The organism is Pseudomonas sp. GW821-FHT02A08, assembly GCF_059422045.1.
In genome coordinates, this window is sequence record NZ_JBWKWD010000027.1 from 1 (window position 1) to 85,982 (window position 85,982).

At 61.2% G+C, this 85,982-nt stretch carries 84 protein-coding genes and 3 pseudogenes; 56 read left to right on the forward strand and 31 right to left on the reverse strand.

The window, feature by feature from the left end; genetic code table 11:
- The 3 genes from AC07W4_RS18695 to AC07W4_RS18705 form a co-directional block, all read left to right on the forward strand.
- A partial coding sequence (locus AC07W4_RS18695) for a hypothetical protein (RefSeq protein ID WP_495033485.1) occupies positions 1–197 on the forward strand: 197 nt, incomplete at its 5' end.
- 47 nt (positions 198–244) lie between these two features.
- A complete protein-coding gene (locus AC07W4_RS18700) occupies positions 245–820 on the forward strand; it encodes a flavodoxin family protein (RefSeq protein WP_495033486.1) in 576 nt (191 codons plus the stop codon).
- Between the two features lie 34 nt (positions 821–854).
- The gene (locus tag AC07W4_RS18705; protein ID WP_495033487.1) at positions 855–1,679 is read left to right on the forward strand and encodes an alpha/beta fold hydrolase; all 825 of its coding nucleotides are present in this window, start codon (positions 855–857) and stop codon (positions 1,677–1,679) included.
- A gap of 36 nt (positions 1,680–1,715) precedes the next feature.
- Here AC07W4_RS18705 and AC07W4_RS18710 read toward each other — a convergent pair whose 3' ends face one another.
- Positions 1,716–2,168 (reverse strand): helix-turn-helix domain-containing protein, encoded by a 453-nt coding sequence (locus tag AC07W4_RS18710; RefSeq protein ID WP_495033488.1) that lies wholly within the window; start codon positions 2,166–2,168, stop codon positions 1,716–1,718.
- A 262-nt stretch (positions 2,169–2,430) separates the two neighbouring features.
- On the opposite strand from AC07W4_RS18710, the gene AC07W4_RS18715 reads away from it, so the two are divergent.
- The 6 genes from AC07W4_RS18715 to ycaC all read left to right on the forward strand — a co-directional run bounded on the left by AC07W4_RS18715 (position 2,431) and on the right by ycaC (position 9,171).
- On the forward strand, positions 2,431–3,420 hold the full coding sequence (locus AC07W4_RS18715) for an MBL fold metallo-hydrolase (RefSeq protein ID WP_495033489.1): 990 nt from the start codon (positions 2,431–2,433) through the stop codon (positions 3,418–3,420).
- 47 nt (positions 3,421–3,467) lie between these two features.
- Complete coding sequence (locus tag AC07W4_RS18720) at positions 3,468–4,388, forward strand: LysR family transcriptional regulator (protein WP_495033490.1); 921 nt, start codon at positions 3,468–3,470, stop codon at positions 4,386–4,388.
- Between the two features lie 1,231 nt (positions 4,389–5,619).
- Positions 5,620–6,036: a DoxX family protein gene (locus tag AC07W4_RS18725; RefSeq protein WP_495033491.1), complete on the forward strand. Its 417-nt coding sequence runs from the start codon at positions 5,620–5,622 to the stop codon at positions 6,034–6,036.
- Positions 6,029–6,637 carry an antibiotic biosynthesis monooxygenase gene (locus AC07W4_RS18730; protein ID WP_495033492.1) on the forward strand — a complete coding sequence of 203 codons (609 nt, stop codon included), beginning with the start codon at positions 6,029–6,031 and terminating at the stop codon, positions 6,635–6,637. Before AC07W4_RS18725 ends, AC07W4_RS18730 begins: the two co-directional genes overlap by 8 nt.
- The gene (locus tag AC07W4_RS18735) at positions 6,637–8,475 is read left to right on the forward strand and encodes an amidohydrolase (RefSeq protein ID WP_495033493.1); all 1,839 of its coding nucleotides are present in this window, start codon (positions 6,637–6,639) and stop codon (positions 8,473–8,475) included. Before AC07W4_RS18730 ends, AC07W4_RS18735 begins: the two co-directional genes overlap by 1 nt.
- A 69-nt stretch (positions 8,476–8,544) precedes the next feature.
- On the forward strand, positions 8,545–9,171 hold the full coding sequence (gene ycaC / locus AC07W4_RS18740; protein ID WP_007991021.1) for an isochorismate family cysteine hydrolase YcaC: 627 nt from the start codon (positions 8,545–8,547) through the stop codon (positions 9,169–9,171).
- Positions 9,172–9,195: 24 nt separating this feature from the next.
- Here the strand turns inward: ycaC and AC07W4_RS18745 are convergent, their stop codons facing one another.
- Positions 9,196–10,623, reverse strand: a complete 1,428-nt coding sequence (locus AC07W4_RS18745; RefSeq protein WP_495033494.1) for a mechanosensitive ion channel domain-containing protein — start codon at positions 10,621–10,623, stop codon at positions 9,196–9,198.
- A gap of 192 nt (positions 10,624–10,815) precedes the next feature.
- Positions 10,816–11,835 (reverse strand): alpha/beta hydrolase, encoded by a 1,020-nt coding sequence (locus AC07W4_RS18750; RefSeq protein WP_495033495.1) that lies wholly within the window; start codon positions 11,833–11,835, stop codon positions 10,816–10,818.
- Between the two features lie 159 nt (positions 11,836–11,994).
- Here AC07W4_RS18750 and AC07W4_RS18755 point away from each other — a divergent pair, with 159 nt between their 5' ends.
- Positions 11,995–12,891, forward strand: coding sequence for a LysR family transcriptional regulator (locus AC07W4_RS18755; protein WP_495033496.1), 897 nt, complete (start codon positions 11,995–11,997; stop codon positions 12,889–12,891).
- Between the two features lie 82 nt (positions 12,892–12,973).
- On the opposite strand, the gene AC07W4_RS18760 is transcribed toward AC07W4_RS18755, so the two are convergent.
- The 3 genes from AC07W4_RS18760 to gspG all read right to left on the reverse strand — a co-directional run bounded on the left by AC07W4_RS18760 (position 12,974) and on the right by gspG (position 15,369).
- Positions 12,974–13,576, reverse strand: a complete 603-nt coding sequence (locus tag AC07W4_RS18760; RefSeq protein ID WP_495033497.1) for a hypothetical protein — start codon at positions 13,574–13,576, stop codon at positions 12,974–12,976.
- A 156-nt stretch (positions 13,577–13,732) separates the two neighbouring features.
- Positions 13,733–14,920, reverse strand: a complete 1,188-nt coding sequence (locus AC07W4_RS18765; RefSeq protein WP_495033498.1) for a type II secretion system F family protein — start codon at positions 14,918–14,920, stop codon at positions 13,733–13,735.
- 14 nt (positions 14,921–14,934) lie between these two features.
- The gene (gene gspG / locus AC07W4_RS18770; protein ID WP_495033499.1) at positions 14,935–15,369 is read right to left on the reverse strand and encodes a type II secretion system major pseudopilin GspG; all 435 of its coding nucleotides are present in this window, start codon (positions 15,367–15,369) and stop codon (positions 14,935–14,937) included.
- 207 nt (positions 15,370–15,576) lie between these two features.
- Between gspG and AC07W4_RS18775 the strand changes: the two genes are divergently transcribed.
- The 15 genes and pseudogenes from AC07W4_RS18775 to AC07W4_RS18845 all read left to right on the forward strand — a co-directional run.
- Complete coding sequence (locus tag AC07W4_RS18775) at positions 15,577–16,185, forward strand: lytic transglycosylase domain-containing protein (protein ID WP_495033500.1); 609 nt, start codon at positions 15,577–15,579, stop codon at positions 16,183–16,185.
- Positions 16,186–16,385: 200 nt separating this feature from the next.
- On the forward strand, positions 16,386–17,042 hold the full coding sequence (locus AC07W4_RS18780; RefSeq protein WP_495033501.1) for an SCO family protein: 657 nt from the start codon (positions 16,386–16,388) through the stop codon (positions 17,040–17,042).
- A 59-nt stretch (positions 17,043–17,101) separates the two neighbouring features.
- A pseudogene (locus AC07W4_RS18785) lies at positions 17,102–17,398 on the forward strand (hypothetical protein); the annotation flags it as partial.
- Positions 17,399–17,407: 9 nt separating this feature from the next.
- Positions 17,408–18,958 carry a cytochrome c/ABC transporter substrate-binding protein gene (locus AC07W4_RS18790; RefSeq protein ID WP_495033502.1) on the forward strand — a complete coding sequence of 517 codons (1,551 nt, stop codon included), beginning with the start codon at positions 17,408–17,410 and terminating at the stop codon, positions 18,956–18,958.
- Positions 18,959–19,348: 390 nt separating this feature from the next.
- Positions 19,349–19,882: a response regulator gene (locus AC07W4_RS18795; protein WP_495033503.1), complete on the forward strand. Its 534-nt coding sequence runs from the start codon at positions 19,349–19,351 to the stop codon at positions 19,880–19,882.
- A gap of 84 nt (positions 19,883–19,966) precedes the next feature.
- Positions 19,967–21,673 (forward strand): GspE/PulE family protein, encoded by a 1,707-nt coding sequence (locus AC07W4_RS18800; RefSeq protein WP_495033504.1) that lies wholly within the window; start codon positions 19,967–19,969, stop codon positions 21,671–21,673.
- Entirely contained in the window at positions 21,654–22,457 is an 804-nt protein-coding gene (locus tag AC07W4_RS18805) for a hypothetical protein (protein WP_495033505.1), read from the forward strand. The genes AC07W4_RS18800 and AC07W4_RS18805 overlap by 20 nt, the downstream gene beginning before the upstream one ends.
- 1 nt (position 22,458) lies before the next feature.
- Positions 22,459–23,004, forward strand: a complete 546-nt coding sequence (locus AC07W4_RS18810) for a PilN domain-containing protein (RefSeq protein WP_495033506.1) — start codon at positions 22,459–22,461, stop codon at positions 23,002–23,004.
- Positions 22,991–23,539, forward strand: coding sequence for a GspMb/PilO family protein (locus tag AC07W4_RS18815; protein ID WP_495033507.1), 549 nt, complete (start codon positions 22,991–22,993; stop codon positions 23,537–23,539). Before AC07W4_RS18810 ends, AC07W4_RS18815 begins: the two co-directional genes overlap by 14 nt.
- Positions 23,539–24,057, forward strand: coding sequence for a hypothetical protein (locus AC07W4_RS18820; protein ID WP_495033508.1), 519 nt, complete (start codon positions 23,539–23,541; stop codon positions 24,055–24,057). The genes AC07W4_RS18815 and AC07W4_RS18820 overlap by 1 nt, the downstream gene beginning before the upstream one ends.
- Positions 24,054–25,880, forward strand: a complete 1,827-nt coding sequence (locus tag AC07W4_RS18825) for a secretin GspD/PilQ domain-containing protein (protein WP_495033509.1) — start codon at positions 24,054–24,056, stop codon at positions 25,878–25,880. Before AC07W4_RS18820 ends, AC07W4_RS18825 begins: the two co-directional genes overlap by 4 nt.
- A gap of 2 nt (positions 25,881–25,882) precedes the next feature.
- Positions 25,883–26,356: a type II secretion system protein gene (locus AC07W4_RS18830; RefSeq protein WP_495033510.1), complete on the forward strand. Its 474-nt coding sequence runs from the start codon at positions 25,883–25,885 to the stop codon at positions 26,354–26,356.
- A gap of 4 nt (positions 26,357–26,360) precedes the next feature.
- The gene (locus AC07W4_RS18835) at positions 26,361–26,735 is read left to right on the forward strand and encodes a type II secretion system protein (protein ID WP_495033511.1); all 375 of its coding nucleotides are present in this window, start codon (positions 26,361–26,363) and stop codon (positions 26,733–26,735) included.
- Entirely contained in the window at positions 26,710–27,249 is a 540-nt protein-coding gene (locus tag AC07W4_RS18840) for a type II secretion system protein (RefSeq protein ID WP_495033512.1), read from the forward strand. The genes AC07W4_RS18835 and AC07W4_RS18840 overlap by 26 nt, the downstream gene beginning before the upstream one ends.
- Positions 27,250–27,487: 238 nt before the next feature.
- Positions 27,488–27,556 (forward strand): annotated as a pseudogene (locus tag AC07W4_RS18845) (helix-turn-helix domain-containing protein); the annotation flags it as partial.
- 949 nt (positions 27,557–28,505) lie between these two features.
- Here AC07W4_RS18845 and ppnN read toward each other — a convergent pair.
- On the reverse strand, positions 28,506–29,879 hold the full coding sequence (gene ppnN, locus AC07W4_RS18850; RefSeq protein ID WP_495033513.1) for a nucleotide 5'-monophosphate nucleosidase PpnN: 1,374 nt from the start codon (positions 29,877–29,879) through the stop codon (positions 28,506–28,508).
- A gap of 234 nt (positions 29,880–30,113) precedes the next feature.
- On the opposite strand from ppnN, the gene AC07W4_RS18855 reads away from it, so the two are divergent.
- Complete coding sequence (locus tag AC07W4_RS18855; protein ID WP_495033514.1) at positions 30,114–30,641, forward strand: DUF3087 domain-containing protein; 528 nt, start codon at positions 30,114–30,116, stop codon at positions 30,639–30,641.
- 83 nt (positions 30,642–30,724) lie between these two features.
- Positions 30,725–32,269, forward strand: coding sequence for a sensor domain-containing diguanylate cyclase (locus AC07W4_RS18860; RefSeq protein WP_495033515.1), 1,545 nt, complete (start codon positions 30,725–30,727; stop codon positions 32,267–32,269).
- A 10-nt stretch (positions 32,270–32,279) separates the two neighbouring features.
- Here the strand turns inward: AC07W4_RS18860 and AC07W4_RS18865 are convergent, their stop codons facing one another.
- From AC07W4_RS18865 to AC07W4_RS18880, 4 genes are all read right to left on the reverse strand, one after another.
- The gene (locus AC07W4_RS18865; RefSeq protein ID WP_495033516.1) at positions 32,280–33,197 is read right to left on the reverse strand and encodes a LysR family transcriptional regulator; all 918 of its coding nucleotides are present in this window, start codon (positions 33,195–33,197) and stop codon (positions 32,280–32,282) included.
- A 30-nt stretch (positions 33,198–33,227) separates the two neighbouring features.
- Positions 33,228–33,590 carry a DUF2784 domain-containing protein gene (locus AC07W4_RS18870; protein WP_495033517.1) on the reverse strand — a complete coding sequence of 121 codons (363 nt, stop codon included), beginning with the start codon at positions 33,588–33,590 and terminating at the stop codon, positions 33,228–33,230.
- Positions 33,591–33,650: 60 nt separating this feature from the next.
- The gene (gene dapA / locus AC07W4_RS18875; protein WP_495033518.1) at positions 33,651–34,526 is read right to left on the reverse strand and encodes a 4-hydroxy-tetrahydrodipicolinate synthase; all 876 of its coding nucleotides are present in this window, start codon (positions 34,524–34,526) and stop codon (positions 33,651–33,653) included.
- A 285-nt stretch (positions 34,527–34,811) separates the two neighbouring features.
- Positions 34,812–35,747: a diguanylate cyclase gene (locus AC07W4_RS18880; protein WP_495033519.1), complete on the reverse strand. Its 936-nt coding sequence runs from the start codon at positions 35,745–35,747 to the stop codon at positions 34,812–34,814.
- 167 nt (positions 35,748–35,914) lie between these two features.
- On the opposite strand from AC07W4_RS18880, the gene AC07W4_RS18885 reads away from it, so the two are divergent.
- The 3 genes from AC07W4_RS18885 to AC07W4_RS18895 all read left to right on the forward strand — a co-directional run bounded on the left by AC07W4_RS18885 (position 35,915) and on the right by AC07W4_RS18895 (position 37,136).
- A complete protein-coding gene (locus tag AC07W4_RS18885; RefSeq protein ID WP_495033520.1) occupies positions 35,915–36,613 on the forward strand; it encodes an AzlC family ABC transporter permease in 699 nt (232 codons plus the stop codon).
- Positions 36,613–36,924, forward strand: a complete 312-nt coding sequence (locus AC07W4_RS18890) for an AzlD domain-containing protein (protein ID WP_495033558.1) — start codon at positions 36,613–36,615, stop codon at positions 36,922–36,924. Before AC07W4_RS18885 ends, AC07W4_RS18890 begins: the two co-directional genes overlap by 1 nt.
- A 65-nt stretch (positions 36,925–36,989) precedes the next feature.
- Positions 36,990–37,136: a hypothetical protein gene (locus AC07W4_RS18895; protein ID WP_495033521.1), complete on the forward strand. Its 147-nt coding sequence runs from the start codon at positions 36,990–36,992 to the stop codon at positions 37,134–37,136.
- Positions 37,137–37,400: 264 nt separating this feature from the next.
- Here the strand turns inward: AC07W4_RS18895 and AC07W4_RS18900 are convergent, their stop codons facing one another.
- Positions 37,401–37,859, reverse strand: a complete 459-nt coding sequence (locus AC07W4_RS18900; protein WP_081498100.1) for an REP-associated tyrosine transposase — start codon at positions 37,857–37,859, stop codon at positions 37,401–37,403.
- A 754-nt stretch (positions 37,860–38,613) separates the two neighbouring features.
- Here AC07W4_RS18900 and AC07W4_RS18905 point away from each other — a divergent pair.
- From AC07W4_RS18905 to AC07W4_RS18930, 6 genes are all read left to right on the forward strand, one after another.
- A complete protein-coding gene (locus tag AC07W4_RS18905) occupies positions 38,614–40,071 on the forward strand; it encodes a serralysin family metalloprotease (RefSeq protein WP_495033522.1) in 1,458 nt (485 codons plus the stop codon).
- A 74-nt stretch (positions 40,072–40,145) separates the two neighbouring features.
- Entirely contained in the window at positions 40,146–40,529 is a 384-nt protein-coding gene (locus AC07W4_RS18910; protein ID WP_495033523.1) for an AprI/Inh family metalloprotease inhibitor, read from the forward strand.
- A gap of 92 nt (positions 40,530–40,621) precedes the next feature.
- A complete protein-coding gene (locus AC07W4_RS18915) occupies positions 40,622–42,388 on the forward strand; it encodes a type I secretion system permease/ATPase (protein WP_495033524.1) in 1,767 nt (588 codons plus the stop codon).
- Positions 42,385–43,719, forward strand: a complete 1,335-nt coding sequence (locus AC07W4_RS18920; RefSeq protein ID WP_495033525.1) for an HlyD family type I secretion periplasmic adaptor subunit — start codon at positions 42,385–42,387, stop codon at positions 43,717–43,719. The genes AC07W4_RS18915 and AC07W4_RS18920 overlap by 4 nt, the downstream gene beginning before the upstream one ends.
- Before the next feature lie 2 nt (positions 43,720–43,721).
- Positions 43,722–45,089, forward strand: coding sequence for a TolC family outer membrane protein (locus tag AC07W4_RS18925; protein WP_008053765.1), 1,368 nt, complete (start codon positions 43,722–43,724; stop codon positions 45,087–45,089).
- A gap of 214 nt (positions 45,090–45,303) precedes the next feature.
- Positions 45,304–47,157, forward strand: coding sequence for a polyurethane esterase (locus tag AC07W4_RS18930; protein ID WP_495033526.1), 1,854 nt, complete (start codon positions 45,304–45,306; stop codon positions 47,155–47,157).
- Between the two features lie 122 nt (positions 47,158–47,279).
- Here the strand turns inward: AC07W4_RS18930 and AC07W4_RS18935 are convergent, their stop codons facing one another.
- A complete protein-coding gene (locus AC07W4_RS18935) occupies positions 47,280–47,960 on the reverse strand; it encodes an SOS response-associated peptidase family protein (protein ID WP_495033527.1) in 681 nt (226 codons plus the stop codon).
- A gap of 197 nt (positions 47,961–48,157) precedes the next feature.
- Here AC07W4_RS18935 and AC07W4_RS18940 point away from each other — a divergent pair, with 197 nt between their 5' ends.
- Positions 48,158–49,057, forward strand: coding sequence for a polysaccharide deacetylase family protein (locus AC07W4_RS18940; protein ID WP_495033528.1), 900 nt, complete (start codon positions 48,158–48,160; stop codon positions 49,055–49,057).
- Positions 49,058–49,124: 67 nt separating this feature from the next.
- Here AC07W4_RS18940 and AC07W4_RS18945 read toward each other — a convergent pair whose 3' ends face one another.
- Positions 49,125–50,012 carry a LysR family transcriptional regulator gene (locus tag AC07W4_RS18945; RefSeq protein ID WP_495033529.1) on the reverse strand — a complete coding sequence of 296 codons (888 nt, stop codon included), beginning with the start codon at positions 50,010–50,012 and terminating at the stop codon, positions 49,125–49,127.
- A gap of 124 nt (positions 50,013–50,136) precedes the next feature.
- Here AC07W4_RS18945 and AC07W4_RS18950 point away from each other — a divergent pair, with 124 nt between their 5' ends.
- From AC07W4_RS18950 to AC07W4_RS18995, 10 genes are all read left to right on the forward strand, one after another.
- Entirely contained in the window at positions 50,137–51,285 is a 1,149-nt protein-coding gene (locus tag AC07W4_RS18950) for a muconate cycloisomerase family protein (RefSeq protein ID WP_008053770.1), read from the forward strand.
- A gap of 10 nt (positions 51,286–51,295) precedes the next feature.
- Positions 51,296–51,586: a muconolactone Delta-isomerase gene (catC, locus tag AC07W4_RS18955; protein ID WP_495033530.1), complete on the forward strand. Its 291-nt coding sequence runs from the start codon at positions 51,296–51,298 to the stop codon at positions 51,584–51,586.
- Positions 51,587–51,638: 52 nt separating this feature from the next.
- Positions 51,639–52,568: a catechol 1,2-dioxygenase gene (gene catA, locus AC07W4_RS18960; RefSeq protein WP_495033531.1), complete on the forward strand. Its 930-nt coding sequence runs from the start codon at positions 51,639–51,641 to the stop codon at positions 52,566–52,568.
- Between the two features lie 196 nt (positions 52,569–52,764).
- Entirely contained in the window at positions 52,765–53,724 is a 960-nt protein-coding gene (locus tag AC07W4_RS18965; RefSeq protein WP_495033532.1) for an AraC family transcriptional regulator, read from the forward strand.
- Between the two features lie 259 nt (positions 53,725–53,983).
- A complete protein-coding gene (gene benA, locus AC07W4_RS18970) occupies positions 53,984–55,348 on the forward strand; it encodes a benzoate 1,2-dioxygenase large subunit (RefSeq protein WP_008053774.1) in 1,365 nt (454 codons plus the stop codon).
- On the forward strand, positions 55,345–55,833 hold the full coding sequence (benB, locus tag AC07W4_RS18975) for a benzoate 1,2-dioxygenase small subunit (protein ID WP_495033533.1): 489 nt from the start codon (positions 55,345–55,347) through the stop codon (positions 55,831–55,833). The genes benA and benB overlap by 4 nt, the downstream gene beginning before the upstream one ends.
- A 10-nt stretch (positions 55,834–55,843) precedes the next feature.
- A complete protein-coding gene (gene benC / locus AC07W4_RS18980; protein ID WP_495033534.1) occupies positions 55,844–56,857 on the forward strand; it encodes a benzoate 1,2-dioxygenase electron transfer component BenC in 1,014 nt (337 codons plus the stop codon).
- A 307-nt stretch (positions 56,858–57,164) separates the two neighbouring features.
- On the forward strand, positions 57,165–57,938 hold the full coding sequence (locus AC07W4_RS18985; protein WP_495033535.1) for a 1,6-dihydroxycyclohexa-2,4-diene-1-carboxylate dehydrogenase: 774 nt from the start codon (positions 57,165–57,167) through the stop codon (positions 57,936–57,938).
- 42 nt (positions 57,939–57,980) lie between these two features.
- Complete coding sequence (locus tag AC07W4_RS18990) at positions 57,981–58,679, forward strand: alpha/beta hydrolase (protein ID WP_495033536.1); 699 nt, start codon at positions 57,981–57,983, stop codon at positions 58,677–58,679.
- A 117-nt stretch (positions 58,680–58,796) separates the two neighbouring features.
- A complete protein-coding gene (locus AC07W4_RS18995) occupies positions 58,797–58,997 on the forward strand; it encodes an SPOR domain-containing protein (RefSeq protein ID WP_495033537.1) in 201 nt (66 codons plus the stop codon).
- A 114-nt stretch (positions 58,998–59,111) separates the two neighbouring features.
- On the opposite strand, the gene osmE is transcribed toward AC07W4_RS18995, so the two are convergent.
- Positions 59,112–59,462, reverse strand: coding sequence for an osmotically-inducible lipoprotein OsmE (gene osmE / locus AC07W4_RS19000; RefSeq protein WP_495033538.1), 351 nt, complete (start codon positions 59,460–59,462; stop codon positions 59,112–59,114).
- A gap of 13 nt (positions 59,463–59,475) precedes the next feature.
- Positions 59,476–59,715, reverse strand: coding sequence for a hypothetical protein (locus tag AC07W4_RS19005; RefSeq protein WP_008053783.1), 240 nt, complete (start codon positions 59,713–59,715; stop codon positions 59,476–59,478).
- A 305-nt stretch (positions 59,716–60,020) separates the two neighbouring features.
- Between AC07W4_RS19005 and AC07W4_RS19010 the strand changes: the two genes are divergently transcribed.
- The gene (locus tag AC07W4_RS19010) at positions 60,021–60,356 is read left to right on the forward strand and encodes a hypothetical protein (RefSeq protein ID WP_008053784.1); all 336 of its coding nucleotides are present in this window, start codon (positions 60,021–60,023) and stop codon (positions 60,354–60,356) included.
- A 108-nt stretch (positions 60,357–60,464) separates the two neighbouring features.
- Here the strand turns inward: AC07W4_RS19010 and AC07W4_RS19015 are convergent.
- A pseudogene (locus tag AC07W4_RS19015) lies at positions 60,465–60,611 on the reverse strand (RrF2 family transcriptional regulator); the annotation flags it as partial.
- A gap of 210 nt (positions 60,612–60,821) precedes the next feature.
- Here AC07W4_RS19015 and AC07W4_RS19020 point away from each other — a divergent pair.
- The 3 genes from AC07W4_RS19020 to AC07W4_RS19030 are packed head-to-tail and all read left to right on the forward strand — an operon-like array spanning position 60,822 to position 64,058.
- The gene (locus AC07W4_RS19020; RefSeq protein WP_495033539.1) at positions 60,822–62,111 is read left to right on the forward strand and encodes an NAD(P)/FAD-dependent oxidoreductase; all 1,290 of its coding nucleotides are present in this window, start codon (positions 60,822–60,824) and stop codon (positions 62,109–62,111) included.
- A gap of 25 nt (positions 62,112–62,136) precedes the next feature.
- Positions 62,137–62,691, forward strand: coding sequence for a helix-turn-helix domain-containing protein (locus tag AC07W4_RS19025; protein WP_495033540.1), 555 nt, complete (start codon positions 62,137–62,139; stop codon positions 62,689–62,691).
- A gap of 20 nt (positions 62,692–62,711) precedes the next feature.
- On the forward strand, positions 62,712–64,058 hold the full coding sequence (locus AC07W4_RS19030) for a glutamine synthetase family protein (protein WP_495033541.1): 1,347 nt from the start codon (positions 62,712–62,714) through the stop codon (positions 64,056–64,058).
- Between the two features lie 183 nt (positions 64,059–64,241).
- Here AC07W4_RS19030 and AC07W4_RS19035 read toward each other — a convergent pair whose 3' ends face one another.
- The 5 genes from AC07W4_RS19035 to AC07W4_RS19055 form a co-directional block, all read right to left on the reverse strand.
- On the reverse strand, positions 64,242–65,606 hold the full coding sequence (locus AC07W4_RS19035; protein WP_495033542.1) for a purine-cytosine permease family protein: 1,365 nt from the start codon (positions 65,604–65,606) through the stop codon (positions 64,242–64,244).
- Between the two features lie 5 nt (positions 65,607–65,611).
- Entirely contained in the window at positions 65,612–66,289 is a 678-nt protein-coding gene (locus AC07W4_RS19040; RefSeq protein ID WP_495033543.1) for a cysteine hydrolase family protein, read from the reverse strand.
- A 91-nt stretch (positions 66,290–66,380) separates the two neighbouring features.
- Positions 66,381–66,533, reverse strand: coding sequence for a hypothetical protein (locus tag AC07W4_RS19045; protein ID WP_495033544.1), 153 nt, complete (start codon positions 66,531–66,533; stop codon positions 66,381–66,383).
- 227 nt (positions 66,534–66,760) lie between these two features.
- Positions 66,761–67,804, reverse strand: coding sequence for an LLM class flavin-dependent oxidoreductase (locus tag AC07W4_RS19050; protein ID WP_495033545.1), 1,044 nt, complete (start codon positions 67,802–67,804; stop codon positions 66,761–66,763).
- Positions 67,805–68,033: 229 nt separating this feature from the next.
- Entirely contained in the window at positions 68,034–68,519 is a 486-nt protein-coding gene (locus AC07W4_RS19055; RefSeq protein ID WP_008000480.1) for a flavin reductase family protein, read from the reverse strand.
- A 322-nt stretch (positions 68,520–68,841) separates the two neighbouring features.
- Here AC07W4_RS19055 and AC07W4_RS19060 point away from each other — a divergent pair, with 322 nt between their 5' ends.
- Positions 68,842–70,248, forward strand: coding sequence for a purine-cytosine permease family protein (locus AC07W4_RS19060; RefSeq protein ID WP_495033546.1), 1,407 nt, complete (start codon positions 68,842–68,844; stop codon positions 70,246–70,248).
- A gap of 70 nt (positions 70,249–70,318) precedes the next feature.
- On the opposite strand, the gene AC07W4_RS19065 is transcribed toward AC07W4_RS19060, so the two are convergent.
- Positions 70,319–70,939, reverse strand: a complete 621-nt coding sequence (locus tag AC07W4_RS19065) for a glutathione S-transferase family protein (RefSeq protein WP_495033547.1) — start codon at positions 70,937–70,939, stop codon at positions 70,319–70,321.
- Positions 70,940–71,294: 355 nt separating this feature from the next.
- Between AC07W4_RS19065 and AC07W4_RS19070 the strand changes: the two genes are divergently transcribed.
- Positions 71,295–72,620, forward strand: a complete 1,326-nt coding sequence (locus AC07W4_RS19070) for an OprD family porin (protein ID WP_495033548.1) — start codon at positions 71,295–71,297, stop codon at positions 72,618–72,620.
- Between the two features lie 128 nt (positions 72,621–72,748).
- Here the strand turns inward: AC07W4_RS19070 and AC07W4_RS19075 are convergent, their stop codons facing one another.
- The gene (locus AC07W4_RS19075; RefSeq protein WP_495033549.1) at positions 72,749–74,314 is read right to left on the reverse strand and encodes a PQQ-binding-like beta-propeller repeat protein; all 1,566 of its coding nucleotides are present in this window, start codon (positions 74,312–74,314) and stop codon (positions 72,749–72,751) included.
- Between the two features lie 334 nt (positions 74,315–74,648).
- Between AC07W4_RS19075 and AC07W4_RS19080 the strand changes: the two genes are divergently transcribed.
- Entirely contained in the window at positions 74,649–75,749 is a 1,101-nt protein-coding gene (locus tag AC07W4_RS19080; protein WP_495033550.1) for a polyamine ABC transporter substrate-binding protein, read from the forward strand.
- A gap of 256 nt (positions 75,750–76,005) precedes the next feature.
- Here AC07W4_RS19080 and AC07W4_RS19085 read toward each other — a convergent pair whose 3' ends face one another.
- On the reverse strand, positions 76,006–76,794 hold the full coding sequence (locus AC07W4_RS19085) for an AraC family transcriptional regulator (protein ID WP_495033551.1): 789 nt from the start codon (positions 76,792–76,794) through the stop codon (positions 76,006–76,008).
- Between the two features lie 85 nt (positions 76,795–76,879).
- Between AC07W4_RS19085 and AC07W4_RS19090 the strand changes: the two genes are divergently transcribed.
- A complete protein-coding gene (locus AC07W4_RS19090) occupies positions 76,880–77,878 on the forward strand; it encodes a bile acid:sodium symporter family protein (RefSeq protein WP_495033552.1) in 999 nt (332 codons plus the stop codon).
- Between the two features lie 240 nt (positions 77,879–78,118).
- Here the strand turns inward: AC07W4_RS19090 and AC07W4_RS19095 are convergent, their stop codons facing one another.
- The 6 genes from AC07W4_RS19095 to ribBA form a co-directional block, all read right to left on the reverse strand.
- Positions 78,119–79,831, reverse strand: a complete 1,713-nt coding sequence (locus AC07W4_RS19095) for an amidase (RefSeq protein ID WP_495033553.1) — start codon at positions 79,829–79,831, stop codon at positions 78,119–78,121.
- 264 nt (positions 79,832–80,095) lie between these two features.
- Positions 80,096–81,250, reverse strand: coding sequence for an ABC transporter ATP-binding protein (locus tag AC07W4_RS19100; protein ID WP_495033554.1), 1,155 nt, complete (start codon positions 81,248–81,250; stop codon positions 80,096–80,098).
- A 16-nt stretch (positions 81,251–81,266) separates the two neighbouring features.
- Complete coding sequence (locus tag AC07W4_RS19105; RefSeq protein WP_007976227.1) at positions 81,267–82,076, reverse strand: ABC transporter permease; 810 nt, start codon at positions 82,074–82,076, stop codon at positions 81,267–81,269.
- Positions 82,077–82,082: 6 nt separating this feature from the next.
- The gene (locus tag AC07W4_RS19110) at positions 82,083–83,015 is read right to left on the reverse strand and encodes an ABC transporter permease (protein WP_495033555.1); all 933 of its coding nucleotides are present in this window, start codon (positions 83,013–83,015) and stop codon (positions 82,083–82,085) included.
- Positions 83,012–84,037 carry an ABC transporter substrate-binding protein gene (locus AC07W4_RS19115; protein ID WP_008053816.1) on the reverse strand — a complete coding sequence of 342 codons (1,026 nt, stop codon included), beginning with the start codon at positions 84,035–84,037 and terminating at the stop codon, positions 83,012–83,014. Before AC07W4_RS19115 ends, AC07W4_RS19110 begins: the two co-directional genes overlap by 4 nt.
- A 333-nt stretch (positions 84,038–84,370) precedes the next feature.
- Positions 84,371–85,480 carry a bifunctional 3,4-dihydroxy-2-butanone-4-phosphate synthase/GTP cyclohydrolase II gene (ribBA, locus tag AC07W4_RS19120; protein ID WP_495033556.1) on the reverse strand — a complete coding sequence of 370 codons (1,110 nt, stop codon included), beginning with the start codon at positions 85,478–85,480 and terminating at the stop codon, positions 84,371–84,373.
- Between the two features lie 70 nt (positions 85,481–85,550).
- Between ribBA and AC07W4_RS19125 the strand changes: the two genes are divergently transcribed.
- Positions 85,551–85,847 (forward strand): DUF1330 domain-containing protein, encoded by a 297-nt coding sequence (locus AC07W4_RS19125; RefSeq protein ID WP_495033557.1) that lies wholly within the window; start codon positions 85,551–85,553, stop codon positions 85,845–85,847.
- Positions 85,848–85,982 lie beyond the last annotated feature (135 nt).

The following is an 85,982-nucleotide window of genomic DNA, read 5'->3' on the forward strand; positions in this document are numbered from 1 at the left end:
CAGTCGTAAAATCAGTCATTGCGGTACGTCAGGCAAGCCGCGTCAGCTGGACTCACGACTGCTTCGCAGCCGAACGCCGCCTCGCGGGCTCGGCAGCTGCTACAAAGGGTGTCGCGGCTGAAATTGCTCACCATGGAAAATTAACAACGTTTAACTCGTCCTGCATCCGGTCTGCGCTCAAAACTCTCTTCCTGTAGGAGCGAGCTCCTACAAAGGGAGTTCAACCCATCGCAAGGACAGAGCAATGAGCAACGTGGTGGTGGTCTATCACAGTGGCTACGGGCACACCCGGGTCATGGCCGAAGCCGTGGCTGCGGGCGTGGAACGGCACCTGGGCAGCACCTGCCAGTTGATCCCGGTCGAGGAGGTGGAAGCGCAATGGGAGCGGCTGCACAACGCCGACGCCATCATCTTTGGCGCGCCGACCTACATGGGCAGCGCCTCGGCGGCCTTCAAGGCGTTCATGGAGGCCACGGCGGCGTTCTACCTGGCCCAGCCCTGGCGCGACAAGCTCGCGGCCGGCTTCACCAATTCCGGCTGCCTGTGCGGCGACAAACTCAACACCTTGCTGCAGATGGCGGTGTTCGCCGCCCAGCATTCGATGATCTGGGTCGGCCTTGACCTGCTGCCGGCGCGTTCCAGCACCGGCGCTTTCAACGGACAACTGAACCGATTGGGCAGCTCTCTCGGCGCCATGGCCCAGTCGAATGTCGAGCAATCCCCCGACGATGCCCCACCGCCCGAGGATCGCTGCACCGCCGCGCACCTGGGCGAGCGGGTGGCGCGCCTGGCAGATCGCATGAACCAACTTCCGGTTTGATTCACCCCTCACACTCGTTAAGGAGACATTACCCATGAGTACCTTTACTACCCGCGACGGCGTCGAGATTTACTACAAGGACTGGGGCACCGGCCAGCCGATTGTCTTCAGCCATGGCTGGCCGCTGAACGCCGACAGCTGGGAATCGCAGATGATTTTTCTGGCCTCCAAGGGCTACCGGGTCATCGCCCACGACCGTCGTGGTCATGGGCGCTCCAGCCAGCCGTGGTCGGGCAATGACATGGACCATTACGCCGACGACCTGGCGCAGTTGATCGAGCTGCTCGATCTGCAAGACGCCGTGCTGTTCGGCTTCTCCACCGGCGGTGGCGAGGTGGCGCGTTACATCGGTCGCCATGGCACCGGTCGCGTGGCCAAGGCCGGGCTGATTTCCGCGGTGCCACCACAGATGCTCAAGACCGAAGCCAACCCCGGCGGCCTGCCGCTGGAAGTGTTCGACGGCATCCGCCAGGCCTCGCTGGCCGATCGTTCGCAGCTGTACATCGACCTCGCCAGCGGTCCGTTCTTCGGCTTCAACAAACCGGAGGCGAAACCGTCCCAGGGCATGATCGACTGGTTCTGGATGCAAGGCATGATGGCCGGTCACAAGAACGCCTATGACTGCATCAAGGCGTTCTCGGAAACCGACTTCACCGAAGACTTGAAAAAGTTCGACGTGCCGACCCTGGTCGTGCATGGCGACGCGGATCAGGTCGTGCCGTACGAAGCGGCGGGCGTCTCCTCGGCCAGACTGGTGAAGGGCTCGACGCTGAAGATTTACCCGGGCGCCCCTCACGGTTTGACGGACACCCACAAGGATCAGCTCAATGCGGATCTGTTGGCGTTCTTGAAAGGTTAAAAAGCCAGTTCAAAAGATCGCTGCCTGCGCCAGTTCCTACACGCTAGCGTGGATGCCCGCAGGAACTGGCGAAGGCTGCGATCTTTTGCCGTTGCGGCGGACAAACTGACAGCGCCAGGCAAACGGATTGATGCCTTCGCTGCGGGTGAAGATGTGGCAGAAGTGCGCCTGATCGCAGAAGCCGCATTCGAGGCTGATCTGCGTAAGGCTCATATCGGTGTACTGGATCAATTGCTTGGCCAGGGCAATGCGCTGCTGGCGGATCCATTCTTGCGGCGAGAGGCCGGTGCTGCACTTGAACGCGCGGGAAAAATGACTGCGCGACAGGGCGCAGGCCTGTGCCAGTTCGGTGACTTCCAGGCTGTCGCCGAGGCGTTCGAGGATCAGTTGTTTAATCCGTTTTTCGCGTTGCGGGCTGAGGCCGCCGGTGTTGGTCTTGCGGGGTTCGCTGGCAGGTGCGTGGGCGGTGGTGTGCTGTGGGTAAGCCATGGCCATTGTCCGGTCGGGGGAGGAAAAGCGCTGGCGCCCGGTTCGAGCGATCAGCACCGTTACTCTGGAAAAAACAGTTCTGCGCTGAGGGCTTCATTGTTGGAGGCGGCCCGAGTGGCTGACGAGTTAAACGTTGTTAATTCCATGCCCGAAGGTGTGAACAGAGCACATCGCTGCAAGTGCAAGTAACGGCGATTGGCACAAGATGCGCAACGTGGAGCGGGCCATAACGGACCGCCGGTTGGCTTGAAAAGGTGAGCAGATGAAACGGACATGGCAGGGAACGCTGGGCGCCATCGGCCTGGTTCTGATATCCGCCAGCGCACTGGCCCAGGCGCCCGCGCAGGTGGGCACGCAAGTACCCGGTTACTTCCGGCTGGCGCTGGGGGATTACGAAGTGACGGCGCTGTTCGACGGCTACAACGACCTGTCGCCGAAGCTGTTGCAAGGCATGAGCCAGAGCCAGATCCGCGCACTGCTGGCCCGTCGTTCGATTGAAACCCAGGGTGTACAGACCGCCTTCAACGCCTTTGTGGTCAACACCGGTCAACAGCTTGTTCTGATTGATACCGGGGCAGGGCAGTGCATCGGTCCTACCGCCGGCCAGTTACCGGCCAACCTGCAAGCGGCCGGCTACAAACCGGAGCAGGTGGACGCCATCCTGATCACTCACCTGCACCTGGATCACGTCTGCGGTCTGGTGGACGGCCAGCAGCAACCGGTGTTCGCCAACGCCACGGTGTACGCGGCGAAGGCCGAAGCCGACTACTGGCTCGACCCGCAGGCATTGGCCAAGGCACCGGAAGCGGCCAAGGGCTTCTTCAAGGTGGCCCAGGACTCCACCGCGCCTTACGTTGCCGCTGGCCGTTTCAAGACCTTCATCCCCGGCCAGTCACCGCTGCCGGGTGTGGTCGAGGCGCAGCTGGAAGCCGGGCACACGCCGGGCAGCACCACGTACCGTTTCACGTCTCAAGGGCAAAGCATCCTGTTCATGGGCGACCTGGTGCACAACCTCGCCGTGCAGTTCCTGCACCCTGAGGTATCGATCGGTTTCGACGTCGACAGCCGGCAAGCGATCAACAGTCGCAACCAGGTGTTCGGTGCCGCGGCCGCCAGCAAGACCTGGGTGACGGCTGCGCACCTGCCATTCCCCGGCATCGGTCATATCACCGCCCAAGGCAAGCATTTCGAGTGGGTGCCGGTGGAGTACGGGCCGTACAAACGAGCGGCAAACGTGCCGTTGATCGAGTAAAGTCCAGAGCACTCGCGCCTGGCCGAACATACAAGGAACCCGTGCCTATGAACCGTAACGATCTGCGTCGCGTCGACATGAACCTGCTGGTGATTTTCGAAGCCCTGATGTTCGAAAAGAACCTGACCCGTGTCGCGGAAAAACTGTTCATGGGCCAGCCGGCGGTGAGTGCCGCGCTGGGTCGTTTGCGCGATCTGTTCGACGATCCGTTGCTGTTACGCAACGGTCGCGGCATGGAGCCGACGGCGCGGGCGCTGGCGATTCTCAAGGAATTGCAGCCGGCGATGGACACCATTTCCGGTGCGGTCAGCCGGGCCAAGGAATTCGATCCGGCAACCAGTTGCGATGTGTTCCGCATCGGGCTGTCGGACGATGCCGAGTTCGGTTTGTTTCCGCCGTTGTTGCGTCAGTTGCAAGAGGAAGCACCGGGCATTGTCGTGGTCGTGCGGCGGGCCAATTACCTGTTGATGCCGGCGCTGCTGGCGTCGGGGGAGATCTCGGTAGGCGTGAGTTACACCACGGATTTGCCGGCCAATGCCAAGCGCAAGAAGCTGCGCGATATTCCCTGCAAAGTGCTGCGCGGCGATACCCGGCCGGGAACGTTGACCCTGGATGAGTACTGCGAGCGGCCCCATGCGATGGTGTCGTTTTCGGGGGACTTGAGTGGCAATATCGATCTGGATCTGGCGAAGGTCGGGCGTAGTCGTCGTGTCGTGCTGGGGGTGCCGCAGTTCAGTGGGTTGCGGGCGTTGCTCGCCGGTACCGAGATGATTGCCACTGTGCCCGATTATGCGGCGTGTGCGTTGGTGGAGGGGTGTGGGTTGCGGGCCGAGGATCCGCCGTTCGAGATTGAGGCGGCGCAGTTGTCGATGGCCTGGAGCGGGGTGCATGACAATGATCCGGCGGAGCGTTGGTTGCGGTCGCGGATCGGTCAGTTTATGTCGGTGGCATTGGATATTACCTCCTGATTGGGGGCATATCCGTTGCTGCGGTAACGGCGGCCTATGGTTTCGCCCTTACGTACGGCCCCTCGCTGAGGCTCGGGGTTCCTTCGCTCCGGCATTCATCCGGGGGCATTGCCCTCCGGTCGGCTTCGCTTCGACCTACATGCAATGAGTTCGACTGCGTCGAACGGCGCTGCGCGCCCATCCCCGGATGAACACCTGCGCTCAGCCTCCCGAGGGGGCGGGTGGATCAAGATCAAAAGCTGCAGGCGAGCTAACGCTCGGCCTGATGAGTGGTGAGGAGCGTGGGGGTACGCGGATCTGCTTCTGCTCTGCTCTTCTGTGGGCGCGACGGTGCGGCGATCCGACTTGCTCGCGAAGGCGGCCTGCCAGCCGACCAATTTCTTTCGAATGTACCCAGCCCAACTGTGGGAGCGGGCTTGCCCGCGAAGGCGGCCTGACAGCCGACCAATTTCTTTCGAATGTACCCAGCCCAACTGTGGGAGCGGGCTTGCCCGCGAAGGCGGCCTGCCAGCCGATCTGAATCTGGCGGATGTACCTCGATCCTGTGGGAGCGGGCCTGCCCGCGATGGCGGCCTGCCAGCCGACCTGAATCTGGCGGATGTACCTCGATCCTGTGGGAGCGGGCTTGCCCGCGAAGGCGGCCTGTCAGCCGACCAGAGTTTTGCGGATGTCCCCGATTCCTGTGTGCGAGCTTGCTCGCGATGACGGCCTGTCAGTCAACTCAATTCTCACAGGCGAACGAACCCCGCGATCAGGCCGGTCGGCCGCCTTGCTTTTGCTTTGGCTTTTGATCTTCTTGCCCCCTCGTGAGGCCGAGCGCAGGTTCTGCGCAGTGGGCAACCCGGCATGGATGGCCGATGGCGGCGGGCCCACGGAGCAGGACCGGAGCGAGGGCATGCCGAGCCTGGGCGAGGCACCGAATGTCAGGGGCAAGAGCCCTTGGTTACTTGGGGCCGGGCGGCGTTCCGCTTTTCCAAGTGACCCGCTGTAAGAGCGCAACCGCCAGAGGCCGTGACCGCAGCAACGGATATGTACACCCACAAAATAATCATCGCCTGACACACAGCCTTCGCGAGCAAGCCCGCTCCCACAGGATTTTGTGTGATTTGCAGAGCGCGGCGTGCTCGCAAACAGAGCACGCACATTCAATTTTTCCTTCCCCCGTCCCATCATTATCGAATCCAGTCCCGGCGCATGGGCGTCGGTGGTTTTTCATTTGTGCGGGTGGGCCATGGACGCTTCGCGACGCGATGATCGGGCGCAAGACTGGGGGTTGCTGTTCCTGCGGGTCAGCGGCGGGTTGTTTTTGTTGTGGGTGCACGGTTTGCCCAAGCTGCTTCACTACAGTGCCGAGTTGCAAAACATCGAAGACCCTTTCCACCTGGGGGCGAACCTGACGCTGGTGCTGGCGATTTTCGCCGAGGTGGTGTGCCCGCTGCTGATTGTCGCCGGGTTGCTGGTGCGTCTGGCAAGTTTGCCTATTCTGTTTTTGCTGTGGGTGTCGATGTTGATCGTGCATCCGCAGTGGACCCTCTTCGAAGGCCAGTTCGGCTGGCTGTTGCTGATTGTGTTCACCAGTATTCTCATCGCCGGGCCGGGACGGCTCGCGCTCAATGTTCGTTTTGCCGGAGCCTTGCGTTATGTCTGATCTCAATCGCCGTGAACCGACAAGTCCCGGGCCTGATGAGGTGGTGACCTTGATCGTCAAGCACCGGGTCAAGGCCGGTTTTGAAGTGCCTTATGAAGCCTGGCTGCGCAACATCGTCAAGGTGGCCGCGCAGAGTGTCGGGCATTTGGGCGTGGACGTGGTGCGCGGCAAGAACGCCGGCCTCGACACCTACACCTGCGTGCTGCGCTTTTGCTCGACTGAGGCGATGCAGCGCTGGCTCGATTCGCCGCAGCGCCAGGAGCTGGTCGACGAAGCCGCGCCGATGCTGGCCGATGGCGACCAGACCGAAGTCAATCCGGTCAACGAGTTCTGGTTCTCGCCCCAGGCCGAAGCCGGTACGCCACCGCCGCGCTGGAAGCAGGCCGTGGTGACGTTGCTGGTGATCCTGCCGCACACCTTGCTGGTGCCGCTGCTCTGGGGGCCGCTGCTACGGCTCAACGCCTTGCTCTCCAACTACGTGGTGGCCACGTTCCTGATCACCCTGACCATCGTGCTGTCGGTGGTTTACATCTTCATGCCCATGGCGACGCGCTTGTTCGCGCCCTGGCTGTCTCCCGCCACTTTGCACGAGGAACCGTGATGAACGCCGATCTGATTTTGTTCAATGGTCAATTTCATACCGTCGACCGCGAAAAACCGCTCGCCAGCGCCGTGGCGATCAGCGACGGTCGCTTTGTTGTGGTGGGCAGCGATGCCGAGGCCATGGCCCTGCGTGGCTCGAACACCCAAGTGATCGACCTCAAGGGCCGCTGCGTGATTCCCGGGCTCAACGACTCGCACTTGCACCTGATCCGCGGCGGCTTGAACTACAACCTGGAACTGCGCTGGGAAGGCGTGCCGTCCCTGGCCGATGCCCTGCGCATGCTCAAGGACCAGGCTGACCGCACGCCGACGCCGCAGTGGGTGCGGGTGGTCGGTGGCTGGAACGAATTCCAGTTCGCCGAGAAGCGCATGCCGACCCTGGCCGAGCTCAACCAGGCGGCGCCAGACACGCCGGTGTTCGTGCTGCACCTGTACGACCGTGCCTTGCTCAACCGTGCCGCGTTGCGCGTAGCCGGTTACACCCGCGACACGCCGAACCCACCGGGTGGCGAGATCGTGCGTGACGCCAATGGCGAGCCGACCGGCATGCTGGTGGCGCGGCCCAACGCGATGATTCTGTACTCGACCCTGGCCAAGGGGCCGAAGCTGCCGCTGGAGTATCAGGTCAACTCGACCCGCCAGTTCATGCGCGAACTCAATCGCCTGGGCCTGACCAGCGCCATCGATGCCGGCGGCGGTTTCCAGAACTATCCGGATGATTACCAGGTGATCGAGCAGTTGGCGAAGGACGAGCAACTGACCGTGCGCATCGCCTACAACCTGTTCACCCAGAAGCCCAAGGAAGAGTTGACTGACTTCAAGAACTGGACCGGCAGCGTGAAGCTGCACCAGGGCGACGATTTCCTGCGGCACAACGGCGCCGGGGAAATGCTGGTGTTCTCGGCGGCGGACTTCGAAGACTTCCTCGAACCGCGCCCGGACCTGCCGCAAACCATGGAAGCCGAGCTGGAGCCGGTGGTGCGCCATCTGGTCGAGCATCGCTGGCCGTTCCGTTTGCACGCTACCTACAACGAATCCATCAGCCGCATGCTCGACGTGTTCGAGAAGGTCAACCGCGACATTCCGTTCAACGGCCTGCCATGGTTTTTCGACCACGCCGAAACCATTACCCCGCAGAACATCGAGCGGGTGAGGGCGCTGGGTGGCGGCATTGCGATCCAGGATCGCATGGCATTCCAGGGTGAATATTTCGTCGAGCGTTATGGCGCAAAAGCGGCCGAAGCCACGCCACCGATCAAACGCATGCTGGCCGAAGGTGTGCCGGTGGGCGCCGGTACCGATGCGACGCGGGTGTCGAGCTACAACCCGTGGACCTCGTTGTACTGGATGGTCAGCGGCCGCACCGTTGGCGGCATGGAGTTGCACGCCGAAGGCCTTCCACGCCTGACTGCGTTGGAGTTGTTTACCCACGGCAGCGCCTGGTTCTCGTCCGAGCAGGGCAAGAAAGGCCAGATCAAGGTCGGGCAACTGGCCGACGTCGCGGCCCTCAGCGCGGATTTCTTCAACGTCGATGAAGAGGCGATCAAGTGGATCGAATCGGTGTTGACCGTGGTCGGCGGCAAAGTGGTGTACGGCGCCGGTGACTTCGAGAAGCTCGGGCCGGCCAGCGTGCCGGTGCTGCCGGACTGGTCGCCGGTGGTGAAGGTGCCGGGTCACTGGCGCCCGACGTCGCCGATGCAGGCCCAGGTTCACCATTGCAGCGGCCCGTGCGCGGTGCATTCCCACAGCCATGAACGGGCGCGACTGTCGAACGCGCCGGTCAGTGATTTCGCCGGTTTCTGGGGCGCCTTTGGCTGTTCGTGTTTTGCCTTCTGACGAATTCAAAAAAGCGCCGCCCCAACAGGGCGGCGCGGTATGCAATAACCATCCCTCAAGGAGCTTCCAATGAGCAACGTTCCGTACAAACGCCTGAACAAAGACGATGCCGTGGTCTTGCTGGTCGACCACCAGACCGGTCTGATCTCGCTGGTGCAGGATTTCTCGCCCAACGAGTTCAAGAACAACGTGCTGGCACTGGGCGACATCGCCAAGTTCTTCAAACTGCCGACCATCCTCACCACCAGTTTCGACAGCGGTCCGAACGGTCCGATCGTGCCGGAGCTCAAGGCGCAGTTCCCGGACGCGCCGTTCATTGCCCGCCCGGGCCAGATCAACGCCTGGGACAACGAAGACTTCGTCAAGGCGATCAAGGCCACCGGTCGCAAGCAACTGATCATCGCCGGTGTGGTAACCGACGTGTGCGTGGCGTTCCCGACCCTGTCGGCCATTGCCGAAGGCTTTGAAGTGTTTGTGGTGACTGACGCTTCCGGCACTTTCAACACCACCGTGCAACAAGCGGCCTGGGCGCGCATGTCGGCCGCCGGTGCACATTTGCTGAACTGGTTCGCCGTGGCCTGCGAGCTGCAAGGTGACTGGCGCAACGACATGGAAGGCCTGGCCAACCTGCTGTCGGAACGCCTGCCGAACTATCGCAACCTGATCAACAGCTACATGAAGTTCACTGCGAAGTAAGATCTGACCTGTGGGAGCCGTGGATCAGCGACTCTGCAACCAACTCAAAAACCCTCCTCTCTTGACCACCACCGGTTTGGCCATCAACGCCATCCGGCTGTTCTGCTGGCGCACCGCTTGCAGCTTGTTCAACGCCCGGTCGACTTCCCGTCGTTGCGCCATGCAACTGCGGGTCAGGGATTTGTCGAGGCGGTAAATGATGCTTGAGGTCATGGCGGTGAACCGTGCCTGGGACGGCGTGTCGGCGAGGATGCTTTGTTCGCCCATGACTTCGCTCGGCCCCATGCGCCCGGCTTCGATCTGCGTGCCGCCGTCGGGGACGGTGGCGCTGACCACGCCGGTGGCGATGACGAACAGGCTGTCCGGCACTTCCTCCAGATCCAGCACCACATCACCGGCCGCGTATTGCTGCGCCACCATGTTCTGGGCCAGACGATCCCGTTCCTCGGTGCTCAGGGAACGGAAAATTTTCACTTCGTCGAGCAAGGCCCGTGCGCGGGTCGATGGCTCGATCACGCCATCGGGTTGCCGGGAAATGCCTGCCGCTTCGAGGTGCCGATGGGCCAGGTCGAACAGTTGATTGCGCACTTCACCCTTTTTGCCCAATTCGGCGATGAAGCCGCTGGCCACGTATTCGGACATGGTTTCGCCGGCCTCCTTGAGCACGGCTCTCGGCGGCGGATCGAGCAGCAGGCTGCTGCTGCCCTGAAGGGTGCGGTCCAGCGCATCGAGTACCCGGCGCGGGCGGATATGGTTGGGCACCAGAATACTGATCGACACGCCGTGCACATTGAACGGGCGGCTGAGGTTGACGATCTTTGCCTTGGCCGCCACGGAGTTCGGCACCACCGCAGTGCTGCCGGCGCTGGTCAGCAGGTGGGTGGCACGCCAGTTGATGTCCAGCACCTTGCCTTCAATGCCGTCGATGGAAACCCGGTCATCGACCTGGTACGGCTTGGTGGTGTTGAGCACGATGCCGGAGAACACGTCGCTCAAGGTACTCTGCAATGCCAGGCCCACCACGATGGCGACGACGCCGGAGGTCGCCAGCAAACCTTTCACCGGCAGCTCCAGTACGTAGCCGGCGGCGGCCACCACGGCAATCAGGAACACCAGAGCTCCGATGACATCCTGCAGCAGCCGGCCGCTGTGGCCGATGCGCCGCATCAGGGCCAGGCCGATCACTTCGGTGAGCACCCGCGCGGCGTACAGCCACCAGAGAATCCCCAGGGCGGTGGCCCCCAGCTGCGCCACCTGATCATCGGCAAACAAGGGCGCCTGCAACGGGCTGACGCCGGCGTTGATGAGCACCGCGCTGAACAGCACAAACAGCGCCAGGCGCACGCCGACCCGGCTGACGCGATGCTTGAATGGCGCGAGGTGCCAGAGCAGGGCATCGATGGCCAGCAGCAGGGTACTCAGGGAGAGCAGGTGACCGAGGAGAAAGGACATGGGAATGCTCCGGTAGAAATGAGGTCGCGCAGGTGGAGAGCGTTTTTGTAGTGAGGGAACCTATTGTGGGAGCGAGCTTGCTCGCGATGGCGGAGGATCAGTCAACTTCAATGCTGAATGTGATGCCGTCATCGCGAGCAAGCTCGCTCCCACAGAAAAGCCCTTCACCAGTGTGCGGTGAAGGGTAGGGGCTTACTTCAAGTGAGTCTTGAGCTCCAGCGCAGCCTGGCGCACCGCCGCCTTCACTTGCGGAATCTGGCTCAGCGGGTTGAGCAGACCGAAGTCGTGGATCATGCCGTTGTAGCGTACCGAAGTCACCGGCACTCCCGCTGCGTCGAGGTGGCGGGCGTAGGCTTCACCTTCGTCGCGCAGCACGTCGAATTCGGCGGTCTGCACCAGGGCGGCCGGCAGGCCTTTGAGCTGTTCGGTGCTGGCGTTGAGCGGCGAGGCATGAATCTGCGCACGTTCACCGGCGTCGGTGGTGTAGTTGTCCCAGAACCACTTCATCATGTTTTGCGTCAGGAAGTGGCCTTCGGCAAATTGCTGGTACGACGCGCTATCGAACTGTGCGTTGGTCACCGGCCACATCAGCAGTTGAAAACGCAGGACCGGGGCTTTCTGTTCCTTGGCCATCAAGGCCACGACTGCCGCCATGTTGCCGCCGACGCTGTTGCCGGCCACCGCCAGGCGTTTGCCGTCGACGCCGATTTCCTGGCCGTGTTCGGCCACCCAGCGGGTCGCGGCATAGGCCTGGTTGATCGCGGTCGGGTAATGCGTTTCCGGCGACGGCGTGTAGTCGACGTACACCGCGACCGCGCCGGAACCCACCACCAGGTCACGAATCAGGCGTTGGTGAGTAGGGAAATCCCCCAGCACCCAACCGCCACCGTGGAAGAACATGAACACCGGCAGTTCACCTTTGACCTTGGCTGGGCGCACCACTTTGAGGTTGATCGTCTGACCGTCAACCTTGATTGCCTTGTCGCTGACTTCCACGCCGGTCAGATCAACCTTCACGGATGCCTGGGCACCGGTCAGTACCCCACGGGCGTCTTTCGGGCTCAGTTGTTCAAGTGGTTTGCCACCGCCGGCGGCGAGGGCTTCGAGGAAGGCCTGGGTGTTGTGTTCGACACCCGGGCTGCCTGCGGCAAAAGCGTTGCCTACGGCGAGGGCGAGGAGGGAGGCGGTCAGGGTTTTCTGGATGAGGTTCATGGGTAAATCCTTTTTAACCGATGGCGTTGAGAGTCTTGGGATGAGGTCGCTGCCAGCTCTGTGATTCAGGCTTGAGCAACACCGTGAACACAGATTAATAGGATGCCTGGAAGGGAAAAAGCAGCTATAAAGTGTTTGACTGTCAACCGGGAAGTGACAATGAACCCCTTCGAAGATATGCGTATTTTTTGCCAGGTCATGGACTCCGGCAGCTTCACGGCGGCCGCCGATCAACTGGGGCTGTCCAAGCAGTTTGTCAGCCGCCGCTTGATGCAACTCGAAGAGCGTCTGGGCGTGCGCTTGCTCAATCGCTCGACCCGGCGACTGGACGTCACGCCGCTGGGGCAGAGCTATTACGAATCAGCCTTGCGCCTGCTCAGCGAAGTCGAGCAAGTGGAGCAGGGCATCGCCGGCCAGACCACCGAGCCACGGGGGACCATTCGGGTGAGTGCGCCACTGTCGTTCGCACTGGCGCATCTGGGGTGCCTGTTGCCGGTGTTTTTGCAGCGCTATCGCGACGTGACGGTGGAGATGGATTTGAGCGATCGTCCCGTGGATTTGCTCGGTGAGGGCTACGACCTGGCGCTACGCATCGGCACACTGGAAGACTCGACACTGATCGCCCGACGCATTGCCTCCATTGAACGGGTGTACTGCGCAAGCCCGGCGTACCTGAGCGAACGCGGCACACCGCTCAAGCCTGAAGACTTGCACGGTCACGACTGCTTGCCGTACGGCCACGGTCGACAGGTGCAATGGCGGTTTGCGGGGCAGGGCAAGCCGCTGACTGTCAACGTCACCGGGCGGATGCGGGTCAACAACGGCGAGGTGCTCAAGGACGCGGCGATCGCCGGGCTGGGAATTACGTATTTGCCGACGTTCATTGTCGGTTCGGCATTGAAGGATGGAAGGCTGGTGGAGGTACTGGAGGATTTTTGCCCCGGACCGCTGACGCTGTCGGCGGTGTATCCGCAGCATCGTCAGAGTTCGCGGCCGGTACAGGCGCTGGTCGGGTTCTTGCGCGAGGCGCTGGATCAGTCTGAGGGTGGATTGTAAGGATAGGGTTCACACAATCTACTGTGGGAGCGAGCAAGCCCGCTCCCACAGGGGGGTTGTGTTGTATGTGAATCAGTAGGAATCAGCTCCTTTTGTCATCCCCGGGTTCGGCATGAACGCCACGGTCATCGCCTGGCTCGCCATTGGCATGAACGCCACGGTCATCGCCTGGCTCACCATTGGCATGTACGCCACGGTCGTCGCCTGGCTCGCCATTGGCATGAACGCCACGGTCGTCGCCTGGCTCGCCATTGGCATGAACGCCACGGTCATCCCCGGGTTCATCATGGGTGCCGCTGCGTCCTGAGGACGAGGTGGATCCGGAGTGGCTCGAACCGCTGTTGGCACTGCCATGGCCACTGTTGCTGCCATGGTCGCCGCTGTGGCCGCTGCCGCTGTTGCCGCCACTGCCGCTTCCACCGTGACTACCGCCACCGCCACCGCCACCGCCACCGCTGCCGCCTCCACTGCCGCCGCCACCGCCTCCACTGCCTCCACCGCTGCCACCACCACCGTGACTGCCTCCGCCGCCACCACCACCACTACCGCCACCACCGCCACCACCACTACCCCCATCCTTGGCCTGAGCACTGGAAACTCCGGACAGGCTGTCCGGAATCAACACGGTAGACGCCGACAGAACCGCGCCAATAGCTACTGCCAGTAAAAGCTTATTGATGAGCATGTCGTTCTCCGTCTTTTGATTCAGATTGGAACGTTGATGAGTATTGCAATGTGCTGCTTTTTTTCCCCGTGGGAACTTGATGAACAGTTCAGCGAACCGATTTATTCGGCTGGAACGTTGAAAAAGCGACGTACAACCGGGCCCTGTTGCAGAGGGTCAGTGAATGCTCGAGGCCAACTCGAAAATCGGGATGTACATCAGGATCACGATCACCCCGATCAACAGGCCGATGAAGGTCATGAGCAAGGGTTCGAACAGCCGCACGAACCATTCGATCCAGCGGCTGATTTCCTCGTCGTAGAAGTCGGCGCTGCGCTCCATCATCTGCCCGAGGTTGCCGGACTGTTCGCCGGCGCGCAGCAGGCGCAGGGAAACGGGGGTCACCAGGTGATTGAGTTCCAGCGCGGCAGAGAGTGATTGCCCCTCGCGCACCCGGTCGCAGGCCTGGTCCAGGCGCGTGCGGGAGGCGACGCTGAGCAGGCCGCGGACCATGCCCATGGCGGTGACCAGGGGGATGCCGCCTTGCAGCAGAATCCCCAGCGAGCGGTAGAAGCGTGCCAACTCATACATGAAAATGCGCTGGTGCACCGCGGGGAGCTTTTCGATCAGGCGGTCCAGCCCCCGACGAAAGGCCGGCTGGCGCTGGAGCAGGGTGAGGGCGACGATGATGGCCAGCAAGCCACCGAAGAACTCACCCTGGTGGGCGTGCAGGAACATGCCGCTGCTCATCAGGATCTGCGACATCCATGGCAGGTTCGACCCCAGCCCTTCAAATACCAGGCTGAAGCGCGGTACGACATACCCCATCAAAAACAAAACCACGCCACCGCCCACCACCAGCAGCAGCAAGGGGTAGATCGACGCGCTGATGATCTTCTGGCGAACCTCGTCCATGCGCTGGCGATAGCTGACATAGCGGCCCAGGGCATCGCCCACGGCGCCGGTCTTCTCGCTGGACTGCACCAGCGCTACGTACAGCGGCGGGAACACCGCCGCCAGCTGCCCCAAGGCCTTGGAAAACGATTTGCCCTCGTACAGCAGGCGGACCAGTTCGTTCAAGGTTTTGCGGGCCTGTGGCGCGTTTTCCTTTTCCGCCAGGCTTTCCAGCGCATCGATCAACGGCAGGCCGGCGTTGAGCAAGGTGGTCAGCTCCTGGCTGAACAACACCAGGTTGAACGTCTCGCGCTTGTGCAGGCGCAACGCGCGCCAATGACGCTCGGCGTGCAGGCTGACCACCCGCAGGCCCTGGTCTTCGGCGATGCGCCTGGCTTCGCTGTGCCCCGGTGCCTCGACGGTCATCGAGACCACACCGGCCTTGCCAACGGCCTTGAGATGAAAGCGCATGGTCGCCATTCCCGTCAGTTCCAGTTGGTGACTTCGGCGTTCTCGCCTTCGCCACCGGGCTGCCCGTCCTTGCCCAAGGACAACAGGTCGTACTCGCTGTTTTCACCGGGATAGCGATAGCTGTAGTTGCGGCCCCAGGGGTCTTGCGGGAGTTTTTTCTGCAGGTACGGGCCGGTCCAGCGCGGTTCGTCGGCGGGGGCGGTGACCAGTGCCTGCAAACCCTGTTCGGTCGATGGGTAATGGCCGACCTCCAGGCGGTAAAGGTCCAGGGCCTTGCTCAAACCTTCTATTTGCGCCTTGGCCACTTTCACTTCGGAACGACCGAGTTGGGCGAAATACTTCGGCGCCACGATGCCGGCCAACAACCCCAGTACCACCAGCACCACCAACAGTTCGAGCAAGGTGAACCCGCTTTGGATTCGCCGGGCAAAACACAGTCGCTGATTCATGATGACCTCATAACAGTCGGCAGCAGAGTTGCCATGTAGTTGCTATGCAAGAGCATGCAATTGCCATGCTCACGATTGCCGACCTTTGTGCACCCCCCGTTCTACGGGCTTTCTCGCTTGCGGCACAGTGCTTGCGTATGGCTGGTGCACGACTGGCCATTGGGGCAATACCCCCAATTTTCGGGGCCGGGAAGGGGAGGTATAACAATGAAAACACTCACCACCGGATTGTTGGGTCTTCTTGTGTTGGCCGGTGCCGCACAGGCCGATGTGTTTGTTTCCGTGGACGCCAATGGCAGCTACGTCCTGTCCAATGTCCACCGCCCCGGACGCCACTATGAACGGGTGATTCGTGAGCCCGATGCGGCGGTGGTCAGCCTCGATCAGCAACCGCAGATGATCGCCGCGCAACCCTATGCCGAGCTGGTGGCGGCGGCGGCCACGGCCAACGAACTGCCGGCGGCGCTGATTCACGCAGTGATCAAGACCGAATCGCGCTACAACGCCCGCGCCACCTCACCCAAGGGCGCTCGCGGACTGATGCAACTGATGCCCGCCACCGCCCGCGAAATGGGTGTGACCAATGCCTACGACCCCAAGGCCAACATCCAGGGCGGCGCCCGCTATCTCAAGCGCCTGATGACGATGTTCGACAACGATATCCGCCTCGCCGTGGCGGCCTATAACGCCGGCCCGCAAGCGGTGCTCAGCCGGGGCAACGAGGTCCCGCCGTTCGCCGAAACCCAGCGTTATGTGCCCAGCGTGCTGAACCAGTATCGGCGTTTGCAGGGGCTGCCCGCGGATTCGCCGCTGTGATCGAAAGCCCGGGGAATTTTCCCCAATAGTGGGGAATGGTAGCCCCGGAGAAAAAGTGGGGGGACTGGGTGGGGAATATCCCCCCGTTCTATCCAGTCGTGACTATAACAAGATGATTAATAACGTATTTTTTTGTGGCATGCGGATTGCTCCGGTCGATTTGTCGAGAAGTGGCGATACACCACCAAGAGGAAACAGACATGGACCGATTCGCGTATCGCGGCCTGCTGACGTTCTGCCTGTTGGCCTTCGGTATCGACCAGGCGCTGGCTCACTCGATGGACGAGCACACCGGGCACGACATGACGGCCAGCACCGCCAGCCCGGAGACCGCCCGGATCAGGTTTGCCGACGTGGCCCTGCTGGACCAGAACGGCAAGGTCGTCAGCCTGGAAAAAGACCTGGTGGGCAACAAGATCGTGGTCATGGGTTTCATCTACACCAACTGCACCACGGTCTGTCCGGTGGTGTCCTCGATCATGGGCCGGGTGCAAAAACAGTTGGGCGCGCGGGTCGGCACCGAGGTGCAACTGGTGTCGATCAGCATCGACCCGCAGCGTGATGATCCCCAACGCCTGAACGACTACGCCCGCACCTTCCAGAAGGGGCCGGGCTGGAGCTGGCTGACCGGTTCGCAGCAGTCGGTCGATGCCACCCTCAAGGGCCTGGGCGCCTACAGCGGTGGCTTCGAGAACCACTCGCCGCTGATTCTGGTGGGGGACGGCAACAACCGTATCTGGACCCGCTACTACGGTCTCACCGATCCGACGGAGCTGGCCCGGGCCGTCGAGAGGCTCAGGGGTGAACGCAACGCCCACGCCAAGCACACCGCCATCGCCATGGAGCATCAGCCATGAGCGCCTTCGACAGGAAAACCTGCTTCCCCGACACACCCTTGCACGACCAGAACCGCAGCACCTTTATCTCCCTTACCAGTGATCCGCTGCGCAACACTGCGGCGGTACTCAAGGCTTGCACCTTGAAACAGGGCATCGATGGGCCCCACTGGTTTTTTCTTACCGACGACAAGGTGCAAAAGGGCCTTGTATGGGGTCACATCGACCAGATCGTGCCGACCCCCGCGCAACACTCCACCCGGTTGATCGTCAGTGACGTGGCGAACAAGTGCAGGAGCAAAATCCGTCCCGCCGCCCCGGCCGCCGCCATTGCCCAGCGCTTGCAGTTGCTGACAATGCCCGTGGCCGGCCGCTGAGCCACGGCCATGAATACTGCCCTCGTCCTTGGCCTGCTGCTTTTCGGCGGTATCGCGCTCACGGCCCAGGCACTGCCGCTGAGCCTCAGTGAAAGTGCCGGTAAACGGCTGTACCACGAAGGTGTGTCGGCCAGCGGCGATCCGGTCATGGTCCGGGTCGGCGCAGCGGGCATGCTGCTGCCGGCCACCCGCCTGCCGTGCGCCAGTTGTCATGGCGAAGATGGCCTCGGACGCCCGGAAGGCGAAGTGCGACCGCCGGACCTGCGCTGGTCGCGACTGGCCAGCAGCCAGGGCCAGCAGCACATCAATGGCCGCAGTTATCCGGCCTACAGCGAAAGCACTTTGGCGCGGGCGGTGCAGGAAGGGCGCGACCCGGGCAACAATCGGCTCGATCCGACGATGCCACGGTTCGTGTTGTCGATGACCGATCAGCGCAACCTCATGGCGTACCTCAAGCACCTGGCCGAAGACCGCGTTCCGGGCCTGGCCCCCGACAGTCTGCACCTGGGCACGTTGTTGCCGGGTTCCGGGCCCTTGGGCGAGGAGGGCATCACGGTGGCGGCGGTGCTCAACGGCTGCGTGGCGCGCATCAACGAGGCCGGCGGAATTCATGGCCGGCAGTTGCGCCTGACCATCCTTGACCCCGGCGTCGACCGCGTCAGTGCCGAAAAGGCGCTGGACCGCTTGATCGATGAAGAGCAGGTGTTTGCCCTGATCGCACCGCTGGCACCGGCATTGGACGTGAGCTTCGCCGTGCGTCTGGAACGGGCCGGCATTCCCCTGATCGGGCCGCTGTCCTTGCAGGGAGCGCCCCACGCCAGCCCGCAGATATTCGAACCGCTGCCGGGCCTTCGAGAGCAATTGATCGCCCTGGCCGACTACGCCAGTGCCAGCCTGCGGGTGCTTCAGGGGCCGACGCTGATCGCCTACCCGGACGAAACCGGCCAACGACTGGCGGCGCAGGAACTCGGCAAGTACTTGCAGGGGCACGCCTGGCAAAAGGTGCGCCTGCAAGCCTATGACCCGGCCCGGGATGATTTTCCCCTGGGGTCGCGCTCGGTGTTCTACCTGGGCAGCAGCAGCGGCTTCAGTCGACTGGCCGAGCGCTTGCAAACGGCGGGGCAGGTGCCTTACCTGTTCGCCGCCTCGAACCAGGTGGCGGGCAATCTGATGCAGGTGCCCAGCGGATTTTCCCGGCGGGTGTTCCTGGCCTTTCCGTTCGTGCCCAGCGACTGGACCCTGGCCGGGCGTCTGGCCTTGACCCAGTTGCGCGAAAATCAGGGTCTCGGCGGCCAGCACGCGGTGCTGCAAGTGGGCGCGTTCAGTTCGATGATGCTGCTCAGCGAAGGCATGAAGCAGGCCGGGCGCGATGCCAGTCGCGAGAAGCTGGTCAGTGCCCTGGAAGGCCTGCATGACTTCGATACCGGGCTGACGCCGCTGATGAGCTTTGGTCCGGGCCGGCGCCTGGGCTTGAGCGGTGCCCATATCGTCACGGTGGATCTGCCGGATCAGCGTTTCTACCTGGTCGCGCCCTATAAACCCATTGCTGCCAAGCCCTGACCGGAGGCCGATCATGAAGCTCGATTGCGCCCGGTATATCCTGATCAAGGTAGCGACCGGTGCGGACACTTCCACTGGCGAAACCGTGGGGCTACGCTTAACCGCAATGAGGGCATCGGTGCCATTGCGCTCGCGCAATCGAGTCGAGCGGATTTACGATAAATAGTGGGGGTTCCCCAACAGTGGGGGGAAACACTCAATGCCAATCCAGTCGCTTTCCCCGTTTTTGGGGGATGGAATTGCGGTACGAAAAGGCATTGTTTTTAAATTCAAGGAGATGAAGACCTAAAATTACCGGCACCCAGCCTGGCATGAAGTGTGCGTTAGTCCTGTCAGGGCGCGCACTCCGTCAGGTTCAATACCCGGACCTGCGGTTTCAAGGAGTCCACCTTGTTAAACAAAGTACTGGTTGTTGATGACGAACAGTTGCTGGCGGAGAACCTCCAGGGTTACCTGCAGGCGCAAGCACTGGAAGTCCGGATTGCCCACGACGGCGCGCAAGGAATCGTTGAAGCTGACGATTTCGCGCCCGATGTGATGGTGTTCGATTACCGCTTGCCCGATATGGAAGGCTTTCAGCTGCTCGATGTCGTCCGCCAGAACAGGAAGTGTCATTTCGTGCTGATCACAGGGCATCCAACCGCAGAGGTTTGCGAGCGGGCCCGGCAACTGGGCGTCAGCCATATCCTGTTCAAACCGTTTCCATTGGCGGAACTGGCCCGTGCGGTGCTTGATCTTCTAGGGGTAAAGCGCGATCCCAAAGCCGGGATGAGCACGTCCGAAGGCTTCGTCGAACGACGCCAGAGCAAGACCGAAAGTTTCCCGCTGCAGTTGTACGACGGTAGCTGGGTGCTGGCAGATCGCCGAAAAAGTACATCGGCCTCCATGGCGCCAGACGACGAACAATTGCTCACCGGGGAGTAGTGGCGCGACAAGACGTTCCGGCCTCCGCCGAAATGGCTCGCCGCGTCGACAGGGCCCAAAGCCCCGGGCGTTGGAGAGCAAGCCATGGACCGTCTATCCCTTGCCGTAGAACCGGCCCAACCGGAATATGCACCGACTCGTTTCAGCAGTGAACAACTGGCCCAGGCCCGAGCCCTGGCCACCAGTTCTGGCGAGCGGATGCTGGACGCCCTGGGGGGGCTGTGCGAACTGGCTCCCATGCCTTTCATTCAATGCCTCGGCGTAACCCTGCACTACCCGGTGCTCGACACCGACAGCCTGTTCAATTCCACCCCGGTGTTCGACCGGGTGACCCTGGCCCAATGCCTCAAGCGCGAATTCATCCTGCTGCGTCATAACGATGCGATCATCGGTGTGTTCGCCGACCCCTTCGACAGTGCACGCCTGGCCTGGATCGATGAATGTCTGCAAGGCGCACCGCTGTACCTGGTGCATGCCGATGACCTGAAGGCCTACCTGGCGCGTCACGAAGAAAGCTTCCATGCGGTGGAGTCGCTCAACGCCCAGAGCGACGCCGGCGCCGAAATCGATAACCTGCAAAGTCTGTCCCTGACCAGCATCAGCGAAGACTCCAGTGTCGTGGTCAAACTGGTCAACTCGACCCTGTACGACGCGCTGAAAATGCACGCCAGCGACATCCACCTCGGCACCACTGGCAGCGGCCTGGTGATCAAGTACCGGATCGACGGTGTGCTCAACAACATCAGCAAGATCCAGGGCAGCGAGTTCGCCGAACAAGTGATTTCCCGGGTCAAGGTCATGGCCGAACTGGACATCGGCGAAAAACGCGTGCCGCAGGATGGCCGTTTCAAGATCGGCATCAGTGGCCGGCAGATCGACTTCCGGGTGTCGATCATGCCGAGTATCTTCGGAGAGGACGCGGTGCTGCGGGTTCTCGACAAACAGGACCTGGCGGACAAGGTCTGCGGCGTGCAGCTGCAGGCCCTGGGCTTTGAAGAGGAAACCCTGCGCCAGTTGCGCCGGCTGGCCGCCGAACCCTATGGCATGGTGCTGGTGACCGGGCCTACCGGTAGCGGCAAGACCACCACCCTGTACGCGATGATCACCGAGATCAACCACGGGGTGGACAAGATCATCACCATTGAAGACCCGGTGGAGTATCAATTGCCGGGCGTGCTGCAAATCCCCGTCAACGAGAAGAAAGGCCTGACGTTCGCCCGGGGCCTGCGTTCGATCCTGCGCCATGACCCGGACAAGATCATGGTCGGTGAAATCCGCGACCCGGACACCGCACAGATCGCCGTGCAATCGGCGCTCACCGGCCACCTGGTGTTCACCACCATCCACGCCAACAACGTGTTCGACGTGATCGGCCGATTCACCCAGATGGAAATCGATCCCTACAGCCTGGTCTCGGCACTCAATGCCGTGTTGGCCCAGCGTTTGATCCGACTGGTCTGTACCAGTTGCAGCAGCCCTTACAGCCCGACGCAAGAAGAGCTGGAGGTCTCCGGGCTGGATCCGCAAAAGGTCGCTCACTACCAGTTCGTCCACGGCAAGGGCTGCGGGCATTGCCGTGGCACCGGTTATCGCGGGCGTAGCGCGATTGCCGAACTGCTGCACCTGGACGACGAATTGCGGCAAATGATCGTCGAGCGCCAACCCATTTCGAAAATCAAGGCGCACGCCTGCAAACGTGGCTTGCGCCTGTTGCGCGAGTCGGCGCTGGAGATGGTGGAACAGGGTCGGACGACGCTCGAGGAGATCAATCGTGTCACGTTTATCTCGTGAGCAATTTGTCGCCGTGCTCGGCGCCAGCGGTGTTGGCCTGGGGCTGCGGCAAGGCGCTGTAACCCAATGGCTGGGCAGCGTCGGCTACATCGACGAAGGCTTCCAGGCCTGGACGGTGGCCCTCGATACCCTCGACCGTTTGCTGGCCGAACACAGCGTTGCCAGGGCGGAACTGACCGTGGTGATCTCCGGGCACTTCAGCCGCTATTGCCTGGTGCCCTGGAGTGAGCAGATCAGCAGCCCGGCCGAATTGCAGGGCTTCGCCCAACTGTGTTTCGAAGACCTCTACGGTGTCCCGACGCAGCCCTGGAGCCTGGTGCTCTCGGCCGAACCCGCCGGTTACGACCGCATCGCCACCGCGCTGCCACAGGACTTGCTCGAACGCCTGCGTGCTCTGGTTAGCGCTCGCGGTTTGCGCCTGCGTTCGGTGCAGCCGTACCTGATGACGGCGTTCAACCATTTCGATAAAAGCTTTGAGGCCGGGGACTTCCTGTTCGTAGTCGCCGAACCGGTACGCAGCGTGTTGCTGTTGGTCCGGGAAGGGCGCTGGACCTCGGTGCGTTCGGTGGGCAGCAGCGACAGTGATGCCGCGCTGACCGCGCTGATCGGTCGTGAACACCAGTTGCAGGCTTGCACCAGCGAACGGCCGTTGAATGTCTACCTGCATGCACCGGCGCGTATCGATTCGCCACCCGACGTGCCCGGTGTGCATCTGCGCACCCTCGAAGAAGACCGGACGGCCGTACGCGATTGCCTGTACGTCATGTCTCGGGCGGTGGCCTGACATGCGCCCCCTGATGCTCGACTTTCAGCCGCGCCGCCGTGCAGGCCCTCTGGGCTGGAGCCTGCTGGCCGGTGGCGTGGTGCTGACACTGACTTGCGCTCTGGTGCAACAGCACTTGAGCAACGAGGCCGAACAACAGCAAGGCCACCTGCAAACCACGCAGCGGGTGCTCACCGGCGATACCGGCAGCAAGCTCAGCCTGACCCCGGCGCAAATCCGCGAGCAGGCGCAGAACCTGGCGGAAATGCGCAAGGTCTCCCAGCAGTTGCGCCGCCCTTGGGAGCGCCTGTTCGCCACCCTCGAAGCCATGCCGCGGGACAACATTGCCCTGCTGACCCTGACCCCGGACGCTCGCAAGGGCCAGCTGCGGATCAGCGCCGAGGCGTTGGACCTGGAAGCCATGCTCGATTTCCACCGTCGCCTCGAAGCCAGCGACGAGCTGTCCGACGTGTCGCTGCTGAGCCACGAAATTGTCGCCAACGTGCCGGAGCATCCGGTGCAATTCAACCTGTCGGCTACCTGGGAGATCGGCGATGCAAATCCATAAATTGATTGTCCACGAATACCTGCAAGGCCTGGGCGTTCCGGGGCTGGCAGGGACGGCCATGCTGGTGCTGGCGCTGGGCTATGGCCTGGTCGGGTTGCTGCCGGACTGGGAATCGCTGCAAAGCCTCAGCCAGCAGACTCGCGAAGCCACCGAGTATCTGGCCAAGGTCGAAGACGGCAGCGTGGCCGCGCCGGTGGTGCCGCAGCGCCAGCTCGACGATTTTCGCAGCAAGTTGCCATCCCAGCCCCAGGCCACCGTAGCCATCGACAAGATCTACGCCCTGGCCGCCCAGGAAGGCATCACCTTGTCCCGGGGTGAATACTCCCTGGGCGTGGACCCCAAGACGCACCTGGCCCGTTATCAGATTCTGCTGCCGGTACGTGGCAGCTATCCGCAACTGCGGCGTTTCCTGCACGCCTTGCTCGGCCAGTTGCCAGCGGTGGTGCTGGAGGATGTGGAGCTTCAGCGCAAGACTATCGCCGATACTGAGCTGACCGGGCGGATCCGCATGACCCTTTACCTGTCGAGGTCATGATGAATACCAAACGCGTGGTGGGTTGGGTGGCGTTCCTGGGTGTCGCGGCAGCGCTCGCCTGGCTCCCCGAATACTTCCAGCAGACTGACGATAGCGACCTTGCGGTGACCACCCTGGCAACGTCAGCCAAGGGCAAGACCCCTGGCGCATCGATGGCTGCATCGAGCACCGCTGCGCTGGCGCCGATCAAGGACCTGAGCCCGGCAGGCGACCTGTTCGCCGCCCGCAGCTGGATAGCGGCGCCGGCCCCCGGCACCGTCACTGAACAACCGGTAGTCGTTACGCCGGTGGTGCAAGTCCCCACTGCACCACCGTTGCCCTTCCAGTTCGTCGGCAGGTTGCATGACCGTTCCGATCTGCAGGTGTTTTTGCAGGACGGCGAAAAAATATACGTCGTGCGCAAAGGGGATGTCATCGACGAAACCTGGCGGATCGAGCGGATTTCCGACAAGGAACTGAGCCTGGTCTACCTGCCTCTGCGTTTGGCGCAGACCTTGTCTGTGGGGAGTACGGAATGAACAAATCCCGTTTGCTGATGAGCCTTATTCTGTGCGCAGGGCTGGCCGCATGCAGTTCGGCGCAGGTCGCCAGGGATGAAGCTTCGGCCCTGATCGAATCGGGCCAGTACGAAGCCGGTCTGGCGCGCATCGAAGAGGGATTGCGGGAAAACCCTCGCGATACCGAATTGCACATGGCTCTCAACAGCGGACGGGCCCTCGCCGTGACGTCGTTGCTCTCCCAGGCCGACATGGACCGGGCCCAGCGTAATTTCGCCGGGGCCCGCATGACTTACAGCCGGGTCTTGAACATCGAACCGAACAACCGTCGTGCCCAGGATGCCCTGCGCCAGCTCGACTACCTGCGCAGCATGGATGAGAAGCTCGAACTGGCCCGTGGCGACCTGCGTCGCGGTGACATCTACGGTGCCGACCGCCAGGTCAAACAGATTCTCGAACTGGACCCGAAGAACGAAGGCGCCCTGGAACTGCAAGACAGCATCCGCCTGGTGCAGAGCCGCAACGTGGTGCAGTACCCGCAACTGCGTACGCGCCTTGACCGGCCGGTAACCCTGGAATTTCGCGATGCCAACCTCAAGACCATTTTCGAAGTGCTGTCCCAGGTCGCCGGCCTGAACTTCATCTTCGACAAGGACCTGCGCCCGGACATGAAAGCCACGATCTTCGTACGTGACGTGCGTATCGAAGACGCCGTGGAACTGCTGCTGCAACAGAACCAGCTGCATCAGAAAGTGGTGAATGAAAACACCGTGCTGATCTACCCGGACTCGCCGCAGAAGATCAAGGATTACCAGGAGCTGGTGATGCGCACCTTCTACCTGACCAGCATCGATGCCAACACGGCGCTGAACATGATCAAGACCATGCTCAAGACCCGCGACGTGTTTGTCGATGAGCGTCTCAACACCCTGACCATGCGCGATACCGGTGACGCGGTGCGCATGGCGGAAAAACTCCTGCAATCGCAGGATCAGTCCAACCCGGAAGTGGTGCTGGAAGTGGAAGTGATGGAAGTCGCCCGCCAACGCATTCTCGACCTTGGCCTGCAATGGCCCAACACCTTCGGCGTGGTCAATAGCGACGGGTCGGCGGTGACCCTTCTCGATCAGCTCAAGGGCATCAACTCCGGCCGCATCACGATCTCGCCATCGCCCCAGGCCAAGATCAATGCCCAGGACAAGGACATCAATACCCTGGCCAGCCCCGTGATTCGGGTCAGCAACCGCGAACAGGCGCGCATCCACATCGGTCAGCGCGTGCCGATCATCAGCGCCACCTCGGTACCTTCGACCCAGGGCCCGGTGATCACCGAAAGCGTGACCTACCTCGACGTCGGTCTGAAGCTCGAAGTGCAGCCCATCGTGCACCTGAACAACGAAGTGGCGATCAAGATCGCGCTGGAAGTCAGTAACGCCACGCCGCTGACGCCGACCGCTCAGGGCACCATTCCGGTCCAGGTCGATACCCGCAACGCCCAGACCACCTTGCGTCTGCATGACGGCGAAACCCAGATCCTCGCTGGGCTCGTGCGCGACGACCACGGCGCCACCGGCAACAAGATTCCCGGCCTTGGCGACATTCCCGGCCTGGGTCGCCTGTTCGGCAGCAACAGGGACGACGTCATCAAATCCGAACTGGTGCTGTCGATCACCCCGCGGATCGTGCGCAACCTGCCGTACCAGAGCCCGTCGGACATGGAATTCCAGACCGGTACCGAAACCAGCATGCACATCCAGGCACCGGACCGTTCGATGAACACGGCGGTTCAGACCAACCCCTTGAGCGCCCCGATCGCCACCACCGTTACCGTTGGGAAGCCTTGATCATGAACGTCTCGCAACGCGGTTTTACCCTGGTCGAAGTCGTGGTGACGCTCGCCCTGGTCGGCCTCCTGGCCGGCATGGCCGCGCCGCTGACCGAGACCGTGGTACGCCGCGGCAAAGAGCAGGACCTGCGGACCGCGCTGTACGAGATCCGCGATGCCATCGACGCATACAAACAAGCCTTCGACGCGGGCTACATCGAGAAGTCGCTCGACAGCAGCGGCTACCCGCCGAACCTGCAAGTGCTGGTGGAGGGGGTGCGTGACGTGCGCAGCCCCAAGGGCGCCAAGTTCTACTTCCTGCGGCGCATCCCCCGTGACCCGCTGGCAGCCGTCAAGCGTGACGACGACGGCGGCTGGGGCCTGCGTTCCTATGACAGTTCGGCTGAGAACCCGCGCGAGGGCCAGGACGTCTTTGACGTTTACTCCAAGGCCCGGGGCAAGGGTCTCAACGGTATCGCCTACCGAGAGTGGTGAGCCTATGCGTCGGCACAAGGGTTTTACCCTGATTGAACTGATGGTGGTCATGGCGATCATCGCGACCCTGATGACGATCGCCTTGCCACGCTACTTCAGCAGTCTGGAGTCTTCCAGGGAGACCACCTTGCACCAGAGCCTGTCGTCCATGCGCGAGGCACTGGATCACTATTACGGGGACACCGGGCGTTATCCCGATTCCATCGAACAGTTGGTCGAACTGCGCTACTTGCGCAACCAGCCGCTGGACCCGATTTCCGAGCGCAAGGATACCTGGATCATAGTCGCGCCACCGGATGGCGTGGCGGGTGGGGTGGCCGATATCAAGAGTGGGGCCAGCGGGAGGGCGCGAGATGGCAGCCTGTATTCCGAGTGGTAAACCTTCGAGCCAGGACGGCTTTACCTACCTGGGTGTGCTGTTTCTGATCGTCGTGATAGGCATGGGCCTGGCCAGTGCCGGCGAGTTGTGGGCCACCGCTTCGCGTCGCGATCGCGAACACCAGTTGCTCTGGGTCGGTACGCAATATGCCCAGGCGTTGCGCAGCTATTACCACAGTTCGCCCGGTATGGCCCAGTACCCGAAAGAACTCAAGGACCTGTTGCAGGACGAGCGTTTCCCGACGGCCAGGCACCATCTGCGGCAGTTGTACCCGGAGCCGATGACAGGTGGCGAGTGGGAGCTGATGCGCAATTTCGACGGGCGGATCAGCGGTGTGTACTGCCCGTCCGAGCAGAAGCCGCTCAAGCAAGATAACTTTCCCAGCCAGTGGGCGGACTTCAAGGGCATGGCCAGCTACAAGGACTGGCAGTTCGTGGCCGAGAAAGTTGTCCTCGATGGCACCGAAGGACTGCCGAAAGAACAGTCCACCGGGCCCCAGGCATTGCAGCCTTGAACCTTGCTCGTGGAGGCGGCCTGATAGCCGGCCTGTCTTTTGTTGACTGTGTACATATCCGTTTTTTTGGTAACGGCGGCTTATGGTTTCGCCCTTACGGCGAGTCACTTTTTTTACAAGCGCCTAAAAAAAGTAACCAAAAAAACGCTGGTATGACTCACCCACATAGGTAACAAAACAGTTCAAGCACATAGGTAACAGTCTTTAACTGGCACTGGTCGATTCCGAGGATCTGACCATGCCGTGGCGAGAGCTGAAACCTATGGATCTGAAAGTGATGTTCATTGCCGATTATCTGTCTGGCCGACCAATTTCTTTCGAATGTACCCAGCTCAACTGTGGGAGCGGGCTTGCCCGCGAAGGCGACCTGCCAGCCGATCGAAATCTTGCAGATGCACTCGATCCCTGTGGGAGCGGGCTTGCTCGCGAAGGCGGCCTGCCAACCAGCATCAATGCCAGATGTGCCGGCCTCTTCGCGGGCAAGCCCGCTCCCACAGGTTTGGTGTCGTTCGAATAATTGGTGTTCGCTGTAAATACTGTGGGAGCAAGCCTGCCCGCGAAGGCGGCCTGCCAGCCGACCAATTTCTTTCGAATGTACCCAGCCCAACTGTGGGAACGGGCTTGCCCGCGAAGGCGACCTGCCGGCCGACCGAAATCTTGCAGATGCACTCGATCCCTGTGGGAGCGGGCTTGCTCGCGAAGGCGGCCTGCCAGCCAGCATCAATGCCAGATGTGCCGGCCTCTTCGCGGGCAAGCCCGCTCCCACAGGTTTGGTGTCGTTCGAATAATTGGTGTTCGCCGTAAATACTGTGGGAGCGAGCTTGCTCGCGATGGCGGCCGGCCAGTCGACATGTACCTCACAGACGAACGAACCTAACAACCAGGCCGGCCGGTAGGCCGCCTCGGGTTAGCCGCCCCCAGCCATGGATGGCCGATGGCGGCGGGCTCTGTAGGAGCGAGCTTGCTCGCGAAAAACCTGAGAGCACCGCAGGGTGTCAGGTTCCCCGCATCATCGTTGACCTCCATCGCGAGCAAGCTCGCTCCTACAAAGTGACCCGCCGTAAGGGCGGAACCGCAGGTGGCCGTTACCGCAGCAACGGATATGTACACTCACAAAACACTTGTCGCCTGACACAAAGCCATCGTCGGAACGCCGCCCGGACCAAGCCCGCTCCCACAGGGATCTTCAGTGGCCACAAGTCCCGCGTAAAGCCGGGAACCCAATGTGTGGGCGCCGCGATAGCCATGGCTCAGTCTTACGCCACCACCCGATAACACGGCACATACGCCGCGCCGCCCGGCAGTTTCATGCGGTGCTGGGCGACGAAGGCTTTGAGCAGCAGGTCCAGCGGTTGCATGATCGCCGCGTCGCCACGGATCTGGTAGGGCCCGTGTTCTTCGATCAGGCGGATGCCCTTGTCCTTGACATTGCCGGCGACGATGCCGGAGAACGCGCGGCGCAGGTTGGCCGCCAGTTCGTGGGTGGGCAGGTCGAGGCTCAGTTTCAGGTTGGCCATGTTTTCGTGGGTCGGGTCGAACGGGCGCTGGAAGCCTTCGTCGATTTTCAGCAGCCAGTTGAAGTGGAACGCATCGTTGCGCTCGCGGCGGAACTGCTTGACCGCCTTGAGGCCCTGGGTCATCTGCCGCGCCACTTCGGCCGGGTCATCAATGATGATCTGATAGAGCTGCTTGGCGGCATCGCCCAGGGTCGCGCCGACGAACGCGTCCAGTTGTTCCAGGTACGGCGCGGCATGTTTCGGCCCGGTGAGGATGACCGGGAAGGGCAGGCCTTCATTGCCCGGGTGCATCAGGATGCCCAGCAGGTACAGGAACTCTTCGGCCGTACCGGCACCGCCGGGGAAGATGATGATGCCGTGGCCGACGCGGACGAAGGCTTCCAGACGTTTTTCGATGTCCGGCAGGATCACCAGTTCGTTGACGATCGGGTTCGGCGCTTCGGCGGCGATGATCCCGGGCTCGGTCAGGCCCAGGTAGCGGCCGCCGTGGATGCGTTGCTTGGCGTGGGCGATGGTCGCGCCTTTCATCGGGCCTTTCATCACGCCGGGGCCGCAACCGGTGCAGATGTCCAGGCTGCGCAGGCCCAGTTCGTGGCCGACTTTCTTGGTGTATTTGTATTCTTCGGTGTTGATCGAATGCCCGCCCCAGCACACCACGATCTTCGGCTCGACCCCGGGACGCAGGGTGCGGGCGTTGCGTAGCAGGTGGAACACGTAGTCGCTGATGCCCTGGGAGTTGCTCAGGTCGATGCGTTGGCTGTCGAGTTCGTTTTCGGTGTAGACGATGTCACGCAGGGCGCTGAACAGCATTTCCCGGGTGCTGGCGATCATTTCGCCGTCGACGAAGGCGTCGGCCGGGGCGTTCAGCAGTTCCAGGCGTACGCCGCGGTCCTGCTGGTGAATGCGGATTTCAAAATCCTTGTAGGCTTCAAGGATGGTCTTGGCGTTGTCGACATGGGCGCCGGTGTTGAGGATGGCCAGGGCGCACTGGCGGAAGAGGGTGTAGGTGCTGCCGGAACCGGCTTCGCTCAATTGCTGGACTTCCCGTTGCGAGAGCGTTTCCAGGCTGCCTTTGGGACTGACGGAGGCGTTGATAACTTGGCGTTGGGTCATTCAATGATCCTTAAAACGATGTCATTCACACAGCAACTACGAATGGCATCCGAATAATGTGTATTCATGAAAGAAGATGGCACGAACTGCGCAGTCTCGCCATGTCCCCCACTTGACGATGAAAAGATGAAAAGGAGCCCCAGCATAGCTAAATCCTTCGCGCAGGCGATAATGGCCCGCAGTCTTTTTGTCTCAGACCCCTTTTTACCATTGAAGCTCAGGAAACCCGACGCAATGTTCGAAATCCAGCCGATGAACGCCGACACCTACCGGCAACAGACACGGCGCAGCACGGTCATCATTGCCCTGATCTTTCTGGCGCTGGCGATGGTGTTGTCCACGGCAGCGGTGGCCCTGTTCGGCACGCCGGGGGGCGACAATCTGCGCTTCAACATCGGTGGCGTGTTCGTTGCGGTGCTGGCGATGGCGGCGCTGATGCGCAAAGTGTTCTGGCGCCAGGAATGGATGGCGCCGGCGGTCTACAGCTGGCAGCTCAAGCGCAGCCTGATGAGCATCACCAATGTCATGCATCATGTAACGGCGGCCGTGGAAACGGGCGATCCGGTTGCGATGAAGCTGTTGCGTTTCTACCATTTGGGGCTGAACCAGATGCATCAGCTAGACGGCAACTCCAGCGACCACGGCCAGTTGATCCGCGAAATGGACCGGCACAGGGAACGGATGCAGGCGCAGGGCATCGAAACCGAACAGACGCGGCTGGATCCGGCGTGGCTGGAGGCGGTAAAGCAAGCCAGGGGCTAACATCATTGCGAGCCTGGTTCAGGCATAGTGAGTAAAAGCGGCGATCAGGAAAGTTCGCCCGTCATAGACCCTCAGGGAGCACCATGGGACAACCGTCGATCCACGATCATATTGAAATGCTCCGGCCTGCCGTGCCCCGGCTCAAGGTCCGCTCGGCGGTAATTCTGCTGGTGGCGGTGTGCCTGTCGATGGTGGTTATCGTGATCTGGGAAGCCTGGAGCTCGCGCCAGTACCACCTGCATGACAAGGAAGTGGCGATGTCCAACCTTGCGCAGACCCTGGCATCGCAAGCGCAGGCCTCGATCAAGCAGGCCGACACGCTGCTGTTCACCCTGGTCGATCGTCTGGAGCACGACGGCGTGGATAAATCCCGGCTGCCGCTCTTGCTCAACGCCCAGCGCAGTGAGTTGAGCCAGCTCCATGGTGTATTTGTTTTCGACGAAAAAGGGCAGTGGGTCGCCAACTCCAATGGCGCCGGCCAGACCGGCGTCAACAATTCCGACCGCGAATACTTCATCTTCCATCGCGATAACCCCAGCCGTGGGCCGCACATCGGGCCGTCGATCAAGAGCCGTTCGAGCGGTGAATGGGTCATGACGGTTTCGCGCCGGGTCAATCATCCCGACGGCAGCTTTGCCGGGGTGGCGCTGGCGACGATTTACCTCAGCCATTTCCTGCAGCTCTACGACAGCATCGACATGGGCAGTAACGGTGTGATCAACCTGATCGCCGACAATGCCAGCGTTGTCATTCGCCGACCCTTCAAGGAGGCGGACATCGGCACCAGCCTCGCCAAGAGCCCGTTGTTCACCCAGTTGTTGCCCAAAGGCGACGCGGGTACGGCCACGATCAGGTCGATCATCGACGGTGTCGAGCGGGTGATAGGGTATCGCCGGGTCGAGGGTTATCCGCTGATCGTTTTTACCGCGTTGAACAAGGATGAAGTGCTCGGCAGCTGGCGCAAGGAGACACTGCTGAGCACCGGCATCGTCACGCTGTTGCTGGGTTTTCTCGGGGTGCTGGGGTTTCGGCTTATCAAGCTGATGAAGCAGCAGAACCTGGTGCAGGTCGAATTGCTGGACACCCAGGACAAGCTCCTGGAGGTCAATCGCAACCTCGAAGGCCTGGCCCTCAAGGATGCGCTGACGGGGCTGGCCAATCGGCGTCAGCTCGACGCTTTCATCGATGCCGAGATGGGACGTGCCCGGCGCAGCCAGTGCGAGTTGGCGCTGCTGATGATTGATGTCGATCATTTCAAACCGTTCAACGACCGCTACGGCCACCTGGCCGGTGATGAGTGTCTGCGCAAGGTCAGTGCGATCATCACCGACAACATCAAGCGCCCCGGTGACCTGGCCGCCCGCTATGGTGGCGAAGAGTTTGCCGTGGTGCTGCCGGGCACCGACTATGTGGGGGCATTTCTGGTGGCGGAGAAAATCCGCCGCGCGGTACTGCAAGCCGACATTGCCCACAGTGACAGCCCGGAAGGCACCGTGACTGTCAGCGTTGGTGTGTGTGCCACCAATGCCGCTTCCCAGGTCCGCCCCGACGACCTGATTGGCGCGGCAGACAAGGCGCTGTACGTGGCCAAGGCCAGCGGGCGGAACATGAGCGTGATTGCCAACTGAGGGGCCGGTGTCAGTCAAACCGGTCCGTTCCCAGGACCAGTCGGGTGGCCAGGTACGGTTTCTTCAGCTGCTCCAGCCACCAGCCCAGGGCGCGACCGTCATGGTCGCCACGCCAGCCGGCGTAAAGGATGTTCGGCTCGCGCGGGTCGGCCATCGGCTTTTCAACCAGCGTGCCGTTTTTCAGCAGTGAGCCAACCCGGTAGCGCGGCAACCAGCCCACTCCCAGCGCATTGCACTGGGCGAGGATTTTTGCGCGCATGGTCGGCACGGCCAGCACTGGTTGTCCGCCGGTGACGCCGTAGGTGCTGCCCTCGGTGACTCGGGACGAATCGGCCACCACAATCGCCCGGTGCTGCGCGACCATGGCCCGGGTAATCGGGCCTTTGGCCTTGGCCAGCGGATGTTTGGGCGACACCGCAAACACCCATTCCATTTCCCCCAGTTGCATCCAGCGCAGGTTGGCAATGGCCGGCGGTTCATTGGTGGCGCCGATGACCAGGTCCGCGCGGCCTTCGCGCAGGGCTTCCCAGACCCCTTTGAGCACTTCCTGGGTGATGCGCAGCGGCACGCCGGATTGGAGCGCATCGAATTCGTGGATCACCGGGATCAGGGTTTCGAACTCCAGCAGTTCGTCGGTCACGATCCACAAGCGGCTCTCCCAGCCGTTGGCGACTTGCTGGACCCGTTGGGTCAGGCGCGAGACGTCCTGCATCAACCGCGCTGCTTCGTTGACCAGCAACTCGCCCGCCGGGGTCAGTTGCAAACGGTAGCGGCGGCGGTCGAACAGCAACGCATCGAAGCGCTCCTCCATCTGCCGCGCCGCATAGGACACGGTCGACGGCGCCTTGCCCAGATGCGCCGCCGCCCGCGACAGGCTGCCGGTTTCGCGGATCGCTTCGAGCAGCGCCAGGTCTTCGGTCGACAGCATGTGTTCAATCCTTAGCGGGTGATTGACGGTTCAGGCGGCCCATCGCTTGATCAATCGAAGATAGACCAACAGATTGATCAACAACACCAGGCTGCCCAATCCCAGTTGAATGGTCGGTGTCAGGCCCGCCGGGTAAATCACCGGCCAAATGTAATGTTCGATGAATCCACCGCCATACCCGGTCTGCCCCGCTTCATGGCGCATGCGGTTTTCCCAGTCGGTCAGCGGGCAGGGCAAGTGGAACAATTCCACCGCCATCCCCCACAGCGCAGCGGGCGGATGCCACCAGATCAGGTGGCGCCATTTGAGCACCAGCAACCCGCCGAACAACACGAACACAATGAACAGCAAGTGAAACAGCATCAGCCCGTCGGCGGCGATTCGGTACAGCATGTCGGTGCCCCTGAAGGCTGAACGAATCGCTCCATGGTACTCGGGCCGGTGGCGGGCGCTCTAATCATTGTCGCGGCCCAATGCGCTGAGCACGCCTTTCAAACGCTCGGTCATCGAGTCACTGCTGCGCTGCATCGGTGCACGCAGTTCGTCACCGATCAAGCCTTGCAGGGCCAGCGCGGTTTTCACCGGGGCCGGGTTGGGCTCCAGGAACAGGCTGTTGATCAGCGCCAGCAACCGGAAAAACGTGGCGCGGCCTTCAACCAACCGGTTGTCGCGGATCTGCCGGTGCAACTGCACGAACAGTTCGGGATGGACATGCGCCGACGCGGCAATCGCGCCTTTGGCGCCCAGGCACAAGGCATTGAAGATCTGGTTGTCTTCGCCGCACAGCACGTCGACAAGGCCGCTGTTGAGCAAGGCGAGGGTGTTCGAAAAATTACCGCCGCAATCCTTGATGGCGACGATCCGCTCGTGGGTGACGATGTTGAGCAGGGTCGCCTGTTCGAAGGTCACGCCGGTACGGTAGGGGATGTCGTAGAGAATCAGCGGCACGCTGGAGGCATCGGCGACCGTGCGGAAAAACACTTCCAGGCCGGCCTGGGAAGGGCGGATGTAATACGGCGCCGGCACCAGCAGACCCGCCACCGGGCGCTTGAGGATCTCGCTCTGGAACTGCAACAACTCGGTCAGGTTGTTACCGGCCAGGCCCATGACCACTCGATGCGCCGGCACCAACTCAAGCACGGCATCGAGCACCGCCAGTTGCTCATGTTTGCCCATCGCCGCCGGCTCGCCCGTGGTGCCGCAAACGATGAGGCCGTCGACACCTTTTTCCAGCAGATGCCTGACCAGCCGGCGCAGGCCGACGAAATCGATGGCGCCGTTGTGAAAGGGTGTGACCAGTGGAACCCAGATACCTTGAAACGCTGACATGCACTTTCTCCTGATGGTTGACCGATTTCGTCACCGTCAGGGGCATGCAAGGAGAGTAAGCAAAGGGAGGGTGGTCCGTCGCGCTCAATGTCCTGTCAGCTCATCTGACGGGACAGCGCGCCCCGGTCACATGAGCGACTGTTTCTTCGATTTGAGGGCGTGCGCAACGCAACCTTGCGCCTTGGCAATCAAGCCAATGACGGAAAAGTCGAGATTGAAGGTTGCGGACATGCTTGCTTACACCCTGAGTGAGGCGCCCAGTTTTAAAAGCCGGAGCGCCGTTTGTCAATCACGAAAATCAGCGAACTCGGCGCGCATCCGGCCATTGTGCTTGGCCTGGTAGAGCAGATGATCGACCTGTTCGACGAATTCCAGGGCCGTGGCATGCATCGATGCCAGGGTGGTGCCGACGCCGAGGCTGATGCTCAGCAGCTTCGACACGTTGGAGAATTCATGGGGGATCTGCTGCTGGCGAATCAGGTGCAGGCATTTGTGCGCCACCAGCCGCGCGGACTCGGCATCGGTTTCCGGCAGCAGCCAGATAAACTCTTCACCGCCGATCCTGGCAATGAAATCCCGTGGCCGGTTGGCCGCCAGGGACAAGGTTTGCGCGACACGGCGCAGGCACTCGTCGCCCTTGATGTGGCCGTAATGGTCGTTGTACTGCTTGAAGTAGTCGATATCCAGAACGATCACCGACAACGGCAAGGCGGTGCGCTGGGCATTGTTCCACTCCCGTTCCAGCACGGTGTCGAACATGCGCCGGTTGGCGATGCCGGTCAGGCCATCTTGGAAGGAATACGCTTCAAGCTGCTTTTGCAAGCGGATCAGGTGCTCTTCGGTTTTCTTGCGCTCGCTGATATCGAACATGAAACCCACCAGCGCCTCGACTTCGCCGTCCTTGCGCACCACATGCACCACATCGCGGATCCACACATACTCGCCGCTTTCGGTGAGTGCGCGATAGTCGGCCTCGTGATCGATACCGGCACGCGATTGCGAGACGCAGAAGTCCATCACGTAGTCGCGGTCATCCGGGTGCATGCGCTCGACCCAGTCGTTGACCGATGCCCAACTGTCCTGTTTCCAGCCCAGCAGTTCTTCGATCTGTGGCCCGATGTAGCTGAACGTCATGGTTTTCCAGTCGATGCGCCAGGGAATCGCCCGGGTCGACTCAAGCAGGGTTTTATAAACGGCGCTGTCGGTTTCCACTGAACTCATGAAGGGCCTGCCTCGATGAAAATGCAGCGCCATCATGTTGTTAGCACTTTGGCGAATCAAGCCGGCAGCCGATGAATGGCACGCTGCATATCAGTGAGCAAGATTGTTCAAGCCTTGGGCCGCGACTGCTGGCAAAGTCTGGGGTCTTTCCCTGCCTGTAGAACGTTATGTCCAATTCAATCATTGCGCGCAGGGCCTTTTTGCGCGGCGCAGCGGCGATCATGCCGTTGTCCCTGGCCACCGCGCCCTGGGGCTTGCTGGCCGGTTCCATGGCCATCGAAGCCAACCTCACGCCTCTGCAAGGCCAGGGCCTGTCGAGCATTGTGTTTGCCGGCGCCGCGCAACTGGTGGCCATCGGCATGCTCAAGGGCGGTGCCGGGATTTTTTCGATCCTGCTGACCACGCTGCTGCTGACCTCCCAGCATTTGCTCTACGGGATGAGCATGCGCTCGGTGATTTCGCCCTTGCCGGGGCGCTGGCGCGCGGGGCTGGGGTTCTTGCTCACCGATGAGCTGTTTGCCCTGACCAGCCAGCACGACAAACAGCAATTCAACCGCTGGTATGCCCTGGGCGTGGGCCTGACGTTCTACATCGCCTGGAACCTGTTCACCCTGGCGGGCATTGTGCTCGGCAGCAGCATTCCCGGCCTTGAACACCTGGGCCTGGATTTCTCCATCGCGGCGACCTTCATTGCCCTGATCACCCCGGTGGTGCGCAACGTGCCGACCGTGGTGTGCGTGGCGGTGTCGTTGTTCTGCTCGGTGTTGTTCAGCTACTGGCAATGGGGCTCGGCGCTGGTGCTGTCGGGGCTGGCGGGCATGACCGCCGGGTTTGTCTGCAATAAATTCTACGGTGGCCGCACATGATGGTCTGGGCAGTGATTATCGGAATGGGCGTGTTGGTGTTCCTCAACCGCTATGTTTTTCTGGAACCGCGACTGCCGCTACGCTTGAGCAGCAATGCCCGGCAGTTTCTGGGGTTTGCCGTACCGGGCATGTTGACCGCCATCTGCGGGCCGATTGTGTTCATGCCGGAAAAACAGCTGAATCTGCACTGGGACAATCCCTACCTGATCAGCTCGCTGGCGGCGGTCGCTCTGGTGCTCTACACGCGCAATACATTGCTCAGCATGCTGTTGAGCATGGGCTTCTTCTTTTTGTTGCGCTGGTGGCTCTGAGCGGGGCAGGGGAACTGATCTAAGCTTAAAGTTGATGACCGATCCCTTCAGGAAGAGAGGTGAACATGACCAATGAACCCAAGCAACCGGACCTGGAAGAAGACGAGGACGAACCCACGGAAGAAGAGATTGAGCAGCAGAAGCGTTCGGTGCCGGACTGGAAGCATCCGGACGATGGTAAAGAACTATCAGAGCCTGACCGCAAGTTCTGATCAGCCAATACGACAAGGCCCCGCCTTCAAGCGTATGTAGTCTTCTGTAGCAGTTGCCGAAGGCGACGTTCGGCTGCGAAGCAGTCGCAGACCGGCGTCGCAATGCACCCGATTGAAAACCCGCACGAACGGATGACGACCGCTGCGCGGTCGAACGCAGGCTTCGCCAGCTGCTACAGACCCAGGTCGTCTGTAGTCCTCTGTAGCAGTTGCCGAAGGCGACGTTCGGCTGCGAAGCAGTCGCAGACCTGTCAACTCAGTACATCAGAGCCAACACGCATCCCACAGTGGATAATCATGGACTCGGTCAACCAGTCCCGCCCGAATTGGATTGGCAATCACATATCGAGCGAGATTTTTTACATCTTCCTCTCGACGAACCGCTCGATCATGGTAACCCTTCTGCCACAAGCGCCCTTGCCGTTCCAGCGCTTGATTGACGGCCAGGCTACTGCGGGATTTGATTCGGCACATCAGCTCGGCCAATGTTTTATCCCGCAGTTGCACCAGACAATGCATATGATCTGGCATCACGACCCAGGCCAGAAAATCAACCCAACCTTCCTCTTGCGTATGGCTCAACTCCTGGACAACCAGTCTACCCATTCGCCAATCGGTAAAAACCGACTGCCGTTGATGAACCACCGTGGTTAGCAGATAAATGCGTCCTGGCTCTGAAAAGCGACCAATGCGCAGATGACCGGCATTCGAACTGACAGGCATTCCATTGCCCCTTATCTGCTGAAAGATGCGTGGAATCTACCGCGTTGCAACCCAGTTTGGTTGACGCCAATCGCAACTGGATATGACTGCGCACAACCGGCTTTTCGTAGCAGCTGGCGAAGCCTGCGTTCGGCCGCACAGCGGTCGTCATCCAGTCATCCGGATAGCTCGTCAGATGCATTGCAACACCGGTTTGCGACTGCTTCGCCGCCGGACGCCGCCTTCGGCAGCTGCTACAGGGCCCGCGCACAACCGGCTTTTCGTAGCAGCTGGCGAAGCCTGCGTTCGGCCGCGCAGCGGTCGTCATCCGGTCATCCGGATTGCTCGTCAGATGCATTGCAGCGCCGGTTTGCGACGGCTTCGGCAGCTGCTACAGGAGACCGGGCGCAACTCGTTTTGTAACCTGCGCTTAACTCACCGAGTATTTAATTTTGTTGACTTAAGCGCATTAAGTAAACGCGAAAAGTCAGACTACTTTCACACAAAAAACTTACCTTTATTTAATAATCAAATTGTCGATTGTCGGACAATTTCTCTCGTGCATTAACTTTCAAAATAATACTTTCAGAGCACGCCTATTGTTTCCGGGCACTTGCTGGAATCTGATATTTTGACGTCAAAAAAATAGTGGACATTTGATTTCAAATTGTGTCAGTTTTCTTTCGCCTTCAATGGGCGAGTGATAGGACGATCTCGCCAGGGATCGTCGCTATCTGACAAAAACTGTTCCATAGCTAAACAAGGAAGTGTGTTTATGTCGAAAGTAAAAGATCACGCTATTGATTCCGCCGAACAGGCGTTTCAGCCAGTCAATGCATTGGCAGCCAGTAGTTCTGCATTCAATCAAATCAATAGTTTCAGCCATCAGTATGATCGGGGCGGCAACCTCATGGTCAATGGCAAACCCTCGTTTTCCGTCGACCAGGCAGCTACCCAGTTGCTGCGCGACGGCGCTGCTTACCAGGACAAGGACGGCAGCGGCAAAATCGAACTGACCTATACCTTCCTGACTTCGGCATCGTCGAGCACGATGAACAAGCACGGGATTACCGGGTTCAGTCAGTTCAGCGCGCAGCAGAAGGGCCAGGCGGTGCTTGCCATGCAATCCTGGGCCGATGTGGCCAATGTCACCTTCACCGAAAAGACTAGCGGCGGCGACGGTCACATGACCTTCGGAAACTACAGCGGCGGCCAGGATGGTGCGGCGGCGTTTGCCTACCTGCCGGGCACCGGGGCCGGATATGACGGGGCTTCCTGGTACCTGATCAACAGCAGCTACACACCCAACAAAACCCCGGACCTGAACAACTATGGCCGGCAAACCCTGACCCACGAAATCGGCCACTCCCTGGGGCTTGCCCATCCTGGCGACTACAACGCCGGCGAAGGCGCTCCGACCTACAATGACGCTTCCTACGGGCAAGATACCCGCGGCTACAGCGTCATGAGCTACTGGAGTGAAAGCAACACCAGCCAGAATTTCAGCAAGGGCGGGGTCGAAGCCTATTCGTCCGGCCCGCTGATGGACGACATTGCGGCCATTCAGAAGCTCTACGGTGGCAACACGACCACCCGCACGGGCGACACCACCTACGGATTCAACTCCAACGCGGGACGTGATTTCCTGAGCGCGTCCTCGTCAGCGGATAAAGTGGTGTTTTCCGTGTGGGATGCCGGCGGCAAGGACACCCTGGACTTCTCCGGATTCACCCAGAACCAGAAGATCAATCTCAATGAGGCCTCGTTCTCCGACGTTGGTGGCCTGGTGGGCAACGTCTCCATCGCCAAGGGTGTCACCGTCGAGAACGCCATTGGCGGTGCCGGCAATGACCTGTTGATCGGTAACAGCGTGTCCAACGAGCTGAAGGGCGGTGCCGGCAACGACATCCTCTACGGTGCCGGTGGTGCGGACAAATTGTGGGGCGGCGCCGGTTCCGACACCTTCGTGTTTGCGGCCAGCAGCGACTCCAGACCCGGTGCTGTCGATCAAATCCTCGACTTCGTCAGCGGTCTGGACAAGATCGACCTGACGGGCATCACCAATGGCGCTGGCCTGCATTTCGTCAGCGCTTTCACCGGCACGGCTGGCGATGCGGTGTTGAACACGTCGGGGGGCAACAGCCTGTTGTCGATCGACTTCTCCGGGCATGGCGTGGCTGACTTCCTGGTCAGCACCGTAGGCCAGGCGGCGTACTCGGACATCGTGGCCTGATTCAAGGCGTAAGGAGGGCGGCGCCGATGCGCCGTCCTTTGTCCCTTGAGCCGCGACCAAGAGTAACGCGCCCTATGATTCGCAATGCTTTTACCTGCAAGACAACCGCGTGGCTGATAGCGACGCTCATGATGTTTTTTGGAGATGTAGCCATGGCTCGCAGCCTGAAATTGGCGGACCCGTCGGAACTCGCGGGAAAGTGGCAGGTGACACTGCAGGACAAACCGCTGGATGTTTGCACCATCGAACTCAACGCCAGCCAGACCGTGGAAGGTGCCGAATGCCTGAGCGCCTGGTTGAGCGAGCAACCGACCGGTTGGTTCACGGAGCCGGACGGAATCGCGCTTACCGGTAAGGAGGGCGCAAAGATCGTGTTCTTCAGTCGGCAAGGAGAAGGGTTGTATCGAGGCACTTCGAAGTCCGGACTGATCATTATCCTAAAGCGCAAAGTTCAATAGCCGGAACACGTTGCCGGTGTCGGAAAGTTGCAATTAACGTGCAAGTAACGACCTCGCCAGGCAGGCGAGGGATAACACTTCAGGAAGAGCCCATGAAGATGGCGAAGAACCCGGCCACCGCACCGTTAATCAAGACGCTGGGTGACTACAAGAGCACTCTGCTCAGCGTTGGTTGTTTCACTGCGCTGATCAACATTCTGATGTTGGCGCCCTCTATCTACATGCTGCAGGTCTATGACCGGGTTTTGTCTTCGCAAAATGAAACGACACTGGTCATGTTGTCGTTGATGATTGTCGGCTTCTTTGCCTTTATCGGTTTGCTGGAGGCGGTTCGCAGTTTCATCGTTATCCGTATTGGCAGCCAGTTGGAGCGTCGCTTCAATCTTCGGGTCTATCAGGCGGCGTTCGAGCGCAATCTGTTCCAGGGCGAAGGCAACGCCGGACAATCGCTGGGCGACCTGACGCATATTCGCCAGTTTGTCACCGGCCCCGCGCTGTTCGCATTCTTCGATGCGCCGTGGTTTCCGGTTTACCTGTTCGTGATTTATTTGTTCAATGTCTGGCTCGGTGTGTTTGCCACCGCAGGCGCGGTCCTGTTGATCGGACTTGCGTGTCTCAACGAGGCGATGACCAAAAAACCATTGGGCGAGGCCTCGCTGCTCTCCCAGAAATCCAGCCAACTGGCCACCAGTCACCTGCACAACGCCGAAACCATTCAGGCCATGGGCATGCTGGGGGCGTTGCGCAATCGGTGGTTCCAGGTGCATTCGCGTTACCTCGGCCTGCAGAACCAGGCCAGCGACACTGGCGCCGTTATCAGCTCCTTGAGCAAAACCCTGCGCCTGTGCCTGCAATCGCTGGTGTTGGGCCTTGGCGCGCTGCTGGTGATCAAGGGCGACATGACCGCCGGAATGATGATCGCCGGCTCGATCCTGATGGGCCGCGTGTTGAGCCCCATCGACCAGTTGATTGCCGTGTGGAAACAGTGGAGCGGCGCCAAACTCGCTTATGGCCGTCTGAATGCTTTGCTGCAAGCCTTCCCGCCGGGTGACGACGCCATGGCGCTGCCAGCGCCGAAGGGCCAGATCACTTTTGAGCAGGTCAGCGCCGGACCGCCGGGCCAACGCGCTGCAACCTTGCACCTGGTCAGTTTCAGCCTGGCCGCCGGGGAGGTGATGGGCGTGCTCGGTGCCTCGGGTTCCGGTAAATCCACACTGGCGCGGGTACTGGTGGGCGTCTGGCCGACCCTGGGCGGTACGGTGCGGCTCGACGGTGCGGATATCCATCGCTGGAACCGCGACGACCTCGGGCCTTACATCGGTTATCTGCCGCAGGACATCGAGTTGTTCAGCGGCAGCATCGCGCAAAACATCGCGCGTTTTCGTGAAGCCGATCCACAAAAAGTCGTGGCCGCCGCACAGCAGGCCGGCGTGCATGAGCTGATCCTGCGCCTGCCACAGGGCTACGACACCGTGCTCGGTGAGGATGGCAGCGGTCTGTCCGGCGGGCAGAAACAGCGCGTGGCCCTGGCCCGCGCACTGTACGGCCAACCGAGCCTGGTGGTGCTGGATGAGCCCAATTCCAACCTCGATACCGTGGGCGAAGCGGCGCTGGCCAGCGCGATTGCACAAATGAAAGCCCGGGGAACCAGCGTGATTCTGGTGACCCATCGCTCCTGCGCGCTGGCCCAGGCTGACAAGTTGCTGGTGCTCAATGACGGGCGCCTGCAGGCGTTCGGTGCGAGTCAGGAGGTGCTCAAGGCGCTCTCGGGTGCCCAGCAGGAAAAGGCAGCGCTACCGTCGGGCGGGCTCAGCATGAGCCGGCAGTATCAGCCTGCGACAAGGAGTTCGGGCGTATGAGCAACATCAATGAAGCCAGCATGGAACAGGTCGACATCGCCGAGCGCCCCGAGCGCGACGCCCGCTATTTCGTCCGCCTGGGCTGGGTGCTCGCCCTGGTCGGCGCCGGCAGCTTCTTCATCTGGGCCAGCCTGGCACCGCTCGATCAGGGCATTCCGGTACAAGGCACGGTGGTGGTTTCGGGCAAGCGCAAAGCCGTGCAATCGATGAGCAGCGGCGTGATCAGCCAGATTCTGGTACGCGAGGGGCAGTCGGTGAAACAGGGGCAGCCGTTGTTCCGGCTCGACCAGACCCAGGTGGCCGCGGACGTGCAATCACTGCAAGCGCAGTACCGCATGGCCTGGGCCAGTCTGGCGCGTTGGCAAAGCGAGCGGGACAACCTGAAACAGGTGAATTTTCCCGCCGGGTTGAGCAACGACCCCGACCCGCGCCTGGCATTGGTGCTCGAAGGCCAGCGCCAGTTGTTCAGCAGCCGTCGCGATGCCTTCGCCCGCGAGCAGTCGGCCTTGCGTGCCAGTATCGAAGGCGCCGCTGCGCAACTGGCGGGTATGCGCCGTGCCCGCACCGACCTGAACGCTCAGGCCGACTCCCTGCAACAACAACTGAGCAATCTGACGCCTTTGGCGGAAAACGGCTACATCCCGCGTAACCGTTTGATGGAGTACCAGCGGCAGCTGTCGCAAGTGCAGCAATTGTTGGCAGAAAACCTCGGTGAAAGCGGTCGGGTAGAGCAGGGCATTATCGAATCGCGCCTGAAGCTGCAACAGCACATCGAGGAGTACCAGAAGGAAGTCCGCACGCAACTGGCCGATGCGCAGCTCAAAAGCGTGACCCTGGAGGAGCAACTGACCTCCGCCGGGTTCGACTTGCAGCACAGCGAAATCATCGCCACGGCTGATGGCATTGCCGTGAATCTGGGGGTTCACACCGTAGGCGCGGTGGTGCGCCAGGGCGACAATCTGCTGGAGATCGTGCCTCAGGACACGCGCCTGGAAGTGGAGGGACGCCTGCCGGTCAACCTGATCGACAAGGTCGGGGCGCATTTGCCGGTGGACATCCTGTTCACCGCGTTCAACCAGAGCCGCACCCCGCGGGTACCGGGCGAAGTCAGCCTGATCTCCGCCGACCAGATGGTCGACGAGAAAACCGGCGCACCGTACTACGTGCTGCGCAGCAGCGTCGGCGATCAGGCCATGGAAAAACTCAATGGCCTGGTGATCAAGCCCGGCATGCCGGCGGAAATGTTCGTGCGCACCGGTGAACGCTCACTCCTCAACTATTTGTTCAAACCGCTGCTCGACCGGGCAGGCTCCGCGTTGACCGAGGAATAAGGATGTTCGGTTGTATGAATAAGCTTTCCAGGCTCGGGGCGGCGTTGATGCTGCTCGTGGGCAACCCGGCGGTAGCGGCCATGGGACCGTTCGATGTCTACGAACAAGCGTTGCGCAATGACCCGGTGTTCCTCGGCGCCATCAAGGAGCGCGATGCCGGCCTTGAGAACCGCGCCATCGGCCGCGCCGGGCTGCTGCCGAAACTGGGTTACAACTACAACAAGGGCCGCAACAGCTCCAAGGTCACCTACCTCAACGAGCGAGGGCAAAACCAGAGCGATGACCGCAATTACAGCAGTTACGGTTCCAGCCTGACCCTGCAACAGCCGCTGCTCGACTACGAGGCCTACGCGGCTTATCGCAAAGGTGTGGCGCAGGCGCTGTTCGCCGATGAAAGCTTTCGTGGCAAAAGTCAGCAATTGCTGGTGCGGGTGCTGGAAAACTACACCAAGGCGCTGTTCGCCCAGGACCAGATCGACATTGCCCTGGCCAAGAAAAAAGCCTACGAGCAGCAGTTCCAGCAAAACGAGCAGATGTTCCGTCAGGGCGAAGGCACGCGCACCGACATTCTTGAAGCCGAATCGCGCTACGAACTGGCCACCGCCGAGGAAATCGAGGCGCGTAACGAACAGGATGCGTCCCTGCGCGAACTCGGGGCGCTGATCGGCGTGCCAACTGTCGACATCGTCGATCTCGCGCCGCTGGATCAGCACTTCCAGAGTTTCACCCTGCAACCGGCCAACTACGACACCTGGCACGAATTGGCGGTGGCCAACAACCCGAACCTGGCCTCCCAGCGTCAGGCTCTGGAAGTGGCACGTCATGAGGTCGAACGCAACCGTGCCGGGCACTTGCCCAGGGTCAGTGCCTACGCCACGGTGCGCCAGAACGAGTCGGAGAGCGGCAACACCTACAACCAGCGCTATGACACCAACACCATCGGCATCGAAATCAACGTGCCGTTGTATGCCGGCGGCGGTGTCTCGGCATCGACCCGTCAGGCCAGTCGCGCGATGGAGCAGGCCGAGTACGAACTGGACGGCAAGACCCGGGAAACCCTGATCCAATTGCGTCGGCAATTCAGCGCCTGCCTGTCCGGCGTGAGCAAATTGCACGCCTATCAGAAAGCCCTGATCTCCGCCGAAGCACTGGTGGTATCGACCAGGCAAAGCATTCTGGGTGGCGAACGGGTCAATCTCGATGCGCTGAATGCCGAACAACAGCTCTATACCACGCGCCGCGACCTGGCCCAGGCCCGCTACGACTACCTGATGGCCTGGACGAAATTGCACTACTACGCCGGAACCCTGAATGAGCAGGATCTGGCCAGGGTTGATGAGGCATTCGGACAAGGCCCGAGGCCCCACTAACCCCACCTTTTTCGTAGCAGCTGGCGAAGCCGGCGTTCGGCTGCGCAGCAGTCGTGAATTCAGGCACTGCGGTCCATCAAGTAGATCGCATGCACAGGTTTTACGACTGCTACGCAGCCGAACGCAGGCTTCGCCAGCTGCTACGGCACCCGGGATCGGGAGCCCGGGCTGTGAGTGATCTCTGACAATTCCAACAACGAGAGAGGCAATACCCATGGGTGTGTACGACTACAAGAACCTCGGCGCAACGGATGCCAAAGCGCTGTTTTCCGACGCGATGGCAATCACGCTGTATTCCTATCACAACCTCGATAACGGCTTTGCGACCGGTTATCAGCACAACGGATTCGGCCTTGGCCTGCCGGCGACGCTGGTGACGGCGTTGATCGGCGGCACCGATTCCCAAGGCGTGATCCCCGGCATTCCGTGGAATCCCGATTCGGAAAAAGCCGCACTCGAGGCCGTGCAGAAAGCCGGTTGGACTCCTGTCACCGCTGCGCAGTTGGGCTATGACGGCAAAGTCGACGCCCGGGGAACCTTCTTCGGCGAAAAGGCCGGCTACACCAGTGCTCAGGTGGAGATTCTCGGCAAATACGACGCCCAGGGGCACCTCACGGAAATCGGCGTCGCCTTTCGCGGTACCAGCGGTCCACGGGAAAACCAGATCAGCGACTCCATCGGCGACGTGATCAATGACCTGCTGGCGGCGCTGGGCCCGAAGGATTACGCGAAAAACTACGTGGGTGAAGCATTCGGCACGTTGCTGGCGGACGTTGCCGCATTTGCGCGGGCCAACGGTCTGTCCGGCCAGGATGTGCTGGTCAGTGGCCACAGCCTCGGCGGCCTGGCGGTCAACAGCCTGGCGGATTTGAGCCGCGATAAATGGGGCGGTTTTTTCCAGGATTCAAACTACATCGCCTACGCCTCACCGACTCAAAGCAGCAGCGACAAAGTACTGAACGTCGGCTATGAAAACGACCCGGTATTCCGCGCCCTCGACGGCTCGGCGTTCAACCTGTCATCGGTCGGCGTGCACGACGCCGATCAAAACTCGGCCACCAACAACATCGTCAGCTTCAATGACCACTACGCATCGACCGCCTGGAATCTGTTGCCGTTTTCCATCCTTAACATTCCGACCTGGATTTCGCATTTGCCCACCGCTTATGGCGACGGTATGAACCGGGTGATCGAGTCAAAGTTCTACGACCTCACCAGCAAGGACTCGACCATCATCGTGGCCAACCTCTCGGACCCGGCACGGGCCAATACCTGGGTGCAGGATCTCAATCGCAACGCTGAGACCCACAAGGGCAGCACGTTCATCATCGGCAGTGACGGCAATGACCTGATCCGGGGCGGCAAGGGCAACGACTATCTGGAAGGTCGCGACGGCAACGACACCTTCCGGGATGCCGGTGGCTACAACATCCTGTTGGGCGGCAAGGGTTACAACGTGCTCGACTTGCAGCAGTCAGTGAAGAATTTCGATTTTGCCAACGATGGCGCCGGCAACCTGTACATTCGCGATGCCAATGGCGGTATCAGCGTGACCCGCGACATTGGCAGCATCGTGAGCAAGGAACCGGGCTTCCTGTGGGGGATGTTCAAGGATGACGTGACCCACAGCGTCACAGCCAACGGGCTTACGGTGGGCAATCAGTTGACTGACTACGCGTCATCGGTGAAGGGCGGAGCGGGGAATGACACCTTGAAGGCGCAGGCAACCGGCGACTGGTTGTTCGGCCTCGACGGCAATGATCATTTGATCGGCGGCAAAGGCAACGACGTGTTCGTCGGTGGGACAGGCAACGACCTGTTGGAATCGGGTGGCGGGATCGATACTTTCCTGTTCAGCGGCGCGTTTGGCCACGACCGGGTACTCGGCTATCAGGCGAACGACAAACTGGTGTTTCTCGGGGTGCAGGGCGTGATGCCGAACGACGACTTCCGGGACCACGCCACGGCAGCGGGACAGGATACCGTGCTGACGTTTGGCAATGATTCGGTGACGCTGGTGGGAGTGGGGCTGGACAGTTTGTGGGGAGCGGGGATTGTGATTGCCTAAGGGTAATGAGGCGCCGGTAAGGGCCTCTTCGCAAGCAGGCTCCCTCGCCACGGATATAGTGTTCGTTCTCAAGTGAACAGCATTACGCCTTTTAAGCGGGGGCTTTGTCGTTACTGACAGGTTTATGGAACTTTATTGATTAGCGCAGCGCCCTGGTTCCTGACATTGCCAACGGCCTTGTCGACCTTGTACCACTCAAATACGTCACTGACCTCGCCCTGGGATAACGCCATTTCCTCGGCTCGTTCCTTGGGCGTGTCCGGGTCCAGCCATTCCCGCGCCAGCTTGGGCGAGAACACCACCGGTCGTCGGTCATGCACGTCAAGCATCCCACCTGCGCTGTCGGCGGTAAGGATCACGAAGCCGTCGTGCTCCCGGTGAGGGGCTCCGCCGATGGGGTACTGGCCGATGGCCGCGCAGAAAACCGGGGCGTGATCCCGTCGACGGATCAGCCAGGGTTGCTTCGTCGAGTCGCCGCTATCGACCCATTCGAACCAGTTATCAATCGGGCAGATTGCGCGATGGGGCCAGATTGTCCGGAAGTACGGGCCGTGGGCGACTTTCTCGACCCGGGCATTGACCGGCTCCGTGCGATCCGTCGCCCAGTGCGGACGCCAACCCCAGCGCACCGCGTCGGCGTGCAGGCGCCCATTCTCCAGATGCAGCAGAGCGAGTTGCGTGGTGGGCGCGGCGTTGTAGTGTGCCAGGGGTTCGTTGCCAACGTGGTTGATCAGCGCGTCGGGGATGCTCAGCACCGCCACGAAGTCGTGAATCCCGCGGTATTGCGACAGTCGTCCGCACATGGCTTGACACTCTGGTTGAGCATTTTTTTCAGTTTAGTTGGTGGCAACGAAACGGGCTTGGCAAGCACTGGAACCAAACTCTGTGTACCTTATCCAACCTCGGCCCGCCGTTTCGATGCGGGCCGATGACGGATGAACGGGCGAAGGATCCTTGCCAGTTGAAGTATTGACCGTGATGGTCTGGCCCAAGGCAAAAGATGAAACAGTTGTTCAAATGTTTAATGGTGTGCGCCCTGGCAGTGGGTCTGCCGGGCTGTATCGCCGCACCGATTGAAATGACCCCGCAGACCGAGCAGCGTTTGCAGGCGCAACCCCCCATCCGCTTTCTGCTGACGTTCGATGACGGTCCCAGTGCCTCGAACTGGTGGAATCCGACCGTCACGGTACTGGAGAGCCTGGCGCAAAACCCGCTGCAACCGGACATCAAGGCCGTGTTCTTTGTGCAAACCCGCGCTCCGCGAGCCGGCGGCAGCGAATTGGGCCGGGACATCATGCGTCGTGAACATGCCGAAGGTCATATCCTGGGCTTTCACACGGCGACACCCTGGCACACCAATCATCGCTCCCTTGACCCGCCAGCGTTGGAGCAGGCCCTCACCGATGGCAGCGCCGACATCGCCGCGATTGCCGGCGCCCCGCCAACACTGTTGCGCCCGCCATTCTGGAACTACGACAAACGCACCTTCGCCGCTTATCAGCAGCATGGCCTGCACGTGCTGCTCACCGACTTGAGCGCCAATGACGGCAAGATCTGGGGCTTCAACGCCAGTCCCCGGCGCCGCTCGCACATGCTGCGCTCGATGTCCGAAGTTCGCGAACGCATTGCCCGTGGCGAATTGCCGGTGGTCGATGGCGTGATTCCGGTGGTGGTGACGTTCCACGATCTCAATCGCTACACCGCCCGGCATACCCGTGAGTACCTGCAGATTCTGCTCGACAGCGCCCGGCAGACCGGGGTGAAAACCGCCGACAAGCCGTTTTACGACGATCAGTCGGCGCTGCGGCGGGCGGCCATGTCGCGAACCGTGCGCGACGATTCGCAGCCGGTCGAGTTGCCGGGGTTCTGGAACTGGATCTGGGGCGCAAACACCCATTAGAAAACGTGCAGATGGGCAACTGCGTGCCCCTGCGGAGCAAGCTCCCTCGCCACAGGCATTTATTGCCTTAGATCGCCGGCGGCAGCAGCTCATCAATCATCCGCAAACAATGGTTCAACCCCGGCGACACATCGCCCACCCGTCGGCTGAGTATGATCGGCGAGGTGGCGTTGTCCTCCAGCAGCGGGGTGAAGCCGATGTCATCGCGATGCAGCAATTGCACCGAGGCCGGTACCAGCGTGACTCCGATTCCTGCCCCCACCAGACCGATCGCCGTTTGCAGTTCGTTCGTCCATTGCGCGACGTGGATGCTCACGCCGTAGGATTCGAACAGGGCAATCACATGGTCGGCGTAACTCGGTCGTGGATTGCCGGGGTACAGCACAAAGGGTTCCTTCGCCAGTTCCCGCAAACTGATGGGACCGGCGAGCAACGGGTGGCCGGCGGGCAGGGCGGCGACCAGGCGGTCTTCGGTCAGCACGGTCTGGACGATAGCGGGGTCGTCAATGCGGATGCGGCCGAAGCCGATGTCGATTCGTCCGGCCTTCAGCGCCTGCACCTGCTGCAAGGTGGTCATTTCCGACAGCCCCAGCTCCAGCTCCAGCGGCTCGCCGCTGCGTAACCGCCGGATCAGTTCCGGCAGCACGCCATACAAGGTCGATGGCGCAAAACCGATACCCAGCCAGGTTTTCTCTCCCAGCCCGATACGCCGGGTGTTGTCGCAGACCTTGTTCAGTTGTTCGAGCAGGGCGGTGGAGTGCTCATGGAAAAACCGCCCGGCGTCGGTCAGCTTCAGCGGTCGGCCGCGCTCCAGCAGCATGACCCCCAGTTCATCCTCCAGTTGCTGGATCTGCCGGCTCAAGGGCGGTTGGGCGATGTGCAGCAACTCGGCCGCGCGGGTGAAGTTGAGGGTTTGAGCCAATACCTGGAAATAACGCAGGTGACGCAGTTCCATGGAGCCTCCTGTCAATCAGTTGCATACCTTTAAGGTATCAAGTCAGACCAATTCTATATTGGCATCGTAAAAAAAGCCGTACGAGAATCGATTCCAGAACTTCAAGAACCTGACGGGTATCGAAATGCTTGCAACAGCCATTGAGTCGATCGAGACGATCATCGTCGATCTGCCGACCATCCGCCCGCACAAGCTGGCGATGCATACCATGCAGAACCAGACCCTGGTGATCATCCGCGTGCGTTGCGCCGACGGCATCGAAGGCATCGGCGAATCCACCACCATCGGTGGCCTGGCCTACGGCAATGAAAGCCCGGACAGCATCAAGACCAACATCGACGCGCACTTCGCCCCGCTATTGATCGGCCAGGACAGCAACAACGTCAACGCTGCCATGTTGCGCCTGGAGCGCAGCATTCGCGGCAACACCTTCGCCAAATCCGGTATCGAAACCGCACTGCTCGATGCCCTGGGCAAACGCCTTGGCCTGCCGGTCAGCGAATTGCTCGGCGGTCGTGTTCGCGACGCGCTGCCCGTGGCCTGGACCCTGGCCAGCGGCGACACCGAGAAGGACATCGCCGAAGCGGAAAAAATGCTCGACCTGCGTCGCCACCGCATCTTCAAACTGAAGATCGGCGCCGGTGAGGTCAACCGCGACCTGGCCCACGTGATTGCGATCAAGAAAGCCCTGGGTGACCGCGCCAGCGTGCGGGTCGACGTCAACCAGGCCTGGGACGAAGCAGTGGCGATACGTGCCTGCCGGATCCTCGGCACCAACGGCATCGACCTGATCGAGCAACCAATCTCGCGCAACAACCGCGCCGGCATGGCCCGCCTGAACGCCATGAGCCCGGCGCCGATCATGGCCGACGAATCCATCGAATGCGTGGAAGATGCGTTCAACCTGGCCCGCGAAGGCGCGGCTTCGGTGTTCGCCCTGAAGATCGCCAAGAACGGTGGCCCACGTGCTGTATTGCGCACCGCCTCCATCGCCGAGGCGGCCGGCATCGCCCTGTACGGCGGCACCATGCTTGAAGGTGGCCTGGGCACCATGGCTTCGGCCCATGCCTTCGTCACCCTGAACAAACTGGCGTGGGACACCGAGCTGTTCGGCCCGCTATTGCTGACCGAAGACATTCTCAGCGAACCGCTGGTGTATCGCGATTTTGAACTGCACGTGCCGAATACCCCGGGTCTGGGCCTGAGCCTGGATGAAGAGCGCCTGGCGTTTTTCCGCCGCGACAAGACATCCACTGCCATTCATCGAGCCTGAGGAGAGCATTATGCTGTTCCACGTAAAAATGACCGTGAACCTGCCGGTCGACATGAATCCCGAAGCGGCAGCCAAACTCAAGGCTGACGAAAAAGCCCTGGCCCAGCGCCTGCAAGAGCAGGGCAAGTGGCGCCACCTGTGGCGCATCGCCGGGCACTACGCCAACTACAGCGTGTTTGATGTCGACAGCGTTCAGGAACTGCATGACCTGCTGATGCAATTGCCACTGTTTGCGTACATGTCCATCGAAATCGACGCGATGTGTCGGCATCCTTCTTCCATCCGTGACGATGACCGCTGAGCCCAGCCTGTTCAGCGCGCTACGCTAATAATTACAAGATGAGGAACCCAGAATGAACGTCAAGATTTCCCACACTGCCGAAGTCCAGAAATTTCTCGAAGAGGCCAGCGGCCTGCTCAATGACGCCGGCAACCCACGGACCAAGGCACTGGTCTACCGCATCCTGCGTGATTCGGTGAACATCATCGAAGACTTGGCCGTGACTCCGGAAGAATTCTGGAAAGCCGTCAACTACCTCAACGTGCTGGGCGCTCGCCAGGAAGCCGGGCTGGTGGTGGCCGGTCTCGGTCTGGAGCACTACCTCGACCTGCTGATGGACGCCGAAGACGAGCAGGCCGGCAAGTCCGGCGGCACCCCGCGCACCATCGAAGGCCCGCTGTACGTGGCGGGTGCGCCGCTGTCGCAAGGCGAAGCGCGTCTGGACGACGGCGTCGATCCGGGTGTGACCCTGTTCATGCAAGGCCGCGTGTTCAACACCTCTGGTGAACCTCTGGCCGGCGCCGTGGTAGATGTCTGGCACGCCAACACCGGCGGCACCTACTCGTACTTCGACCCTACCCAATCGGAATTCAACCTGCGTCGCCGTATCGTTACCGACGCCGAAGGCCGCTACCGTTTCCGCAGCATCGTGCCGTCGGGCTACGGCTGCCCACCGGACGGTCCGACCCAGCAACTGCTCGATCAACTGGGCCGTCATGGCCAGCGCCCGGCCCACGTGCACTTCTTCATTTCCGCACCGGATCATCGCCACCTGACCACCCAGATCAACCTGGATGGCGAGAAGTATCTGCACGACGATTTCGCCTACGCCACCCGTGACGAACTGATTGCCAAGATCACCTTCAGCGACGATCAGCAGCGTGCGGCGGCCCATGGTGTGAGCGGTCGCTTTGCCGAAATCGAGTTCGACTTCACCTTGCAGTCGTCTGCCCAGCCTGAGGAGCAACAGCGCCACGAGCGGGTCCGCGCACTGGAAGACTGACATCGCAACCCTGTGGGAGCGGGCTTGCTCGCGAAGGCGGAATCAGCCTCAGCATCAACGTTGACGGACACTCCGCTTTCGCGAGCAAGCCCGCTCCCACAGGGGTTTCGGTCAACTGTCCGGAAATATCTCAAGCGCCTGGCACACTGTTCTAGAATGGCCCGATACAACCCATAACAACAACGAGAGTGACCTGATGATGCAAGCGCAACTATTGAGTCAGCGCAGCCGGGTGTTCGACCACGCCGACCCTTACGCGGTGTCGGGCTACGTCAATCAGCACGTCGGCAACCATTGCATCCTCATGCCCCGTGCGGGACGGCCACTGGCCAGTCTCGACCACCGCAAGTTCGCCAGCCTCGACCTGTGCCGCATCAGCTACGGCGCCAGTGTGCGGGTGACGTCCGGTGCGCTGGACAGCATCTATCACCTGCAAGTGCTGCTGCGCGGCAATTGCCTGTGGCGCGGACACGGCCAGGAACATTACTTCGCCCCCGGCGAATTGCTGCTGATCAATCCTGACGATCCGGTGGACCTGACGTATTCCGCCGATTGCGAAAAATTCATCCTCAAAGTCCCGACCCGCTTGTTTGAATCGGTCTGCGATGAGCAGCGCTGGCGCTATCCGGGGCAGGGCGTGAGGTTTCTGGAAAACCGTTACCAGCTCAATGAACTGGAAGGTTTCGTCAACCTGCTGGCGATGATCTGCCAGGAGGCCGAATCCACCGAGCAGATCCCCAGGGTGCAGGAGCATTACACGCAGATCATCGTCAGCAAGATGCTCAGCCTGATGAAAACCAACGTCTGCCGCCTCGAACTCGGCTCGCAGACGGCTACATTCGAGGCGATTGCCGATTACATCGCCAATAACCTCAAGCAGGACATCGACAGCGAAGAGCTGGCGCGCCAGGCCCACATGAGCCTGCGCTCGTTGTACGGATTGTTCGAACGCAATGCCGGTCTTACGCCGAAAAACTACCTGCGCCAGAAACGCCTGGAACGCATCAACGCCTGCCTGAGCGACCCGACCTGCAACGTGCGCAACGTCACCGAAGTGGCGATGGATTACGGCTTCCTGCACTTGGGCCGGTTCTCCGACAGCTACCGCAAGCAGTTCGGCGAGTTGCCGTCCGACACCCTCAAACGCCGACATTGACCGTAGCAGCTGCCGAGCCTGCGAGGCTGCGTTCGGCGGCGTAGCCGTCGTAAATGGGCTCACGCTGTAATTCAGACAGTCCGCGTTTTTGCGGTTGGCGAGCGCGTCGCGCTCGAACGCAGCCTCGCAGGCTCGGCAGCTGCTACAGACAATTCACCCTGCACAAAACGGATAAAGGTCTGCACCCCGCGGATATTCCAGCCTGCCCCCCCGTCCTAGCATGACCCCTGCCTGAACAATAACAATGGAGGCGGCGGCCATGACCCTGCGACCCGAATACGTGCATTCCCTGCTTGAAGACGATCCCGAGCAGGGCCTCTATCGCTGCAAACGCGAGATGTTCACCGACCCCCGGTTGTTCGATCTGGAGATGGAACACATCTTCGAGGGCAACTGGCTGTACCTGGCCCACGAAAGCCAGATCCCCAACATCAACGATTTCTACACCACCACCATGGGGCGCCAGTCGATCTTCATCGCGCGCAACAAGGACGGTGTACTCAACGCCTTCATCAATGCCTGCAGTCACCGTGGTGCGACCCTGTGCCGGCACAAGTCCGGCAACAAGAGCTCCTACACCTGCCCGTTCCACGGCTGGACCTTCAACAACTCCGGCAAACTGCTCAAGGTCAAGGATCCGGCCAACGCCGGCTACCCGTCGAGTTTCAACTGCGAAGGCTCCCACGACCTGACCCGGGTTGCGCGCTTCGAGTCCTATCGCGGCTTTCTGTTCGGCAGCCTGAAAGCCGATGTTTTGCCACTGGTCGAGCACCTGGGTGAGTCGGCGAAGATCATCGACATGATCGTCGACCAGTCCGCCGATGGCCTGGAAGTGCTGCGCGGCTCCTCCAGCTACATTTACGAAGGCAACTGGAAACTCACCGCGGAAAACGGCGCCGACGGCTACCACGTCAGCTCCGTGCACTGGAACTACGCGGCCACCCAGAACCAGCGCAAGCAGCGCGAGGCCGGCGACAGCAATCCGACCATGAGCGCCGGCAGCTGGGCCAAGCAGGGTGGTGGTTTCTATTCCTTCGACAAGGGCCACATGCTGCTCTGGACCCGCTGGGCCAACCCCGAGGACCGTCCGCTGTACGAGCGCCGCGATGAGCTGGCGCAGGACTTCGGCAAGGCCCGCGCCGACTGGATGATCGAGAACTCGCGCAACCTGTGCCTGTACCCCAACGTGTACCTGATGGACCAGTTCAGCTCGCAGATCCGCATCGCCCGGCCGATCTCGGTCAACCGTACGGAAATCACCATCTACTGCATCGCCCCCAAGGGCGAGAGCGACCACGCCCGTTCCAGCCGGATTCGCCAGTACGAGGATTTCTTCAACGTCAGCGGCATGGCAACGCCCGACGATCTGGAAGAGTTCCGCTCCTGCCAGACCAGCTACCAGGGCAGCGTCACCACCTGGAACGACATGTCCCGTGGTGCCGAGCACTGGATCGAAGGCGCCGACGAGGCCGCCAAAGAGATTGACCTGCATCCGCTGCTCAGTGGCGTGCGCACCGAAGACGAGGGCCTGTTCGTGCTGCAACACAAGTACTGGCAGCAGACCATGCTCAAGGCCCTGGCGGCCGAGCAGTCGAAGCTGATCGCCGTGGAGGACGTGCAATGACCATTTCCTATGAAGCGGTGCGCGATTTCCTCTACCGCGAAGCGCGCTACCTCGACGATCGTCAGTGGGACGAATGGCTGGAGATGTACGCCCCCGACGCGACGTACTGGATGCCGTCCTGGGACGACAACGACGAGTTGACCGAGGACCCACAGCGGGAAATCTCGCTGATCTGGTACGGCAACCGCACGGGCCTGGAAGACCGCGTCTTCCGGATCAAGACCGAGCGCTCCAGCGCCAGCGTGCCGGACACCCGCACCTCCCACAACATCAGCAACATCGAGCTGCTCGAACAGGCCGACGGACTGTGCAAGGTGCGCTTCAACTGGCACACCCTGAGCTTTCGCTACAAGACCGTCGACAGCTATTTCGGCAGCAGTTTCTACACCCTCGACGTGCGCGGTGAAAACCCGTTGATCAAGGCCAAGAAAGTGATCCTGAAGAACGACTACGTTCGCCAGGTCATCGATGTTTACCACTTGTGAGGCGGCCGTCATGACCCATTCCATTGCGTTCAATTTTGAAGACGGCGTCACCCGGTTCATCGACGCCAACGTTGGCGAAACCGTGGCCGATGCCGCGTACCGCCAAGGCATCAACATCCCGCTGGACTGCCGCGACGGCGCTTGCGGAACCTGCAAGTGTTTTGCCGAAGCCGGTCAATACGATCTGGGTGAGGAATACATCGAAGACGCCCTCAGCCCTGAAGAGGCCGAGCAGGGTTTTGTCCTGACCTGCCAGATGCGCGCCCAAAGCGATTGCGTGGTGCGCGTACCGACGTCCTCGCAAGTCTGCCGCACCCGTCAGGCCAGCTACGACGCGACCATCAGCGCCGTGCGCCAACTGTCCGACAGCACCATCGCGCTGTCGATCAAGGGCGAAGCCCTGAGCAAACTGGCGTTCCTGCCGGGGCAGTACGTGAACCTGGGGATACCCGGCAGCGAGCAGACCCGTGCCTACTCGTTCAGCTCGTTGCAGCGCGACGGCGAGGTCAGCTTCCTGATCCGCAACGTGCCCGGCGGCCTGATGAGCAGCTTTCTCACCGGCATGGCCAAGGCCGGCGACTGCATGAGCCTGGCCGGTCCCTTGGGCAGTTTCTATCTGCGTGACATCCGTCGGCCGCTGTTGCTGCTGGCCGGTGGCACGGGGCTGGCGCCGTTCACCGCGATGCTGGAGAAGATCGCCGAGCAGGGCAGTGATCACCCGCTGCATCTGATCTACGGCGTGACCCACGATTTCGACCTGGTGGAAATCGACCGCCTCGAAGCCTTTGCCGCGCGCATTCCCAACTTCACCTTCAGCGCCTGCGTCGCCAGCCCCGAGAGCCAGCACCCGCTCAAGGGCTACGTGACCCAGCACATCGAGCCGAAGCATTTGAACGCGGGCGATGTCGACGTCTACCTGTGCGGCCCGCCGCCGATGGTCGAGGCCGTCAGCCAGTTCATTCGCGAACAAGGCATTGCGCCGGCCAACTTCTACTTCGAGAAATTCGCCGCCAGCGCGGCTTGAGTCGCGCACGAACTCCCGGTGTCGGCAAAGACCCAATGTGGGAGCGGGCTTGCTCGCGAAGAGGCCGGAACATTCAGCATCTATGTCGTCTGTCAGTCCGCTTTCGCGAGCAAGCCCGCTCCCACAGTTGATGAGGGGCGACCGCAGATTCTATGCACGACACAGATCCATTGTGGGAGCGGGCTTGCCCGCGAAGGGGCCGGAACATTCAGCATCTATGTCGTCTGTCAGTCCGCTTTCGCGAGCAAGCCCGCTCCCACAGGATTGGGTTTCGACCGATACATCGTCATTGACCGATGAGGTACACATGAACAGATTTCACGAAAAAGTCGCCCTGATCACCGGCGCTGCCCAAGGCATCGGGCAGCGGGTGGCCGAGCGCATGGCCGCAGAAGGGGCGAAGCTGATCCTGGTGGACCGTTCCGACCTGGTGTTCGAAGTGCAGCAACAGCTGGCGTCGACCACCCAGGTTTTGGCCCTGACCGCCGACCTTGAGCAATACGAGGAGTGCAGTCGGGTGATGCACACCGCCGTCGAGCGCTTCGGTCGCCTCGATGTGCTGGTCAATAACGTCGGCGGGACGATCTGGGCCAAGCCGTTCGAGCACTATGAAGCGTCGCAGATCGAGGCCGAGGTTCGCCGTTCGCTGTTCCCGACCTTGTGGTGTTGCCATGCGGCGCTGCCCTTCATGCTGGAGCAGGGCAGTGGTGCGATCGTCAACGTATCCTCCATCGCCACCCGCAGCCTCAACCGCGTGCCCTACGGCGCGGCAAAAGGCGGGGTGAATGCCTTGACCGCCTGTCTGGCATTCGAAACCGCCGGTCGCGGCGTGCGGGTCAATGCCACGGCGCCTGGCGGCACCGAAGCACCGCCACGACGCATACCCCGCAACGGTGCCGAGCAGAGTGAGCAGGAAAAATCCTGGTACCAGCAGATCGTCGACCAGACCCTCGACAGCAGTTTGATGAAGCGCTACGGCACCCTGGATGAGCAGGCGGGGGCTATTCTGTTTCTGGCCAGCGACGAAGCGTCCTATATCACCGGCATGGTCATGCCCGTGGGCGGTGGCGATCAGGGCTGAGGCGAGCGGCGAACAACCCCATCGGCAAACGGAGTCAGGGTGATGAGTGACAAACCCACGATCGTGCTGGTCCATGGTTTCTGGGGCGGGGCCGCCCATTGGAACAAGGTCATCGTCAAATTGCTCAGCCGGGGTGACACGCACATTCGTGCCGTCGAGTTGCCGCTGACTTCACTGGCCGAGGATGCCGAGCGCACGCGCAAGATGGTCGCCCAGGTGCCCGGCCCGGTGCTGCTGGTGGGGCACTCCTATGGCGGCGCGGTGATCACCGAAGCCGGCGACCAGCCGAATGTGGTCGGGCTGGTGTACATCGCCGCGTTTGCCCCGGACGCCGGCGAAAGTCCCGGCGGCATCACGCAACGGCATTTGCCAGCGGCGGCGGCCAACCTGGCTCCCGACAGCGACGGTTACCTGTGGGTCAAGCCAGAGCTCTATCACGAAAGCTTCTGCCAGGATCTGCCGGCGACCGAAGGGTTGGTCATGGGCCTCACCCAGAAAGCGCCGCTGGCCAGCACTTTCGATGACGCCATTGGCACGGTGGCCTGGAAGAACAAGCCATCGTGGTATCAGATTTCGACCGCAGACCGGATGATCGCGCCACAGAACCAGCAATGGATGGCCGCGCGGCTCAACGCCCGGGAGATTCTGACCTTGAACGCCAGCCATGCGTCCTTGGCGTCAATGCCCGCCGAAGTGGCGGGTTTGATCGACAGGGCAGCGACGGCGTTGGCCAAGGGCTAGGGGCCAAGTGCAATCGGAATGGGGAATTTTCATGGCGACGTCTGGTCGGTATTTTGGACAAGGGTGGGTGTAAGGTACGCAAGTCAACCTGATATCACTGCCCAGGAGGAGGTGACTATGAGTGTTTCGATGCTGAACAAAATGCACATGAACGGTTATGACGTACTCTGCGTGAACAATGGCCCCTGGCGGGTGTGCACGCGAGGCGACCGGCTCGGCTCGTTTGACAGTCGGGAAGAAGCACTGGCATTTGCCGCTTCGCTGCCCGGCTACAGGGCACGTGCCGGCAAGCCTGCAGGCAGCCATCAAACAAAGTGACCTCCTGTAGGAGCGAGCTCGCTCGCGATAAACGTCCGGACAACGCGTTCATTCAGACAGTGCGCGTCATCGTTGACGTCCATCGCGAGCGAGCTGGCTCCTACAAATAGCGCGCTAATAGCCGCCGCCTCCGCTGGGGCGGGAGGGTTCCCGGGCCTTTTGTTGCGTGTGGCTCCACTCCGCGCAGGTCATGAAACTTTTGTGGTCGACCATGCCACGGTCGTCAAAGCTGACATTGAACGCTTGTTGATGGCCGGATTGACTCAGCTTGTAGTCAAAGCACGTGCCGGGTTCGACAGTCCGGTCGGTGACCGCCAGGGGCTGGCCGCCGATTTGCCGGACTTGCTCCTGGGTCATGCCGGTGTCGACTTTCGCGACCAGCGGCTGGTCCTGGTAGATCGAGTTGTTGCTGCAGCCTGCCAACGCGGTCAGTGCGACGACCAACGCAAATAGAGGCCTGTTCATGGCAGCGCTCCCGCTATTGAGCCTTGTTGCGGCTAATGACCTTGGCTTTCACTTCCTCGGCGTAGCCGGACAGTTTTTCTTCATCGCCCTGAAACAATGAACACAATCTTTGAACGGCTTGTGCGTCGACTTCGCTCCCGAGCAGGCGCAATTGCTGCTCTATTCGCAGAAGCTCCACGGCCGACCAGCGCAAATCTGACGCAAGCCCTTGCAGATCGCGCCGAAGTTCCTGTTCCGATTCGTTAAGCCACATGATGACCTCCTGAACTCCTCACTCCGAAATTTTAGACCTGTTTGCCGCACCGGATGCTGTGTTTGTCTGAATCGGTGGGGTTTCCTTTGGTCGGGGAAAAACTGGTATCGGCCCATCAACTCAGCGGGTCAGAATGGGAGCAAGTCACGCAATGACAGTATGGAGCCTGCGAAAGATGGATAGATTACCTGAACGCAAGGAACTAACCGGGCGAAGTGATATCAATGACAGTCGCTGAATCGTTGGGGATGGCAGTAGGGACGACGGCGAGCTACATTTTCTTATTTCGAATGAAAGGAAACAGCATGCGGATGTTGATGGGGGGGGTCGTGCTGGCATTGCTGGGCGGATGCTCGTTGCCGGCGTCGCTGGTACCGGGCGAGCCGAATGTCAGCAAGCACAGCGAGAAAACGCCAAAGGAGTATGCGGCGTGCGTGCTGCCTGCCTGGCAAAAGGAAGTATCGAATACGACACAGGTTTCGATATCCAACGGATACCGCATCACCGCGCCCAGCGTAATCACGGCCGACGAAGTGGTGGATATCGTGAAGTACAAGGACGGCAGCCGGGTTTCGCTGTATCAGGGGCCACCTTGGGCCAAGTCCGGCGACCTGCGCAAAATCGTGCGCGACTGTTTGTAAGCGCAGGAAGGTGAAATCGCTCACCGACCGTTTTCCGACTTAATTGAGAAAAACCGGATGCCTGGCGTGCATCCGGTTTTTTTGTGTGGATCAGTCTGAAAGGCTGGTCGTCGGGATGATTTGCTCGCTGGCCTGGGCGGCACTGAAGATTTTCGCCAGATAGTCCTGGGGGACACCTTGCAGATCGGCAAGGTCGCGCACGCTCGCTTCGCGCGAGTCGCCGCCGTTACCCACCAGAAAAAGCAGGCAGTGGATCTAACCACCGGCGGCTGATCGCACTTCGGCGCTGGCGTCGGCGTCGGCGGATCCAATGATTCCCGTGGCCTGATTGATTCGAACATCACGTCTGAATGAAAACATCCCGCTCGGGTTCGCCTGAGCGGGATTTTTACGCGTTGATTGCTTGTGTGAAATTTACCGTGTATTTTTTCATGAAATTAAAAATACAAAATTTCACGAGGTCGTATGTTTCAGCAATCCACCCGGCATGTCGCCAGTTACTACGCCCATACTTGCGCCGATCGCCTGGTCGATCGAGCCGCACTGGAAGGTGAACAAGACACCGAAGTGCTGATCATCGGGGCTGGTTTCAGTGGATTGCATACTGCTTTGCGCCTGGCGCTGGCCGGCAAGCGCGTGACCTTGCTCGAAGCCAGCCGGGTGGCCTGGGCCGCGTCCGGGCGTAATGGCGGCCAGGCGATTCTCGGCTGGTCGTGCGACATGCCACCGCTGGAAGCGGCACTGGGTTACGAACGGGCGCGGCGCTTGTGGGACGGCATGCGCTGGGCCGCGCGGGAGCTACGTGACTTGCCCGGCCGTCATGAGTTCGATTGCGACTACCGCGCCGGCCATCTCTGGACCTCGGTGATGCCCCGTCGGGTAGGCCTGCTGACCGAATGGCAACACGAGGCCAGCCACAAGTGGGGCCACGACAAACTGCAATTTATCGAGCGCAGCGATTTGCCCCAGTGGGTTGCCAGCGAGCGCTATCAGGCCGGCCTGTTCGATCCCGAGGGCGGGCATCTGAATCCGCTGAAACTGGCCCTGGGCCTTGCCGATGCAATCGAGCGGGCCGGTGGGCGCATCCACGAGCTGAGCAAGGCGCAGAGCTATGGCGAGGAGGGCGACGGGTTTGTGGTGACCACCGAGCGCGGTCGTATTCGCGCCGATGTGCTGGTGCTGGCGTGCAACGCTTACCTCGACCGACTCGACCCGCAACTGGCCAGTTGCGTGTTGCCGGTCGGCACGTATCAGGTCGCGACCGCGCCGCTCACGACGGAGCAAGCCACCGCGCTGCTGCCGAGCAACGTGTGCGTGACCGACAACCAGTTCGTACTCGATTATTTCCGCCGCACCCCGGATAACCGCCTGCTGTTCGGCGGTGGTTGCACTTACCTGGGCGGCATGCCCAAGGACATCGCCGCCGCGACCCGGCCGTTCCTGGAGCGGGTGTTCCCGCAACTCACCGGTGTCGATCTGGAGTTCGCCTGGGGCGGCCACATCGACCTGACCCTCAAGCGCACGCCGGATATCGGCCGCCGTGGCGATCTGTACTGGATGCAGGGGTACTCCGGGCATGGCGTACTGCCGACACTGGCCGCGGCGCGGGCGGTGTCCGACGCGGTACTCGGTCAGCCCGACGAGTTGTCCCTGTACCAGGGCCTGAACAACGGCCGTTTTCCCGGCGGCAAATACCTGGCCGCGCCGCTGGAAGCCATCGGCAAAGCCTGGTACCGACTGCGCGACAGCATTTGAAGCGACACTTTCCGGAAGCCTCTAGATGGACATGCAAGAAGAAATCTCGGCGCTGGCGATCCTGATCCAGGACCTGCGCAAGCACAAGAAGTACACCCTGAAGGAACTGGCGGACAAAATCGGTCGCTCCGTGGGTTTTCTGTCCCAGGTCGAGCGCGGCCTGTCGCGCCCGACCGTGGCGGACCTGACCGCCATCAGCGAAACCCTGGGGGTGCCGACCACCTATTTCTACAGCTTGCCCAAACCCATGGCCTTGTCCTGGGTCACCCGCCCGGACGAGCGCCGCACGCTGTACTACGCCGATGGCATCACCGACATCCTCGTTTCGCCAAAAATGCGCGCGTCCTTTTCGATGCTCGAAAGCCAGCTCGAGCCCGGTGCCAGCAGCGGCGACCGGCATATGAAAGACAGTTCCGAACAGGGCGGTTACGTCCTGGAAGGGCAGTTGACCCTGTGGCTCGACGACAACGAACCGGTGACCTTGCTTCCCGGTGACAGCTTTCAACTGGCCAGCCATGCGCACTGCCGCTACGGCAACCTGTCCGACCAACTGACCCGCGTGCTTTGGGTTTACACCTGACAACAACAAGGAACAAAACGATGGATGCTGTGTGCTCTGAACTGCTGGCCGAGGTTCGCAACTTCCGCCACTGCAACCCCGAAGTGCGTTACGTCGACCTGATCTCCCTGGACATTCCGGGGCATTTCTACGGCAAGCGCTACCCGATCGAGATGCTGGAAAAAGTCGCTGCCGGCAGTGCACTGAAGCTGCCGCAGAACTGCGTGCTGCTCGGCACCCAGGGCGGGCTGTTCAAGATCGGCGATTACTGCTTCAACGATGGTGACCCGGATGCGCTGCGCCGTTTGGTGCCCGGCACCTTGAAGTTGGTGAGCTGGGAAAAGCAGCCCCTGGGCCAGATGCTGATCACCTCCGACGGCACGGAAAAGCCCATCGAATTCGAACCTCGCGAAGTGTTGGCCCAGGTGTTGAAGCGGCTGCACTGTAAAGGCATTTTCCCGGTGGTGGCGTTCGAGCTGGAGTTCTACCTGTTCGACAGCCGCTTGAAGGACGGCTTGCCGCAGTTTCCCCGTGATGAATTGACCGGCGATGCCGACGATCAGCCGAACATGCACATCGAACGCTTGTCGCGTTTCGCCCCGGTGCTCGATGAAATGGTCGAGACCGCGCGAGCCCAGGGTGTCGATGCCACGGTGATCACCGCCGAACTCGGCCCGGGCCAGTTCGAAATCAACTTCGGCCATTGCGATGACGGCCTGCGCGCCGCCGACTGGGCCGCCCTGTTCTGCCGCAGCACCCGGGGCGTGGCGCTCAAGCACAACTTGCGCGCCAGCTTCATGGCCAAGCCCTACCTGCAGCACCCCGGCAGCGGCATGCACGTGCATGTCAGCCTGTATGACCAGGCCGGCAACAACCTGCTGGCGGCGAACGGCCAGCGGGCGCTGCGCCATGCCGTGGCCGGTTGCCTGGATGTGTTGCCGCACTGCATGCCGATCTTTGCCCCGAACCACAACGCCATGCGCCGCTTGAGCGGCACCGTGAACGTGGCGTCCCGCGCCAGTTGGGGCTTCGAGGATCGCGATGCCTGCTTGCGTATTCCGGAGTCGGACATCAAGAACCTGCGCATTGAACATCGCCTGGCGGGCGCCGATGCTAACCCCTATCTGGCGTTGGCGGCGATTCTGGTGGGGTTGGAGCAAGGCCTGGAAATGGAGCGCGAGCCGATTGCACCGCTCAACGAAGATCGCGGCAGTGGCATCGATTTTCCGCTGGAAATGCTCGAAGCGGTGCAGTCCATGCAAAATCATTCATCGCTGCGCGAAGGCTTGGGGGCGGAGTTTGTGGACGTCTATTGCGAAAACAAGCGTCAGGATCATCTGGCATTTCTGCATGACATCAGCGCGCGGGAGTATCGCTGGTTTCTTTAGCCACCCTTAGAAAATATGTGGATATTGAAGGGGTTAGAAAGATTAGTAACTGGATAGTGAATAAAAATATCTTGTTACAGCAAGAAATATTCCGTAATATTCGCGCCGCGTTCACCACCACGGTTTATGCATTTTTAAATCCCGGGCGTCCATCAGCTGCCCGGGATTTTTTTTGCCTGAAATTCAGTCGGCCGCTGACTCCATCATTGGCGCTCGCTTGCCGAGCTTCATCAGCCAGTAATAACTCAACGCCGGCACCAGCAACCCGACGATCCATGCCAGGTCCACCCCGTCCAGCGCCGTAGCCACCGGGCCGACATACAGCGTGGTGTTCATGAACGGAATTTCCAGGGCAATCGCCAACAGGAAACTGCCGCAGGCAATCCGGTTGACGCGCCCGTAGATCCCGTTGAGGTCGAAGATGTCGTCAATTTGGTATTGGCCTTTGCGCAGGCAGTAGTAGTCCACCAGATTGATTGCCGTCCACGGGATCAGGAAGTAGCTCATGAAGAAGATGAAGTTCAGGAAGAAGTTGATGAAGTCGTCCTGACTGATGGTGCACAGGGCTGTGGCCAGCAGGCTGATCAGCAGCATGAACACACCGCGCACCCGCGGGGTCACCTTGAGTCGGGCGAAAGGTTCGATCACGGTGATGGTCGACATGAACGCGCCGTACAGGTTGAACACGTTGATCGACACCTGGCCGTAGACGATGAAGGCGAACAGCAGCACCGCGCCAGCGCCGAACAAACCGGCGACATGCCCGCCGACGTTGCTGGAAAAGTCGCCGATGCCGACGCTCAGGATCGCCCCGAGAATCATCATCCACGCGCCGCCGCTGACCGTGCCGGCGTAGCTGTACCAGAACACCTGGGCGGTCGGCGTGTTGCTCGGCAGGTAGCGCGAGTAGTCGGCGACATAAGGCGCGTAGGACAGTTGCCAGGTCACGGCGATGCTCACCGCCACCAGGAACTTCGATAACGAGAAGCCGGTTGGCAGCCATTGTTCGGCCGGGATCGGCAACTGCAAGGCGAGCACCGTGGCGGCCACGAACACCACCAGCGACAGGATCGACAGCAGCTTCTGCAAGCGATGAATCAACCGATAGCCATAGAGGGCGACGACGAAGCACAGCGCGCCGATCAGGTAGATGTTGCCGGACATCGGCAGCGGGCTGACGGACTCCAGCGCCTGGGCCGCGAGCAAGGTGTTGCTGACGAAGAAACCCAGGTAGATCAGCATCACGAACAGCAGCGGCAACACCGCCCCGAGCACGCCGAATTGCGCCCGGCTCTGGATCATTTGCGGAATGCCCAGCTTCGGTCCCTGGGCCGAGTGGGAGGCCATGAAAATCGCCCCCAGCAACGAGCCGATGATGATCGCCAGCGCACTCCAGAACAGGTTGAGCCCCATCACCACCGGCAACACGCCGGAGGCGATGGTGGTGATGTTCATGTTGGCGCCGAACCAGATATAGAACAGCGAACCCGGTTTGCCGTGGCGTTCGGTCTCGGGGATGAAATCGATGCTTCTTTTTTCGACTTGCATGGCGATCACTCCTGAGTCCGGACGAGACGGGATTGCAGACGGGCGATGGTGCCGGGCAGCTCATGGGGCTGGTGGGCAAACAGGTCCGGATGCTCGGGGATCAGGCTGATGTAATCACGTTGTTGCAGGGCACGCCGGCATTCGGTCGTGGTGAGGATTTCCAGCGCATAGACCCAGTTGGCCATGATCAGCAAGGCCGAGTAATGCCCGGCCCCGGTGGTCGTGGTGCAGGCATCGCTGACCAGGCGCACGCGATAACCCAGGGCGAAGGCATCGAACACGCTGGTCAGCACGCAGACGTCGGTCAACACGCCACAGATGATCAGTGTGTCGACCTCCAATGCCTTGAGTCGGGTGTCGAGGTCGGTGCGGTGAAAGGCACTGTACCGGCCCTTGTCGATGATCAATTCACCGGGCTGCGGCGTCAGCGACTCGATGATTTCCACTTGCCGGGTGCCGGCGCGGTAACTGCCGGGGCCACCGTCGGCGGTCAGAGGTTCGCCGTGGGGCAGGTCACTGCCGTCGGCCTGATTGATGTGGCGGGTATAGATGACAGGCATCCGCTGATGGCGGGCGGTATCGAGCAGGGCGGCGGTATTGGTAACCACTGTGTCGAGGTTTTCCAGGACGAAGCCGTCCTCTTGCTGCATGTCGATGATCAACAGCGCGTTGTTATTGTTCATTGGGCAAACCTGATCAAAGGCGAAACACGATGCACCGTACGCGCCATGCAATGGCGAGACGCGGGGTGCGTGATTGGCTGTTCGGGTGGGCTCAGTGAACTATTTGCCAGAAACCGTTCTGCTTGGCCGAAACGCTGGCGCGCAGGCGCTTGAAATGCAGGTGCGAAGCGGTCCATTCACCGCGCAGGTAGGCCCGCGCGGCGCCGGAGGGAAGGGCGAATGATGGGAGACGACCAGTGATCATTGGAATCGACCCCCTGTAGGAGCGAGCTTGCTCGCGAACGCGGTGCGCCAGGCACATCAATCCCTGTGGGAGCGGCGGTGCGGCGATCCGACTTGCCCGCGAAGAGGCCGGCACATCCAACATTAATGTCGTCAGGGGCACCGCTTTCGCGAGCAAGTCGGATCGCCGCACCGCCGCTCCCACAGTTGAGGTGTGCTGGTCCCCAGCCTCGCATCCTGGCACAGGAATCAGCGAAACGCTGGCACCACATGCTTGATAAACAGCTCCAGGGATTTTTTCTTCTCCGCGTGGGGCAGGCTGTTATCGCACCAGAAGCTGAATTCGTCGACCCCCAGTTCCTGGTAGTACTTGATGCGCGGAATGATTTCTTCCGGGGTGCCGATCATGGCGGTCTTGTGCAGGCTTTCCAGTTCGAACTCGGGGCGACCGGCGAATTTCTCTTCCGGGCTCGGCGCGAGGAAACCGTTGACCGGGGTGGTCTTGTTGCCGAACCAGGCATCGAAGGTGCGGTAGAACTTCGAGATTGCCTTGGCCCCGACTTCCCAGCCCTGCGGATCGTCGGCGGTGTGCACGTGGGTGTGACGCAGCACCATCAGTTGCGGGCGCGACACGTCCGGGTTGTTGTCCAGGGCGGCCTGGAATTTGTTCTTCAGGTCGAGGACTTCTTCGTCGCCTTTCATCAACGGCGTGACCATGACGTTGCAGCCGTTGGCCACGGCGAAGTTGTGAGAGTCCGGGTCGCGGGCGGCGATCCACATCGGCGGGTTCGGTTTCTGGATCGGCTTGGGCACGCTGGTGGAGGTCGGGAATTTCCAGATGTCGCCGTCATGGGCGTAGTCGCCGTTCCACAGGGCCCGTACCACAGGAACCATTTCCCGCAACGCCTGGCCGCCGGAGGATGCCGGCATGCCGCCGGCCATGCGGTCGAACTCGATCTGGTAGGCGCCACGTGCCAGGCCGACCTCCATGCGCCCGTTGCTGATCACGTCGAGCAACGCGCATTCACCGGCCACCCGCAGCGGATGCCAGAACGGCGCGATGATGGTGCCGGCGCCCAGGTGAATGGTGGTGGTCTTGCCCGCCAGGTAAGCCAGCAGCGGCATCGGGCTTGGTGAAATGGTGTACTCCATGGAGTGGTGTTCGCCGATCCATACGGTGCTGAAACCACCGGCCTCGGCCATCAGCGTCAGTTCGGTCAGGTCTTCGAACAACTGGCGGTGGCTGACGCTTTCGTCCCAACGTTCCATGTGTACGAACAGGGAAAACTTCATGACGCTTACCTCGGATCTATTGTTGTTGGCCTGTCGACTGCGGGCCTGATAGTTATTGGTATACCATAATACGAAATGTCTGCAAAACATTTCTCTGCCGGCAACCCCGGGTTCTGTGGGAGTGGGCTTGCCCGCGAAGGCGGAGTGCCAGGCGACATCGATGTTGAGTGTGCCGGCCTCTTCGCGGGCAAGCCCGCTCCCACAGGGGGATGCGGTGATATCAGAGGGTTCAGGCCAGCACGGGCAGGGCACCCATCTTGCCGTGGCAATACACCAGCGGCCCGCTGCTCTGCCGGGGCACGATCAGGTTTTTCACCGCGCCGACCATGATGGCGTGGTCGCCGCCTTCATATTCGCGCCACAACTCGCATTCGATGACCGCCGTGGCGTTGGCCAGAATCGGGTTGCCCAACTCGCTGAGCGTCCACTCGATCCCCTGGGCCTTGTCCTTGCCTTTGCGCGCGAAGGCATAGGCTTCGTTCTGCTGGCCGCCGGACAACACGTGGATGGCAAAACGTTTGTTCTTGATCAACACCGGGTAGGAGTCGGAGCTGTAGTTGGGGCAGAACAGCACCAGGGCCGGGTCCATCGACAGCGAGCTGAAGGCGCTGGCGGTCAGGCCGACGATTTGCCCGTCGTCATCCAGGGTGGTGATCACGGTCACTCCGGACGGGAACGAACCCATGACTTGTTTGTAGATGGCGGCATCGATCATTGGACGGTCCTCGGGTGGTGTGACGCGTTTTTATGTGTTTGTAGGTCTGATGGTATACCGTAATACATCGTTTGCAAGGTCTTTTTAGGTGAACCGATAAACGTAAGGCCTTCGTCGCAAGCCCAATGATTACGGGGCTTTAAGCTAGCCAGCGATGGCGCGATTCGGGCAGGATGCCGGCTCAGATGCTTGTTCAAAGACCGGATCAGTCTTGTTTAAAGTTTGGAATACCATAATATGGTTCGCATCTGAGGGGCGGCCAGAGAGTCCCCCGGTTTGGCTTCATACAAAGATAAGAACAGACAAACTCGAGTTCATGCACATGTCCCAGATGTCCCGGCAAGATCCGTTGATCGAGAACCATACGGTCGACTACGTTCCACTCGCAGAGCGCCACGGGAAGGCCCGCGATCTCTTCACCCTTTGGTTCAGCACCAACATCGCGCCACTGCCCATCGTCACCGGCGCCATGGTGGTCCAGGTGTTCCACCTCAATCTGTTCTGGGGCCTGCTGGCGATTGCCCTCGGGCACATGGTCGGCGGTGTGGTGATTGCGCTGGCGTCGGCCCAGGGGCCGTGCATGGGCATTCCGCAGATGGTGCAGAGCCGTGGTCAGTTCGGCCGCTATGGCGCGCTGCTGATCGTGTTCTTCGCGGCGTTGATCTACATCGGTTTCTTCATTTCCAACATCGTGCTGGCAGGCAAATCGATTGTCGGCATTGCGCCGTCGGTTCCGGTGCCGGCCAGCATCCTCATCGGCGCCCTCAGTGCCACGGCCATCGGGGTGATCGGTTATCGCTTCATCCATACCCTGAACCGCATCGGCACCTGGGTGATGGGTAGCGCGTTGCTTGCCGGGTTCCTCTACATCTTCGCCCATGACCTGCCGGCGGACTTCTTCACCCGCGGCGGATTCAACCTGTCCGGCTGGCTGGCCACGGTGTCGTTGGGCATCATCTGGCAGATCAGCTTCTCGCCTTACGTGTCGGACTACTCGCGTTACCTGCCGGCGGATATCGGCATCACCCGGCCATTTTTCGCCACCTACCTGGGGGCGACGCTGGGCACGATCCTGTCGTTCACCTTCGGCGCCGTGGCGGTACTGGCAACCCCGGAAGGCACCGAGGCGATGGCGGCGGTCAAGCAGTCCACCGGTTGGCTGGGGCCGATCCTGATGGTGTTGTTCCTGCTCAACATCATCAGCCACAACGCCTTGAATCTGTATGGCGCGGTGCTGTCGATCATCACTTCTATCCAGACCTTCGCCAGCCAGTGGACACCCAGCATCAAGGTGCGCGTGGTGTTGTCGAGCATCGTGCTGGCGGGTTGCTGCGTGGTGGCGCTGGGTGCTTCGGCGAATTTCATTTCGCAGTTCATCGGCCTGATCCTGGCGCTGTTGCTGGTGCTGGTGCCATGGGCCTCGATCAACCTGATCGACTTCTACCTGATCAAGGGGCGTCGCTATGACATCGCCTCGATCTTCCGCGCTGACGGCGGTATCTACGGTCGCTTCAACCTGCACGCGATCATTGCCTACTTCATCGGCATCATCGTGCAATTGCCGTTTGCCAACACGTCGTTGTACGTCGGGCCGTACGCCAATCTGGTGGAGGGCGCGGACTTGTCGTGGCTGGTGGGGCTGGTGGTGACGTGCCCGTTGTATTACTGCCTCGCGACGCGAAGCCAGTTGCAGGAAAGCCGTTCGGCAGCGCTCGGCTGCAGCGACTGAGGCAAAAACCTTTAGTGTTCGTCTGAAAATGCCCGGCGCTTTGTCGGGCATTCTGGTTTGTGGTGATTGTTCAGCGGTGCTGGAAAGCCGCCCGGGCACGCTGCACCGACGGCCTGGCTTCAACGCTGTCGTACCAGTGCGATAGCTCTGGTAGCTGTTTCCAGTCCAGTCGATCACGGAACGCTGTGGCAATGGTGAATGCCGAAATGTCGGCCATGGAGAACTGCTGTCCGGCCATGAAGTCGTCCGTCAGAAAGCTTTCCGAGAAGGTGAGCTGTTCAATCACGCGCAGATCGATGGTTGCCGCTGCCTTGTCCTGCCCCGCCTGGTGCAGAAAAAACGCGGCATGGCTGGGGGCGATGACATCGGTCACGAAAAAGAAATAGCGGTCAATCACCCGGATACGCTCAGGTCCCGGTTGCGCCGGTGCCAGTCGTCCAGGCGCCTTGGCATCGGCGTACTGGATGATGGCGTTGGACTGGTTGATGACCAGCACAGGAGTCGGCCCGTGATCGATCAGGGTCGGCACTTTCCCGGCCGGGTTCAGCGCCAGGAAGGCAGGTTCCAGTTGCTCGCGGGCATGAAGGTCCAACCAGCGTGCCGTGTAGGCAATACCGGCCTCTTCAAGCGCAATGGCGGCCCGTAGCGTGTTGCCGGTGTTCGCGCCGTACAGTTCGATTTGATCGTTCATGGGTCATTGCTCTGATTGGGACATGCCAGCAACCACCGAACACCGCTGATGATGTCAGTATGATGAAAATCCGCCGCACCTATATACAAAAACAGTGATCGTCCATACCCCTGCGCGACAAGCCTTATCCCTGCACGAAAACTACTTTCACCGCGTTTGATAATAGCCTCTCGAAATGTTTTAAGAGTTTCACAAGCCAGTCAGTCAACCCTCACCTCGAACGTCCGATGCTCATGCCACTCATCGAGCGCGCCTGTTTTGGCGCCCGTGTTGAGCGCTGTTGCGTGGGCGGCAATCGGGTCCTGTCTGGCGGTGAAACCTTCAAATAACGATAAGAAACACCCAGGAGCACCTTATGTTCAAACGCGCGATTCCCACCGCAGTCCTGCTGGCCACCAGTTCGGTGTGCGCACAGGCGGCTGACACCGCAGCCCATGGTTTTCTCGAAGACAGCAAGGCCAGTCTCTCGATGCGCACCCTGTATTTCAACAGCGACAATCGTGATGGCAGCGCGGCCCCTTCGAAAACCGAAGAGGCGGCCCAGGGTTTCGTGTTGCGCTATGAATCCGGGTTTACCCAGGGCGCGGTGGGGTTCGGGCTCGATGCCCAGGCGTTGCTCGGCATCACGCTGGACAGCGGAGCGGGGCGCCACGTCGGTAGTGGCATGATTCCTTCCGATGGCGACGGCGCGGCCCCCGCCTGGAGCAGCTTCGGTCCTACGGCGAAGATGCGCCTGGCCAGGACTGAGTTTCGCTACGGCACCTTGCTGCCGAAATTGCCGATCCTTCTGGCGAACGATGCCCGTGTGTTGCCGCAATCGTTTACCGGCGCGCAGGTCACCTCGAACGACATCGATGGCCTGACGTTGACCGGCGGTGTGCTGGAGCACGCGGTAGGGCGCGCCTCGACGGACCGCACAGGCTTGTCGGTCGCCGGCAGCACACAGGACAGCAACAAGTTCTACTACGCCGGCGGTGACTACAACCTCACCAGGAACCTGAAGACTCAGTATTACTTCGCGCAGCTGGAAGATTTCTACAACCAGAACTTCCTGGGCCTGACGCACATCCTGTCCATCGACAGCGCAAGCTCACTGACCACCGACCTGCGCTACTTCCGCACCATGTCCAGCGGCGCCAACAGCTCCGTCACCGGCCGCGCGCAAGGCTATCGGGTATCGGGCTACACCGACGACAACGACGGTGAAATCGACAACAGCACCTGGTCTGCGATGGTCACCTACACCCGTGGTGGGCACGCGGTGTCGGTGGGGCATCAACGGGTGGGCGACGGCAGCAACTTCGTCCAGCCCAACCAGGGCAGCCTGGTGGACAAGGGGGCGGGCGGCGGCAGCGTCTACCTGCCCACCGACAAGATGATCCAGAACTTTGCCCGGGCCGGCGAACAGACGAATTTCGGGCAGTACACCTACGACTTCGCGCCCCTGGGCGTGCCGGGCCTGAAAGCCTCGATCGTGTATCTGAAGGGCACGGACATCAAGGCGCAAAACGCCAGTGACCAGTCTGAGTGGGAGCGCGACATGACCCTGGACTACGTGTTGCAGTCGGGCACGTTCAAGGGGGTGGGGTTCACACTGCGTAACGCCAAGTCCAATACCGATGCCGGGCGCAACGTGGATCAGAACCGGTTCATCATCAATTACACCTTGTCGTTGTTGTAATCACGCCCCCCCTGTGGGAGCGGGCTTGCTCGCGAAGGCGGTGTTCCGGTCGACATCCATGCGTCTGATACACCGCTTTCGCGAGCAAGTCGGATCGCCGCACCGCCACTCCCACAAAAATCGATTTGTCAGGGTTGCCCGGTTGTTGCATTCACGCCCTTGTCCCAAAGCGCGACCAAGCCACCGAACGTCCCGACATAGGCCGTGCCATCCGGCGCCAGCGTGATCGGCGACCAGTTGTTGTCGAAGGCCTGGCCGACCCCGCTCAGCGCCTTGAATCGGGTCTGGCCGCTGTCGAAATCCAGCGCCATCAGGTACCAGGCGTTCTCGCCGTCGGGCTGCGGCTCGAAGGTGTAGAAGTACAACAGGCCGTTGCTCACCGAGAGTTTGGGGACCACCGAAGGCGAACGTTCCTTCGATTCCCAGATCCGGTCGCAGCCCGACTCATCGGTGCGGATGTCGATGCGGCTGATGCCGCCGTGCACGGCCTGCCAGTCCTTCTGCGCGAAGGCGCTGGTGTAGCCGGCGTTGTTCTCGAGGATGATCGAGCGTCCCCAGCCGATGGCCGAGTTGTCGGTGGCCGAGGCATTGTTGTCGAACACCGGTAGCTTGCAGATCAGACGATTGCCGGCGTAATCCTGTTCGCGACGGTAGACCAGCAGGTTGATGCGCCCGTCGCTGTTGTCGGTGATGGTGACGTAGCGCTCGCCCAGCAGGGTCGGTGTAGTGCCGCTGCCCTGATTGATCGCCCCGACCCTGCGTGCGGTGCCACGGTCGTACACCTCGCGCCAGCCTTGCACGGGCTTGCCATCGGCATCGGCGGCGAAGCGGTACATGGCGTGATCGGACACCAGATAAACGCCGTCGGCCGCCACCGACATGCCGTTCTGGATCTCTTCGTTGGCCAGTTCAATGCCCTGGACCTTGCCGGTGTCGGGGTTCAGGGTGCCGATGCGGCCGCGTCGGGTGATCCACCAGATCAAGCCCTGGTGATCAGGCATAACTCCGGTGACAGGGTCGCATTCGCCCTTGGGAAACCAGGAAGCAGGGCGCACACAATCGTGGGGAACCTTGTCGCTCAGGTCCCAGTTGTCGACCTCCTTGAACGACCACGCACCGGATTGATCCTGACGATGCACGACGCGCTGGATGTGCTGCTCGGCATCGGCGATGACCACGCGATTCTGCTCGTCGACATAGAAATAGGCGCCGGAGGTGTCCGCCATGATCTTGTCCGGGTCCAGGGTAATCAGCGCGTGGAAAGTCGAAGGACGCGGCGGCAGCGGGTAGCGGGCCAGCAGTTCGAGGGTGCGCGGTTCGAGCAGTTGCAGTTCGAACTGCATCAGGTTGGCGCACAGCACCACCAGGCGGCCCTGTTGATCGAAGGTATGAATCGGGCACATGCCGCCAGGCTTGCGACTGCCGTCACGGCTGCTCATTTGCATGTCACCGCCCAACGGACCGGGGCCGGGGTGCGTGTCGGAGCTGTAGCCATCGGCATGCATGTAGCTGCTGCCGTTGCTGGCCATGAACGGGTTGGCGGGCACGGCGCCGCTCAGCGGTCGGGGGACAGTGGCGCTGCCGATCAATGCAGTGGCATTGCCCGTGCTGGCCAGCGGTTGTGGTTCATAAGGTTCGGAACAGGCACTGAGCAGGCCGAGCAGGGGCAGGGCAAGCAGGAGTGGAGCACGCATCGAAACCTCGCGATCTTGTTATTGGTGTGATGCGCAATAAGCAGCAAGGAGGCTGCCCGGGCATCGGCTGTTTGGACTAACCCTCGGTGAAAGGCCTCGCGCCGCTGATCAAATCGGACACCTATTTTGGCCATTGCGATCTCCTTTTGGCCTGCCTCACGCTGTGAACCGGCGACGCCGTCAGCAAGAATCAGACGCGGGTGGCTGAGTCGGCAACCCAAGTTGAAACCACAACCAGACGCTTCAATTCCTTGCCCTTGGCTATTTTCAAGGCCGCTGCCGTGTACAGAACATAAAAACCATCGAACTCACGCCACACTTGGGGAATCGATCCATGGACTCAATGAAACGAATACTGGGCGCCACCGTTTGCGCACTGTCGCTGCTGACCAGCGCGGTGCACGCCGAACAGCGCGAATTGCGGGTGTACAACTGGGCGGACTACATACTGCCGTCCGTGCCCAAGGATTTCGCCAAAGACACCGGGATCAATGTGACCTGGGACACCTTCGACACCAACGAGTCCCTGGAAGCCAAGCTGCTGACCGGCAACTCGGGCTACGACTTGGTGGTGCCGTCGAACCAGTTCATCGAAACCCAGATCAAGGCGGGCGTGTTCCAGAAGCTCGACAAGTCCAGACTGCCTAACTGGTCGCACCAGGACCCTGCGTTGCTCAAGCTGCTGGACAAGAACGACCCGGGCAACCAGTACGGCGTGCCCTACATGTACGGCACCGTGCTGATCGGCTTCAACCCGGCCAAGGTCAAGGCGGCGCTGGGCGAGAATGCGCCGGTGGACAGCTGGGACCTGGTGTTCAAGCCCGAGAACATGGAGAAGCTCAAGGCTTGTGGCGTCGCCATGCTCGACTCGCCGTCGGAGATCCTGCCGCTGGCCCTGCATTACCTGGGGCTGGACCCGAACAGCCAGAATCCCGATGACTACGAAAAAGCCAAGGCGCTGATGCTCAAGGTTCGCCCTTACGTCACCTACTTCAACTCCGCCAAATACATGACCGACATCGCCAACGGCGATATCTGCGTGGCCATCGGTTACTCCGGCAGCTTCTATCAATTCGGCAATCGCGCCAAAGAAGCGGGCAACGGCGTGGTCGTCGACTGGCGCTTGCCGAAAGAGGGCGCGCCGATCTGGTTCGACACCTTCGCCATTCCGAAAAGCGCGAAGAACGTCGCCGAGGCCCACGAATTCCTCAACGACCTGCTGGACCCGAAAGTCATCGCGCCGATCAGCGACTTCCTCGGTTACCCGAATGCCAACAAGGACTCGCTGGCGCTGATCGACAAGGACATCACCGGCAACCCGAACCTGACACCGACCAGCGAGGCATTGAAGACGCTGTACGTCGTGCAGCCATTGCCGCAAAAGCTCGAGCGGGTGCGCACCCGGGTGTGGACCAGCATCAAGTCCGATCAGTAACACCGGGAATTGTGTGAAATATCTGTGGGGGTACAGATTTTGTGTACACCCATGGCCCTGTGGGAGCGGGCTTGCTCGCGAAGGCGTAGTGTCAGTCAATGCAGGTGTCGACTGATCCACCGCTTTCGCGAGCAAGCCCGCTCCCACAGTTGAATGTTGTTGTGCACAAATTCTGCGTACGACATAACCCCCCCTGTGGGAGCGAGCTTGCTCGCGATGGCGGACTGACAGGCAACAGAGATGTACGGTGCAGGGCTCAGCGAAAAAACTCCCCCGGTGTCTCGCCGAACTGCTGGCGGAAGGCCGCGATAAACGCCGAGGTCGAGTCGTAGCCACAAGCCAACGCGACGTCGGTTACTCGCTCACCCTGTTCCAGTGGCGTCAGGGCACCAAGTAAACGCAAGCGCTGGCGCCAGGCGCGAAAAGTCAGGCCGGTGTCGCGCAGAAACAGGCGACTGAGGGTTTTCTCGGTGACGCCGAATTGGTCGCTCCAGTGGCTGAGCGTGGTCTGTTGCTCCGGGTGTGACTCCAGGCTTTGGGCGATTTGCCGCAATCGGCTGTCCTGGGGCAGGGGTAGCATCAAATCGATCTGCGGCGCCTGCGCCAACTGATCCAGAATCACCTGGGCCAACCGGCCGTGCGGACCGTTCTGATCGTATTCCACCGGTATCTGACTGAAGGCACGGATCAATTCGCGCAACAAATCGCTGACCCCCAACACATGACAGCCTGGCGGCGCCCACGTCGAGACACTGCAATCGATGTACAGGCTGCGCATTTCCGTGCGCGGCGAACTGAACACCCGGTGCGGCATGCCCGCCGGAATCCACACCGCCCGCTCCGGCGGGGCGACGAAACGACCGACGCCGGTCTGAATTTCGAGCACGCCCGCAATCGCGTAGGAAAGCTGCACCCACGGATGGCTGTGACGCCGGGTCAGGGCGCGATTGGGCAGCGATTCGGTACGGCCATAGAGCGGTCGTGGCAGGCTGGACAGCCCGGGAATACTGCGTCGAACACTCTTGTCATGTCCTTTAGGCGGCATCAGCTGGCTCATCGGCGTTAGTCGGTAATTCCCGGTCACGTTAGAGTCGCTTTCACGTACTGGCAACCCCCGGATGATCAACCCCATGACTCGCCCCCGTTTGTTACCCGACAACTTCACCCTGACCCTGATCGGCGTAGTGGCGCTCGCCAGCCTGCTGCCCGCCAGCGGCCAGGTCGCGGTCGGTTTTGGCTGGCTGACCAACATCGCCATCGCACTGCTGTTTTTCCTGCATGGCGCCAAGCTGTCCCGCGAATCGATCATTGCCGGCGCCGGGCACTGGCGCCTGCATTTGCTGGTGTTCAGCCTGACCTTCGTGCTGTTCCCGCTGCTCGGCCTGGCGCTCAAGCCGCTGCTGTCGCCGCTGATCGGCAATGACCTGTACATGGGCATGCTCTACCTCTGCGCGTTGCCTGCCACGGTGCAGTCGGCGATTGCCTTTACTTCGCTGGCGCGGGGCAACATCCCGGCGGCGATTTGCAGCGCGGCGGCATCCAGCCTGTTCGGGATTTTCCTCACGCCGTTGCTGGTGACCCTGCTGCTCAATGTCCACGGCGAAGGCGCCTCGACCCTCGACGCCATCCTCAAGATCAGCGTGCAACTGCTGCTGCCGTTCATTGCCGGGCAAATCGCGCGGCGCTGGATCGGTAACTGGGTGGCGCGCAACAAGAGCTGGTTGAAATTCGTCGATCAGGGCTCGATTCTGCTGGTGGTCTACGGCGCGTTCAGCGAGGCAGTGATCGAGGGCCTCTGGCACCAGATTCCGCTGCTGGATCTGGTTGGGCTGGTGGTGGCTTGCTGCGTGGTCCTGGCGCTGGTGTTGGCGGCCTCGACCGTACTGGGCAAGGCGTTCGGCTTCAATCAGGAAGATCGCATCACCATTCTTTTCTGCGGTTCGAAGAAAAGCCTGGCGACCGGTGTGCCGATGGCGCAGGTATTGTTTGCCGGTAGCACCATTGGCGTGTTGATCCTGCCGTTGATGCTGTTCCACCAGATTCAACTGATGGTCTGTGCGGTACTGGCGCAGCGTTTTGCCAATCGGCCGGAATCGATTCCGGAACTGATGGCTCAGGTCGATCCCTGAAAATCCCGGGAACCTGTAGGAGCCAGCCTGCTGGCGATGGACTCAAGCGCGCCGCGTTTATCCGGTTAACACGCGTAATCGTTAACGACCATCGCTGGCAAGCCAGCTCCCACCAGGGACCGCGCCCACGCTGAAACTGTAGGAGCCAGCCTGCTGGCGATGGACTCAAGTACGCCGCGTTTATCCAGATCACACGCGTTATCGTTGACGACCATCGCTGGCAAGCCAGCTCCTACATTACTACTTCTCCGTCGCCAATGGCGGGGTGCGCGGCGGGATCATGCGTTTGCTGCCGGTCGACTCGAACGCCGACGCCAGGTGCAGCAGCGACGAGTCGTCATAAGCGCGCCCGGCAAACGTCAGGCCGACCGGCATGCCGATGTCCGGCATCACGCCCATCGGCACGGTGACCGTCGGCACACCGAGGTGACGGATGGCGAGGTTGCCGTTGGCGACCCAAATACCGTTGCTCCAGGCGATATCCGCCGAATGCGGATCGACATCGGCATTCGCAGGCGCTACATCGGCGACCGTCGGGAACAGCACCGCGTCGAGTCCCAGGCGATCCATCCAGTCTTCCAGATCGATCTTGCGGGTTTTCTCCAGCCCGCGCAGGCCATCGGGTACTGTGCTGATCTGGTCCCACGGCGTGATGCCGCGCTCGGCCATGCGCACGTATTCGTCCATGCCGGCGACCAGATCGCCCTCGCGGTTGGGCAGGGTGCCCGGGTCGTGAGGGAAAATCTGCGGGCCGTCGACATCGACCAGACGATTCAGTTTCGGATCGCCGTTGGCTTGCAGGAAGTCATCGAAGGCCCAGGCGGTCAGGTCCCACAGTTCATGGTGCAGAAATTCCTTGGAGACGAGGCCGCGATTGAACACGGTCGGTGCGCCAGGACGATCGCCTTCGCAATTGGAAACCAGCGGGAAGTCCACTTCGAGCACTTCGGCGCCAGCGGCTTCGAGGGCCTTGCGCGCCTGTTCCCAGAGCCCGATCACCGAAGGACGGGTGTTGATGCGTTGGCCGGTCGGGCCACCGATGCCCGGCGCTTCGGACGTGCCGGCTTCAGGGTCGGCATTGATGTACATACGTGGAATACCGAACTTCTTGCCTTTGAGCGCTTCGCTATTGGCGGCCAGCGCCGCGTAGGACTCAGGGCGTACCGAAGAAGATTTCGGGATCGGCACCCAGGGTTGCAGGCGCCACAGATCGCCACGGGTGTCCGGGTCATCGGCCACCACCACGTCGAGCACTTCGAGCAGGTCGGCCATGGTCCGGGCGAACGGCACGACCACGTCCATGGTCGGGGTCAACGGCCAGTTGCCGCGCACCGAGATCACCCCACGCGAAGGGGTGTAGGCGCACAAGCCATTGTTCGAGGCCGGGCCACGACCGCTCGACCAGGTTTCTTCCGCCAGGCCGAAGGCCGCGAAACTCGCGGCCGTGGCAGTACCCGCGCCGTTCGACGAACCGGAGGCGAAAGGGGCGGTGAGGTAGTCGGCGTTGTACGGGCTTTCGGCGCGGCCGTAGACGCCACGTTGCATCCCGCCGTTGGCCATCGGCGGCATGTTGGTCTTGCCCAGGCAGATCGCCCCGGCGGCGCGCAGGCGTTCGATGGTGAATGCATCGCGATAGGCGACCAGGTCCTTGAAGGCCGGGCTGCCGGAAGCGGCGGTGAGGCCCTTGACCAGATAGCTGTCCTTGGCGGTGTAAGGAATGCCGTCCAGCGCTCCCAGCGTCTGGCCCTTGGCGCGACGGGCATCGGACGCCTGGGCTTCGGCGAGCGCTTCGGGGTTGCGCACCACGACCGCGTTCAGCGCGGTCGGCGTTTCGGGGCCGTCATAGGCGTCGATCCGCGCGAGATAAGCCTGGACCAGTTCAACCGAGGTGGTCTGGCCGGATTCGAGCGCGGCGCGCAGCTCGGCAATGGAAACTTCGGTAACTTCGATCATGCTGCCACCGCCGCTTGCAGGTGGAGGGTCCCAAACACTTCACTTTTCTCGAAATGGACTTTCATATCGTTATTCTCGTTGCACTGTGTGGCACGACAGGGTCGGGTGTTAAAAATACTGAGCACTATTTAGCATTAAACCGGGATTTTAGGAATCCGTTGTCCAATTTATCTTACAGGCGACAGAAAAAAGGCCACCACAACCCGACGTTGTGGTGGCCCGAGGGTGACTCATTATAGTGGCCCGCGCGCGCAGGCCAATGGATCAGTGAGCGCCGGCAGCCTTGTTCAGGTCGCTTTCGGCCCATTCGGTGTAGACGCAGGCATCGGCGGTGGCCCAGCGCACCCGCACCGGGTCACCGGCCTTGAGCGGCATGCCGGCGGCGGACAGTGCCTTGACCGTCATCGAGGTGCCGCCAGCGGTGACCACGCTGCAGGTCTGGCTCTCGCCGAGAAACAACACTTCCACGACCTTGGCCGAGACTTCGTTCCAGCCGGCGACCAGGGGGTCGCCAAGGGCTTGTTCAGTGCTCAGGGCCAGGGCTTTTTCCGGACGCACCATCAACAGCACGTCCTGATCGGTTTGCAGGCCGGCGGTCAATCGGATCGACAGCGGCTGCCCTTCGAAGGTCGCCACCGCATTGCCCTGGGCCTTGAGCTTGAGGAAGTTCGAGTTGCCGAGGAACGAGGCGACAAAGGCGTTCGGCGGATTCTGGTACAGGTCGTAGCCGCTGCCCAGGCCGACGATCTTGCCGTGGCTGAAAATCGCGATGCGCTGGGACAGGCGCATGGCTTCTTCCTGATCGTGGGTCACGTAGACGATGGTGATGCCCAGGCGCCGATGCAGCTGACGCAGTTCGTCCTGCAAGTCTTCACGGAGTTTTTTGTCCAGTGCGCCCAGCGGTTCGTCCATCAGCAGGATGCGTGGTTCGTAAACCAACGCGCGAGCGATGGCGACGCGCTGTTGCTGACCGCCAGAGAGTTGCGAAGGGCGGCGATGGGCAAATTGCTCAAGCTGCACCAGCTTGAGCATCGCATCGACCCGGCGCTCGCGTTCGGCGGTGGCCAGTTTGCGGATGGCCAACGGGAAGGCAATGTTGTCGCGTACCGACAGGTGCGGGAACAGCGAGTAGCGCTGGAACACCATGCCGATGTCGCGCTTGTGCGGCGGCACGTTGACCAGCGACTGGCCGTTGACCAGGATCTCGCCGCTGCTCGGCGTTTCGAAGCCGGCGAGCATCGACAGCGTGGTGCTTTTGCCCGAGCCGCTGGAGCCTAGGAAGGTGAGGAACTCGCCGTCCTTGATGTCCAGCGAGATGTTGTCCACGGCGGCAAAATCGCCATAGTGTCTGTTCAGGTTACGCAGGCTGACCAGGGGTTTGTCATTTTGCTGCGCGGAATCTTTGATCACTGCACTCATGTCGTACTCCTGGCGCTCAAGCGCTGATTTCGTTGCGCCGGCGCAGAGCGGCGGCGATCACCATGACCAATACCGAGAGGCCGATCAGCAGCGTCGAGGCGACGGCGATCACGGGTGTCAGGTCCTGGCGCAGGGTGGTCCACATTTTCACGGGAAGGGTTTGCAGGGTCGGGCTGGCCATCATCACGCTCAGCACCACTTCATCCCACGAGACGAGGAAGGCGAAGAGGGCGCCGGCCACCATGCCCGGACGGATCGCCGGGAAGGTCACCTTGAACACCGCTTGCAGGCGCGAGGCGCCGCAGATCACCGCCGCATCCTCGATCGACTGGTCGAACAGTTTCAGGGAGTTGATGATCGAGATGATGGTGAACGGCAACGCCACGATCACATGGCTGACCACGAACGCGAACATGGTCCCGGTGTAACCCAGTTTCAGGAACAGCGCGTACACCGCCACGGCGATGATCACCAGCGGCACGATCATCGGCAGGGTGAACAGGCCGTAGAGCATTTCCCGGCCGGGGAAGCGGCCGCGTACCAGGGCGAACGCGGTGGGCAGGCCCAAAGCAACGGCGAAGAACGTGGTCAGCACCGCGACCTTCAGGCTGGCCATGGCGGCGTTCATCCAGTCGGCATTGGAGAAGAACTGGCCGTACCATTTCAACGTCCAGCCGGGCGGCGGGAACACCAGCCATTGCGACGATCCGAACGACAGCAGCACGATGAACACGATCGGCAGCAGCAGGAACAGACCGATCAGCCCGGTGGTGGCATAGAGGCCGAAGCGCATCCGGCGGCTCATGGCATTGGGGGTCAGGAGCATGACGGCTTACCTCGCGTTGCTGGCGCCAACCGGGGATTCCGGCTGGAGCTTCAGGTAGAAGTAGAACAACACCAGCGTGATCACGATCAGCAGCGCGGCACCGGCGCTGGCCAGGCCCCAGTTGAGGAACGACTGCACCTGCTGAATGATGAACTCGGGCAGCATCATGTTCTGCGCACCGCCCAGCAGCGCCGGGGTCACGTAGTAACCGAGGGACATCACGAACACCATCAGGCCGCCGGAGAACAGTCCTGGCCGGCACAGCGGCAGGAACACCCGCAAGAAGTTGGTCCAGGGGCTGGCGCCGCAGATCGAACCGGCCTGCAGGATCATCGGGTCGATGGCCTGCATGGTCGCCTGCAACGGCAGCACGATGAACGGGATCATGATGTAGCTCATGCCGATCACCACACCGGTCAGGTTGTGCACCATTTCCAGCGGTTGATCGATGATGCCCATGGCCATCAATGCCTTGTTGATCACCCCGGAGGCTTGCAGCAACACCAGCCAGGAGTAGGTGCGGGCGAGCAGGCTGGTCCACATCGACAGCAGCACGATGTTCAGGATCCAGCGCCCCCAGCCACGGGGCACCAGGGTGATCGCCCAGGCCAGCGGGAAGCCCAGCAACAGGCTGAACAGGGTCACCAGGCCGGCCACCGAAAAGGTGTTGAGCAACACCCGGGCATAGGCCGAGTTGGCGAACAGTTGTTCGTAGTTGCCCAGCCCCGGCACTGGTTCCAGCACGCCGCGCAACAACAGGCCAATCAACGGCGCCAGAAAGAACAGACCGAGAAACAGCAGGGCGGGCACCAGGTTGCTCGCGCCACGCCAGCGCTGGGCCAGGCTCGGCGATTGCGTGATCGCAGCTGCCTTGCCGGCAGCGCCAGGGGCGCTCCCGACTGACGTGGATGGACGGGATGCGGTTGCCGTCATTTTCATTTGACCAGCCATTCGTTCCACCGTGTCGCGATGGCCGGACCGTTCTTGGCCCAGTACGCGAAATCAAGAGTGATCTGATCCTTTGCGTAAGCGGTCGGCAGGTTAGGGGCCAGCACCGAGTCCAGGCGCTGCACGCTGTCGACGTTGACCGGGGCGTAGGCGGTCAGGTTGGAGAAGTCCGCCTGGCCCTTGGCACTGCTGGCGTTGGCCAGGAACTTCATCGCCGCGTCCTTGTTTTTCGAACCCTTGGGAATGACCAGGATGTCGGCCATCACCAGGTTCTGCTTCCAGCTTACGCCGACCGGGGCGCCGTCTTCCTGCAGGGCGTGGATCCGGCCGTTCCAGAACTGGCCCATGCTCGCTTCACCGGAGGCCAGCAGCTGCTGCGACTGCGCGCCGCCGCCCCACCAGACGATGTCTTTCTTGATGGTGTCGAGCTTTTTGAACGCGCGATCCAGATCCAGCGGGTAGAGCTTGTCCGCCGCTACACCGTCGGCCAGCAGCGCCAGTTCCAGTACGCCAGGGCTTGGCCATTTGTAGAGGGCGCGTTTGCCGGGGTAGGTCTTGGTGTCGAACAGCGCGGACCAGTCCTGAGGCTTGCCGGCGCCGAGCTTGCCTTCGTTGTAGCCCAGGACGAAGGAGAAGAAGAACGAGCCGACACCGTGGTCCGAGACGAAGCGCGGGTCGATCTTGTCGCGTTCAATGATTTTGAAATCGAGGGGTTCAAGCAAGCCTTCGGCGGCGGCGCGCAGGGCGAAGTCGGCTTCGACGTCGACCACGTCCCACTGCACGTTGCCGCTTTCGACCATGGCCTTTAGCTTGCCGTAGTCGGTCGGGCCATCCTGCACAACGGTGATGCCGCTGGCCTTGCTGAACGGGTCGGCCCAGGCCTGCTTCTGCGCATCCTGGGTGCTGCCGCCCCAACTCACGAAGTTGACGCTTTCAGCCGCCAGCAATGCCTGGCTGGTCACGCTCAGCAGTCCTGCAAAAAGAACCGCGGTCGCACGTTTGTTCAACACCATTTTCACGCCCTCATTGTTGTGTTTATGAGCGGGGCTTTGGAGTGCCCGCCTATCGGGAGCAGTAGGTCCGTCGAGTCAGTGCTGACTGTCCGGTCTATGGAATATCATATTATGGTATTCCAAACTTTGTGCAAGCACTTTGCCGTACCGGCTATCAGCCAAATTCTGATTTTTTTGGTCAGATTCACGTCCTGTAGCAGCTGGCGAAGCCTGCGTTCGGCTGCGTAGCAGCCGCTAAATCAGGCGACCTGGTATTTCAGGACCTCAGGTTTGCGACTGCTACGCAGCCGAACGCAGGCTTCGCCAGCTGCTACAAAAGGCCTGGGCCGAGGATCACTCGGTGAACGAGATACTCTCCACCACTTCCAGGTCGTACCCGGTCAAGCCCGCATACTTGAGCGGCGGGCCGAGGTGGCGCAGCTTGCCGACACCCAGGTTCTGCAGGATCTGCGCACCGGTACCCACTTCCGAATAGATCCGTGACTGCGAGCGGCTGAACTGCCGGGGCGGCTGGGTCAATTGCGGCACGCGTTCGAGCAACGCCTGGGAGGATTCGTGATTGGCCAGCACCACCACCACGCCGTGGCCTTCGGCGGCGACACGCTGCAAAGCGGCCCACAACGTCCAGTTGCTCGGGCCGCTGTACTCGGCACCGACCAGGTCGCGCAACGGATCGATCACATGCACGCGCACCAGCGTCGGTTGCTCGCGACGCAAATCGCCCATGACCATGGCCATGTGGACACCGCCTTCGATGCGATCCTCAAAGGTGATCAGACGAAAGGTGCCGTGCACGGTCGGCAGGTCACGTTCACCGATGCGCACGATGGTGTGTTCGGTGCTCAGGCGATAGTGGATCAGGTCGGCGATGGTGCCGATCTTGATCCCGTGCTTGTGCGCAAAAACCTCCAGGTCCGGGCGGCGGGCCATGGTGCCGTCGTCGTTCATCACTTCGACGATCACCGAGGCGGGCGTATGGCCGGCCAGGCGTGCCAGGTCGCAGCCGGCTTCGGTGTGGCCGGCGCGGGTCAGCACGCCACCTTCCCGGGCACGCAGCGGGAAGATATGGCCCGGCTGCACGATGTCGGCGGGGCCAGCGTTGGCGGCGACGGCAGCGGCCACGGTGCACGCCCGATCCGCTGCGGAGATACCGGTGGTCACGCCGACGGCCGCTTCGATGGACACGGTGAAGGCGGTGCTGAACACGCTGCCGTTGCTGGGCACCATCTGCTCCAGGCCCAGGCGCTTGCAGTGCTCGTCGGTCAAGGTCAGGCAGATCAGGCCACGGGCTTCTCGGGCCATGAAGCTGATGGCCTCGGGCGTGCAGCAATCGGCGGCCAGCAACAAGTCGCCTTCGTTTTCCCGGTCTTCATCGTCGACCAGCAGGACCATTTTGCCGAGGCGGTAATCTTCGATGATTTCTTCGATGCTGTTGAAGGCCATGCTGGAGTCTCAGTGTTTGTTGGATGAGTAATGTGGTATACCATAATACAAAAATAACCGAGAGGTCACTATGAAGGCGTACTGGATTGCTCACGTGGATATCACCGACCCCGATCAATACAGCCAATACACTCAGCGGGCGCCACAGGCATTTGCGCTGTATGGCGGTCGGATTCTGGCGCGAGGTGGGCGTAGCGAGGCGATGGAAGGGCGGTCGACGCCGCAACGCAGTGTGGTGATCGAGTTTGATTCCTATGAGCAGGCGGTGGCTTGTTATCACTCGGCGTTGTATCAGGAGGCTAGGGGGTATCGTGAGGGGGTGGCTTTGGCTGAGGTGATTATTGTCGAGGGCGTGGCGCCGCTCTGAAAAACGTTTTGTTGACTGAGTACATATCCGTTGCTGCGGTAACGGCGGCTTATGGTTTGGGGGTGTCAGAAATTTTGTGTTCGGGCATAACATGAGTAAGAGGTGCATGTATGCCAACCAAGAAGAAACCCGCGT

Coding starts and splice junctions, on each gene's coding strand:
- AC07W4_RS19115 (WP_008053816.1), bottom strand. CDS start 84,037: ATGGTGTTGAACAAACGTGCGACCGCGGTTCTTTTTGCAGGACTGCTG.
- AC07W4_RS19040 (WP_495033543.1), bottom strand. CDS start 66,289: ATGAACAATAACAACGCGCTGTTGATCATCGACATGCAGCAAGAGGAC.
- AC07W4_RS18965 (WP_495033532.1), top strand. CDS start 52,765: ATGATGCAAGCGCAACTATTGAGTCAGCGCAGCCGGGTGTTCGACCAC.
- AC07W4_RS18780 (WP_495033501.1), top strand. CDS start 16,386: ATGGACCGATTCGCGTATCGCGGCCTGCTGACGTTCTGCCTGTTGGCC.
- AC07W4_RS18895 (WP_495033521.1), top strand. CDS start 36,990: ATGACCAATGAACCCAAGCAACCGGACCTGGAAGAAGACGAGGACGAA.
- AC07W4_RS18755 (WP_495033496.1), top strand. CDS start 11,995: ATGAACCCCTTCGAAGATATGCGTATTTTTTGCCAGGTCATGGACTCC.
- AC07W4_RS19110 (WP_495033555.1), bottom strand. CDS start 83,015: ATGAAAATGACGGCAACCGCATCCCGTCCATCCACGTCAGTCGGGAGC.
- AC07W4_RS18950 (WP_008053770.1), top strand. CDS start 50,137: ATGCTTGCAACAGCCATTGAGTCGATCGAGACGATCATCGTCGATCTG.
- ribBA (WP_495033556.1), bottom strand. CDS start 85,480: ATGGCCTTCAACAGCATCGAAGAAATCATCGAAGATTACCGCCTCGGC.
- AC07W4_RS18765 (WP_495033498.1), bottom strand. CDS start 14,920: ATGCGCTTTCATCTCAAGGCCGTTGGCAAGGCCGGTGTGGTCTCGATG.
- AC07W4_RS19005 (WP_008053783.1), bottom strand. CDS start 59,715: ATGTGGCTTAACGAATCGGAACAGGAACTTCGGCGCGATCTGCAAGGG.
- AC07W4_RS18915 (WP_495033524.1), top strand. CDS start 40,622: ATGAAGATGGCGAAGAACCCGGCCACCGCACCGTTAATCAAGACGCTG.
- AC07W4_RS19065 (WP_495033547.1), bottom strand. CDS start 70,939: ATGAACGATCAAATCGAACTGTACGGCGCGAACACCGGCAACACGCTA.
- AC07W4_RS18880 (WP_495033519.1), bottom strand. CDS start 35,747: ATGAGTTCAGTGGAAACCGACAGCGCCGTTTATAAAACCCTGCTTGAG.
- AC07W4_RS19100 (WP_495033554.1), bottom strand. CDS start 81,250: ATGAGTGCAGTGATCAAAGATTCCGCGCAGCAAAATGACAAACCCCTG.
- AC07W4_RS18715 (WP_495033489.1), top strand. CDS start 2,431: ATGAAACGGACATGGCAGGGAACGCTGGGCGCCATCGGCCTGGTTCTG.
- AC07W4_RS18800 (WP_495033504.1), top strand. CDS start 19,967: ATGGACCGTCTATCCCTTGCCGTAGAACCGGCCCAACCGGAATATGCA.
- AC07W4_RS18730 (WP_495033492.1), top strand. CDS start 6,029: ATGTCTGATCTCAATCGCCGTGAACCGACAAGTCCCGGGCCTGATGAG.
- AC07W4_RS18870 (WP_495033517.1), bottom strand. CDS start 33,590: ATGCTGTACCGAATCGCCGCCGACGGGCTGATGCTGTTTCACTTGCTG.
- AC07W4_RS18945 (WP_495033529.1), bottom strand. CDS start 50,012: ATGGAACTGCGTCACCTGCGTTATTTCCAGGTATTGGCTCAAACCCTC.
- AC07W4_RS18775 (WP_495033500.1), top strand. CDS start 15,577: ATGAAAACACTCACCACCGGATTGTTGGGTCTTCTTGTGTTGGCCGGT.
- catC (WP_495033530.1), top strand. CDS start 51,296: ATGCTGTTCCACGTAAAAATGACCGTGAACCTGCCGGTCGACATGAAT.
- AC07W4_RS18810 (WP_495033506.1), top strand. CDS start 22,459: ATGCGCCCCCTGATGCTCGACTTTCAGCCGCGCCGCCGTGCAGGCCCT.
- AC07W4_RS19020 (WP_495033539.1), top strand. CDS start 60,822: ATGTTTCAGCAATCCACCCGGCATGTCGCCAGTTACTACGCCCATACT.
- AC07W4_RS18855 (WP_495033514.1), top strand. CDS start 30,114: ATGTTCGAAATCCAGCCGATGAACGCCGACACCTACCGGCAACAGACA.
- benB (WP_495033533.1), top strand. CDS start 55,345: ATGACCATTTCCTATGAAGCGGTGCGCGATTTCCTCTACCGCGAAGCG.
- ppnN (WP_495033513.1), bottom strand. CDS start 29,879: ATGACCCAACGCCAAGTTATCAACGCCTCCGTCAGTCCCAAAGGCAGC.
- AC07W4_RS19055 (WP_008000480.1), bottom strand. CDS start 68,519: ATGATCGATGCCGCCATCTACAAACAAGTCATGGGTTCGTTCCCGTCC.
- ycaC (WP_007991021.1), top strand. CDS start 8,545: ATGAGCAACGTTCCGTACAAACGCCTGAACAAAGACGATGCCGTGGTC.
- AC07W4_RS19075 (WP_495033549.1), bottom strand. CDS start 74,314: ATGCGTGCTCCACTCCTGCTTGCCCTGCCCCTGCTCGGCCTGCTCAGT.
- AC07W4_RS18840 (WP_495033512.1), top strand. CDS start 26,710: ATGGCAGCCTGTATTCCGAGTGGTAAACCTTCGAGCCAGGACGGCTTT.
- AC07W4_RS18820 (WP_495033508.1), top strand. CDS start 23,539: ATGAATACCAAACGCGTGGTGGGTTGGGTGGCGTTCCTGGGTGTCGCG.
- AC07W4_RS19085 (WP_495033551.1), bottom strand. CDS start 76,794: ATGCCGCCTAAAGGACATGACAAGAGTGTTCGACGCAGTATTCCCGGG.
- AC07W4_RS18860 (WP_495033515.1), top strand. CDS start 30,725: ATGGGACAACCGTCGATCCACGATCATATTGAAATGCTCCGGCCTGCC.
- AC07W4_RS19090 (WP_495033552.1), top strand. CDS start 76,880: ATGACTCGCCCCCGTTTGTTACCCGACAACTTCACCCTGACCCTGATC.
- AC07W4_RS18825 (WP_495033509.1), top strand. CDS start 24,054: ATGAACAAATCCCGTTTGCTGATGAGCCTTATTCTGTGCGCAGGGCTG.
- AC07W4_RS19035 (WP_495033542.1), bottom strand. CDS start 65,606: ATGCAAGTCGAAAAAAGAAGCATCGATTTCATCCCCGAGACCGAACGC.
- AC07W4_RS19045 (WP_495033544.1), bottom strand. CDS start 66,533: ATGATCACTGGTCGTCTCCCATCATTCGCCCTTCCCTCCGGCGCCGCG.
- AC07W4_RS18990 (WP_495033536.1), top strand. CDS start 57,981: ATGAGTGACAAACCCACGATCGTGCTGGTCCATGGTTTCTGGGGCGGG.
- AC07W4_RS18890 (WP_495033558.1), top strand. CDS start 36,613: ATGGTCTGGGCAGTGATTATCGGAATGGGCGTGTTGGTGTTCCTCAAC.
- AC07W4_RS19095 (WP_495033553.1), bottom strand. CDS start 79,831: ATGATCGAAGTTACCGAAGTTTCCATTGCCGAGCTGCGCGCCGCGCTC.
- AC07W4_RS19025 (WP_495033540.1), top strand. CDS start 62,137: ATGGACATGCAAGAAGAAATCTCGGCGCTGGCGATCCTGATCCAGGAC.
- AC07W4_RS18790 (WP_495033502.1), top strand. CDS start 17,408: ATGAATACTGCCCTCGTCCTTGGCCTGCTGCTTTTCGGCGGTATCGCG.
- benA (WP_008053774.1), top strand. CDS start 53,984: ATGACCCTGCGACCCGAATACGTGCATTCCCTGCTTGAAGACGATCCC.
- AC07W4_RS18835 (WP_495033511.1), top strand. CDS start 26,361: ATGCGTCGGCACAAGGGTTTTACCCTGATTGAACTGATGGTGGTCATG.
- AC07W4_RS18985 (WP_495033535.1), top strand. CDS start 57,165: ATGAACAGATTTCACGAAAAAGTCGCCCTGATCACCGGCGCTGCCCAA.
- AC07W4_RS18750 (WP_495033495.1), bottom strand. CDS start 11,835: ATGAACCTCATCCAGAAAACCCTGACCGCCTCCCTCCTCGCCCTCGCC.
- AC07W4_RS19070 (WP_495033548.1), top strand. CDS start 71,295: ATGTTCAAACGCGCGATTCCCACCGCAGTCCTGCTGGCCACCAGTTCG.
- AC07W4_RS18735 (WP_495033493.1), top strand. CDS start 6,637: ATGAACGCCGATCTGATTTTGTTCAATGGTCAATTTCATACCGTCGAC.
- AC07W4_RS18920 (WP_495033525.1), top strand. CDS start 42,385: ATGAGCAACATCAATGAAGCCAGCATGGAACAGGTCGACATCGCCGAG.
- gspG (WP_495033499.1), bottom strand. CDS start 15,369: ATGAATCAGCGACTGTGTTTTGCCCGGCGAATCCAAAGCGGGTTCACC.
- AC07W4_RS18700 (WP_495033486.1), top strand. CDS start 245: ATGAGCAACGTGGTGGTGGTCTATCACAGTGGCTACGGGCACACCCGG.
- AC07W4_RS18925 (WP_008053765.1), top strand. CDS start 43,722: ATGTTCGGTTGTATGAATAAGCTTTCCAGGCTCGGGGCGGCGTTGATG.
- AC07W4_RS19080 (WP_495033550.1), top strand. CDS start 74,649: ATGGACTCAATGAAACGAATACTGGGCGCCACCGTTTGCGCACTGTCG.
- AC07W4_RS19010 (WP_008053784.1), top strand. CDS start 60,021: ATGCGGATGTTGATGGGGGGGGTCGTGCTGGCATTGCTGGGCGGATGC.
- AC07W4_RS19050 (WP_495033545.1), bottom strand. CDS start 67,804: ATGAAGTTTTCCCTGTTCGTACACATGGAACGTTGGGACGAAAGCGTC.
- AC07W4_RS18995 (WP_495033537.1), top strand. CDS start 58,797: ATGAGTGTTTCGATGCTGAACAAAATGCACATGAACGGTTATGACGTA.
- AC07W4_RS18705 (WP_495033487.1), top strand. CDS start 855: ATGAGTACCTTTACTACCCGCGACGGCGTCGAGATTTACTACAAGGAC.
- AC07W4_RS18930 (WP_495033526.1), top strand. CDS start 45,304: ATGGGTGTGTACGACTACAAGAACCTCGGCGCAACGGATGCCAAAGCG.
- AC07W4_RS19030 (WP_495033541.1), top strand. CDS start 62,712: ATGGATGCTGTGTGCTCTGAACTGCTGGCCGAGGTTCGCAACTTCCGC.
- AC07W4_RS18720 (WP_495033490.1), top strand. CDS start 3,468: ATGAACCGTAACGATCTGCGTCGCGTCGACATGAACCTGCTGGTGATT.
- AC07W4_RS18905 (WP_495033522.1), top strand. CDS start 38,614: ATGTCGAAAGTAAAAGATCACGCTATTGATTCCGCCGAACAGGCGTTT.
- osmE (WP_495033538.1), bottom strand. CDS start 59,462: ATGAACAGGCCTCTATTTGCGTTGGTCGTCGCACTGACCGCGTTGGCA.
- AC07W4_RS18760 (WP_495033497.1), bottom strand. CDS start 13,576: ATGCTCATCAATAAGCTTTTACTGGCAGTAGCTATTGGCGCGGTTCTG.
- AC07W4_RS18815 (WP_495033507.1), top strand. CDS start 22,991: ATGCAAATCCATAAATTGATTGTCCACGAATACCTGCAAGGCCTGGGC.
- AC07W4_RS18830 (WP_495033510.1), top strand. CDS start 25,883: ATGAACGTCTCGCAACGCGGTTTTACCCTGGTCGAAGTCGTGGTGACG.
- AC07W4_RS18900 (WP_081498100.1), bottom strand. CDS start 37,859: ATGCCTGTCAGTTCGAATGCCGGTCATCTGCGCATTGGTCGCTTTTCA.
- AC07W4_RS18745 (WP_495033494.1), bottom strand. CDS start 10,623: ATGTCCTTTCTCCTCGGTCACCTGCTCTCCCTGAGTACCCTGCTGCTG.
- benC (WP_495033534.1), top strand. CDS start 55,844: ATGACCCATTCCATTGCGTTCAATTTTGAAGACGGCGTCACCCGGTTC.
- AC07W4_RS18935 (WP_495033527.1), bottom strand. CDS start 47,960: ATGTGCGGACGACTGTCGCAATACCGCGGGATTCACGACTTCGTGGCG.
- AC07W4_RS18910 (WP_495033523.1), top strand. CDS start 40,146: ATGATTCGCAATGCTTTTACCTGCAAGACAACCGCGTGGCTGATAGCG.
- AC07W4_RS18710 (WP_495033488.1), bottom strand. CDS start 2,168: ATGGCTTACCCACAGCACACCACCGCCCACGCACCTGCCAGCGAACCC.
- catA (WP_495033531.1), top strand. CDS start 51,639: ATGAACGTCAAGATTTCCCACACTGCCGAAGTCCAGAAATTTCTCGAA.
- AC07W4_RS19105 (WP_007976227.1), bottom strand. CDS start 82,076: ATGCTCCTGACCCCCAATGCCATGAGCCGCCGGATGCGCTTCGGCCTC.
- AC07W4_RS19125 (WP_495033557.1), top strand. CDS start 85,551: ATGAAGGCGTACTGGATTGCTCACGTGGATATCACCGACCCCGATCAA.
- AC07W4_RS18885 (WP_495033520.1), top strand. CDS start 35,915: ATGTCCAATTCAATCATTGCGCGCAGGGCCTTTTTGCGCGGCGCAGCG.
- AC07W4_RS18725 (WP_495033491.1), top strand. CDS start 5,620: ATGGACGCTTCGCGACGCGATGATCGGGCGCAAGACTGGGGGTTGCTG.
- dapA (WP_495033518.1), bottom strand. CDS start 34,526: ATGTCAGCGTTTCAAGGTATCTGGGTTCCACTGGTCACACCCTTTCAC.
- AC07W4_RS18940 (WP_495033528.1), top strand. CDS start 48,158: ATGAAACAGTTGTTCAAATGTTTAATGGTGTGCGCCCTGGCAGTGGGT.
- AC07W4_RS18865 (WP_495033516.1), bottom strand. CDS start 33,197: ATGCTGTCGACCGAAGACCTGGCGCTGCTCGAAGCGATCCGCGAAACC.
- AC07W4_RS19060 (WP_495033546.1), top strand. CDS start 68,842: ATGTCCCAGATGTCCCGGCAAGATCCGTTGATCGAGAACCATACGGTC.